Origin of the sequence: Mesorhizobium sp. C120A, assembly GCF_030323105.1 — a bacterium.
Taxonomy (GTDB): Bacteria; Pseudomonadota; Alphaproteobacteria; order Rhizobiales; family Rhizobiaceae; genus Mesorhizobium.
Window position 1 is genome coordinate 1129590 of sequence record NZ_CP100476.1, and the last position, 111516, is coordinate 1241105.

Here is a 111516-nt window from a genome sequence, read left to right on the forward strand (position 1 = left end):
AGGGCACCTTCGTGCCGGGCTGGAAGACCGTCGCCGATCCGAAACTGCTCGGCAAGGGGGTGTGGGCCTATGCCGAAAGGCTGGGCGCGCGTTTCGAAAAGGCGCGCATAGAGCGCGTCGCCGCCAATCCTGATGGCGCGACGCTGACGCTGACGGACGGCACGACCAGGCAGGCAAGACATCTTGTCGTGGCCGCCGGGGCATGGTCGCATCTGCTGACGAAGGCGCTTGGCGACACCATCCCGCTCGAAACCGAGCGCGGCTACAACACGACACTGCCGAAGACCGCTTTCGACGTGCAGCGGATGCTGATCTTTTCCGGCCATGGCTTCGTCATCACGCCACTCGAGACGGGCTTGCGCGTCGGCGGCGCCGTCGAGTTGGGCGGTCTCGACCGGCCGCCGAATTTTGCGCGCTCGAAGGCCATGCTGGAAAAAGCCAGACAGTTCCTTCCGGGGCTGGACGCGTCAGGCGGCCGCGAGTGGATGGGCTATCGCCCGTCGCTGCCGGATTCGCTGCCGGTGATCGGCACGGCGCGAACCGCGCCCAACGTTGTCTACGCCTTCGGCCATGGCCATCTCGGCCTGACCCAGGCGGCGGCCACCGGCCGCTTGATCCGCAATCTTGTTCTCGGGCAAACTTCGCCGATCGATCTTGCTCCCTTCAGCCCGCAACGGTTTTGAGTTCGAGGAAATCATGGCCAAAAAATCCTTCTTTTGCATCGACGGCCATACCTGCGGCAATCCGGTGCGGCTGGTCGCCGGCGGCGGCCCTTTGCTTCAGGGGTCGACGATGATGGAGCGGCGGGCGCATTTCCTGGCGGAGTATGACTGGATCCGCACCGGGCTGATGTTCGAGCCGCGCGGCCACGATGTCATGTCGGGCTCGATCCTCTATCCGCCGACGCGCGAGGATTGCGACATAGCCATCCTGTTCATCGAGACGTCGGGCTGCCTGCCGATGTGCGGCCACGGCACGATCGGCACGGTGACGATGGCCATCGAACATGGGCTGATCAAGCCGAAGACACCCGGCGTGCTCCGGCTCGACACACCGGCCGGGCTGGTTATCGCCGAATACAAACAAGTCGGCGACTATGTCGAGGAGGTGCGCATCACGAATGTGCCGTCCTTCCTTTATGCCGAGGGACTGACGGTCGACTGCCCGCAGCTTGGCGAGATCACTGTCGATGTCGCCTATGGCGGCAATTTCTACGCAATCGTCGAGCCGCAGGCGAATTTTCGCGACATCGCTGATTATTCCGCCAGCGATTTCATCGCCTGGAGCCCCGTGGTGCGGCAGCGGCTCAACGAGAAGTACTCGTTCGTGCATCCGGAAAACCCCGGCATCAACCGGCTGTCCCACATGCTGTGGACGGGCAAGCCGACGGTAGCGGGCGCGGATGCGCGCAACGCCGTCTTCTATGGCGACAAGGCCATCGACCGTTCACCTTGCGGCACCGGCACCTCGGCGCGCATGGCGCAGCTTCATGCCAAGGGAAAGCTCAAGGCAGGCGACAGCTTCGTCCATGAATCGATCATCGGTTCGCTGTTCGAGGGCAAGGTCGAAAAGGACGTCACCGTCGCCGGCAAGCCGGCCATCATTCCCTCGATCGGCGGCTGGGCGCGGATGACCGGCCTGAACACCATCTTCATCGACGACCGCGATCCGTTCGCGCACGGTTTTGTGGTTAAGTGATACGGTAGGCTGCCGATCATCCACCGAGACCCAAGACTTGGACCCAGAGCGGGACCTCTTGGCGAAACCAGTCAGCGAAAGGTTAGCGCGTTGGGCGAGGCATCCACCGCCATAGTCGGGAAGTAACCCATGTTGCAGCTGGTCAGTACGGAATGTGGCTAAAAAACGAAGCCCGCCAACAACGCAAAGATTCGTCTCATCACCTAATTTTGACCGGGATTTCTTCGAAATGAGGTCGCTGGTCCAGCTGAATCGTCAAAGACATTGCGTTATGCCAATGATAGGGTCCGCGATAGTCCAGGGGTCGGGAGCAAAAAAACGGGCAATCGGAAGGCGTGCCGGCAAAACACGCTCGACGTTTGAAAAATCACGTTGCAATCCGGGCTCGAAACTTTACGACTAGGGGAAATACGAAAAGGAATGCGTCTGCATGGGCGACATTCCAGGGGAGCCATGTACACATGCAGTACTTTGTCCAGCAGCTTATCAATGGGCTGACGCTGGGATCGATCTATGGGCTGATCGCAATCGGCTACACGATGGTCTACGGCATCATCGGCATGATCAACTTCGCCCACGGCGACATTTTCATGGTCGGGGCATTCGCCGCCCTCGTCGTCTTCCTCATCCTCGGCTCCTTGTTCTATTCGGTGCCGGTCGTCCTGGCGCTGCTGATCATGATGATCGTGGCGATGCTGCTCACCAGCCTCTACAACTGGACGATCGAGAAGGTGGCGTACCGGCCGCTGCGCGGTTCGTTCCGGCTGGCGCCGCTGATCACCGCCATAGGCATGTCGATCGCGCTGTCGAACTTCATCCAGGTGACGCAGGGCCCGCGCAACAAGCCGATCCCGCCGATGGTCAGCCAGGTCTACAACATCAACGGCATCAGCGTGTCGCTGAAGCAGATCATCATCGTCGTCGTCACCGCCCTGCTGCTGGCGCTGTTCTGGTACCTGGTCAACAGGACTTCCCTCGGCCGGGCGCAAAGGGCGTGCGAGCAGGACCGCAAGATGGCGGCGCTGCTCGGTGTCGATGTCGACCGTACGATCTCGATCACCTTTATCATGGGTGCAGCGCTTGCGGCCGTCGCGGGCACGTTGTTCCTGATGTATTACGGCGTCATCGCCTTTTCCGACGGCTTTGTGCCGGGGGTCAAGGCCTTCACCGCGGCCGTTCTCGGCGGCATCGGGTCTCTGCCGGGCGCGGTGCTTGGCGGGCTTTTGATCGGCTTCATCGAGAGCATGTGGTCGGCGTATTTCTCGATCGACTACAAGGACGTCGCGGCGTTCTCGATCCTGGCGATCGTGCTGATCTTCCTGCCTTCCGGCATTTTGGGCCGGCCAGAAGTCGAAAAGGTCTGAGACAATGGCGGTTTCCGTATCCTCGGAGCGCGACACCGTCGCCTCCCCCGTGCAGCGTGCATTGCGCGAAGCGTTCTATGCCGGCGCCATCTCGCTGGGGTTGTTCATTCTCTTCATCGGCCTGAAGACCGACCAGAACATAAGCAACCAGCTGATCCTGGTGCAGCGCTGGTTGCTGCTCATCACCGTGGTCGTGCTGACCATGCTTGGCCGCTTCTTCTACATTGCATATGGCCAGCCGTTCATGGCCAATCAGAAGATCACCAATGTCGCCACCGGCCTGTTGCCGGCGAGCGTCGCGTCGCGCTTCTTCCTGCTTCCGGCCTTCATCGTCGCCGTCGTGCTGGCGGTTGTCCTGGTTGCGTTCGGCAGCGCCCTGCCGGTGTTGGTGGGACCCGATCTGGCCGGCTACCTTCAGTTCCTGCGCGCATTGGCCGTCATTTACGCGCTCGCTTGCGTGATCTTCTATTTCCGCTCCTTCATCCACGCCAATTTCACCAAGCTCGGGATTGCGGCGCTGGTGCTATACCCGATCCTCGTCGTCGTGGTGCTGTCGATCTACGCGTGGTCGATAACCGGCGGCCTGCAGGGCTCGTTGAAGTGGGTCGACAATTTCGGCATCCAGATCCTGATCTATGTGATGCTGGCCTGGGGGCTGAACATCGTCGTCGGCCTCGCCGGCCTGCTCGATCTCGGCTACGTCGCCTTTTACGCGGTCGGCGCCTATGCCTATGCGTTGCTCGGTTCGCAATACGGCCTGTCGTTCTGGATCCTGCTGCCCGCCGCCGGCGCCATGGCCGCCTTCTGGGGCGTTATGCTCGGCTTTCCGGTGCTCAGGCTTCGTGGCGATTACCTGGCGATCGTGACGCTGGCCTTCGGCGAGATCATCCGCCTGGTGCTGATCAACTGGCGTGAAGTCACCAACGGCTCGGCCGGCATCTCCGGCATCCCGAAGGTCACCTTCTTCGGCCTGATGACGTTTAATTCGACCGACCCGAACTATATCGGCAAGGTGCTGCACATCGCCCAGTCAAGCGCCTACTACAAGATCTTCCTCTACTATCTCATTCTCGGGCTGGCGCTGCTGACCGCCTTCGTCACCATCAGGCTCAGGCGCATGCCTGTCGGCCGCGCCTGGGAGGCGCTGCGCGAGGACGAGATTGCCTGCCGCTCGCTTGGCATCAACACCACCACCACCAAGCTCACCGCCTTTGCCACCGGCGCCATGTTCGGCGGTTTTGCCGGCGCCTTCTTCGCCGCACGGCAAGGCTTCGTCAGCCCTGAATCCTTCGTCTTCCTCGAATCGGCGATCATCCTGGCCATCGTGGTGCTCGGCGGCATGGGCTCGCTGGTCGGCATCGCGGTCGCCGCGCTGGTGATGATCGGCGGCACCGAGGCGCTGCGCGAACTCGATTTCCTGAAAAGTGTCTTCGGAAAAGATTTCACCCCGGAGCTTTACCGCATGCTTTTGTTCGGCATGGCGATGGTCATCGTCATGCTGTGGAAGCCGCGCGGCTTTGTCGGCAGCCGTGAACCGACGGCATTCCTCAGTGAACGAAAAGCGGTCTCCGCCTCCTTCACCAAGGAAGGGCACGGCTGATGAGCGCGACCTCCATTCAGAAGACCAATCCGGGTATGAAAGACGCCATCCTCCAGGTCGAGCATCTTTCGATGAAGTTCGGCGGCCTGATCGCCATCGGCGACCTGTCGTTCCAGGCCAAGCGCGGCGAGATCACCGCTCTGATCGGACCCAATGGCGCCGGCAAGACCACCGTCTTCAATTGCATCACCGGCTTCTACAAGCCGTCGGAAGGCATGATTACGCTCAACCGGGCCGACGGCTCGAGCTTCCTGCTCGAACGGCTGCCCAATCATGAGATCCCGGCGCGCGCCAAGGTGGCGCGCACCTTCCAGAACATCCGCCTGTTCTCGGGCATGACGCTGCTGGAGAATCTGCTGGTTGCCCAGCACAACAAGCTGATGAAGGCATCCGGCTACACGATCCTGGGCCTGTTCGGGATCGGCGGCTACCGCAGAGCCTCGGCTGAATCGGTGGAGCTTGCCAAGCACTGGCTGGAGAAGGCCGACCTTGTCGATCGCGCCGACGATCCGGCCGGCGACCTGCCCTATGGCGCGCAGCGGCGCCTCGAGATTGCGCGCGCCATGTGCACTGGGCCCGAACTTCTGTGCCTCGACGAGCCTGCGGCCGGTCTCAATCCGAAGGAGTCGGCTGCGCTGAATTCGCTGCTGATGGACATCAAGAGCAGTACCTCGATCCTGCTGATCGAACATGACATGTCGGTGGTCATGCAGATTTCCGACCATGTCGTGGTGCTTGAATATGGCCGCAAGATTTCCGACGGCAGCCCGCAATCGGTGCGTACCGACCCGCGCGTCATCGCCGCCTATCTCGGCGTCGACGACGAGGAGGTCGAGACGGTGCTGACCGAGGTCGGCGATGAAGACGTCATCGAGCAGCTGGACATCGGGCCGGATTCGGCTCACGGACCAGGCACATCGTCTTCCTATCTCGCCGGCCCGGTAAGCGACACGATCGGCCACAGCCAGGGCGAGCGGGTCACAGTGTCGAAGGGAGCTTCAAAGGCCACCCAATACGATACAAGAGCCAACTCCGCGCCAAGAGCACCGTCCGAGCGTCTAACGGCCAAGTCCAAACCGGCGGCCACCAAATCCCCGACAGGCAAGCCGCGCGGAGGGCGTAAGTGATGGCCGAGACAACGCTGCTCGACATCAAGGGCGTCGAGACCTACTACGGCAACATCAAGGCGCTGAACGGCGTCGATGTCCACGTCAACCAGGGCGAGATCGTCGCGCTGATCGGCGCCAACGGCGCCGGCAAGTCGACGCTGATGATGACCATCTTCGGTGCGCCGCGCGCTCGTGCCGGCTCAATCACTTTCGCCGGCACCGACATCACCCAGATGCCGACGCACGAGATCGCCCGCATGCGCATTGCGCAGTCGCCGGAAGGCAGGCGCATTTTCCCGCGCATGACGGTGATGGAAAACCTGCAGATGGGCGCTGGTCTCGACAATCTCAAGCACTATGACGAAGATGCTGAGAAGGTGTTCGCGCTGTTCCCGCGCCTCAAGGAGCGCATTGCCCAGCGCGGCGGCACGCTGTCGGGCGGTGAGCAGCAGATGCTGTCGATCGGACGTGCGCTGATGGCGCGGCCTAAGCTGCTGTTGCTCGACGAGCCGTCGCTGGGTCTGGCGCCGCTGATCGTCAAGCAGATCTTCGATGCCATCCGCGAGCTGAACCGCACGCAAGGGCTGACCGTGTTCCTGGTCGAGCAGAACGCCTTCGGTGCGCTCAAGCTCGCCACGCGCGGCTATGTCATGGTCAACGGCAACGTGACCATGAGCGGCACAGGCAAGGAATTGCTCGCCAATCCGGAAGTGCGGGCGGCCTATCTCGAAGGCGGCCATCACTGATTTTGGAGCGGAATGTATGCATACGGTATTCCGCTCCAACTTGTTTGTTTGTCGCATGACCTTTGTCCGAAAAGTCTGCAACTTTTCGGGATCATGCTAGGGAGTCTTCATCATGCAAGGCATTCTTCACGAGGAACCTTCCATCTGGCAGTTCTTCTTCGTCACCTGTCTGCTCGGCGGCTGGGCGGCATGGATGACCGGCAAGGCCAGCGCCCAGACATGGCGCAGCCTGCCGGCGCTGTTCGCCTATCTGCTGGGCCTCGGCATCGGCATCAGGTTCATCCATCATGCCTTGTTCGGCGGCACGATGTTTTCGCTACAATACTATGTCGTGGACACAATCGTGCTCATGATATTGGGGTTTGTCGGCTATCAATACACGCGTACGAACCAGATGGTGACGCAGTATAATTGGCTTTACGAACGGGCTTCGATCTTAAGCTGGAAACCGAAAGGTTGACGTTCATCATTAACGCCGTTCCGGGGATGAATCGGCGTGACAAGGGCCTGAAAATCGGCAAAGTACGCTTTCTGCGATAAGGGTGGGCATCGCATGAAAGTTTCATCCACGCCCACCTCGTAAATGGGAGCGTTTAAATGAAGAAATCACTTTTGTCCGCCGTTGCCCTGACCGCGCTTGTCGCGTTCGGTGGCAATGCATGGGCTGACGTTATCGTCGGCGTCGCAGGTCCGATCACCGGTCCGAATGCGGCCTTCGGTGCGCAGCTGCAGAAGGGTGCGGAAGCGGCCGTTGCCGACATCAACGCAGCAGGCGGCATGAACGGCGAGCAGATCAAGCTCGAAGTCGGCGACGACGTCTCGGATCCGAAGCAGGGCATTTCGGTCGGCAACAAGTTCGTCGGCGACGGCGTGAAATTCGTGATCGGCCACTTCAACTCGGGCGTCTCGATCCCGGTTTCGCAGGAAGTCTACGTCGACAACAACATCGTCGAAGTGACGCCTGCGGCGACCAACCCGAAATTCACCGAGCGCGGCCTGTGGAACGTGTTCCGCACCTGCGGACGCGATGACCAGCAGGGCGGCATCGCCGGCGGCTATATCGCGACCAACTTCAAGGACGCCAAGGTTGCCGTCATCAACGACAAGACCCCCTATGGTCAGGGCCTTGCCGACGAGACCAAGAAGGCGATGAACGCAGCCGGCCTGACCGAAGTCATGTACGAAGGCGTCAATGTCGGCGACAAGGACTTCTCGGCGCTGATTGCCAAGATGAAGGACGCCGGTGTTACCCTGATCTATTGGGGCGGCCTGCATACCGAAGCCGGCCTGATCATCCGCCAGTCGGCGGACCAGGGCCTTAAGGCTACCCTGATGTCGGGCGACGGCATCGTCACCGACGAGCTGGCTGCGATCGCCGGCGATGCGGTTATCGGCACGCTCAACACCTTCGGTCCCGATCCGCGCCTGATCCCGGAGAACAAGGCACTGGTCGAGAAGTTCCGCGCTCAGGGCTTCGAGCCGGAAGCCTACACTCTCTACTCCTACGCCGCCATGCAGGTGATCGCCGAGGCTGCTGCCGTGGCCAAGTCGAACGACCCCGTGGAAGTGGCCAAGGCGCTGCACGAGAAGGGTCCGTTCAAGACCGTTCTGGGCGATCTCGCCTATGACGCGAAGGGCGATCCGAAGCTCCCGGGCTACATCATGTACGAATGGAAGAAGGGTCCGGACGGCAAGATCTCCTGGTTCCCGAAGTCGTAATTCGGGACACAGCTCTATGGAATGCCCGGCGCTCGCGCCGGGCATTTTTCTTTGGTGACAGGGCGCAGCGAGGGTGGCTGGATAAGCCGCTAGCCGGGTCGAATTTGTGCGGGCACGACAATTAGCGTCACCTCGCGACGCCAATCGCACGCATCTTTTCGATCGGTGGTGCTAGAATCGCATTTAAATCGGTTTAACCTCTCCCCGATTTTGGTTGCACTGCAGCATTTTCGCGTTAATCATGCCTCTGCCCCACCCTCCTGTCCGGAGCCTGCTTCCTTGGCCATCACGAAGATCCTCGTCGCCAACCGGTCCGAAATTGCCATCCGCGTCTTTCGCGCGGCCAACGAGCTCGGCCTCAAAACCGTGGCGATCTGGGCCGAGGAGGACAAATATTCGCTGCATCGGTTCAAGGCCGATGAAAGCTACCAGGTCGGGCGCGGGCCGCATCTGGCCAGGGACATGGGGCCGATCGAAAGCTATCTGTCGATCGAGGAAGTGATCCGCGTCGCCAGGCTGTCCGGCGCCGACGCCATCCATCCAGGCTATGGCCTTCTGTCGGAAAGCCCTGAATTCGCAGATGCCTGCGCCGAGGCCGGCATCACCTTCATCGGACCGAAGCCCGACACGATGCGCCGGCTCGGCAACAAGGTCGCCGCGCGCAATCTGGCCATCGAGGTTGGCGTGCCGGTGGTGCCGGCAACCGGACCGCTGCCGGACGACATGGAAGCAGTCAAGCAGCTCGCCAAGACAGTCGGCTATCCGGTGATGCTCAAGGCATCGTGGGGCGGCGGCGGGCGCGGCATGCGCGCCATCCGCGCGGAAGCCGACCTCTCCCGCGAGGTGATGGAAGGCAAGCGCGAGGCCAAGGCCGCCTTCGGCAAGGACGAGGTCTATCTCGAAAAGCTGATCGAGCGCGCTCGCCATGTCGAGGTCCAGGTGCTCGGCGACACGCATGGCAACGCTGTACATCTGTTCGAGCGCGACTGCTCGATCCAGCGCCGCAACCAGAAGGTCGTCGAACGGGCGCCGGCGCCCTACCTCAGCGAGGCATTGCGCCAGGAGCTTTGCGGCTATGCGCTCAAGATCGCGCGGGAGACCAGCTATATCGGCGCCGGCACGGTGGAATTCCTGCAGGACGCCGACACCGGCAAGTTCTACTTCATCGAGGTCAATCCGCGCATCCAGGTCGAGCACACCGTGACCGAGCAGGTGACCGGCATCGACATCGTCAAGGCGCAGATCCACATACTGGACGGCTTTGCCATCGGCACGAAAGAGTCGGGCGTGCCGGCGCAGGCCGACATCAGGCTGAACGGTCACGCGCTGCAGTGCCGCATCACGACCGAGGATCCGGAGCATAGTTTCATTCCGGACTACGGCCGCATCACCGCTTATCGCGAAGCCGCCGGTTTCGGCATCCGCCTCGACGGCGGCACCGCCTATTCGGGCGCGGTCATCACCCGCTTCTACGATCCGCTGCTGGAGAAGGTGACTGCCTGGGCGCCGACACCGGCCGAGGCGATCGCCCGCATGAACCGGGCCTTGCGCGAGTTCCGCATCCGCGGCGTGGCGACCAACCTCACCTTCCTCGAGGCAATCATCAACCACCCGCGCTTCGCCGACAATTCCTATACGACCAGGTTCATCGACACGACGCCGGAGCTGTTCGCGCAGGTGAAGCGGCAGGACCGCGCCACCAAGCTGCTCAACTATCTGGCCGACGTCAGCGTCAACGGCCATCCCGAAACCCGCGGCCGTCCGATGCCCAAGGCCGATGCGGCAGCGCCTGTCGTGCCCTATCTCAACGGCAATGTGCCTGATGGCAGCAAGCAGAAGCTCGACGCGTTGGGGCCGGAGAAATTCGCTGCCTGGATGCGTGAGCAAAAAGAGGTGCTTGTCACCGACACGACGATGCGCGACGGCCACCAGTCGCTGCTCGCCACCCGTATGCGCACGCATGACATTGCCGGCATCGCCGGCACCTATGCGCGGGCGCTGCCGCGGCTGCTGTCGCTGGAATGCTGGGGCGGCGCCACTTTCGACGTCGCCATGCGCTTCCTGACCGAGGATCCGTGGGAGCGGCTGAGCAAAGTGCGCGAAGCCGCCCCCAACCTTTTGCTGCAGATGCTTCTGCGCGGCGCCAACGGCGTCGGCTACACCAACTATCCCGACAATGTGGTGCAACATTTCGTCAGCCATGCGGCGGCCGGCGGCGTCGACCTGTTCCGCGTATTCGACTGCCTGAACTGGGTCGAGAATATGCGCGTCGCCATGGACGCGGTGGGCGCGGAGGGCAAGCTGGTCGAAGCGGCGATCTGCTACACCGGCGACATCCTCGATCCGGCGCGCGCCAAATACGACCTTAAATACTATGTCGGGTTGGCGAAAGAATTGCAGGCAGCCGGCGCCCATATCATCGCCGTCAAGGACATGGCCGGGCTTTTGAAGCCTGCCGCCGCCCGCGTGCTGTTCAAGGCGCTACGCGAAGCCACCGACCTGCCGATCCATTTCCACACCCACGACACGTCAGGCCTGTCGGCGGCGACGGTGCTGGCGGGCGTGGAAAGTGGCGTCGACGCCATCGACGCGGCGATGGATTCCTTCTCCGGCAACACCTCGCAGCCTTGTCTGGGCTCGATCGTCGAGGCGCTGAAGGGAACCGAGCGCGATCCCGGCCTCGATCCGCAATGGATCCGCAACATCTCCTTCTACTGGGAAGCGGTGCGCAACCAGTATGCGGCCTTCGAAAGCGATCTCAAGGGGCCAGCCTCGGAAGTCTATCTGCACGAAATGCCGGGCGGCCAGTTCACCAACCTCAAGGAGCAGGCGCGTTCGCTCGGGCTGGAAACGCGTTGGCACGAGGTGGCACAAGCCTATCACGACGTCAATTTGATGTTCGGTGACATCGTCAAGGTGACGCCGTCGTCCAAGGTGGTCGGCGACATGGCGCTGATGATGGTGAGCCAGGATCTAACCGTTGCCGACGTCGAAAACCCGGCCAAGGACATCGCCTTCCCGGACTCGGTCGTCTCGATGCTGCGCGGCGATCTCGGCCAGTCGCCCGGCGGCTGGCCTGCGAAGCTGCAGAAGAAGGCTCTGAAGGAAAGCAAGCCGATCACCGAGCGGCCGGGCTCGCTGCTCAAACCGGCCGACCTCAAGGCCAGCCGCAAGGAGATCGAGCAGAAGCTGGAGCGCAAGCTCTCGGAGTACGAATTCGCCTCCTGGCTGATGTATCCGAAAGTGTTTACCGACTTCGCCGCCGCGCAGGAAACCTACGGGCCGGTCAGTGTGCTGCCGACGCCGACCTATTTCTACGGCATGAAGTCCGAAGACGAGATCTTCCTGGACATCGAAAAAGGCAAGACGCTTGTGGTGCGCTGCCTTGCGATCGGCGACGTCGATGAGAAGGGCATGGTCACCGTGTTCTTCGAGCTCAACGGCCAGCCGCGCCGCGTCAGGGTGCCGGACAGGGCGCATGGCGCCTCGGCGGCCAAGGCTCGGCGCAAGGCCGAGCCCGGCAACGAGGCACATGTCGGCGCGCCGATGCCGGGCGTGGTCTCCGCCCTTTCGGTTGCCGCCGGCCAAGCGGTCAAGGCCGGCGACGTGCTGTTGTCGATCGAAGCCATGAAGATGGAGACGGCCCTGCATGCCGAGCGCGACGGCACAGTGGCCGAAGTGCTGGTCAAGGCCGGCGATCAGATCGATGCGAAGGATCTGTTGATCGCGTTTGGCTGACGCGCGGATCCATCACACTGGGGACGGCTGGCAGCAGCCGTTGATGGAGCATCGATAATGGCTTGACCCGCCGCGCCTGCTCGGGCATCGAACCCGCTCCCAATTTACCGCGCCAGAATCGCGGTGCTTAAAAAGTAGCGGAGAAAAAACATGGCCGACGACATCACAGATACCAGCCAGACTGTTGCCGCCGGCCAGTTGCGCGCCTTCATCGAGCGCATCGAGCGGCTCGAGGAAGAAAAGAAGACCATCGCCGACGACATCAAGGAAGTGTTCGCCGAGGCCAAGGGCACCGGCTTCGACACCAAGGCGATGCGGTCGATCATCCGGCTGCGCAAGAAGGACCAGGCCGAGCGCCAGGAAGAGGAAACCATCCTCGATCTCTACAAGGCCGCGCTCGGCATGGTGTAAGGCTGTCTGGAAATTCTACTCCGGCTGATATCGCCGGAGCGAATTTCGAAACAGTCTCGGGCCAAGGAATGATGCTGGAACGGGCATCGAACCATGAGCGAATTCGACTTCGGCGCCCGCCGCGCCTCTGAATTCCGCCAACGCAGCTTCTGGGCGCTGTTCGCCGAACGGCATCCGGAGGAACGCGCTTCCATGGCGCGGCGCGGACCCTGGTTCTGGCAGCGCGGGCTGCCTGACTTCGCTCTGGTCCTGTCCATGTATGTCGCGCCGGCACAAAGCCAAGTTGGCGTCTTTTTCGGCCGTAACGAGAAGTTCGGCGCGACCGGGGTCTGGTCGCGGCTGAAGCCGTTCCAACCGGCAATCGAAGACTGGCTGAAGCTCAGGCCGGAGCAGAGCTGCGAGGGCCTCGGCATCAATTCGATGTGGCGGGTGAACTGCTATGCCGAGGACAACTGGCCGGCCATGGCCGACTGGCTGGTGACGGAATGCTCGCGCTTCGAGCGCGCCGTCACCGACGTGCTGGGAGAGGGATAGCTATCAGGTGTTGGTGCAAAGCATCGGATCCTTCTTCGACTCGCGCTGGCAAGGCGCGGTGCCGGTCGAGCGGTTGTTCTGGCGCGATCTAGTGCTTGTCGGCACGGCGATCAACATCGCCTCGTCGGTGGCCGCGCTCATTCTGCTCGGCTTGAAGCTGCCGCTCGCCGTCGTCCTGGCGGTGCATTTCGCGCCCGTGCCCTACAACATCTTTCTGACCTTTGCCGTCTGGCGAACCACGGAAAAATCCAGTGGCGCCAAGGCTTCGTTGATGACGCTCGGGGCTACGCTTTGGCTGATCCTGGTGGTGGTTGTCTGAGAAGATTGACACGAAAAAGGGCGGCCGAAGCCGCCCTTTGAAGATGGTGGTCAAGCTGCGGCTTAAGGCGCCGGCTCGAATTTCAGCGCCACGCCGTTGATGCAATAGCGCAGGCCGGTCGGCGGCGGGCCGTCCTCGAAGACATGGCCGAGATGGCTGCCGCAGCGGGCGCAGTGGCATTCGGTGCGGACCATGCCGTAGCTGCGGTCGACGGTGTTTTCGACCGAACCGGGCACCGGATCATTGAAGCTCGGCCAGCCGGTGCCGCTCTCGAACTTGAGCTTGGATTCGAACAGCGGCTGGTCGCAGCCGACGCAGGAAAAGGTGCCGGCGCGCTTTTCGTAGAGCAGGGCGCAGCTTCCGGGCCGTTCGGTGCCATGGCCGCGCATGACCGCATATTGCTCGGGCGTCAGGCGGGCGCGCCATTCGGCGTCGGTGCGGGTGACAGGGTAGGTGTGGGTGTCCATTTGATCTCCTCAGCCTTGGCGGCTTGTTGTTGGTTGCAAGCTATATTCGCTTAGAGATAGGCGTTTGTTACGTGTTTTGCTCGCATTTTCAGCCGAGCTCCTACCCAATCGCCTGAAGATGGCGGGCGATCGACGCATGAAATGCCGTTCCTGCGCCGCCGATGATGTTCTGCTGCCACCACGCGCCGTAGATGTCGTCGAATTCGAAAGGCTCAAGTGCCGCCGCGATGCGTCGCACGGCCGGCGCATTGAGCGGAATGTAGTTCGGATAGCTGTACATGAAGCTGACATGGCGACGCGTCGGCGTCACCTGCAATATGTCGCCGGACAGCAGGGCGTTACCGTCATCGCGTTTCCAATGCAGCACCTGGCCGCCGGCAAAATGGCCACCGCAACGCACGAGTGTCAGCGACGGGTTTATGGCCAGCGTCTCGCCCGCCCAGCTGACGATGGCGTTGTGCGGCCGCATGATCCACTGGCGGTCGTCGGCATGGAGATAGATCGGCACGCCGCCAAACGCCTCGCTCCACTCGACCATCACCGAATAATAGTGGCAGTGCGAAATGGCGATCGCGGCCAGGCCGCCGCGACGGTTGATTTCGGCTACCGCCTCGTCGCTCACCATCGAGATGCAATCCCACAGCACATTGCCGTGCGGCGTCTGCGCCAGCAGCGCCCGCTGGCCGATAGCAAAGCGCGGCTCGATGCCGAAAGCGAGAACGCCGGCATCGTCCTTCATCACAAGCCTATGCCCGGCAGAGAGTTCTTCCCCAGTGGTCCAGGCCTGGCCTTCCCAGCGCACATATTGCCGCTCGTCCTCGCAGATCGGGCAATTTTCTGGAGGGGTCTGCGTTGCCGCGAACTGGACGCCGCATTGCGGGCAAAGAAAGCAGGTCATCGGTTTTCCTCTCATATCAACGCTTGCGTGAGAGCTGCTTCGTCGCGGCTTCCAACCCGGCCAGCGTCAGTGGGAACATGCGGCCGCCGAAGAGATCGCGGATCATCGCGATCGAATGGGTGAAGCCCCAGTTTTTCTGATTTTCGGGGTTCAGCCAGACCGCATTCGGCCATTGCTGGATGAGGCGGTCAAGCCAGACACTGCCGGCTTCCGGGTTCCAATGCTCGACCGAACCGCCGGGATGCGCGATCTCGTAAGGGCTCATCGAGGCATCGCCGACGACGATCACCTTGTAGTCGGGGCCGTATTTGTGAAGCAGATCGAAGGTCGGGATGGTCTCGGCATGCCTGCGCCGGTTGTCCTTCCAGACGCCCTCGTAAAGGCAGTTGTGGAAGTAAAAATATTCGAGCTGGCGGAATTCGGCGCGGGCGGCCGAAAACAGCTCCTCGACGCTTTTGATGTGGTCGTCCATCGAGCCGCCGACATCGAAGAACATCAAGAGCTTCACGGCGTTGCGCCGTTCGGGGCGCGTCTGCACATCGAGATAGCCGTGCTCGGCGGTGGCATGGATGGTGCCGGGCAGGTCGAACTCTTCCTCCGCACCCTCGCGCACCCAGCGACGCAGGCGCTTCAGCGCCACCTTGATGTTGCGGGTGCCGAGCTCGACGGCGTCGTCGAAGTTTTTGAACTCGCGCTTGTCCCAGACTTTCACCGCACGGCGATTGCGGCTTTCATGCTGGCCGATGCGCACGCCTTCGGGATTGTAGCCATAGGCGCCGAAAGGCGAAGTGCCGCCGGTGCCGATCCATTTCGAGCCGCCCTGGTGGCGGCCTTTCTGCTCCTCCAGCCGCTGCTTCAGTGTCTCCATCAGCTTGTCGAAACCGCCGAGCGCCTCGATCAGTTTCTTCTCTTCCTCGGTCAGGTGCTTTTCGGCGAGCCGGCGCAGCCATTCCTCAGGGATGTTGGCGACACCGACGGCATCGGGGCCGGTGAGCGCCTCGATCCCCTTGAAGACATGCGCAAACACCTGGTCGAAGCGGTCGATATGGCGCTCGTCCTTCACAAGCGCGGCGCGGGCGAGGTAGTAAAAACCCTCGACGTCATAGTCGACCAGCCCGGCTTCCAGACCTTCCAGCAGCGACAGATACTCCCGCAGCGAAACGGGAATCCGCGCGACCTTCAGTTCGAGGAAGAAGGGGAGGAACATGGTTGGCCGTTATCTATGCCGAACGGTCACGGCGGAGTCGCCACGGGCACTGTCGATTTCGCCGGATTGCAGAAGATTTGCCACAGTACGTGGGTTGGGCATGGGCAAGTGCTTTGCGATGCGGGCTTCCGCCCATTCGCGCATAGCCGACGCGGCATCGGCTATCGCTTCAGCCGGGTTTGCGCCGGCCCCGTGGCAGCCGGCGAGATCGGGCATCCGCACTCCCCAAACGCCGTCACTGCCATCCAGGATTCCGACATAGCGGATCATTCGGCTCCTTCCGCGTTATTTCGATCGCGCTCGCATCATAGCAGATCATACTCGATAAACCCTGTCCGCCGCGCGACATGGTCGTAGAGCTTGCGCGCTGTGGCGTTGGTTTCGTGGGTCATCCAATAGACGTTCTTGACGCCGATCTTGCCGGCTTCCTGCTTGACCGCTTCAATGAGGGCCGCACCGATGCCCTTGCCGCGCACATCAGGGTCGGCGAACAGGTCCTGCAGGTAGCAGTTGTTTTTCTCCGACCAGCCGGAGCGGTGATAGAGATAATGGGTCAGGCCGACCGCCTTGCCGTCGAGCGTGGCGATAAACCCCTTCGGTTCGAATTCACCTTCCGTGAACAGTCGTTCCCAGGTGATGTCGTAGACCTCGTCCGGCAGCTTGGTCTCGTAGAAGGTGAGGTAGGCAGTCCACAGCCGCCGCCAGTCGGCATGGTCGGCCAGCGCCAGCGGGCGGACGGTGATCTCGGTCATTTCGGTTCCTCCAAAGCCTTATCGGATTCCGGCGGAATCAGATCGGAAACACCATCGCCTAATCCACCGGCGAATTGTACTCGCGAAATGCGGTCGCCAGCATCTGCAGCGCGTCACGCGCGCGCGGCGCCAGATTGTGCGAATGCAGCACCACTTCGGAAGGGTCAAGCGATGGAAGACCAAGTTTGCGGCCAACCTCGATCAGGCCGGGCGGAGCGACGCAGTGAGCCAGCGCCGAAACGGCAAAGCCCGCCGATATCGCAATGTTGACGGCCGCGCCGCCGCCGCCGACGAAGGCCTCCTCCCAGGCGATGCCTGCTTTGTCCAGCGCCTCGACCGCCCGCACACGATCCGGACAGTTGCACACGGTGCTTAAGAGCGCGAGGCGCAACGGCGTTCCGCGCTGCCACTCGAAGGAAGGTGCTGCGAACCAGCCATAGTGGTTGCGCGACAAGGTCCGGCCAGGACGGCTGTCGCCTTCGCGGTGCACGATGACTGCATCGAGCTCGCCGTGATCGAAAGCTTCCTTGAGCACCGTGCTGGTATCGATCCTCAAACTGAGCGTCAGCGATGGATCGTGCGCATGGAGCTGGGCAATCAGAATGGACAGCGCCGGACCGGCGGCATGATCGACAAAGCCGAGCGCAAGCCGGCACGGTGCTGACGCAAACTCCGCCATGGCGCGCTCGTGCGCGGCAAGGAAGTCGCGCGCGGCGGGGAGGAAGACGGCGCCTCGTGCCGACAGGCTGACGCGGCGCGGCGTTCTTTCAATCAATCGCGCGCCGAGCTTTTCCTCAAGACGGCGCAGCTTGACGCTGATTGTCGCCTGGGTGCTGCCCAGCGCCGTGGCCGCCTGGGTGAAGCTCTGCAGATCGGCCACCATCACAAAGGTTCGTACGGCGTCCACATCAAGACTGGTCATCGCAGCACTCCATTGGGCCAATCATTCCGTTTTATCATTTCTGATATAGCCGAGCATAGCCTTTTTTCATGGTCGAGTCTCCTCTATCTCAAACCGGTCGCGGTTTGAAGAGCGCCTCATGCTCGGATGAAAAGAGATCGATATGCCAATTCAACGAAACACCATAGCGCTCACCGGCGTGTGCCTGGCGTCGCTGCTGTTCGGGCTCGAAATCTCCAGCGTGCCGGTGATCCTGCCGAAACTGGAAAGCGTGCTCGCCGCCGATTTCAAAGACCTGCAATGGATCATGAACGCCTACACCATTGCCTGCACCACGGTGCTGATGGCGACAGGGACATTGGCCGACCGTTTCGGCCGCAAGAGCGTGATGGTGATCACCACCGTCGCCTTCGGCCTCGCCTCGCTGCTGTGCGGCCTGGCGCCGAGTGCGGCGCTGCTGATCGCCGCCCGCTTCCTGCAAGGTCTCGCTGGCGGCGCGATGCTGACCTGCAGCGTCGCCGTGCTGTCGCATCAGTTCCAGGATGGCCGTGAACGCGGCAAGGCTTTTGTTGCCTGGAGCGTCGTCTCAGGCATCGGGCTTGGTTTCGGTCCCGCCATTGGCGGCCTGATCGTGGCGCTGTCGAACTGGCAGTGGGTGTTCCTCATCCACGTGCCGCTGGCGCTCCTGGCGCTCGCCTTTATCGGCGCCGGTGTCACGCAATCGCGCGATCACAACGCCCAGAAGCTTGACTGGGCCGGCATGCTGACGCTGTCGGCTTCTGTGTTCGGCTTCTCCTATCTGATCACGCAGGGTGCGGATCTCGGGACCAGCGCCCGCATCGGCGTGATATCAGCCTCCGTGGCTGCGTTCATCGCTTTCCTTGTCGCCGAGAGGGTCAATCCCTATCCGATGTTCGATTTCTCCGTGTTCCGCATCCGCCAGTTTTCCGGCGCGATCATGGGCGCCATCGGCATGAATTTCAGCTACTGGCCGTTCATCATCTATCTGCCGATCTATTATTCCGGCGTTCTCGGCTACGACAGCACGACGACCGGCCTGCTATTGCTCGTCTACACGCTGCCCTTCATGGTGATGCCGCCGATCGCCGAGCGCATTCGCACGCGCTACCAGGCACGAATTGCCATCCCGCTCGGTCTGCTGACGCTAGGGATCGGTTTCATCGCCATGTGGATCGGCTCCAGGCTCGAGGGCGCCACTTGGCTGACCATGCTGCCCGGCACGCTGATTGCCGGCATCGGCATCGGTCTCACCAATTCGCCGACCACCAATACCACGACCGGCGCGGTATTGCCGGATCGTGCCGGCATGGCGTCCGGCATCGACATCAGCGCACGCCTGATCACGCTCGCTATCAACATCGCGGTGCTCGGCCTGCTGCTGACGCAAGGTATCGTTTCCCACCTGCGGGCCACACTCGGCGCGGCTTTGGAGCCGGATGAGTTGCGGGCACTGGCGGAAAGGGTCGCCACCGGCAATCTGGAGGGCCTTGCGCAGGGGACGCCGAAGCTCGCAGCCCTCGACCCATCCGGCGCCATCGTGCATGCCGCGCTGGTCAATGGTTTCGGCTGGGTCATGCTCTATTGCGGGATCGGCGTTCTCGCCCTGTCGGTCATCGGTTTCGTGATCTTCGGGCCGAAGCGCGTCGCGCCGCAGGAGACAGGGCTTGCGGCGGCCGAGTGATCGGCCGAAGCTCGCTCATAGCGCTCAGCCCGCCCGCCGATCCTTATCCCTTCCGCCTGGCCATGAAAGCAAGGCGCTCAAACAGATGCACGTCCTGCTCGTTCTTCAGCAGCGCGCCGTGCAGTTTCGGCAGCGCGTTCCTGGGGTCGGCGCGCAGATCCTCGGGTGCGATGTCGTCGGCGACCAGCAGGCGGATCCAGTCGAGCGCCTCGGAGGTCGACGGCTTCTTCTTCAACCCCTGCACGTCGCGGATTTCGTAGAACTGGGTCAGGGCAGCACGCACCAAATTCTGCTTTATGCCGGGATAGTGCACGTCGACGATTTTGTGCAGCGTGTCGACATCGGGAAAGCGGATATAGTGGAAGAAGCACCGGCGCAGGAAGGCGTCGGGCAGTTCCTTCTCGTTGTTGGAAGTGATGATGACGATGGGGCGCACAGCGGCGCGGATCGTTTCGCCGGTTTCGTAGACGAAGAACTCCATTCGATCGAGTTCCTGCAGCAGGTCGTTGGGGAATTCGATATCGGCCTTGTCGATCTCGTCGATCAACAGCACGACCTTCTTGCCGGCCGCGAAGGCGTCCCAGAGCTTGCCGCGCTTGATGTAGTTTTTGATGTCGTTGAATCTGGCATCCCCAAGCTGGCTGTCGCGCAGCCGCGAGACGGCGTCGTACTCATAAAGTCCCTGCTGCGCACGGGTGGTCGACTTGACGTGCCATTCGATCAGGTCGAGGCCGAGCGCCGATGCCACCTGGCGGGCAAGCTCGGTCTTGCCGGTGCCCGGCTCGCCCTTGACCAGCAATGGCCGCTCCAGCGCGATCGCGGCGTTCACCGCCACCATCAGATCCTTGTCGGCGACATAGGCCGCCGTGCCTTCGAAACGCATACTTGCTCCTCGGTTGGTGAGCGCGACCGTAAGGACGCTGCTTGACCTGTGCAAGGGCGAGCCGGCTGCACCAAAGCGTGTGAGATCGAAATGGAAACATCGGCTCATGTCACTAGCGCTTGACCGACCAGCCGCCTATATTGGGCTTGGCGGTCTGCGCTTCCCGGCAGGAGAACATTTTCCCCGGGGCCTTAACGATCCTTAGGGAGCTGTCCCTGGGAAGACCCGTGGGTTTTCTCATACGGCGCCCACCTACTTTGTAGGTTCCCGGGATCGCTCTCTCCACCGGTTGTGTGGATCGTCACTTACCTGTATCCGCCCAGTTTGGCGGATGATGTGGTAGAAAACGTCGCTCATGAAACGTCACCCAGATCCGACCTTTTCTATCGTCCGCGCATGACATCTCCCAAAGACCTGAAAAAGCAGTTGCGCCTCGAGGCACTCGGCCGTCGCGATGCGCTCGATCCGCTGTGGCGGGTGGAGATCGCGCTTGAAATGGCCGAGACGGCGCGCGACCACCTCGCCATCGAGCCGGGTCAGATCGTTTCAGCTTTCTGGCCGATGCGATCGGAAGTCGACGTCAGGCCGCTGATGTTCGCCTTGCGCGAGAAGGGGGCCAGGCTTTGCCTGCCGGCCATCCTCGACAAGACCACCATCGTCTTTCGCGAACTGGTGCGCGGCGCGCCGATGGTCGAGATGGGTTTTGGCACGGTCGGTCCGCATGCGGAGGCCGAGGTTCTCGATCCCGCGGTGATGCTGGTGCCGCTCGCGGCCTTCGACAGTCGCGGTCATCGCATCGGGTATGGCGCCGGCTATTACGACCGCGCCATCGCCAGGCTGATCGACAAGGGCCAGCCGCCACGACTGATCGGCATCGCCTTCGATTGCCAGGAGGTGGGTCTGGTGCCGGATGAGGCGCACGACGTCATCATCCCGGAAATACTCACCGAGAGCGGTTTGCGCCGCTTCGACATCGCTTAAAAGACCGCGATCCCGCTTAACGCGTTTCCAAGACGTGCCGGATAGTATTCCGGCAACACAGTCCGAGCCGATGGCGGCCATCATGTTTGTCTTCGCACGCTTCCTGCTGATGCCGTTCGTCCTCATCGCGGTAACGCTGTTCGCGATGGCATTGCACATTTCCGGAACGGCCCTGCACCACCAGTTCGCCTGGCATCAGACGGTTGCCACAGTGACGGATGTCAGTTCCTACAGCGAAGCCCAGGGTAATGGCCTCACCGCGAAAGGCATCAACGTCGCTGTCACCTATGTCGCGAACGATGCACCGATGACGTGGTCCGGCAAGGGAAAGGACATCGGCCTCTACACGGCGTCCAAAGGCGACGCGGTGAAGTTGTATTACAACCCTGCCAATCCATCGATCCTCGATACCGCGGCGATGAAGGGCTGGCGCGGCGGGCTGTTGCTCCTGGCCGCTACTGGTGGGTTCACTGTTTTTTACGTGTGGTTCTTCTGGCTGCGCGGACGCACCGCACCGCCGGCGTCACCGATGATGCCTTCGGCAGTTCGCGTTGCGGGCGCGAGCGCCAAGCCGCCTCAACAGCAGCGTGGTACTTTCGGCCGGCGTTAGCGCCAATCGCCCGGGTAGCGCTTGCCTAGCGTCCGTGCCTCTGGATAGAAGTGGGCATGAGACTTCTCTTCCTCGGCGACATGGTGGGCAAATCGGGACGTACGGCGGTGTGGGAACAACTGCCCGGCCTGATCTCGGATTTCAAACTCGACTTCGTCATCGTCAATGGCGAGAACGCCGCCGGCGGCTTCGGCATCACCGAAGACATTTTTCGCGACACCATCGCCGCCGGTGCGGATGTCGTCACCACCGGCAACCATGTCTGGGACCAGCGCGACGCACTGGTCTTCGCGCCGCGCGAGGAGCGCTTCTTGCGCCCGTCCAACTTCCCCAAGGGCACGCCGGGGCGCGGTTCCGGCGTCTATATCGCCAAAAACGGCGCGCGCGTGCTGGTCGCCAACATCATGGGCCGGGTGTTCATGCATCCCGAGCTCGACGATCCGTTCCAGGCCGGCGAGCGCGAGCTGGCCGCCTGTCCGCTGGGCGAGCAGGCCGATGCCGTGGTCATCGACTTCCATGCCGAAGCGACCTCGGAGAAAATGTGCTTCGCGCATTTCGTCGACGGCCGCGCCAGCCTCGTCATCGGCACCCATACGCACCAGCCGACGGCCGACCACCAGATCCTCAACGGCGGCACCGGCTACATGTCCGATGCCGGCATGTGCGGCGACTATGATTCCTCGCTCGGCATGGACAAGGAAGAGCCGCTCAACCGCTTCCTGTCGAAAGTGCCGAAAGGCCGCTTCGAGGCGGCGACCGGACCGGCGACATTGTGCGGCGTCGGCGTCACTATTTCCGACCGCACCGGCCTGACCGAGAAGATCGCGCCTTTTCGTCGCGGGCCGCGGCTCGAAGAAACCGCGCCATCCTTCTGGTCTTGACATTGATATAGTCGAGTAAAGTACCTAACTGGCGACGAAACTGCTCTAGATCGTTAAAGAGGGGACGACCTCCATGCAGCTGATCGAGTTCTTTGCGCCGCATTTTCAATTTGTTTCCGATCCAACCGCGTGGGTCGCGTTGCTGACGCTGATCGTCCTCGAGGTCGTGCTCGGCATCGACAATCTGATCTTCATCTCGATCCTGACCAACAAATTGCCTGAGGCGCAGCGCGCCCGCGCCCGCCGTCTCGGCATCTCGGCGGCGCTGATCATGCGGCTGGTGCTGCTCGCAACCATCTCCATCATCGTGCAGCTGACGACGCCGGTGTTCACAGCGTTCGGCCATGGCTTTTCCTGGCGCGACCTGATCCTGATTGCCGGCGGCCTGTTCCTGGTCTGGAAGGCGACCAAGGAAATCCACCACACCGTCGATCCCGACGACCACAAGGATACGATGATGGGCGAGACGCTGCAGATCTCGCTTGCCGGCGCCATCTTCCAGATCCTGCTGCTCGATCTCGTCTTTTCGATCGATTCGATCATCACCGCCGTCGGCATGACCGACGAGATTGCCATCATGTACATCGCCGTGATCGTGGCGGTGAGCGTGATGATGCTGGCGGCCGGGCCGCTGGCCAATTTCATCGCCAAGAACCCGAGCATCGTCATGCTGGCGCTGGGCTTCCTGCTGATGATCGGCATGACGCTGATCGCCGACGGCATGGGCTATCATGTGCCGAAGGGCTACATCTACGCCGCGATGGGCTTTTCCGCCCTGGTCGAGGGCCTCAACATGCTGGCGCGGCGAAGGAAGAAATCCAGCGGTGGGCATTGAGGCTGGGCGATCGGGGCGATCCTAGCGCCCCGGCACGCCCTTCGGATAACGGTCGCCGATCAGGCCAAGCGACAGGCCCTGTTCCAGCCATGCCTTTGCGCCGGCAAGAACGAGTGCGAAGCCGTCGGTCGAGCCGACCGCCTGCTTGACCTGCTCGTCGGCGGTGCCGGCGAAGCCGAAATTGCTGACCTCAAGAAAGGTCGCACCGTCAGGCGTTTCGGCGCCGGGCATCTCCGTGAATGTCCAGACCACAGTGGTCGGCGGATCGCTCCATTGCATGACGATCTTCTTGTTCTCGACGATCTCGCTGACATTGACCATCGCCGAGGCCCCGTACATGCGCCACTCCCAGCGAACCTCTTTGCGGCTATCCAGCCGGCCGCTACTGTGGGTAAACCAGAATTTCGTGGTGATGGCCGGGTCGACGATCGCCTCGAAGACCTCGGCGACCGGCCGCCTGATCAGCATGCCGGCTTCGGCGGTCGGCGTTTTGTGGGTCTCCATCCCAATGCTCCTTTCAGGTTTTTGCGCTCACCAAGCGTCGGGTTCGCGCACCATGTGGACAATGCTGGCCGGGTTGGCGATCCAGAAGCCGCGAAAGCCTTCGCCCAGGGGCTCGACCGCGTCGCAACGGACGACGCCGGCCTTGGCGAGATGATCCGCAATGGCTGCAGAATCGTCGGTGAAAAGCTCAAGCCAGACTTCGGCCTGGCTCAGCATCGGCGCCTCGTCGATCCACAGACGGTTTGGGCCAAGCTCGAAGCCGATGGCTGGCGTCTTGGCGGTAAATGGCTTCAAGCCGACGACATCACGATAGAAGGCGATCGTCGCCTCGTACTGGTGCGGCGGCACCTTCATGGCGATGTTGATGCCGCCGGTCATCTTCGCGGTCATTGCGGGCTCCGTTGCGCTGTTCATCTGTTTGTCTCGTTGGCCGGCTCGCCCCTCATCTCGCCGCGGTAGTAGCCGTCGCGCAGGTTGATGCCGTATTCGACATAGGCCTTCATGCAAGCCAGCATCTGCGACCAGCCCTCGCAATTGAGGTAGGATTTCTGCAGGCCGACCACGCCTTCCGGCCAGCCGGATTCAGCAATGGTCACAAGGGTGCCGCCATCGTCCAGCGGCTCGAAGTTCATCTCGATGCGTGTCTTGTAGGCGGGCCTGTCGTCGGCATCTGTGGCATCCCAGCGCAACACGATGCGGCTGTCCTTGACCACTTCATCGACCTCGACCGGCACTTTTCCCCACCAGACGACACCGATGCCGGCTTCTAGCGGGGCGCTGGCGCCGCCGATGGTGGTGAAATAGCCGCTGAGCTTCTCCGGATTGACGACTGCGTCGAAGACTTCTGCGACCGGTTTGCCGATGCGCCCGGAAACTCTGAATCCAAGAGACATATCCACAGCTCCTTCCTTGATTGGCTCGACGATATGTTATAGAAACATAACATGTCAAGCCAAACCGCAGACGATCACATTTTCAAGGCGTTGGCGCATCCGCGCCGTCGCGAATTGCTGGATCGGCTGAAGGATGCGCCGCAGACGACCGGCATGTTGTGCGAGGCGTTTCCCGACATCGATCGCTGCACCGTCATGCTGCATCTCAAGGTGCTGGAAGAAGCCGAACTGGTGGTGGCAAAGCGCGAAGGGCGCGAGCGCTGGAACCATCTCAACGCGCTGCCGATCAAGCACATCCACGACCGCTGGATCAGCCAGTATGCCGGCCATGCGCTCAGCATTATCGACCGGCTGAAATCCGATCTGGAGGGCTGAACCGGCGCGGCTGGACGAATTGAGCCGATTTATCTATAAGCCGGCCATTCCGACAGAGAACGCCGTGCATCCATCGCGTTGCACCTTGGACGGCTCTGAAATTTGAATTCGAGTACCCGGGAAGACGAGGTGAGACCACCTCGCTTCGGGATGCTCTAGCCGAAGACGACAGGGGTGCCATGGCTGGCCATTCACAGTTCAAGAACATCATGCACCGCAAGGGCCGGCAGGACGCGGTGCGGTCAAAAATGTTTTCCAAGCTGGCGCGCGAAATCACCGTCGCCGCCAAGAGCGGGACGCCCGACCCATCGATGAACCCGCGTTTGCGCCTGGCTATCCAGAACGCCAAGGCGGTGTCGATGCCGAAGGACAACATCCAGCGCGCCATCAACAAGGCGTCGATGGGCGATGCCGAGAATTACGAAGCGGTGCGCTATGAAGGCTATGGGCCAGGCGGCGTGGCGCTGATCGTCGAGGCGCTGACCGACAACCGCAACCGCTCGGCCTCGAATGTGCGCGCCGCCTTCACCAAAGCCGGCGGTGCGCTTGGTGAAACCGGCTCGGTGTCGTTCATGTGGAACCGCGCCGGCGAGATTTACTATCCGGCCTCCGCCGGCAGCGCCGACAAGGTGATGGACGCGGCGATCGAGGCCGGCGCCGATGATGTCGAGTCCGACGAGGAAGGCCACACCATCTACTGTGCGTTCGAGAGTATGGGCGAAGTGTCTAAGGCGCTGGAAGCCTCGCTTGGCGAGGCCGAATCGGTGAAGGCGATCTGGCAGCCGCAGAACAATGTCCCGGTCGACGAAGAGCGGGCGCAATCGCTGATGAAACTGGTGGCAACGCTCGAGGACGATGACGACGTGCAGAGCGTCTACGCCAATTTCGAGGTCGACGACGAGACCATGGCCAAGCTCAGCGCGGCGTAGGTCCGTGCAATACAGTCGGATGCGAATATTGCTGTATGACGGCGGCCTGCCTATAGATTAGTCAGTGATCAGGGGGGGCCGATGACCGACTATAAAGAGGCAAGTTTTGCCGATGCGGTGGCCTGGCCTCGCCGGCCCGGCATATGGCGACGGTTTCTCGCTGCACTCATCGACTACCTTGTAATCCTGATCGCCCTCTATTTGCTCGTAGGGGCTCTATTTCTGCTGACCAACGGTGGCGTAAAAGGCAGCTTTTGGCTGAACTGGAAACTATGCCAGGAGGGTACGGTTCACGGTGCCCCGACACTTGCCCGTTATGACTGGCAGGTGTGTAGAACATCAGTACTCGGTTTGCCGGTCGCCATATGGAGCGTGGGTACGGCGCCGGGCTCAAAGCCTGGAGAAACCTCCTCCATCTCGATCGATCTGGATTCGCAAGGGAATTTCAGGCCTGCAGCATTGGACCTGGGTTTCCTCGAGCTGATCGCTCTGGCGTCTTATCTCCTCATTATGGAGTTGAAGTCCGGCCAATCAATCGGCAAGCGGCTCACGGAGCTCACTGTACATGATGAGGACGACAGACATAGGGCCGGCCTGCCGGCGAGAAAGGCTGTTCGGCGGCAACTTATCAAGTTTCTCGGCGCATTACCGATCGTCCTGACGGGAAGCTGGTATGCTTTTCAGGCTTGGGGCACCGCTCCCGGTGGCGTGCAGGATTACTCCAGCCTGGAAATAGTGGTTGCATCCGCTGCCCTCGTTTTGGTGCTGATCTGGCCGGTCTGGATTGCGATATCCATAGCTCTGGGCGACGACCCGATACACGATCGATTCGCAAATACCACGGTGCGCATACAGGAGGCCCAGACATGAGTGTGCCGGAGAGGCCCCGCGTGGTCATCACCTATTGCACGCAGTGCCAGTGGCTGTTGCGGGCCGGCTGGATGGCGCAGGAACTGCTCTCCACCTTCGGCACGGATCTTGGTGAAGTGACGCTGGTGCCGGGCACAGGCGGCATCTTCACCGTTTCCTGCAACGATGTGCTGGTCTGGGACCGCAAGCGCGACGGCGGCTTTCCCGATGCCGCCAAGCTCAAGCAGCTGGTGCGCGACGTCATCGATCCGGGCCGCGATCTCGGTCATTCCGACCGCAAGGGTCACACGCAAAAGGACCCCGCTTGAGGCGAGGTCCTTGCGTTTGCGAAGTGCCATTTTTCAGAGCAATGCGAACATGAAGCAGGCCATCGACACGATGGCGGTGATGGTGCGGACGTGGTTCCACATCACCCATTGATTCAGATGGTTCGCCCACACGGCTGCGCCATTGGCGCTGGCCGGGTCGACGGCGGCGAGCGCATCGTTGAGCGGCACATTGAAGACCATGGTCACGATCGGGTTGCCGATCAAATAGATCACGGCACCGGCAAGCAGCCAGTATGAACCGGACTGGCTCCACCCCCCCATGATAACGGCGGCGATAAGCACCAGACAGAGCAGGCCGGTGCCGAACAGCGCCGTCATGAAGGTGGGCGTGATCACGGTGATGTTGATCGAATTCATCGCCGCGATGCCTTGGGGGACCGGCAGCCGGGCAAGCGCCGCCATGATAAAGTTGGAAAAGGCGAAGAACACGCCGCCGACGACGCCCGAGCCGATTGCAGCGATGATGGTGAGGGTGGGAAGAAGCTTGATCATCTCAGTTGCTCCAGATGCCGGTTGCAGCGGTTTCATTTGCGTAGGCGGAAAAGTCTTTCGGCGCGCGGCCGAGCACACGCTGGACGCCGTCGGTCAGCGTCTCGTTGCGGCCGTCAAGCACTTCGGTGAACAGCTCGTTGAGCAGCCAGGCGATTTCGGGCGGCAGTTCGTATGCCGCCGTCGCGGCGGTGAATTCGTCATGCGAGATCTTGATATAGCGGATGTCGCGGCCGGTCGCCTTGGCGATCTCGGCAACCGCGTCGGCGAAGCTTAGCAGCCGCGGCCCGGTCAACTCATAGAGCTGGCCGACATGACCCGGTTCGGTCAGCGCAACGAAGGCAGCATCGGCGATGTCGTCGACATCGACGAAGGGCTCGCCAACAGGGCCGACAGGCAAAGCCACTTCGCCTTGCCGCAAGGACTCGACGAGAAAACCTTCGCTGAAATTCTGCGAAAACCAAGCGCAACGCAGGATCGTCCAGTCAGCGCCCGAGGCTTTGACCATCTCTTCGGCGCGCTGGGCTTCGGTCTCGCCGCGGCCGGAGAGCAGCACCATGCGGGTGACGCCATTTGCCGCCGCAAGCCTGGCGAAGGCGCCGACGGTCTCGGCGGCGCCCGGCACGGCGATGTCGGGATAGTAACTGATGTAGACGGCGCCCACGCCCTGCATGGCAGGCTCCCAGGTCACCGGAACCTCCCAGTCGAAGCGGGGGCTGCCGGAACGCGAGCCGATGCGCACGGGAATGCCCTGAGAGGTCAGCCGCTCGGCGAGGCGACGGCCGGTCTTGCCAGTGCCACCGAGGATCAGGACTGGTTTGGTGTTAGTCATTGTGGCTTTCCTTTGTTTACAAATGTGAGTAATCCTCACATTTGCAAAACGTGATAAACCCTCGTATTTTGCGCGTCAAGTCGTTTGTTGGCAGATTTTGTCGAGGCCGGGGGCCGTCATGGAAGACACAGCAACGCCCGCATCTGAGGAGCAGGTCGCATCGCCGCGACGGGCGCCCACCCAGCAGCGCAGCCGCGAGCGGGTCGAGCGCATGCTGGCCGCAGCCTCGGCGCTGATTGCCGAGCAAGGCAGCGACGCCATGCGCATGGGCGAGGTGGCGGAACGGGCCGCGGTGTCGATCGGCTCGCTCTACCAGTTCTTTCCCGACAAGCGGGCGATCGTCTGGGCGCTGGCCGAGCGCTACACCGCCGAAAGCCAGGCCTGCATCTCCTCGGCGCTCAAGGATGTCGTCGACGCCGAGGGCCTGCGGCAGGCGTTTTCGGAGCTGGTGGATATCTACTATCAGCTGTTCCTGGCCGAGCCGGTGATGCGCGACATCTGGTCGGGCACGCAGGCCGACAAGGCGCTGCGCCAGCTCGAACTCGCCGACAGCCGGGCAAATGCCGAATTCCTGACCATGGTGCTGAAGCGGCTGCATCCCGGCGCCGATCCGGTGGCGCTGGAGACCACAGCGTTTCTGGTCTGGCAGATGGGCGAGGCTGCCGTGCGGCTGGCGATCTCGGTCGACCGGCAGGAGGGCGACAGGCTGGTCGCCGCCTACAAGCGCATGGCGCTGCGGGAATTGGTGGACGGGTAGGCTCGCACCACTCTGGGAAGGGTCGCTTCGAAGCAGCAGGGTGGAGGCGTCGGACCGCACCCGACCCTTGGGCCGACCTCCCCACAAGCGGGAGGTATCGGGCGCGTTAGCTTGAAGCGACTGACTTTGGCGGCAACAAAAAACCCGCCACAAGGGCGGGTTCTTGATTCAGCGATACAGGTAAACTTTAGAGGCCGAAGCCTTCGAAGCGCTTCTTGAACTTCGACAGGCGGCCGCCGCGGTCGAGCAGGGTCTGCTGGCCGCCGGTCCAGGCCGGGTGCGTGGTCGGGTCGATATCGAGGTTCATCGTATCGCCTTCCTTGCCCCAGGTCGAACGGGTCGAGTATTCGGTGCCATCGGTCATGACGACCTTGATGGTGTGGTAGTCGGGATGGATATCGGCCTTCATTGTCGTGCTTCCTGGCTTGTGGCGCTACAGACGGGCCCGCGGCCTGCGTCGATGCGCCCCTTTTTAAAACTCGAAGCCGCAGCTATTGAAAAGCCACGGCTTCTAAAACGGTCGGCGAGCCTATACATCAGCCGGAATTGAATCACAAGGCCGCGGCAGGCGCATATTGAAAGCGCCCACCTGGAAGCGGCCAGAGGAAACGGTCATGGCGGACATCAGCGGCGAGCAAGACGGGCGCAGGCGCTCGCTCGGGCCGCTCAGGCGCCTATATCCCTACATATTCCGCTACCGCAAACTGGTCATAGGCGCCCTCATTTCGCTCGCCATCGCCGCGGCGACGACGCTGGCGCTGCCGCTGGCCGTGCGGCGCATGATCGACCACGGTTTCAGCGCTTCCGGCACCGTCTTCATCGCCGAATATTTCGCCGCTTTGGTGGCGATGGCAGCCATTCTGGCGGCGGCATCGGCCGGACGCTACTACTTCGTCATCACGCTCGGCGAGCGGGTCGTTGCCGACATCCGCAGCGACGTGTTTTCGCATGTCACGACGCTTTCGCCGTCCTTCTTCGACACCGCCCAGTCGGGCGAGATCGTCTCGCGGCTTGCCGCCGACACCACGCAGGTGAAATCCGCCGTCGGCGCCACCGCCTCCGTGGCGTTGCGCAACGTCATCCTCGGCCTTGGCGCGGTGGCGATGATGGTCGTCACCAGCCCGAAACTGTCGGGCCTGGTGATCGCGGCCATTCCGCTCATCGTGCTGCCGCTGGTCGCGTTCGGCCGTTCGGTGAGGCGCCGGTCACGGCAGGCGCAGGACACGCTGGCGCAAGCGACCGCCTATGCCAGCGAGCAGATCGGCGCGGTGCGCACGCTGCAGGCGTTCACCAACGAGACGCTGGTCACCGGGCGGTTCTCGGCCGCGGTGGAAGCCGCCTTCCAAGCGGCGCGCTCGTCGATCTTCTCCCGCTCGCTGCTCACCTTCTTTGCCATCTTCATGATCTTTTCCTCGGTCGTGGCGGTGTTGTGGTTCGGCTCGCGTGACGTGCTTGCCGGCACGATGTCGCCCGGTACGCTCGGCCAGTTCCTGCTTTACTCCGTGTTTGCCGCAGGCGCGCTGGGCGCACTGTCGGAAGTCTGGGGCGAGCTTGCCCAGGCGGCGGGTGCGGCCGAAAGGCTGACCGAGATACTCGACGAGACGCCGGCGATTCAACCGCCGGCCAATCCGCTGCCGCTGCCCGCCAAGGCGACAGGCGCGATCAGCTTCGACGACGTCTCCTTCTCCTACCCGGCAAGGCCGGACCGTGCCGCCGTCCACGGCTTGAGTTTTCAGGTCAAGCCCGGCGAGACGGTGGCGATCGTCGGCCCGTCGGGCGCCGGAAAGAGCACCGTCTTTTCGCTGATCCTGCGCTTCTACGATCCAGAAACCGGCCGCATCGCCATTGACGGCGTCGACGTGCGCGAAGCCGATCCGGCTGAAGTGCGGGAGCGCATTGCGATCGTGCCGCAGGATGTCACCATCTTTGCGGCAAGCGCGCGCGACAATATCGGCTTTGGCCGGCCGGGCGCGACGAATGCCGAGATCGAGGCCGCCGCCAGGGACGCGCTGGCCGACGAGTTCATCCTCAGGCTCGACAAGGGCTACGACAGCCAGGTCGGCGAGCGCGGCGTCACCTTGTCCGGCGGCCAGCGCCAGCGCGTGGCGATCGCCCGCGCCATCCTGCGCGACGCGCCGATCCTGCTGCTCGACGAGGCCACGTCGGCGCTCGACGCCGAAAGCGAAACGCTGGTGCAGACGGCGCTGGAACGGCTGATGCAGGGCCGCACCACCATCGTCATCGCCCACCGGCTGGCGACCGTGCTGAAGGCCGACCGCATCCTGGTCATGGATGGCGGCCGCATCGTCGAGGAAGGCACGCACCAGAGCCTGGTCGCCAAGGGCGGAATCTATGCAAGGCTGGCCAAGCTGCAGTTCGAAACCGGAGCAAGCGCCTTCAGGGGTGCCGCGGAGTAGCAACCCGCAATCAGGCGGGACCATACCGCTTGCGGAGATGCTCGGTGAAATGCGCGGCATTCAGTTTCTCGCCGGTGGCGCGCTCAAGCAGTTCGGGCGTCGACCAGCGCGATCCCTGCGACCAGATCTTGTCGCGGCGCCAGTCATTGATGGCGGCGAAATTGCCCCTGGCGAGATCGCTGTCGGCTGAAGGATGGTCGCGCGTCAGCGCAGCCCATTGCTGCGCCGCCATCATGGCGCCCAGCGTATAGGACGGGAAATAGCCGAAGGCGGCGCCCGGCCAATGCACGTCCTGCATCGGTCCGTCGGCTGGGTTGTCGATGGTCGAAAGGCCAAGATACTCCCGCATCTTGGCGTCCCACGCTTCGGGCAGGTCGGCCGCCTGCAGCCGCCCCGAGACCAGCTCCTGCTCCAACTCGTAGCGCAGGATGACATGCAGCGGGTAGGTTACCTCGTCCGCGTCGACGCGGATCAGGCCGCGCTCGACCCGGTGCACATGCGGCAGGATGTCGTCGAGCGACCAGGCTTCGCCGAGATGCTTTTCGACCACGGGCAGCGCCCAGCGCCAGAATTCGGGGTTGCGGCCGACCTGTTTCTCGACGAACAGGCTCTGGCTTTCATGCACCGCCATGCCGCGCGCCTTGCCGAGCGGCCAGTGCGCCCAGGCCTTCGGCAGGTTCTGCTCGTAGAGCGCATGGCCGGTCTCGTGCAGCACGCCCATCAAGGCCGACAGGAAGTCGGACGTTTTGTAGCGGGTGGTGATGCGCACGTCGCTCGGCACGCCGCCGCAGAAGGGATGGTGCGATACGGACAGAGAACCGTGGGTGAGGTCGAAGCCGACCGAAGCCATCATGGCGAGACCAAGCTCGCGCTGCCGGTCGATCGCATAGCTGCCGGAGAGCGGCTTCACGGGATGCCTGGCCAGGCGCGCTTCCTGCGCGGCCAGGGCTTCCGGCACGAAGCCCTTCAGGAATGTCTTCAGCTCGGTGAAGACCGGCGTGATGTCGGCGGCGCGGTTGCCAGGATCGTATTGCTCCATCAGTGCGTCGTAGGGATCGAGGCCGAGCGCGTCGGCGCGCAAAGCGGCTTCCTCGCGCACCAGCGCGATGACACCTTCGAGCGCCGGCAGGAAGCCTGCCCAGTCATTCTTGGCGCGCAGGTCGCGCCAGAGCTGCTCGGAGCGCATACGCGCCACCGTCTGGCGCTCGACGAATTCGACCGGCAGGCAGGTCAGGTTGGTGTATTGGCGACGCAGTTCGCGGACCGCCGCCTGCTGCTCCTCGTTCAGCGCCTCCTGTTCGGCGGCGGCGAGCCAGTCGGCGATCTCCGGCGCGGTAGCCCTGATATGCAGCATCCCGGCCAGGGACGACATGGCTTCGGCGCGCTTCTCGCCGCCGCCGACGGCCATGTGGGTCGCCTCGTCGGCGCCGAGGATAGCGAGCGCATGTTCCAGCGCTTCGAGCTTGTGGCCGAGATCATCGAGCTTCTGAAAAGACATGGCAGGTTCCGCGTTTTGGACCGCGGGAAAAGATACCAACGCGCCAGGATTGGCAACCCTCAAAGGTGGCTTTCGCCGATGCAGCTTGCGCCGATGAGCTTGTGCGTGGAATGCTGGCTGGCGGTGGAACACCGCCATGCAGGGGAGACTAAGATGATCGGCAATATCCTGGTCGGGCTGGTGGCCCTGATCCACCTCTACATCGTCTATCTGGAGATGGTGGCGTGGGACACACCGCGCGGGCACAGGGCGTTCAACCTCAAGCCGGACTTCGCCAGCGCATCGAAGGTGCTCGCCGCCAATCAGGGGCTCTACAACGGCTTCCTTGCCGCCGGGCTGATCTGGGGCCTCTATCTCGGCGCAGCCGGATTCCAGATCAAGGTGTTCTTCCTGCTTTGCATCGCCGTCGCCGGCCTCTATGGCGCGGCGACTGCCAGCCGGAAGATCCTCTATATTCAGACCGTGCCGGCGGTGCTGGCCCTCGCTGCGCTGTGGCTGGGCTGGTGACAAAAAAGACGCCCTCGGAGCCAGATCCGGGGGCGTCAGACAGTCCCTTCCTCATTCCTGGAGATATCAGAGCGGATCTCAGCCGTTCGGATAATTTCCGCCGTCGGAGCCATCACCGATCATGAAGCCGCTGCCGGTGTCGGACATCAGCCTCTGATCGACATTGTCGAGGCGGCGCAGCAGATCGTGATATTGCGCGGCCGGGATCCGGCCATGGTCCGAAGCGGCGACCCGTTCGGCGGCCTGGCCGATATGCGCAGCACGCAGATGCAGCCACTGCGCTTCCGAGGTCGAGATGCCCTTCGTCTCGCGCGCATCCGTGATGCCCTGTTCGACGCCCCGCACCTGCTCGATCAGGCCGGTCACGCGCGGACCGGTCATGTCGGTCGGGTCGCTGGCGTCGAGGGCGCCCTTGTGATGTCCGGCGGCATAGGCGCCGGCGAGTGGAACAGTGATCAGAAGTGTCGTGAGGGTTGCGGTCCTGAGAGTCTTCAAAGAGCGCATGATGTGCGTCTCCTCCTGCTATGGAAGGGGCAAGCGCTTTCGCTCCGCCTTCCGGAAGCGGGCCGTCCGGTTCCGTCGCGTCGCGATGGGAGGCATCGCCGGCGGTTCTCGGCCCTGCGCGTCAAAGTAGGAGCCCGGAAACGCGAAGTGTAATTAAAGAAAGATAATGTTTTCAGGCCTTGCCGACCTGGCGTTGCGCCCTAGAGTTGAGCCGGCAAACAATTTCGCGTGACTGAAAATCACCGTTCGGTGAGCTTCAGTTCAATGCGTCGGTTCTTGTTGCGGGCGTCTTCGGTGTCGGCGGGGTCGAGCGGCTGGAATTCGCCGAAGCCGGCCGCAACCAGCCGGTTGGCGGGCACGCCGTTCTCGATCAGGAACTTGACCACCGAGGTCGAACGCGCCGTCGACAATTCCCAATTGTCGCGATAGCGGCCGGCGCCGGACAGCGGCTTGTTGTCGGTGTGGCCGTCGACGCGCAGCACCCAGTTGATCTCGGGCGGGATTTCCTTTTGCAACTCGATGATGGCATCGGCGAGCTTCTTCATCTCGACCTTGCCGGCATCGTTGATCACTTCCGACCCGGTCGGGAACAGAACTTCCGACTGGAAGACGAAGCGGTCGCCGACGATGCGGATGTTCTCGCGGTCGGCGAGGATTTCGCGCAGGCGGCCGAAGAAGTCGGAGCGATAGCGGTTCAGCTCCTGCACGCGCTGCGCCAGCGCGACGTTGAGCCGACGGCCGAGATCGGCGATCTTGGTGTTGGAATCGCGGTCGCGCGTTTCGGACACATTGAGGGCGTCCTCGAGCGCGCCGATCTGCTTGCGCAGTGCTGCGATCTGCTGGTTCAGGATCTCGACCTGGCTCAGCGCCTGCTGGCTGATCTGGCGCTGGCTGTCGAGTTCGCCGCCGAGTTCCGCGGCGCGCTGGGTGGCGGCGTCGCCGGCGCCGGCACCTTGCGCCAGCAGCTGCTCGAGCCGGCTCTTCTCAGCTTCGGCGGCCGACAGCGACGCCTGCAGATTGGCCAGCGAATCGTCCTTGTCCTGCGCGCTCGAGCGCTCCAGCGCCAGCAACTGCGTCAGTTCGTTGATCTGCGAGTTGAGGCGCGTGAGCGCCGTATCCTTGCCGGAGAGTTCGCGTCCGAGCAGGAACTGCGCCAGCACGAAAACGGTGAGCAGGAACATGATGGCGAGCAGCAGCGTCGACAGCGCGTCGACGAAGCCCGGCCAATAGTCGATCCGGCGATCGGTGCGCCGGCCCCTGGCGAGAGCCATGCTAGTGGACCCCGGGTTTCTTCAGCGCGTCGGCGATCTTTTCCAGCGTGTTGCGCATCGCCTTCTGCTCGTCCGACTGGGCCTCGACCCAGTCGCGCATGATCTGCTGCTCGGAGCGCATGTTCTTGACCAGGCCGGAAATGCCGTCGGCGAGATTGGCCATGGCGGTGGCGACGCGCGGATTGGAGCCGCCGCCGCTTTCCTGCATGCTGCGCAGCCGTTCCGACAGGACCCGGATCTCGTCGGAGGATTCAGTCTTGGCCGGGTCGGCGACGGCGATGTCGGAGGAGAGATCGGTGACCGAGGACAGCCAGTTTTCAAGCTCGGTATAGAAGCGGGTCTGCGCGCGGCCGGCCTGCAGGTCGAGGAAGCCTAGCACCAGCGACCCGGAAAGGCCGAACAGCGAGGACGAAAAGGCCGTACCCATGCCGGCCAGCGGCGCCGACAGCCCCTGCTTCAGCGAATCGAGCACGGCGGCGGCGTCGCCGGTGCCGGGATCGAGCGATTCGATGGTTTCGCGGATCGAGCCGATGGTGTTGAGCAGGCCCCAGAAGGTGCCGAGCAGACCGAGGAACACCAGCAACCCGACGAGATAGCGCGAGGTGTCGCGGCTTTCGTCGAGGCGGGTGGCGATCGAATCCAGCATGGTGCGCATCGAAGACGTCGAGAAGGCGACCGTCGAGGAGCGGCCGATCATCGCCTTCATCGGCGCCAGCAGCACCGGCTCGGTGGTTTCGGAACCGGCGCGGAAGGAATTGACCCAGCGCACTTCGCGAAACAGTCGTCCGACCTGGGCGAAGGCAAGCAGGATGCCGACCACAAGGACGCCGACGATCAGGCCGTTGAGGCCGGGATTGCTCCCGAAAGCGGTCGAGATCTGGCGGGTGAGGATGGCGGCGATGAAGGCGACGATGACCAGGAAGATGACCATGGTCAGGAGGAAGACCTGCGGGCTCGACAGTTTGTGCGGATCGTACATCAGGACATCAGAACGCCTGCCCACGCCGAAGGATCTGAGAAAAGCCATCCGTGCCCCGTTTCCGATGCTCTATTTGCCTTGACGCAATTCCGAACGGGAAGCCGCTCATACTTCCCTGGAACCGCTCCAGTGCCGCCGATCACGTAATTCGCGACTCTAAACGGAATTGTGACCAAATTGAATGGCGCTTGGCAATATTGCCCGACTGTCGGGCCGCACCACGCCGTTCAGAGGCGGTTGACGACCAGGCAGTCGACCATGGCGGCAAGATGCAGCCCGGCGCCGGTGACGACAAAGCCGTGCCAGAGGGCATTGTGAAAGCGCAGGCGTTTCCAGGCGAAGAAGATGACGCCGCAGGAGTACACGATGCCGCCGGCGACAATCAGCGCGATCGAGGTCGTCGGCAACGTCGCCACCAGCGGCTTGACCAGGACGACGCCGCTCCAGCCGATGGCGAGATAGAAGACAATGGCCAGACGATCGAAGCGGCCGGGCAGGAACACTTTCATGGCAATGCCGGTCAAAGCAGCGGTCCAGACAAGGACAATCATCGGCAGCGCCAGCGGCGAGCCGTCGAGCTGGGCCAGAAAGGGCGTGTAGGTCGCGGCGATCAGGAGATAGATCGCCGCATGATCGAAGCGCCGCAAGATCCACTTCGCCGGCGACGTCACCGGCCACAGATTGTAGGTCAGCGAAATCGACAGCACAGTCAGCAGCGACACCACGAAGATGGCGGCGGCGATGTATTCGCCGGGACCGGCATGGAAGGCGGCCAGCGCCAGCAACGCCGAGCCGGCGGCTATCGCCAGCACGATGCCGACCGCATGGACGATGCCATCGGCGATCATCTCCGCACGCGAGTAGTGCCAACGCCCGACATAAGGGATTTCAACTGGCTGGTCTGGCTGCGCTTCTCGCGAGGATAGTGAAGGTATGCTCGTCATAAAAAATCCTGCGTCACCCTTATCTGGGCGGCCGCCGGGCAGTATTTCAAGCTTTGATTGCGGTTTTGCGACTGCGGCGCTTCAGCACGCCGCGCCGGCATGCCAAGTGATCAGCGCGCCGAAAGCGGCTTCTTCACCGCCTTGAGCAGCGCGCGCTGTATGACCTCGTTGCCGGCGACGAGCGAACCCGCTTCGAGCATATCCTGGCCGCCATCCATGTCGGAGACGAAGCCACCGGCCTCGCGGATCAGCAGCAGGCCGGCGGCAATGTCCCAGGCCGAAAGGCCGGTTTCCCAAAAGCCGTCCATGCGGCCGGCGGCGACATAAGCGAGATCGAGCGCGGCGGAACCCAGGCGGCGCACGCCCGAGACCTCGGCCATCACATTGCGCAACTCGACGAGGAAATTGCCGTGCTGGCCGCGGCCGAGATGCGGCACGCCGCAGCCGATGACGCAGTCGGTGAGCTTGCTGCGGCCGGCAACGCGCAGCCGGCGATCGTTCATGAAGGCGCCGCCGCCGCGCTCGGCGGTGTAGAGCTCATCCATTGCCGGATTGTAGATGACGGCGGCGACCAACTGGCCCTGTCGCTCCAGCGCGATCGAGATGGAAAAGATCGGAATGCCGTGCAGGAAATTGGTGGTGCCGTCGAGCGGGTCGACGATCCAACGGTGCTGGTCGTCGTCCCCTGCGATCATGCCGCGCTCTTCCATCAGGAAGGCATAGCCCGGCCGTGCCTTCGACAGTTCGGCAAACAGAATGTCCTCGGCCTTGCGGTCGGCTTGGCTGACATAGTCGCCCGGTCCCTTCATCGACACCTGCAGGTTCTGCACCTCGCCGAAGTCGCGCGACAGCGAGCGGCCGGCCTTCATGGCGGCCTGGACCATGACATTGAGAAGTGCGGAGCGTGCCATCGTATCTGTTCCTGCCTACGCGTCAGTCTGCGCGGCGCATGTAGGTGAGTTCGTTGGTGTCGACGACGATGCGTTCGCCGGCGCCGATGAATGGCGGCACCAGCACGCGGATGCCGTTTTCCAGCACCGCCGGCTTGTACGAGGACGCGGCCGTCTGGCCCTTCACCACCGGGTCGGCCTCGGTGATGGTCAGCGTCACCTGGTCGGGCAGCGAAATGCCGATCGGCCTGTCCTCATAGAGCTGAACCGTCACCATCATGCCGTCCTGCAGGAAGGCGGCGCGGTCGCCGACGAAATCCTTCGCCAGCTCGAGCTGCTCGTAGCTCTGCGTGTCCATGAACACCAGTGCGTCGTCCTGGGCGTAGAGGAAGGAAAAATCCTTCAGGTCGAGCCGGATCTGCTCGACGGTCTCGGCCGAGCGGAAGCGCTCGTTGAGCTTGGTGCCGTTGATCAGGTTCTTCAGTTCGACCTGGTTGTAGGCGCCGCCTTTGCCGGGCTTGACGGTGTTGGTCCTGACCGCCACCCAAAGGCCGCCATCGTGCTCGATGACATAGCCGGGACGGATTTCGTTGCCATTGATCTTGGCCATGATGAGATTGATCCGGGATGCTACCAACGGCTTGGCCGTTGGTATGGGGATGGTCGCTGGACAAGCGATTTCGGGCCCCCAAGACCACAAATCGGCAGGAGAGGCAAGGGATGCCAGATCGCCCGACAAGGGCTGGTAGCCTCAAACCTGGGCTGCAATGACTTTGCCGACGGCCTCGACTATGGCATCCGCAGCCTCAGTCAGCCGGTTGAGATGAGGCGAACGAAGTGCGGCGACCTGCAAGGAAAGGTCGACATCTTCCGTGTTGACCAGCATGAGGCCGTCGGGAAGTCCGCGCCTTGCACGACGCAACGGCACTAGCCCAAGGCCGTGCCCCCGACGGACCCATTCCATCTGCAAGGCCAGATCCTGTATCTCCGCCGCGATCTCGAAATAACGCCTTCCGCCGACCAGAACGGACATGAGTTTCTGGCGCGCGTCGCAAGGGGCCGGACTAAGCACCCACGGCATGGGTGTCCGGCCACCGTCTTCCGGATCGGCGACGGTGGACGCAGCTATGACGCCAAGACGTTCAGTGCCAAGCGCTTCCGGACCTGGCTTGTCCGACGATCGCAGAACAATCGTCACATCGAGCTCGCCGCGTTCGAATTGATCGATCAGTTCGGCGCTCCAGCCGGTCTTGAGCCGTAGCGACACTTTCGGGAACGCCGCCGCGGCGTTGGCGATGGCCCCGGCGATGTCGCGGTCCGAGAGGCCATGGGCGAGACCCAGGCGGAACAGTCCTTCCGGCTCGGTCTTTCCGGCGAAGGATTTCAGCGCTTCTACGGAAGCGATGATATCGCGGCCGCGCGCCAGCACTTCCAGCCCCGTCGGCGTCAGTCGCGGCGGCTTTTGCCGGCGGTCGAGCAGCGTCGTGCCAAGCATGTCCTCCAGCCGCTGGATTTGCCGGGTCACAGCCGGCTGCGTCAGCGGCAGGCGCCGGGCGACCTTCTGGATCGAGCCCTCCTCGGCAAACAGGGCGAGCGTGCGCAATTCCTCAAGCATAGCTAGAACCATGTCTCGTAGCATAATCATTGTAAACATTATGAATTTGAAATCCATCGCCTGGCAAGCAATTTTCCTTTCAAACGAAAGGACGACGACAATGAAGGCAATCGAACTGCAGAAGCCGGGCGGCATCGACAACCTCAAGATGGTCGAACGACCAATGCCGGAGCCCGGCCGTCAGGAGATGATCGTCAGGGTAAAGGCGACGGCGCTCAACTACCGCGATGTCGAGATCGCGCGCGGCAGCTATCACACGACATTCCCCTTGCCGCTGGTGCCGCTTTCCGACGGCGTCGGCGAGGTCGTGGCGCTTGGCTCCGAGGTCAGCCGCTTCAAGGTCGGCGACCGGGTCTGCGGCACGTTCTGGCAGCGATGGGTCGGCGGCAGCTTCGCCATGGCCGAACCCTCATACCAGCGCGGCGGCCCCATCGACGGTTTGCTGAGCGAATTCGCCCGGCTGGACGAACAGGCGGCTGTCATCGCGCCGGCGCATCTCAGCGACGTAGAGGCGGCGACGTTACCCTGCGCCGCCGTCACCGCTTGGCATGCCTTGTTTACGGAAGGCAACCTCAAGCCGGGCGAGACCGTGCTCAGCCTCGGCACGGGCGGCGTATCGCTGTTTGCCATGCAGTTCGCGAAGGCGGCCGGCGCGCGGGTCGTCGTTACGTCGAGCAGCGATGAGAAGCTTGCCCGGGCGAAGGGGCTTGGCGCGCATGATGGCGTCAACTACCGCGACAATCCGGATTGGTCGTCGGCCGTGCTGGCGCTGACCGATGGCCGCGGCGCCGATCACATCATCGAAGTCGGTGGTCCCCAAAGTTTCGCGCAGTCGCTCAAGGCGTCGGCGCGCGGCGCCCAGATCAACGTCATCGGCTATCTCGGCGGCAGCGAAGGGGTGATCAATCCGCTCGACATCTTCCGACGCCAGGTGAAAGCACGCGGCATACCGGTCGGCTCGCGCGAGTCCTTCGAAGCGATGAACCGGGCGCTCGCCGTCAATCGGCTGCGGCCGGTGATCGACCGGGTCTTCCCATGGGCAGAGGCAGCGCAGGCCTTTCGCCATCTCGAACACGGCTCTCCCTTCGGCAAGGTCGTGCTGGATCATACAGAGTGACGTTGCGTGTCAGGGCAGGCGGTTGGCCTTCTGCAAGGCTTGCTTTGTCTGATCGTCGGTCAGCCCTTGCAGGAAATCGTCCATCTCCGGATCGATAAGGCCGGCGCGGCGGGCGACCACATACCAGGCCCCGGCCAGGATCAGGTCGGGGTCGGTTCCGATGCCGCCCATATAGAGCTTTGCCAACCGGTTCTGGGCAGCGACATTGCCGCCTTCAGCTGCCTGCTTCATCCAGTTGAAGCCGGATTTCAGGTCGCGAACACCGCCCCGGCCCTCGATCATCCAGGCGGCAAGATCGATCTGCGCGGTGTCGTAGTTCTGCCTGGCAGCCTGTGCCAGCAAGCTGCGGGCCTTTGCATCGTCGCGGGTCTTGCCGCCGACGCCATTGGCATAGACCTGCGCCATCGCATACTGGGCGTCGGCAAGCCCTGTCGCCGCGGCACGCTCATAATAAGGCACAGCCCTGGCGATGCCGGCATCGCCCGGATCCTGCTGCACGAGCAATTGCGCGAAGTTGAACTGCGCCAGCCGGTTGCCGGCCTCGGCGGCGGCCTGCATCAGCGCATAAGCTCCCTTCTCGTCCTTCTTGACGTAGCGGCCGTCGAGCAGCATCAGCGCATACTGGAACTGCGATTCAGGAATCCCCTGCTCGGCGGCCTGCGCATACCATTTGGCGGCTTCCGCAGGGTTGAGCGGCACGCCCAACCCGCGCGACAGGATCTCGGCCACCAGCGTTTGCGCCGCCGGGTCGCCATTCTGAGCCCGTACCAACGCCAGATTGTAGGCCGTCTTGTAAAGGCCGCGCTGGAAAGCGCCATAGGCGGGGTCCGCCGGCTTGGCGCCGAAACGTTCGGGGTTGATGGCGTCGGCCGACGGCAGCGGCGCGGTTGTCGCCGGCTGCGGCAGCGGGGTGTCGATCGGCTTGTCGATATGGGCGCCGGAATCCGTGGCACCGGCTTTTGGGGCACCCGCATCGGGAGCGATCGCATCCGGCACGCTGAGGGCGGGCGCGCTGGTGTCCGGCCTCGGCTGCGGCAGCGGAACGGTCTCCGCCGCGATCGCTGCCCCGCTCATCAAGGCTGCAACGAGAATCGCGAGAGGAAGTCCAGGTCGGCGCACGTCAGCCCTCGAAGCGCGGCGCGGTTTGGTCGAGCAGCGCATTGGCGGCAGCAATCGCCGCCTTCGGATCGGCGCCTTCGGCGAAGACAGCGCTTGAGACGGCCACGAACTCGGCGCCAGTGGCGGCCACCGCTTCTACCGAAGCGATGGCGGAACCGGCCATGACGACGCAAGGGATCTCAATCACGTCCGCCCACCATTGCCCAAGCGACAGGTTGCGCGGATGCGGTTCCGGCTTGTTGTCGTAGCCGAAGCGGCCGAAGAAGATGTAGTCGGGCCTGGTTTCGCCGAGTTCCAGCGCGTCGTCGCGCGTCTTGGCGCCACCGGCGCCGACCATCATCTTGCCCTGGAAGTGTTCGATGGTCTCGGCGAGCGCGTCCTTGGAAACCTCGACATGAATGCCGTCGGCCTGGACACGGCCGGCAATGCGGGTATCGCCGGCGATGATGACGGCGATGCCGGCCGCTTGCGCCGCCGGTACGATCTGTTCTGCAAAGGCCTGGAAGGCAGCCTCGTCCATGCCGTTCTCAGGCAGGATCAGCGAAGCGATATCACCGCCGTCGAAGGCAGCCGCAATGCGCTGCGCCGGAGCGTCCTTGGGTGCGATCAGCACGATGCGGCAGCGGTTGGGGGGTGTTGCGTCGTTCATGGCTTTCGATCCCGGGTTTCGCCTATGCCCGGCGAAGATGGTTGCATTGCGGCATAGAACAAAGCGCCCGCCTTGAACAGGCGGGCGGGGAACGATGCGCTGGCTTTGGTTTACGATCGCCGGCGAGCCGACGCTCTGCGGCTCATTTGACGGCTTGCGGGCTTTCGGCCGGCGATTTGGCCCTCCACAAAGTCCAGCCGAGATTCATGCCGGCGGCGGCGATCAGGATCGCGGCTGCGCCGACGAGCTGGGCCGGATGCAGCCGGTGGCCGAAGGCCATCACATCGACCAGGATCGCAACGACAGGATAGATGAAGGACAGCGACCCCTGCAGATGCGTCGGCAGTTTCTGGATGGCGGCGTACATCAATATGTACACCAGGCCGGTGTGAACGACGCCAAGCATGGCCAGCATGGCCCAGCTCCAGGCATCGGCGGGCAAATGCGAGAGGTTGGCAAAGGGCGCCAGCATGACGACGCCGACGCAGACCTGGATCAGCGCGATCAGATGCGGCGGGGTGCCCTTGAGCTTCTTGGCGACGATTGCCGCGACAGCCCAGAAGAAGGCCGCTCCGAGCGCCATGACGATGCCGATGACATAATCTGTGCCGGTTATGCCGGAACCGACACCCGCATCGGGCCCTGTCTGCACGATTAGCAGCATGCCGGCGAACGCGATGCCGAGCCAGGTCAGCTTGGCCAGGGTCAGCCGCTCGCCGAAGAACAGCGCGCCGAAGCCGACCAGCATGAAGGGCTGCGTGTTGTAGACCGCCGTGGCAATCGAGATCGAGGCGCGGGAGAAGGCGCTGAACAGCAACAGCCAGTTGATGACGATAGCCGCGCCGCCAAGAGCGGCGATGGCAACAATGCGCAGCGTCAGCCTGCCGCGCAGCAGCCCGAGTGCCGCGCAGGTGATCAGCAGCGCCACTGCGCCGAAGGCGCAGCGCCAGAACACCACGTCCATAACGGGCTGGCCCGACATGACGACAAACCAGCCGATCGTGCCGACAATCGTCATCGCCGCCGTCATCTCGATCGTGCCGCGTACCGTGTTGTCCATGACAATACCTCTATCTGTTGAGGCCATAATCTCATGCCATCTTGAGGGTTTATATACCCTATGAAAGGTGATAGGGGGGCAGGACCTTATTTAACAAGGCGCGCGCTGCCCTTTTGCGAGGAGATGAAAATGCTGGACGAGTTGGACAGAAAGCTTCTCGACATCCTGATCCTGGATTCGCGGACTTCGTTGAAGGATCTGGCGCAGCAGGTCGGGCTGTCATCGCCGAGCGTCTCGGAACGACTGCGGCGGCTCGAGGAACGCGGCGTCATCCGCGCCTTCACCATCGAGATCGACCCGGAGGCGCTGGGGTTTCCGTTGCAGGCGATCGTGCGGGTGCGGCCACTGCCGGGCAAGCTGCACATCGTGCAGAAGCTGATCGAGGAGATCCCGGAATTCGGCGAATGCGACAAGGTCACCGGCGACGACTGTTTCGTGGCCCGGCTCTACGTGCGCTCCATCGGCGAGCTCGACAAGCTTCTCGACCGCATCGCCGACAAGGCGGAAACCAGCACCGCCATCATCAAGGCGCAGCCGATCCGGCGCCGTCCTCCACCGCTGAACTAAAGCTCCAATTTGTAACCGATGTGGCTGGCCTTGAAGCCGAGCCGGTCATAGAAGCGATGCGCGTCCTGGCGGCTCTTGTTGGTGGTCAGCTGGATAATCTTGCAGCCACGTTCACGGCACTGTTCGATCGCCCATTCCAGCAGACGCTGTCCCAGCCGTTCGCCGCGGCGGTCTGCGACGACGCGCACAGCCTCGATCTGGCCGCGCAAGGCGCCCTGCAGCGACAGCCCGGCGAGATAGCTGATCTGCAACGTGCCGATGACGCGGCCGCTATCCGTCATCACGGCAAGAAACTGGTTGGGGTCGGCGTCGATGGCGGCAAAGGCGTCGCGATAGGCCTTGGCGAGTGGCTCGGTCGCATCCTCGCGGCTGCGGCCAAGCGGATCGTCGGCGAGCATGGCTACGATGGCAGGCAGGTCGGCCGCTTCGGCGCGGCGGATGTGGGGTTCGCTCATTGTCAAAAACCTGGGGTCAAAAACCTGGGGTCAAAACCTGGGGCCAAAACCTGGGGTCAAAACCTGATGTGCATCGGACGGCGCCCTTATGCATCGGCGGCGATCTTGCCGTAAATCCGGAACCGTCGCTTTACGCACAGTTGATCGACACGGCCGGCATTTTCCCGGTCGCGGCGCAAGGGTTTCTGGGCTATTGCAGGGCAACCGTCTTCCCTCCAGCATTTCCAGTTCATGTCAGGTCTGCTCGCCGATCCGTGGTTTTATGCCGCCGCCATTCCGGCGGTGATACTTGTCGGGCTGTCGAAAGGCGGCTTCGGCGGCGCTGTCGGCTTCGTTGGCGTGCCTTTGATGGCGCTGGCCATGCCGCCGGTGCAGGCGGCGGCCATCCTGCTGCCGATCCTGTGCCTGATGGACATCGTTTCGGTGTGGACGTGGTGGGGCGTCTACGACAGAAAGATGCTGGTCGACATGATGCCGGGCGCGGTGATCGGCATTGGGCTCGGCTGGCTGACGGCAGCGCTCGTAACCGAAGAGATGGTGCGGCTGATCGTCGGCGCTGTCGCGCTGATCTTCGTGCTGCGCTGGCTCTATCTCCAGTTCCGCCACGGTTCCGACCATGCGGCGGCGCCCAACCGCATCGCCGCCGCCTTCTGGGGCACCGTCGCCGGCTTCACCAGCTTCGTCGCCCATGTCGGCGGGCCCCCCTTCCAGGTCTATGCGCTGCCGATCCGGCTCGATCCGAAGGTGCTGTCGGGGACATCGGCGATCTTCTTTGCCGCCACCAACGCGCTGAAGCTGATCCCCTACTTCGCGCTTGGCCAGTTCGACACCGCCAACCTGACGGCGTCGGCCGTGCTGATGCCGCTGGCGCCGCTGGCCACCATCGCCGGCGCCTGGCTGGTGCGGCGCATGCGGCCGGAGATTTTTTATCCCTTCACCTACGCGACCGTGGCCGTGGTCGCGGTCAAGCTGCTTTGGGACGGGATCGCCGGCCTGCTCTAAATCCCGCTCAGGCGGCTGCCGGTTTGGTTCGCGGGGCGCTCGCAAAGGTCAGCGATGCACCACCCATGACCACGACCGCCATTGCGCCGAGAGTGGCGATGTCGTGCGCGGTCGGCTTCAGCACCATGTCGGCGACGACGACGATCATGATGACGAAATCGAACTTGACGATCCGTATCATGCGGCGCCCAAACGCTATGGCAGCCGGGGTCATGCCGTCCGCGGCAAGCATTGTGGCAAGCTTTTCGAACGAAGGCTTCAGCACGAGGATACCGGTCAGAAACGCGGCGGCGTAGCCGCAAAGGCCGATGACGACCCAAAGGTCGGAGAAGCCGGTCCATAGCGAAGTCAGCACCAGGCCAGAAGCCAGGGTCGCGACGGACGCCGGCACGAACAGACGCAAGCCGAGTTTGTCCGTCGTTCTCAGCATGACCATCAGCGTCTCGTCGTCGCCGGCGCGATCGGCGAGTATCGAAATCAGCAGCATGGCGAAACCGCCGCCGAGCCAGAGGATCGCTGCCATGACGTGCAGGAATTTGAAGAGAGAATACCAGTCCATTGCCGCTCCTTGTGCATCGTTCCGGGGGTAAACGCTGCTTTCGCGCGTCTGCTTCCGAAGGAGGGCGGATTATCTCCGTACATGTATCCAGAAGATGCCGCGTGGGTGCCGGCTTGTTGCGGTGGCGCCGTCGCCGGATTTTACCGCAGCCCGCACAATACCCGGCATTTGCCGGATGGACGCCGTGTCGGCATTGGCTGGTTTCGCGGCATGATCCTGAAACCTGCGGGGACTAAGCCGCTCGCGACCGACGCTCCATTTTGGCCGCGCGCGGTCGGACCAAGTCTGCAACAACCATCGAGGGTATCCCATGCAAGGCGTAGCACGAAATTTCTTCACCCTGGCCGTCATCTATTCCCTGTGCGGCATGGCGCTCGGCCTGCATATGGCGATCTCCAATGACCATGGGCAGATGCCGACCCACGCGCACACCATGGTGGCGGGCTGGCTGATGTCGGCGGTGTTTGCCTTCTTCTACCACCTGTTTCCAGCGGTCGGGCAAAAGACGATTGCCGTCGTGCATTTCTGGCTGACGGCAATCTGCGGCATCGCACTGATGATCGGGCTTTACTTTGAACTTGCCGGCCATCCGGAGATCGAGCCGGTGCTGGCTTCCTCCTCGATGGGGTTTTATGCGGCAATGCTGCTGTTCGCCTTCATTTCCTTGCCGGCTGTGTGGAAGAAGGCATGAACAAGCTGACGATCAGGCTTCGGGGGCCGTTGTGCTGAGACGGCACAGAAGGGCAGCGGTCGATCAAGAAATATCCGCGCCGTTAAGGGTTCATTAAGCTTTACAGGTGTTTACTATGTCCATCCAGTGATCTGGATTCTTACCGAGTGGTTGGAGCCACTTCGTTTGACGCCTCCCTGTTGAACTCCTGAGAGCCGCCTTATCCGCGGCTCTTTTTTTGTCTGCTTTTGGTCCGCTTGGCGCCCCTGCGCAGGCGTTAACCGTTTGTTAAACATGTGCTTGCCTTCGCCGGCGGCGAAGCGCATTTTCAAGCTTCAGTCATCTAGGGTGCCGGCGTGACGGCGATGAAGCCGAATCAGCCGACGGGGCAGTGCAGGGGCGTATCGATGAACGAGCCTTCGAAGGGCAGCGCGAAAACCATCAAGCTGGCGGAACGCCGGGTTTTCTCCCAATCCTTCAAACCGCTCTACCAGGAAGGCATGGGCCTGGTTGAGCAAGCAGCGGAATATCTCGACGGCAAGGGCCGGGCCGAGGCCAAGAAGCTGTCCAGACTGGCGGCGACGCTCTATGCGGCCGAATCGATGCGGCTGACCACAAGGCTGATGCAGGTCGCCTCCTGGCTGCTTTTGCAGCGGGCGGCAAATTCCGGCGAGATGACCCGCGACCAGGTCGCCTCGGAAAAATCCAAGGTGCGTCTCGACACCGCCTCGGCGCATGACGAAGCGGTCGGCTGGGGCGAACTGCCGAAGGATTTCCTCGACCTCGTCACCCGCTCGCTGCGCCTGCAGGCGCTGGTGCGCCGCATGGACGAAGAGATCTATGGCGGCGCGTTTGCCGAGACGCCGGTAACAGGCCGCCGCGCCAATCCGGTTTCCGACCAGATCACGCTGCTGAATACGGCTTTCGCTCGAGGTTAAACGCTTCCCGTTTCCGGTTTGTTCACATTTCCCTGACATCGCTGTGCGCCGGAGGTAGACTTCGCGCATGAGGGAAGCGATTCGCATTATCGGTATCGATCCGGGGCTGAGGCGCACCGGATGGGGCATCGTCGAGAGCCTCGGCAACTCGCTGCGCTTTATCAGTTCCGGCACTGTACGCTCCGACGACAAGGCGGCGCTGGCGACACGGCTCTGCCAATTGCATGACGGGCTGGCCGAGATCCTGCATGCGGCCATGCCGCAGGAAGCGGCCGTCGAGCAAACCTTCGTCAACAAGGATGCGGTGGCGACACTGAAGCTCGGCCAGGCGCGCGGCATAGCCATGCTGGTGCCGGCGCTCGCCGGCCTTGTCGTCGCCGAATATGCCCCCAATGCCGTCAAAAAGGCGGTGATCGGCGTTGGCCATGGCGACAAGAAGCAAATCCACATGATGGTCAAGGTGCTGTTGCCGAAAGCCGTTTTCGACACCGAACATGCCGCCGACGCGCTAGCTATCGCCATCTGCCACGCGCATCACCGGCAAAGCGTCGCCTACAGGATGGCGCTGGCATGAGGGATCACGCATGATCGGCAAATTGAAAGGCACGCTGGACGAGATCGACGAGGACTTCTGCCTCGTCGATGTGCACGGCGTCGGCTATGTCGCCTATTGCTCGGCGCGCACGCTGGCCGCGCTGCCTTCGCCCGGCGAGGCGGTGGTGCTGTTCATCGAGACCTATGTGCGCGAGGACATGATCCGGCTCTACGGTTTCCAGTCGGTGCTTGAGCGCGAGTGGTTCCGGCTGTTGATGAGCAATGTGCAAGGCGTCGGCGCCAAGGTGGCGCTGGCCATCCTGTCGACGCTGGCGCCGGCAGACCTCGCCAATGCGATCGCACTGCGCGACATCGCCATGGTCAGCCGCGCGCCCGGCGTCGGCAAGAAGGTGGCCGAGCGCATCGTCACCGAGTTGAAGAACAAGGCGCCGGCCTATGCCGGAACCGCCTCCGGCACCATCGGCCTTAAGCAGGAGCTCGGGGAAGGCGTGGCGCCGGCGCCGATCACCGACGCCGTCTCGGCGCTGGTCAATCTCGGCTATTCGCGCGACACCGCAGCCAATGCTGTCGCGGCGGCGCTGAAGACGGCCGGCGAGGACGCCGATGCCTCGAAGCTCATTCGTTTCGGGCTGAAGGAACTGGCGCGGTGAGTGATTGCTTGTCCGGTCCTTTGCCCTGTGCGAGGAAGGCCGCATGAGCCTTTCACCCCGCCTCATTGCCCCGGAAAAGCGCGGCGAGGATGCTGAGCAGACCTTGCGGCCGCAGACGCTCGCCGATTTCGTCGGCCAGGCCGCGGTGCGGGCCAACCTCAAAGTCTTCATCGAGGCCGCCAAGGGCCGCAGCGAGGCGCTTGACCATGTGCTGTTCGTCGGGCCGCCGGGGCTTGGCAAGACAACGCTGGCGCAGATCATGGCGCGCGAGCTCGGCGTCAATTTCCGCTCGACCTCCGGTCCGGTGATCGCCAAGGCCGGCGATCTCGCCGCACTTCTCACCAATCTCGAAGACCGCGATGTGCTGTTCATCGACGAGATCCACCGGCTCAATCCGGCAGTCGAGGAGATCCTTTACCCGGCGATGGAGGATTTCCAGCTCGACCTGATCATCGGCGAAGGTCCGGCGGCACGCTCGGTCAAGATCGATCTTGCCCGCTTCACGCTCGTTGCCGCCACCACCAGGCTCGGCCTTTTGACCAACCCGCTGCGTGATCGCTTCGGCATTCCGGTGCGGCTCAATTTCTATTCTGTCGAGGAACTGGAGCAGATCGTGCGGCGCGGCGCCCGCATCCTGCAAATGCCGCTTGGCGACGATGGCGCGCTGGAGATCGCACGTCGCGCCCGCGGCACGCCGCGCATCGCCGGCCGGCTGCTGCGCCGGGTGCGCGACTTCGCCTCCGTTGCCGGCGACGGTCACGTCGACAAGCAGGTTGCCGACGAAGCCCTGACGCGGCTGGAGGTCGACGCGCTCGGCCTCGACGCGCTCGACCGCCGCTATCTCTCGATGATCGCGCGCAATTTCGGTGGTGGGCCGGTCGGCATCGAAACCATCGCCGCCGGCCTATCCGAGCCGCGCGACGCCATCGAGGACATTATCGAGCCCTATCTGATCCAGCAGGGTTTCATCCAACGCACGCCACGCGGCCGCGTGCTGACCGCCAATGCCTGGCGCCATCTCGGCCTCGACGCACCGAAGGATCTGGCGCAGCAGCAGATCAACCTGTTCCAGGAAGAGTAACGGAGATTTGTCCTCCGGAACGGGCTGTCTGCGCAGAATTTCCTCAAGCCTGCCAGCGTGAAGGCGCATTCCTGGATGCTATCGGGCGTCGTAGTGTCGGCGCGAACTGCTCCGATCAAGCGTCGGAGCCAGAAAAGTGATCACCAGACGCGGGTTCCTGAAATTCGTCGGGGGTTCGTTCCTCTCGCTGGCGTCGCTCAGTGCCTATGCGGTCGGCATCGAGCCGATGCTGTTGACCCATGTGAAGCGCTACCGGCTGACGCCGCCGCATTGGCCGGCGGGCTTGAAGCTGCGCGTTGTAGCACTTGCCGATATTCACGCCTGCCGCCCCTGGATGACGCCTGAGCGGATCGCTTCGCTCGTCGAGGGTGCGAACGTGCTGCAGCCCGATCTGATCGTACTGCTCGGCGACTATATCTCAGGCATGTCCCTGGTGACGAACCGGGTGGAGGCCCATGAATGGGCGCCGGCCTTGTCAGGACTGAAGGCGCCGCTTGGTGTCCTGTCGATCCTCGGCAATCACGACTGGTGGCACGATCCTTTCGCGCAGCAGGCCGGAGCGGGGCCGACTGTGGCGCGCAAGGCATTGGAGGAAGCCGGCATCTCGGTTCTGGAGAACGACGCTGTGCGTCTGGAAAAGAATGGATACGGCTTCTGGATCGCCGGACTCGCCGACCAGCTGGCCCTGTTACCGAACAAGGCCGCAGGCCGCGACAAATTTGAAGGCCTCGACGATCTCGACGGCACGCTGGCCAAGATCACCGACCAGGCACCGATCATCCTGCTTGCGCATGAGCCTGACATTTTCCCGAAAGTGCCGTGGCGGGTTTCGCTGACGCTGTCGGGCCACACACATGGCGGGCAGGTCAGGCTGTTCGGATATTCACCGGTGGTGCCGTCCCGCTTCGGCAACCGCTTTGCCTATGGCCATGTCGTCGAGAATGACCGCAATTTGATCGTGTCAGGCGGGCTCGGCTTCAGCATCGCGCCGGTGCGCTTTGGCATGCGGCCGGAGATCCTACAGATCGACCTCGGTTAGAGCATGCCGGTATTCAGGTGATGCCGGCCTGCAAATGAGGTGTTCCTGCGCTTCCGGTAGTCACGGACCAAAGTCCGCTCCGTTCCGGTTCTCGGACCCCTCATTTCCGACTCGGCCTGATCTGGATCTCGACATGCCCTAGGGCTAATGGAGCGAGCGGATTGCATCCATCACGGCGGGTTCGGCCTTTTCGCCGTTGAAGGCATCGACGATGCCGAAGGCGCCGCCAAAACTCCACACCGACCATGAGAAGCCATGCGCCTCGGCGCGCGCGATCATGTCCTTGACATAGGCGGCGCGGTATTTGGGCGGCATCACATAGGGGTTGCCATACTCCTGTCGGATCATGCCGAACTCGCCCAGCGTGATGTTTTCCGGCTTGATGGCGTTGGCCTTCGCCCAGGCCTCGACCTTTTCGAACGGCGCATCCATGACGCCGAGCAGCTTTTCGTCCGTGTCCATGCTGGCGGCTTGTTCATCGAGATAGGCGAGCAGGCCGTTCCGTCTGGTCCATGGCGCCTCGGCTTTTATCTTGGCGCGGATCGCATCCAGCGTCGCATCGAGCTCGGCGCGCGGCACCGCGGTCAGCGGATAGGGCAGCCCGGTAACATAAAGAATGAAATCGCCGGCCCAGGTCGCGCCCTGATGCGTCAGCAGGAACGGGTCGTAGGAGTGGAAGGTCCAGATGAGGTTGTCGTCGGGGATCGACTTTGGGTCGATCTTGACCAGCGAAGCCGCATTGGAATAACAGGCGCCGGTAAGGATCAGCGTCAGCCTGGTGGCCGAGGCGCGCGCGGCCGCGAACAGCTTTTGCTGACGCTCCGGCCACAGGCTGGTGCCATCGCTGTCGCAGTCGACGATAGGCTCGTTCATCGGCTCGAAAGCGACCTGCGCCGGGTCCTCAGTGGCAAGCGTGCGCGCCATTTTGCGGACGACCTCGACATAGGCGTCGAAGGTTGCGGGATCGTCCATCACCTGGCCCATGCCGATCTCGCGGCCGCCGCCGGCCGGGATCAGGTGCATGTCGACGATCACTTTCAGACCGGCCCGGTTGATCATGCGCGCCGAGTCCCGCACGCTGGCATAAAGGTCGTCACGCAGCGCCAGTGTCTGATACGACATAAACGGCGAGGGATCGACCGGCATGCGCAGAAAGTCGAAACCGGCGGCCTTCAGCGCCTTGAGGTCATCCTCGTTGAGGAACTTGCGCCATTCCGGATAGGGCAGGATGGCTTGTCGGTCGTTCCATTTGTCTTCCCCGACCCAGGTCGTCCACTGGTCGAGGTTGAGGCCGCGCTTCATCGAAAAGCTAGCGGCCTGACCGGGAAGCGCAGACGCCGCCAGCACCAGCAGCGCTGCCATCACGGTCTTGATCATCGCCGTCAACAGTGCCATCCGGTTTGCTGCGCTGGTGATTTTGGCAAGACAGGTGCCCCGCCGGGGGCAAAAAGGAAAGCGCGATGGACGATCATGGTGAATCGGCGGCGCTTGCCGGCGGGCTTTCCGGAGCCTTGACGGAATTCGGCCATCGGCTGATGGCGCGAGTCTATTATGCCGACACCGATTTTTCCGGCGTCGTCTACCACGCGCGCTATCTCGAATTCTTCGAGCGCGGCCGCTCGGACTATCTCAGGCTGGCGGGCGTCCACCACACAGAACTTCACGAAGGCAAGCACGGCGAACGGATCGTCTGGGTGGTGCGGCGGATGGAGATAGATTTCCGCTCGCCTGCCCGCATGGACGACATCCTGACCATCGACACATCAACGCAGGATATTTCCGGCGCCCGCATCGTCATGGCGCAGCAATTGAAACGCGGGACAGAGGTTCTGGTCGAAGCAAAGGTCGAGGCGGCGATCATCGGCGAGAACGGCCGGCCGAAGCGCTTTCCGAAAGAATGGATCGCGGCCTTTCTACCAGGAGCAAGCTGATATCCAGGCCTGCCGGCCGGCAACGAGCGGCCAATCGGCAGCGCATTCGATTGTGGATGGATGGCCCGCGTCGTGCCTTGGCGCGGCAATGCGCCGCGCCATATTTCCTAACCCATCCTTAACCATAACGGTTCATGAAGAGATCGGTGAAGATTGGAAGAATCCGCGCGCCTTCCTTTCACCAATATTTGCCCTGAAAAGGCCGCCAACGGTGCATTTTGGGGTTAATCCGGAAGCCAAGCGCGAACGGACCACAAGGGATGCCCATGGGCCAGCCGCCAGCGATGCCCGGAAAATCTTAAGGACTGAAGCATGGAAACTACCGCACTCGCCGATCCGGCAGCGCAATTGTCGATTTGGGCGCTGTTCACACAGGCCAGCTGGGTGGTCAAGCTGGTCATGATCGGTCTGCTCTGCGCCTCGGTCTGGACCTGGGCGATCATCGTCGACAAGCTGGTCAGCTATGCCCGCATGCGTCTGTCGCTCAATCGCTTCGAACAGGTGTTCTGGTCGGGGCAGTCGCTGGAAGAGCTCTATCGCACGCTTGCCGACCGCAAGACGACGGGCATGGGTGCGATCTTCGTTGCGGCCATGCGCGAATGGAAGAAGAGCTTCGAGAAGGGGGCCAAATCGCCGCTCGGCCTGCAGACCCGCATCGACAAGGCGATGGACCTGGCGTTGACGCGCGAGATGGAGAAGCTGGAGGGCCGTCTCGGCTTTCTCGCCACCACTGGTTCGGCCGCACCCTTCATCGGCCTGTTCGGCACCGTCATCGGCATCATGACCTCGTTCCAGGCGATTGCCGGTTCGAAGAACACCAGTCTCGCGGTTGTTGCACCCGGCATTGCCGAAGCGCTGCTGGCGACGGCCATCGGTCTTCTCGCCGCCATACCGGCGGTTATCGCCTACAACAAGCTGTCATCCGACGCGAACAAGATCGCGGTGCGGATGGAAGGGTTCTCGGATGAGTTCTCCGCCATACTCTCGCGCCAAATCGATGAAAAAGTAGCGCCTAAGGGCTGAGGTAAGAAGATGGGTATGTCGGTTGGCATGGCAGGACGCGGCGGGCGCGGACACAGGCGGCGCGGCCGCCACCATGCATTGATGTCGGAAATCAACGTCACGCCGATGGTCGACGTGATGCTGGTGCTCTTGATTATCTTCATGGTCGCCGCACCTATGTTGACGGTCGGAGTGCCGGTCGACCTGCCGGAGACGAAGGCCAAGGCTATGAACGCCGACACCCAGCCGATCACCGTTTCGATCGACGCGGCCGGCAAGATTTTCCTGCAGGAGACCGAAATCCCAAGGGAAGAGCTGGTCGCCAAACTGCAGGCGATTTCCAAGACCGGCTACGAAGAGCGCATCTTCATCCGCGGCGACAAGGCGACCAACTATGGCGCCGCGATGGAGGTCATGGCCCTCATCCAGGCCGCCGGCTACAAGAATATCGGCCTGATTTCACTGCAGCAACAGGATCAGTAGACGCACGATGAAGACCGGCCTCACCACATCGGTGATACTGCATACGGTGGCACTGGCCTTCGGCCTGTTCACCCTGTCGGCGCCGGCCGCGCTGCCGTCCACGGATGTGGAGTCGATAGCGGTCGACATCGTTCCCATGGAAGCCATTGCGCAGACGCTGCAGGGCGACAAGAAGGCGGTGATGCACGAAAAGCCGGCGCCGATGCCGACCAAGCGTCCCGACATCGTGCCAGATGCACAGAAAATCGGCGAGAACAGCGTTGATACCGACAAGCCGGTGACGGACGAGCCCAAGCCGAAGCCGGTGGAGAAAACAGCGACGGCTGCTCCGGCGCCGACCCCGACCGAAAAGCCGAAGACCGAGGACACGCCGAAGCCGAAGGAAGCGCCGAAGCCGACACCTGCGACGGAGGTGGCGCCGGAGCCGCAGCCGAAGGAAGAGGTCAAGCCCGAGCCGGTGAAGCAGGTTGAACCGAAGCCGACCCCGGTGAAGGAGCCTGCACCAACACCGCAGCCGGACACGACCGCCGCCATAGAGCCGAAGCCACGCGTGAAGCCCGACGCGGTCGCCGAAGCCATATCGGATCAGCAGCCTCTGGAAGAAGCGCAGCTTCCGACTTCCGCTCCTGCTCCCGAAGCACGGCCGAAGCCGCAGCCGGCGCAGGCCGAAAGCGCGAAGGCACCGGACCGCAAGGACGCTGACAAGCCGGTCAAGGAAGCCTCGTCGAAGCCGAAGTCGGATGACAAGCAGTTCAATGAGGCTGACATCAAGGCTTTGCTCGACAAGCAGAAGCCATCCGGCGGCGGCGCCAAGCGCTCGACCCAGCAGGCATCGCTAGGCGGCGACAAGGATCAAGGCCAGAAGCTGTCGAAGTCCGAGCAAGGGGCATTGGAAGAACAGCTCGGTGGCTGCTGGACCCTCCCGGTTGGGCTTGAGGGTTCTGAGGATTTCACCGTGGTGATCCGTTTCAGCCTGGATGCCTCCGGCAAGCTGGAGGGCCGTCCGACCGTCGAGAAGTCCAGCGGCAACCCCCAATTCGACAGCAGCGCGGTTCGCGCTGTGCAGAAATGCGATGTCGCCGGCCTGCAGGTGCCCGCCGGAAAGCATGACATTTGGTCCGACGTTCGCGTCAACTTCGATCCCAGAGCGATGCTTGGCCTGTAGCCTGAGCACCCAGAAATCAGCAAGAGAAGCGAGAAGACATGAAATCCATCCTCAAGCCGCTCCTGATGGTCGCCGCGATGGCGATGGGCATGAACGCCGTCGTCACCTTGCCTGCTCGAGCAACCCTCGAGCTCAACGTCAACAAAGGCAATGTCGAACCGATGCCGATCGCCATCCCAGATTTCCAGGGAGGGCTCGGCGCGCAGATTTCCGAGATCGTCACCGCCGACCTGAAGCGCTCCGGTCTCTTCGCACCGATAGACAAGAACGCCTTCATCGAGAAGATCGCCAATCCGGATGCGCAGCCCCGTTTCGACGACTGGAAGGTGATCAATGCGCAGGCGCTGGTCACCGGCAGCGTGAGCAAGGAGGCGGACGGCCGAATCCGCGCCCAGTACCGACTATGGGATATTTTTGGCAACCAGCAGATAGCCGGGGAGCAGTTTTTCGCCAACGACGCAAATCAACGCCGTGTCGCCCACATCATCGCCGATGCGATCTATGAGAAGCTCACCGGCGAGAAGGGCTATTTCGACACACGCGTCGTCTTCATCGACGAATCCGGCGCCAAGAATGCGCGCAAGAAGCGGCTCGCCATCATGGACCAGGACGGCGCCAATGTGCGCTATCTCTCCGATGGCCGCTCGATCGTGCTGACGCCGCGTTTCTCGCCGAATCGGCAGGAAATCACTTACATGTCGTATGAAAGCGGCCAGCCGCGGGTCTATCTGCTGCAGATCGAGACCGGACAGCGCGAACTGGTCGGCAACTTTCCCGGCATGACCTTTGCGCCGCGCTTCTCGCCCGACGGCCAGAAGGTGATCATGAGCCTGCTGCGCGACGACGGCAATTCCAACATCTTTGCCATGGATCTGCGCAGCCGCTCGACCACCAGGCTCACCAATTCGACGGCGATCGATACCTCGCCGTCTTATTCGCCCGACGGCAGCAAGGTGGTGTTCACTTCCGACCGTGGCGGCCGCGCGCAGATCTATGTGATGGGCGCCGACGGCTCGGGCCAGACCCGCATCTCGTTCGGCGACGGCGTCTATTCGACGCCGGTGTGGTCGCCGCGCGGCGACCTCGTCGCCTTCACCAAGCAGACCGGCGGCGAATTCCAGATCGGCGTCATGAAGACCGACGGTTCGGGCGAGCGCATCCTCTCCTCGGGCTTCCAGCAGGAGGGACCGACCTGGGCGCCCAACGGCCGCGTGCTGATGTTCTTCCGCGACTCCGCCGGCGGCCCAAAACTGGTTTCCGTCGATCTCACCGGCCGCAACGAACAGTCGATCCCGACCGCGAATTTTGCTTCCGACCCGGCGTGGTCGCCGCTGCTGGAGTAACTAAGTTTCGGCCTGGCCCGCTCGCTTCGTTGCAACTCGGCAACACTACCTTAAAAGCCCCGTTTTTGGGGCTTTTTTCACGCCAAAGTCGCGTTTTGGCCGCATTTCCGCCTACGGTCCGCGACCATTGTGGCATCAGGTCATTTTGGCTGGGGACGGCGGCTGAAACCAAATTTTAACCGTGTTTCTTGAATGCCGGTTAACCCAAACGTGGTTACTGGGTGATCAACGAAGTCACTCGAATACGAAGGAGAGGCGGCATGGGCCGTATCGCAGCACTTACCAGAAACCCGGCGATGATCGCCCTGATCGCGATGCTCGCCATCACCGGTTGCGCCTCGAAGAAAACCCCTAACAACGCTGCCGATCTCGGTCTCAATGGCGCGGGTGCGGCAACGCCGGGCTCGGCGCAGGACTTCACCGTCAACATTGGCGACCGCATCTTCTTCGACACGGACTCGACCGCGATCCGCGCCGATGCGCAGACGACGCTGTCGCGCCAGGCGCAGTGGCTCAACCAGTACAAGCAGTACGCCATCGTCGTCGAAGGCCATGCCGACGAACGCGGCACGCGTGAATACAATCTGGCTCTCGGCGCCCGCCGCGCCGCCGCCACCCGCGACTTCCTGGTCGCCAGGGGCGTTTCGGCGAGCCGCCTGAAGACCATTTCTTACGGCAAGGAACGTCCGGTCGCGGTCTGCGACGACATCTCCTGCTGGTCGCAGAATCGCCGCGCCGTCACCACGCTCTCCGGCGCCGGCTCCTGATGAGTAAGACGGCGGCCTTAGTCGCATAATTGCAACACTTCCATGCGAAAGGCGGCCTTGTGGCCGCCTTTTTCAGTTTCGGTCCCGGAAACAAACCCGGAAACAAAATTTGGCCGAAGTCTCGCCTCCTGCTAAGAGCCGAGGGCGTCGTGCCGGTCCCACTGTGATCGGAAGGCGCGAACAGGCCCACGATATTCACGGCGAGAGGCACATGCATTTCAGATCGGTCTTGAGCGGCACGCTTGCGCTGCTGCTCGTATCAGGCTTCGCGGCTTCTGCGAGCGGCACCGGACAACCCGCGGATAGCGGCTTTTCCTTCCATCTGCCGACGCTCGGCATTTTCGGCAAGAAGGAGAAGCCGGAGCAGCAACAGATCGCGCAGCAGCAGGACGGCACCGCCGCCGCGGGGCTGGAAGATCAGCTCCGGCAGATGAACGGCAAGCTCGAGGAACTCAACTTCCAGATCCTGCAGATGCAGGAGCAGATGCGCAAGCAGCAGGAAGACAACGAGTTCCGCTTCCAGCAGTTGGAAGGCGGCTCCAGCGGGCAGCCGCCGGCTCAGAAGAAATCGGAGGCCGCGCCGCAGGACGGTGGCGCGGGCACCGGCGTCGCCGAGGCCCCGGCAGACCAGGCGCCGGCCGATGCCGGCGCGCAGCCGGATGGCGGCCCGAGCGTCGGCGAGGTCATCGTTGAATCGCAGACCGGCGATCCCGGCAAGGTGATCAACGGCACGCCGCCCAAGACCTTCGGCACCATTACCGTCGACAAGAACGGCAATGTAATCGACGCCGGCGGTAACACGCAGGCAGCGGCGCCGGCGGAAGGTGCGGCTCCCGCCGCCGAGGCGCCGGCTACCGGGGCTAAGACCGGCAAGTCCGACGGCACGGTGGTGGCGGCGCTGCCTGCCACCAACAACCCGGAAGAGATCTACCGCAACTCCTACCAGTTCATCCTGTCGGGCGACTACAGCACCGCCGAGCAGGGTTTTCGCGACCACATCGCCCGCTTCCCGAAGGACGCCAAGGCGGCGGACGCGCATTACTGGCTTGGCGAATCGCTGCTTGGCCAGCAGAAGTATCATGACGCTGCCGAGGTTTTCCTCTCCGCCAGCAAGGACTATCCGAAGGCCAAGAAGGCGCCTGACATGCTCCTGAAGCTTGGCGTGTCGCTGGTCGGCCTCAAGCAGAAGGATGTCGCCTGCGCCACCTTCGGCGAGATCGGCAAGCGCTATCCCGATATTTCGGCCGCGCTCAAGGAACGCGTCAAGCAGGAGAGGGCGCTGGCGGCGTGCTAGTCTTTGCCGTGTTGTCCCAGAACCGGGACCACTTTTGCGCGACATGCACTGATGCTCGATACCGAGCCTGACCTTTCGAATTTTTCGCAGATCGACTTTACCAACGGCGCGCTTGCGGCCGTGTCCGGCGGCAGCGACTCGACCGCCCTCCTTCTTCTCCTCAAGGCTCACCTCGACCGCAGCGCCCCGACCGCCCTGCTGCTGGCGGTGACGATCGACCACGGCCTGCGTCCGGAAGCAGCAGTCGAAGCGCGCAGCGTGGCAAAGCTTTGTGCCGAGCGCGGCATCGCGCACCGGACGCTCAACTGGTCCGGCGCCAAGCCGTCGGCCGGCCTGCCCGCGGCGGCGCGCGAGGCGCGCTACCGGTTGCTGGCCGAGGCAGCGCAGGCGCAAGGCATTGGTGTGATCGTGACCGGCCACACCGCCGACGACCAGGCCGAGACCGTCCTGATGCGAGCCGCGCGGAATGATGGGCGAGATCTCGGTGAAACGGCAGGCCGAGGTCTCGCCGGCATGGCGCCGGCCACCCTCTATGACTGGCGGATCTGGATCGCGCGGCCGCTGCTCGGCGTACGGCGCGCGGCGTTGCGCGCCTTCCTGCAGCGCGAACATGTCGGCTGGGCGGAGGATCCGACCAACATCGACACGAACTTCGAACGCCCGCGCATCCGGGCCGTGCTCGGCGAAGACCGGAGCGGGCAGCGTTTTGCCGAAGCGATCGGCCTTGCCAGGCGGGCCGCCGGCCAGCGCGAACAACTCGGCCGCCGTGCCGCCGCCCTGATCGGTGAATTTGCCAGCCGGCCGGCGAGGGGTCTCATCCGTCTCGATCCCGGTCTTGCCGAAGCTGACGACACGCGAGCCGCGGTCTATGCGCTGCGTGTCCTGCTGGCGGCGACGGGCGGCACCGCCTTGTTGCCGGACCAGGCGCGCGGCGAAGCGCTGTTCGAGCAAATGCGGGCCGGTCGGCTTTGCGCCACATTGTCGCGGGCGGTCGTCGATATCAGGCGAAACGGCATCTTCCTGCGCCGTGAATCGCGCGACCTGCCGCGTTCCGCGCCGATAGCTGGCACTCTGCTTTGGGACGGTCGCCGGCGGATCACGCCAGACATCGAAGCCGGGGCGATCACATTGGGCGACAGTTCGGGTGCATGGTTGATCGCGCCGCTTGGCGCCGCTGCCGCCGCCAAAACGCAGATTGCCGGGGATGGCGCGCCGCCAAGCCTTGTGCGCGCCGCCCTGGCTGCGGAACCGGCGCTATGGCGCGGCGGCGAATGCCTTGGTTTTGCAGGGGATGTAGCGGCGGCGGCGGCAATCGCCGTCAGTCCCGCCGTTGCGCCCTTTGCCCGTTTTCTGCCGTGCTTCGATCTGGTGTTGGCGCAGGCCGTGGCCGAGTTGATCGGCGCACCGCCTGTCTCGGCTTGCCCTTTGGCCGCCACAGTGCCGGTTGATCATGGCGCGAAAGCTTAACCCAGACGTGCTGTTATGCTTGGCAAGGGGGGCGCTCTCCCTATGTTAGGCGCAAGTTTCCTCTCATGACGCGTGTCCCAGCGGGCACCAACGGGACAATTGATGAATCCGAATTATCGCAATCTCGCGCTCTGGGCGATCATAGCGGTCCTGCTCATTGCTCTCTTCAATCTGTTCCAGACGCCGCAGACTCGCGGGGCCTCGACCGACGTTCCCTATTCGCAGTTCCTGCAAGAGGTCGCGGCCGGCCGGGTCAAGACGGTGGTCATCGCCGGCGCCCGCATCACGGGCACCTACGCCGACAACGCCAATGGCTTCCAGACCTATTCGCCTGGCGATCCGCAGCTGGTCTCGCGGCTGCAGGACAAGAACGTCACCATCAATGCGCGGCCTGAGTCGGACGGTTCCAACTCGCTGTTCAGCTATCTGATCTCCTACCTGCCGATGATCCTGATCCTTGGCGTGTGGATATTCTTCATGCGCCAGATGCAGTCCGGCTCCGGCCGCGCCATGGGTTTCGGCAAGTCGAAGGCCAAGCTTCTCACTGAGGCGCATGGCCGCGTCACCTTCCAGGATGTCGCCGGCGTCGACGAGGCCAAGGAAGATCTGGAAGAGATCGTCGAGTTCCTGCGCGATCCGCAGAAGTTCCAGCGCCTCGGCGGCAAGATCCCGCGCGGCGTGCTTCTGGTCGGACCTCCCGGCACCGGCAAGACGCTGCTCGCCCGCTCCGTCGCCGGCGAGGCCAATGTGCCGTTCTTTACCATTTCGGGTTCCGACTTCGTCGAGATGTTCGTCGGCGTCGGCGCAAGCCGTGTCCGCGACATGTTCGACCAGGCCAAGAAGAATGCTCCCTGCATCATCTTCATCGACGAAATCGACGCTGTCGGCCGCCATCGCGGCGCCGGCCTCGGCGGTGGCAATGATGAGCGCGAACAGACGCTGAACCAGCTGCTGGTCGAGATGGACGGCTTCGAGTCCAACGAGAGCATCATCCTGATCGCCGCCACCAACCGGCCCGACGTGCTCGACCCGGCGCTGCTGCGTCCGGGCCGTTTCGACCGCCAGGTGGTGGTGCCGAACCCCGACATCGTCGGCCGCGAGAAGATCCTCAAGGTGCATGTGCGCAACGTGCCGCTGGCGCCGAATGTCGACCTCAAGGTGATCGCACGCGGCACGCCGGGCTTCTCGGGCGCCGACCTGATGAACCTGGTCAATGAATCCGCTCTGATGGCGGCGCGCCGCAACAAGCGACTTGTCACCATGGCCGAGTTCGAGGACGCCAAAGACAAGATCATGATGGGCGCCGAGCGCCGCTCGTCGGCCATGACCCAGGCCGAAAAGGAACTCACGGCCTATCACGAGGCCGGCCACGCCATCCTGGCGCTCAACGTGCCGTCGGCCGATCCGCTGCACAAGGCGACCATCATCCCGCGCGGTCGCGCGCTCGGCATGGTCATGCAGCTGCCGGAAGGCGATCGCTATTCGATGAGCTACAAATACATGATCTCGCGGCTTGCCATCATGATGGGCGGCCGCGTCGCAGAGGAGTTCAAGTTCGGCAAGGAGAACATCACCTCCGGCGCCTCTTCGGACATCGAGCAGGCGACAAAGCTGGCGCGCGCCATGGTCACGCGCTGGGGCTTCTCCGACAAGCTCGGCCATGTCGCCTATGGCGACAACCAGGAAGAGGTTTTCCTCGGCCATTCGGTGGCGCGCACGCAGAACGTCTCGGAAGAGACCGCGCAGATCATCGACGCCGAAGTGCGCCGGCTGATCGACGAGGCCTATGTCACGGCCAAGTCCATTCTGACCAAGAAGAAGAAGGAATGGATCGCTCTGGCGCAGGGCCTGCTCGAATACGAGACGCTTTCGGGCGAAGAGATCAAGCAGCTGATCGCCGGGCAGAAGCCCGCGCGAGATTTGGGGGATGATACCCCCACAAGCCGCGGCTCGGCTGTGCCGAAGTCCGGCCGCCGCAAAAAGGGTCCCGAGCCCGAAGGCGGCATGGAGCCTCAGCCGTCGAGCTGAGCTGACATCACTTGATGCAAGAAAACGCCGCGGCTCAATCCGCGGCGTTTTGCTATTCAGGGTCTCTCAAAGAGCATGCGGGACGGATGCATTTGCTTTGCCGGGGCGCACACCGTCAGTCCGGCCAGCATGTTGCTTGCCCCATCTGGCCAGCGGGATCAGGGCATTGTCCAGCTCGATGCCGAATTCGGTAATCGAGTATTCGACCCTCGGCGGCACCTCGGGAAAGATTTCGCGATGGACGATGCCGTCGGCCTCCATTTCGCGCAGCTGTTGGATCAGCATCTTTTCGCTGATGTCAGGCACCAGCCGCTTCAGCTCACCGAATCGTGCCGGCGCCTTGTGAATCTGCCAGAGCAGTAGCGCCTTCCATTTGCCGCTGATGACCTCCAGCGCCGGCCCCAATCCGCAACTATCTGGCTGTTTCTTTCCCATGTTTCATCCAATTCTGAGCAATCGGTGGGTAGCTTACATTTTTGTCGGTACTTGAGAAAAACCAAGCCGGTCCATAGCTTCAAACCAGCTCGCCGGCATCGGCGAACACCACAACATCATATCGGTACCTCGCTTCGACCTGCAAAGGCCGTCGGCGGCCGGATTTTGTCAAAAACGGATGGATCATGACACGATACGCAAACAAGAAGGCCGTTGTCATAGGCGGGACGCACGGCATGGGGCTCGCCGTTGCCGAAGCCCTGATCGAAAGCGGCGCCGAGGTCTTGGTCACTGGCCGCGACCAGCGCAACATCGAGGCCGCGCGAGCCAAGCTGCTTTCGCGAGCTCATGTCGTGCGGTCCAATATCTCAGACATGGCCGATATCGTCACGCTCGGTGCCGAAGTGGGGCAGAAGCTTGGCCAGATCGACTTCCTTCACGTCAATGCCGGGGTGGCCAATCTCGAACCCGTGGAGCGGGTCACCGAGGACAGTTACGATCGCACCTTCGACATCAACACCAAAGGCGCTTTCTTCACCGCGCAGCGCCTGCTGCCCCTCATCAGGGATGGTGGCGCCATAGTCTTCACCTCGTCGATCGCCGACGAATCCGGCACTGGCGGCATGAGCGTCTATTCCGGATCGAAGGCGGCACTGCGCGCCTTCGCCAAGGTCCTGGCCGCCGAGCTTCTGCCGCGCCGGATCCGCGTGAATGTGGTCAGCCCTGGTTTCATCGATACGCCGACGATGGGTGTGGCCGACGCCTCGGCCGAGGAGCGGGCCGCCTTCATGGCGATCGGCGACGCGGTCACGCCGATGAAGCGCCACGGCACGATGGAGGAGGTGGCGCGCGCAGTGCTGTTCCTGGCGTTCGACGCGACCTTCACCACGGGCGCGCGGCTGACCGTGGACGGTGGCCTTGGCCAGGACCTGAGCCCGATACCGGCGTAACCGCGCAACCAAACCAAGGAGAAGCGGAATGAGCGACATATCAGTAATCGGTCTCGGCGCCATGGGCACGGCGCTTGCCGAAGCCTTTCTGAACCAGGGACATGGGGTGACGGTGTGGAACCGTTCTCCGGCAAGGGCTGAGGCTTTGGCAGCCAAGGGCGCCATTGTGGCCAAGAGTGTCGAGGAAGCCGTCAGATCGAGTCCACTGATCGTGGCGTGCCTGCTTGTCTATGACACCGTTGGTGAGGTGCTCGGCCCAAGCCGAGCCGCGCTGTCGGGCCGCACATTGGTCAATCTCACCAACGGCACGCCCGAGCAGGCGCGGGCGATGTCGGGCTGGGCGGTGAGCCAGGGCGCCAGCTATATCGACGGCGGCATCATGGCGGTGCCGCCGATGATCGGCGGGCCGCACGCCTTGATTCTCTACAGCGGTTCGCGCCAGGCGTTCGATGCCTGTTCGGGGCAGCTCGGAGCGCTCGGCACCAGCAAATTCCTCGGTGAGGATCCAGGCCTCGCGCCGCTCTATGATATCTCGCTTCTGACCGGCATGTACGGCATGTTCGCGGGCGTTCTGCAGGCGTTGGCATTGACGGGCGCAGCAGGAATCCCGGCCGGCGAGTTCATGCCGTTGCTGGCCTCCTGGCTTCAGTCGATGCAAGGCCTGCTGCCGAAGTGGGCGGAACAGATCGACAGTGGCGATCACACCAGCAATGTCGTTTCCAACCTGGGCATGCAGGCTGATGCCTATGTCAATCTCATCGATGCCAGCAGGTCGGCTGACGTCAGCACCGAACTCGTCTTGCCGATGCAAAGCCTGATGAAGCGCGGGGTGGCTGCCGGCCAGGCCAATGCCGATCTTACAAGCCTGGTCGCACTGCTCTCGAAACAAGGCGCTTGACGGGGAAGACCCAAGAGAAGGCCCGCCAACCTTGCGGTTGGGGGCCTTCGATCTTCAAACGCTGCTGGTCGATCAGCTCTTCAGCTTGGCGTTGCAGAGGCTGTAATAGCCGCCGCCCTTCTGGATCCAGCGAAGGCCGTTCAACGTACCCGCGTCCTTGTTGCCGTGGTAGCCCTGCAGGCATGTCTTCATCCGCGCCTTCGAGGGCTTCTCGGTCTTGAATTCGGCGGCGAGGGTGGTCGGGAATGTCACGCCCGTCGGCGCTACAGCGAGGGCGACCGCCGCGCTGGTTTCCTTCTGCGGCTGCGGCTCGGTTTTGACCGCATCCGCATTGGCACTCTCCGCAGCTGACGTCGCACACTTCTCTGTGCGGAAAGCGGTCCAATCCATGCCGTTCAGAGTGCCGCCTTCCTTGGCTGTGCGATAAGCCTCGCCGCATTCCTTCATTGTCAGTGCGCTTGCAGGGGTGACGCTCCACGCAATCCATGCCGTCACAGCCAATGCCGCCAATTTCAATCTGGACATAAGACCCTCCTGGTTGACAAAAGTTCGATGTCCTTTTGTATACCATTTGTTCTGCATATGTTCAATTGGAATCTTTGCGAACCACCGATATGTCTGGGGTGGGCAGTGTGGGCGAATAGATGATGCCGACAGCTTCCGCGATATGTAGACGTCGATCAACGCCGGGTGTGTTCGAGCGCAATAAAAAGGCCCGCGCATGCTGCGATGCGCGGGCCTCTGTCTGGAGAATATGGCTACGCGATCAGCTCTTCAGCTTGGCATTGCAGAGGCTGTAGAAGCCGCCGCCCTTCTGGATCCAGCGCAGGCCATTCAGCGTGTTGGCGTCCTTATTGGCGTAGTAGAGCTCGAGGCAGGTGTGCATGCGGCCCTTGGCCGGCGTCTCGCCGGCGTATTTCTTCGAGATCGCGGCCGGGAACTTCACGCCCTTGGGAGCGGTGACCGAGGGCTTCTCGGGCTCGCTGGTATAGGTCGCCTCGCTCGGAGCGGGCACGGTGTCGTCGTCATCTGCGCCTGCGCCGCATTCGGCCTTGCGGAAGTCGTTCCACTTCTTGCCGCCCAGAGTATTGGCAGACTTGGCAGCCTGGTACTTGGCGCTGCAATCGGCCATGCTCAGGCCCTTGCCGCTGCTGTCGGCAGCTGCCTTGGTGGTTGCCTTGGCGGGTGCTGCCGCGGCCGAGGCCCCGGCGGCGCATTCGGTCTTGCGGAAGTCGTTCCACTTCACGCCGTTCAGCGTGCCGGCGGCCTTTGCCGCCTGGTATTTGGTGCTGCATTCCTTGGCCGTCAGGCCCTTGGCACCATCGTCGGTTGTGGCTGCGGCCTTGGTCGTGGCCTTGGCCGGTTCTGCCGCGGCGGATGCGCCGGCGGCGCATTCGGTCTTGCGGAAGTCGTTCCACTTTGCGCCATTGAGCGTACCGGCGGCCTTGGCAGCCTGGTACTTAGCGCTGCATTCCTTGGCCGTCAGACCCTTGGCGCCATCATCAGCAGCGGCGGCCTTGGTCGTGTCCGTCTTGGCCGCAGCGGCCTTCTTGGCCGCCGGCTTTGCGGTCTCGGTGGTGGCCGCCGCGTCGGTGCCGCACTCGGCCTTCCGATACTGATTCCAGGTCTGCCCGTTCAGCGTGCCGGCGTCCTTGGCGGCATTATACTTGGTACTACACTGGGCCATGGTCAGCGCGCTGGCGGGCGCCGCCATGAACAAGGTTGCGACGGCAAGACCCGTCAAAGTTGCAAGTCGGTGGATGAGCATGCGTTTCTCCCGTTGCTGCGCCCATAGGTTGTACCTGTGTCAATCAATAGCTCTCAACGCTAGGCTGCGCCAGATGCTAAACGGCGTTCTCCCGATAAGGTGATGGACCCTTGCGATCTGCCCCTCCAACAGTCCGGCTTACCGGCCCAATCTGCGCAGTGTGGCCCAGTGTGAATGCTATATTGCGGCAACACCGTGTCATGATACGCTGCCAACGCTCCGAACAGCCTGCTACAATGATTTTCTAAGAATTGGTAATATACAATCACACAATGTGATAGTCGGGCTCGGACCAATTGTGGCATTACGAGCCGGCTGAAACCGACGGGGATTCTGGCAAGCATGGCAGGACGTTATTTTGGCACCGACGGCATTCGCGGGCGCGCCAACAAGTTTCCGATGACGGCTGAGATCGCGATGCGGGTCGGCATGGCCGCCGGCCTGTCGTTCCAGCGCGGCAGCCATCGCCACCGCGTCGTGCTCGGCAAGGACACCAGGCTGTCCGGCTACATGATCGAAAACGCCATGGTGTCCGGCCTGTGCGCGGCCGGCATGGATGTGTTCCTGCTCGGCCCGATCCCGACACCGGCGGTCGCCATGCTGGTGCGCTCGCTGCGCGCCGATATCGGCGTCATGATCTCGGCCTCGCACAACCCTTATTACGACAACGGCATCAAGCTGTTCGGTCCCGATGGCTACAAGCTCTCCGACGAGATCGAGGAGCGCATCGAGAGCATGCTCGACAGGGATATCGAACTGGCGCTCGCCGATTCCGACGGGCTCGGCCGCGCCAAGCGCGTCGACGGCGTGCATGACCGCTACATCGAATTCGCCAAGCGCACGCTGCCGCGCTCGATGTCGCTGTCGGGTCTCAGGATCGTCGTCGATTGCGCCAATGGCGCAGCCTACAAGGTGGCGCCCGCCGCACTTTGGGAACTGGGCGCCGAGGTCATTGCCATCAATGTCGATCCGAACGGTTTCAACATCAACAAGGAATGCGGCTCGACCCATCCGGCCGGCCTGCAGAAGAAGGTGCATGAAGTGCGCGCCGATATCGGCATCGCACTCGACGGCGATGCCGACCGTGTCGTCATCGTCGACGAGAACGGCGCCATCGTCGACGGTGACCAGATCATGGCGCTGATCGCCGAGTCCTGGCACCAGAGCGGGCGATTGGCCGGCGGCGGCGTCGTCTCGACGGTGATGTCCAATCTCGGCCTCGAACGCTTCCTTGGCGACATGAAGCTGCAGCTGCATCGCACCAAGGTCGGCGACCGCTATGTCGTGGAACATATGCGCGCGCACGGGTTGAATGTCGGCGGCGAGCAGTCGGGCCACATTGTGCTGTCCGATTTCTCGACCACTGGCGACGGGCTGGTCTCGGCTCTGCAGGTGCTGGCCTGCATCAAGCGGCAGAACCGGCCGGTCAGCGAATTGTCGAAGAAATTCGAGCCGGTGCCGCAACTGTTGAAGAATGTCCGCATCGCCGGCGGCAAGCCGCTTGAAGAAGCCTTAGTCAAGGCGGCGATCGAAGATGCGCGCAACCGTCTAGGCAAGGCCGGCCGCCTGGTTATCCGGCCCTCGGGCACCGAGCCGCTGATCCGCGTCATGGCCGAGGGCGACGACCCACAGCTGGTCGAGGCCGTGGTCAACGACATCGTCGACATCATCTCGGAAACGCGCAGCGCCGCCTGATTGCGCTGCCTCCGACGGGCAGGGGCGAACTGCCGGCTCAAGACAAAAAGCCCGCCTGCAGGCGGGCTTTTTGTTTCGGCCAGGGTGGTCCCAGCGTCATGCCGGCGGAGGCCGTTTGGTAAAATGTCGAGAATTCGTGGTTAATCGACAGGGTTAAACGCCTTTTAACTTTTGCAATTCATTATCCACAACTGAGGTCAAACACATTCGAGCGGATTCAAAGTTCCGACGGGTTCTCAGGGGTGACAAACATGTTCAATACAGCAAAAATGGCTTTCCTTGCCGCGCTGTTCGCAGGCGTGGCCGGGCCAGTATTCGCCGCCGATCTGGCGGAGCCGCCAGTGGTCGAAGAGGCGCCGGCGCCGATCGCCTATGAACAGCCGGCCGATTTCGGCGGCTGGTACATCCGCGGCGATATCGACTATCACTGGTCGAAGTTCCGCGGTGGTGACTACACCACCTACAGCCCGGCACCGCCCCAACTCCCCGGTTCGTTCGCCTCCGGCAAGTTGAAGAGTTCCTTTTCGGCCGGCGCCGGTGTCGGTTACCAGGTCAACCGGTACTTCCGCACCGATCTGACCTTCGACTGGATGGGCAAGTCCAATTTCCGCGGCTCGACCAATGGTTTCTGCGGCGGCGGCATAGCTTGTACCTCCGTCGACACATCGTCCTATTCGGCGATGCTGCTCCTGGCCAATGCCTATGTCGATATCGGCACCTGGCACGGCGTGACGCCCTATGTCGGCGCCGGCATCGGTGGTGCCTGGGTCAAGTGGGATACGCTGCACAATACCGATCTCGATGGCTCCTTCGAGCACAGCGGCGGCAAGGGCTGGCGCTTTGCCTATGCCCTCATGGCCGGCGCCTCCTACTGCCTGACCGACCGGGTCAAGCTCGATCTCGGCTATCGCTACAGCCACATCAATGGTGGCAAGATGTTCAACTACGCCTCCGACAGCGATGTCGGCCCGGGCTTCGATCGAGGCATCAACGTGCACGAAGTGCGCGGCGGCCTGCGCTACCAGTTCGGCCGGTCGGACTGCGCCCCGCCGCCGGAGCCCTACGTTCCCGAACCGGAGCCGGTCTACACCAAGTAGTCGCTTCGAAATCCAGGAATTTGCGAACCGCCCGGCCATGCCGGGCGGTTTTTGTTTGCCGATTGCGGTGCACTTCCAGGCCGCGGCGTGCGGAGGAGAAAGCCTATCGAAATCAAATCGGTAACGTCGCGTTATCCTTAACCCGCACTTAACCACTATGGTTAACAATGCCCACTGAAACGGCGCTTGCGATCAAAATGAAGAGCGCCAATTTCAGGAGCCGGGGACCCATGAATTTCAAATTGCTGACAGCGCCGGCACTTGCCGCACTCGCGCTAGCGCTGCTGACGCCGGCGCAAGCCGCGGACTACGACCCGCCGATCTATGTCGATCAGGCGCCGGACTATCAACCGGTCGAGGTCGGCTCGGGCTGGTATCTGCGGGGGGATGTCGGCTACGCGTTCAGCCATCCCTTCGAGCATGAGGAAGCGACAACCGGCCCGCTTAACAGCTTTACCGACGAGAGCAGCCTTTTCACAGGCAGTTTCGGTATGGGGTATCATGTCAACGACTATCTTCGGGTCGAACTGAACGGCGGGATTCTTCCGACCGACAAATTCGGGGAACACGCCAAGTTGGCAGCCACTTGCGACGGCCATACGCTTGTGGACGACGGTTTTGGCACCATCAATTCCGTCGCGGCTACGCAGGCATGCGATCTTTCCGACAATGCTTCCAACAAAGGCTACAGCATCATGGCCAATGGCTATGTGGATCTCGGCACCTATGTTGGAATCACTCCATATCTTGGCGGAGGGGTCGGTGTCGCATACAATAAATATTACAGGAGCATTGGGGCGAAGGATTGCGTGGAAGTGGCCCCCAATTCGTCCGGCACGGGCGGGTTCTCTTGTGATGATCCGGCCGGTTACGAGGGTGCAACGGATAAGGAGGGCAAATTCAACCTTGCCTATTCGATCGGGGGCGGTCTTTCCTATCAGGTGGCCAAGAACGTGTCGGTTGACCTTGGCTACGAATATTTCTCGGTGCCGGGCGCCAAATACGTCGCTTATGACAGCGGCGCCTTCAACATCCACAAGGGCATCAATTATCAGACGGTCAAGCTCGGGCTGCGCTACGACCTCTGGTAGGCTGGCTGCAGATACGAAACCCGACGGCGGATCTCTTCGATCCGCCGTTTGCGTTTGGGCTCACGACATCCTGATCCCGGACTGCTTCTATCTTGTCAGCGACAAAAACTTTCCTCTTGACGCCTGAGGGCTGAACGCATATCGCCGTCCGTGGGCCACCCCTCCCCAACGAGGGGCCACTATCTGGAAGGATAGACCACGATGACGACGCATACGAAGCCCGGACTCCGTCCGGCAAATCCCAATTTCTCCTCAGGTCCCTGCGCAAAACGCCCCGGCTGGTCGGTCGAGGCGCTGAAGAATGCCGCGCTCGGCCGTTCCCACCGCGCCAAGATCGGCAAGACCAAGCTCGAGCAGGCGATCGAGCTGACGCGCGAAATTCTCCAGGTTCCGGCGGATTACCGTATCGGCATCGTGCCGGCGTCGGACACGGGTGCTGTCGAGATGGCGCTGTGGTCGCTGCTCGGTGAACGCGGTGTCGACATGGTGGCATGGGAAAGCTTTGGCTCGGGCTGGGTGACCGATGTCGTCAAGCAGCTGAAGCTCGCCGGTATCAGAAGGATCGAGGCAGGCTATGGCGAACTGCCGGATCTCACCAAGATCGATTTCGACCGCGATGTGGTCTTCACCTGGAACGGCACGACCTCAGGCGTGCGCGTGCCGAATGGCGATTTCATCCCGGCGGATCGCAAGGGCCTGACCATCTGCGATGCCACCTCAGCGGCATTCGCGCAAAAGCTCGATTTCCAGAAGCTCGATGTCGTCACCTTCTCCTGGCAGAAAGTGCTGGGCGGCGAGGGCGCACACGGCATGCTGATCCTGTCGCCTCGCGCCGTCGAGCGACTGGAAACCTACAAGCCGGCGTGGCCGCTGCCGAAAATCTTCCGCCTGACCTCGGGCGGCAAGCTGATCGAAGGCATCTTCAAGGGCGAGACCATCAACACGCCGTCGATGCTGTGCGTCGAGGACTATCTCGATGCGCTTCATTGGGCGAAGTCGATCGGCGGTCTCGATGCGTTGATTGCCAGAGCCGATGCCAATGCCGCCGTGCTCGATGGCTTTGTCGACAAGTCGTCCTGGCTCGGCCATCTCGCGGTCGATGCGGCGACACGGTCCAACACGTCCGTATGTCTGTCCTTCACCGACGCCGATGTCGCGGCGCTCGACGCCGACGGGCAGGCGGCCTTCGCCAAGGCGATCGTCTCTGTGCTCGACAAGGAAGGCGTCGCCTACGACATCGGCTCCTATCGTGACGCACCTTCCGGTCTGCGCATCTGGTGCGGCGCCACCGTCGAGACCTCCGATCTCGAGGCGCTGCTGCCCTGGCTCGACTGGGCCTTCGCCACGCAGAAGGCTTCGCTGAAGGCAGCAGCCTGAGATTTCGTGGTGGCCTGCGGGCCGCCCTTTCCCGACAATCCAATTCAAGGAGGCCGCCATGGCGCCCCGCGTTCTCGTCTCTGACAAACTCTCCACCACCGCCGTCCAGATATTCAAGGACCGCGGCATCGAGGTCGACTATTTGCCCGATCTCGGCAAGGACAAGGAAAAGCTGCTCGAAGTCATCGGCCAGTATGATGGCCTTGCCATCCGCTCGGCGACCAAGGTCACGGAAAAACTGATCAACGCAGCGACAAGACTCAAGGTCGTCGGCCGCGCCGGCATCGGTGTCGACAATGTCGACATCCCCGCGGCGAGCCGCAAGGGCATCATCGTGATGAACACGCCCTTCGGCAATTCGATCACCACGGCCGAACATGCGGTGGCGATGATCTTTGCACTCGCCCGGCAGATCCCGGAGGCCAATGCCTCGACCCATGCCGGCAAATGGGAAAAGAACCGCTTCATGGGCGTCGAGATCACCGGCAAGACGCTGGGCGTCATCGGCTGCGGCAATATCGGCTCGATCGTCGCCACGCGCGGCGTCGGCCTGAAGATGCATGTCGTTGCCTTCGACCCGTTCCTGTCGGACAAGCGCGCCGAGGAACTCGGCGTCGACAAGGTCGAGCTGGACGAGCTTTTCGCCCGCGCCGATTTCATCACGCTGCACACGCCGCTGACCGACAAGACGCGCAACATCATCGACGCGGCGGCGATCGCCAAAATGAAGAACGGCGTGCGCATCATCAATTGCGCGCGTGGCGGGCTCATCGTCGAAGCCGACCTGGTCGCGGCGCTGAAGAGCGGCAAGGTGGCGGGCGCCGGCGTCGATGTGTTCGAGGTCGAACCGGCGGAGAACAACGCGCTGTTCGGCATGGAGAATGTGGTGGCAACGCCGCATCTCGGCGCCTCGACAGCGGAAGCGCAGGAAAATGTCGCGCTCCAGGTGGCCGAGCAGATGGCCGACTATCTGATCAAGGGCGCGGTTTCGAATGCCATCAACATGCCCTCGATCACGGCCGAGGAAGCACCGCGGCTGAAGCCGTTCGTCAAGCTCGCCGAAGTGCTCGGCGCCTTTGTCGGCCAAGTCACCGAGGACCCGATCAACGAGGTCGAGATCCTGTTCGACGGCTCGACCGCGACGATGAACACGCGTGCCCTGATCAGTGCCGCGCTTGCCGGACTGATCCGGCCGCAGGTCGCCGACGTCAATATGGTGTCGGCGCCGATCATGGTGAAGGAGCGCGGCATCATCGTCGCCGAGGTCAAGCGCGACAAGTCGGGCGTGTTCGACGGCTACATCAAGCTGACGGTGAAGACCGAGCACATGACGCGCTCGATCGCCGGCACCTGCTTCTCCGACGGCAAGCCGCGCTTCATCCAGATCAAGGGCATCAATCTCGACGCCGAGGTCGGCCAGCACATGCTCTACACAACCAATGCCGATGCGCCCGGCATTATCGGCCTGCTCGGCACGGTGTGCGGCGAGAACGGCGTCAACATCGCCAACTTCCAGCTCGGCCGCAACCGGCCGGGCGGCGACGCGATTGCGCTGCTCTATCTCGACGCGCCGTTCCCGGAAAAAGTGCTGGAACAGGTCAAGGCGCACAAGTCGATAGACTCGGCCAAGCGGCTGCAGTTCGACGTCAACGCGATGTAGTTGACGTCGTGGCGGACGCGGCGGTCCTCCCCCCATCATTGGGGCGGCCGCCGCACAGGCCGGTTCAGGTCAATTCATCTGAGACGTCGGAGACGCCCACGCGATGCCGATAGACCAATTCCCAGCCCTTCCAGCCTGTAAACAGCAGGACCAGAACCACGATGAGCGATAAGATAAAGCCGGTCGGGATCACAGCCGCCGCTCCACCGACATAACGCGAGTACCAGTTATAAAGCTCGATCAGCACGACGAGCACGTTGCCGCCGGCATGGAGCCATGCCGTCGTGAGATTGCGGATCTGAACATCGCCGAGAACGTCCGTCAGGCCGGTAAGAGCGGCCAAGGCGCCCATGATCAGGCCGGCGCCGAGAAGCCAAAGCGATCCGGTGACCCACCCGGGATCGGCTGTTTGCCAGAAAATCAGATCGCAAACGAAGGTGCCGACAAAGAAGGCGATCGGAAACGGAATCAGCATTGGATGAATGGGGTGACCGGCAATGCTTGCCGTGCTGCGAGGGTTATGGCTCATCTTGTTGCCTCCCACGCAAGCAAACTCCGCCAGAGGTAAAATGTTCCAGGTCGGCGCGCGGCAGCAGTTATCGCGACGGCGGCGCAGCGCGGCAGCAGCCAAATGTTATCCGCGGCGGTTCGGTGCCGCCATCTTGCGCCCGCTGTATTCGGCGAGCGAAATGCCGCCCAGCACCAGGACGAGCGCCAGCGCCTGGTAGAGCTGGAATGTCTCGCCGACGATCAGCACTGACAGCAGCGTGCCGAAGATCGGCACCAGATTGATGAACAGCCCGGCACGGTTGGCGCCGATCAGTTCGTTGCCCCTGATGTAAGTGATCTGCGAAATGACCGAAGCGCCGATCGCGGTATAGACGATGACCACCCAGCCGCTGATATCGGGGACGATAACCTTGCCGGCGGCGACCTCCCACAGGAAGAACGGCAGCGAGGTGATGAGGGCAGCGATCGCCAGGGACAACATCAGGCTCTGCCAGCGCATCACCGGCTTCAGCCGCAGCCCGACCGAATAACCGCTGTAGAGGACGACCGCGACCAGCATGATGGCGTCGCCGAAATTGAGTTCCAATGTGAGCAGCCGGCGCGGATCGCCGTGGCAGGCAGTCAAGATGACACCGAAGATGGTCAGCACCACGCCCGCAATCTGCGCCCAGCTCACGCGCAGGCGGAAGAAGAAGAAATTGGCAATGATGATCAAGACCGGCATCGCCGCCTGTTCGATCGAGACATTGATCGCGGTCGTGTAGTTGAGCGCGGTGTAAAAAATGGTGTTGAACAGAGTGAAGCCGCTGGCGCCAAGTGCAGCCAGCACGAACCAGTGTTTGCGCACCACCTGCCAGTCCTCCCTGATCGTGCGCCAGCCGATCGGCAGCAGGATCGCGACGGCCAGCACCCAGCGCAGGAAGACCAGCGTCATCGGCGAGACGTGATCGACCGCCAGCTTGCCGGCGACGGAATTGCCGCCCCACAGCAGGGTGGTCAGCAGCAGGAAAAGGTAGGCGCGTCGATGCATGCGGGATTCCGGCCGCTTGGGGAGTTGTGTTTGCCGGCCTATTGCCCCCGCCGACGCAAGTAAATGATGTCAAAGCCGAAAATTGTTGTGCCTCAGGGCATTTTCGACGGCAAAGAAAGGTCGCGCTTGCGAGGTCTTGACGCTATAGAGGCCTGTCGTTTCGAACCATATCCAGGCCGCCAGGGCGGCATCTCAAGGGAAAAGAAACATGGCCAATGTGGTGGTCGTCGGCTCGCAATGGGGCGACGAAGGCAAGGGCAAGATCGTCGACTGGTTGTCGGAGCGCGCCGACGTGGTCGTGCGCTTCCAGGGCGGCCACAATGCCGGCCATACGCTGGTCGTCGATGGCAAGGTCTACAAACTGTCGCTGCTGCCGTCGGGCGTGGTGCGGCAAGGCAAGCTGTCGATCATCGGCAATGGCGTCGTCTTCGACCCGCACGCCTTTGTCGCCGAAGTGGCAAAACTCAAGGCGCAAGGCGTCGAGGTCACGCCGGACCGCCTGAAAATAGCCGAAAACACCGCGCTTATCCTGTCGCTGCACCGGGAGCTGGACGGATTCCGCGAGGACGCCGCCTCCAATTCCGGGACGAAAATTGGCACGACGCGTCGTGGCATCGGCCCAGCCTATGAAGACAAGGTGGGCCGGCGCGCGGTTCGGGTGATGGATCTGGCGGATTTGGAAACGCTGCCCCTCAAGGTCGACAGGCTGCTGACGCATCACAATGCGCTGCGTCGCGGGCTTGGCCATGGCGAAGTCACGCATGAGGCGATCATGACCGAGCTGACCTCGGTCGCCGATGAGATCCTGCCCTATATGGACCGCGTCTGGAAAATCCTCGACGACAAGCGCCGCGCCGGCGAACGCATCCTGTTCGAGGGCGCGCAAGGCACGCTGCTCGACATCGACCACGGCACATATCCGTTCGTCACCTCGTCCAACACCGTTGCCGGCCAGGCAGCCGCCGGCTCGGGGGTGGGCCCCGGCGCCATCGGCTATGTCCTGGGCATCACCAAGGCCTATACGACGCGTGTCGGCGAAGGCCCGTTCCCGACCGAGCAGAAGAACGAGATCGGCGAATTTCTCGGTACGCGTGGCCACGAATTCGGCGTCGTCACCGGGCGCAAACGCCGTTGCGGCTGGTTCGACGCCGTGCTGGTGCGCCAGGCCGTCGCCGTCAACGGCATCAAGGGCATCGCGTTGACCAAGCTCGACGTGCTCGACGGGCTGGATGAGATCAAGGTCTGCACCGGCTACCGTCTCGACGGCGAAACGATCGACTATCTGCCGGCCAGCCAGGGCGCGCAGGCGCGTGTCGAGCCGGTCTACGAGACGCTCGAAGGCTGGAAAGGCACCACCGCCGGCGCGCGCAGCTGGAACGACCTTCCGGCGCAGGCCGTCAAATACGTCCGTTACATCGAGGAGCTAATCGGCGCACCCGTCGCGCTCCTTTCCACCAGCCCGGAACGGGACGACACGATACTTGTGACCGATCCGTTTCAAGACTAGTTTTCTGAAGCCTTTCCGGGCATCGCGGCCGATTTGCGGGGGCCGGCGCGGAAACAAATACAGGTCGACTGAAGCATGGCAGATTTCGTTGCTATTCTGAAAAAGGCGCTCGACAAGCACGGCGACGAAACGCCCGAAAAGCGTACGCGGATCTATGAAAGCGTTCGTACCATGCTGGCGAAGAAGCTTGCGGAGTATTCGCCGCCGCTGGCCGCCGAAGCCATAAGCACGCAGAAGCGATCCCTGGAAGATGCCATCTCGAGCGTCGAGCGCGACTATGCCAGGGCGGTGCCGGCATCCGATCCGCTGGCGGAGCTGGAGCACATCTTCTCCTCCATAGACCGCAACAAGAACCAGTCCAGTCATGTAAAGCCTTCCGCCACGCCTGTGCCGGCCTGGCAGCCGGCGAAACCCGTGCAGCCGGCGCCGACCGCCAGGACAGAGCCGAGCTGGCAGAGGCCCGCGCCGACACCGCCGTCGCCTGCGGCGCGTGCAGAAACCATCGACAAGCAAGCCGTGGAGCTGGACGCCGACGACGACAGCGCCGATGTGTTCGCCAATGACGAGCAGCCGGTCGCGGACACGTTCCAGCGCCTGCGCCCAGCCGAGCGCAGGCGCAGCTATGGCGGGTTGATCGCGGCTGTCGTCGCGCTTCTGGTGGTCGCCGGCGGCGGCTATGGCATCTGGCTGAACAAGGATGCCTTTGGCTCGATGCTGGGCCTCGGCGGCGACACCAAGACGGTCTCGACCGAACCGCTGGTAAAGCCGGCGCCGGCCAAGCCCGCGGCCGATGCACCGGCACCGGCCGCTGCGGGCGAGGGAACGAAGTTCACCCAGCGCCTGTCGCCCGAAGGCGGTGAAACCGACCCCGGTCCCGCGGCCGGTCAAAGCGGCATCGGCGAGGGCGAGTCCGTCGCCGCGCTGACCACACCGCCACCCCCGGCTCCAGCGCCACCTGCGGCTCCAGCGCCTGCGACCCCGCCGGCCGGCGACGCCGCAGCCACGGGCGCGCCCGCCACGCCGGCGCCCGACGCTTCCGCCACGCCACCGGCAACGCCGCCCGCCGATGGCGTCGCTCCGCCGGCCAACGGGGCAGCACCGGCTGATGCCGCCGCCACGCCGCCCGCGGCCGGCACGCCGCCCGCTGCGCCGGCGGCCGCCGCTCCCGCGCCGACCGTTGCGGTCGGCCAGAAGGCGATCTTCTACGAGGAACGCACCTCGACCGCGCAAGGTTCGGCCGAACCCGGCAGCATCGTCTGGTCGCTGGTGCAGGAATCGCCCGGCGGCGACCTGCCGCCCGAGCCGGCGATCCGCGCCGAGGCGACCATTCCCGGCAAGGACATCCAGCTGCGCATGACCATCCGCCGCAATACCGACCAGACGCTGCCGGCCAGCCACATCATCGAGATGATCTTCCTGACGCCCGAGGGCTTTGACGGCGGTGGCGTCGACAACATCCTGCGCGTCGCCATGAAGAGTTCGGAACAGGATGCCGGCAGCCCGCTGATCGGCATTCCGGCCAAGATCGCCGACGGCTTCTTCCTGGTGGCGCTCAACGACACCAAGGCCGACGAGGACGCCAATATGACCTTGCTTCGAGGCCAGGACTGGATCGACGTGCCGGTGGTCTACAAGACCGGACGCCGGGCGCTGCTGACCATGGAAAAGGGCATTCCGGGCGAGAAGGTGTTCGACGAGGCGCTGAAGGCCTGGCAGGCCAAGACGGCAGGTTGACGGGCGGCAGTAGCGGCTGCCTTCGCTCAGAAGCCCTGGAACAGCATGTCGAGCGCGGCGACGATGTCGTCGTGATGTCTAGAAAGGTTTCCCTCTGGCATCCGCAATTCGGACGCGCTGAAGGCCGACACAAACTGTGTGACCATCACAAGATCTTTGCCGTTTATAGCGAAGGTCGGGTTCAGGCGGCGGCCAGGAAGCGGGGCAATCTCGGGCGGCATCAAAGGAACGACCACCGTCGTGCTCAGCCCTTCAAGCATATCTGACTGCACGTCGAGAAGATAACCGTCGCTCTCGGTACTCCGATAGAAATCGTAACGCGCCATCAGAACGGCCGGTGTTTAGCCAATGGCAGTCCGTTCTTTCGGACATATTCGTTGGAGCTTTCGATGGCTTCCCTGTTTTCTTCTTGCCATCGACGCGTTTTCTCCGCCGCAATCGCTTTCGCGATCCCTGCTTCGGCAGCGCGGGAGATGTTGATGCCCAACGCTTTGGCGTCCTTGATCAACTGAGAGTCAATGGACGTGTTGACAGAGGCCCGCTGAGTTTTTGGCGTCGATTGAAGCACGGAGATGCCTCCTTTCATGCGCACAATATACGCGCATAAAAGACCGCAGGCAATGCTACCCCTCCATCTCCTCACGCAGCATTTCCAGTTCCAGCCACTCTTCCTCGAGTGCGGCCAGCGTGGCGCGTTCCTTGTCGAGGGCGGCGATGGTCTTTTGGAACGAGGCCGGGTCGCGCTCGTAATAGGCGGGATCGGCGATGTTGTTTTCCAAACGCGAGATCGAGGCCATTACCGCCTCGATCTTCTTGGGCAGCGATTCCAGGGCGAATTTCTGCTTGAACGACAGTTTCTTCGACGGCCCTTTTGGCGCTGCCGGCTCGCTCTTGCCCAGCGCCGGCGCATCGCTGGCTTCGGCCTTGGCGCGCGCCTTGCGGTCGTCGAGCCGGGTGCCGCCGCGCTGCGCCAGCATGTCGGAATAGCCACCGGCATATTCGATCCAGCGGCCGCCTCCGTCCGGGGCGATGATGCTGGTGACGGTGCGGTCGAGGAAGTCGCGGTCGTGGCTGACCAGGATGACCGTGCCGGCAAAGCCGGCGACAAGTTCCTGCAACAGTTCCAGCGTCTCCATGTCGAGATCGTTGGTCGGCTCGTCGAGCACCAGAAGGTTGGCCGGCCGCGCCAGAACACGCGCCAGGAGCAGCCGCGCCCGTTCGCCGCCGGACAGCTCGCGCACCGGGGTGCGCGCCTGTTCCGGCTTGAACAGGAAATCCTTCATGTAGGACACGACATGGCGCTGCTCGCCATTGATGACGAGGTTTTCGCCGCGCCCGTCCGTGAGATACTGCGCCAGGGTCTCGGCCGGATCGACCGCCTCGCGCTTCTGGTCGAGCGTGGCGATTTCCAGATTGGTGCCGAGCCGCACCGAGCCGGCGTCGGGCTTCATCTCGCCGGTGAGCATCTTCAACAGCGTCGTCTTTCCGGCGCCGTTCGGCCCGACAAGGCCGATGCGATCGCCGCGCTGGATGCGGGTCGAGAAGCCTTTGACCACGGTGAGGTCGCCAAAGCTCTTTTCGATGTTCTTGGCCTCGATCACCAGCTTGCCGGATTCGGCGGCGTCGCTGGCCACCATGGTGGCCGAGCCCTCGGCGCCGCGATGGCCGCGAAAACGCTGGCGCATGGTCTGCAGTTCGCCCAGGCGGCGCATGTTGCGTTTGCGGCGAGCCGTCACGCCATAGCGCAGCCAATGCTCCTCGCGCACGATCTGGCGGCCCAGCTTGTGCTGTTCGCGCTCTTCCTCTTCCAGCACAAGGTCGCGCCATTCCTCGAAATGGCCAAAGCCCTTGTCGAGGCGGCGGGTCTGGCCACGGTCGAGCCAGACAGTGGCGCGCGAGACGCGTTCGAGGAAGCGTCGGTCGTGCGAGATGACGATCAGCGCCGAAGACGTCCGGACGAGCTCCTCTTCCAGCCATTCGATGACCGACAAATCGAGATGGTTGGTCGGCTCGTCAAGCAGCAGAATATCGGGTTCGGGCGCCATGACGCGGGCAAGTGCTGCGCGGCGCGCCTCGCCACCGGAGAGATCGTTGGGGTTCTCCGTGCCGGCGAGGCCGAGATGCTCCATCAGATATGTGGCGCGGTAGGGATCGTCGGCAGGCCCAAGCCCAGCCTCGACATAGGCACGCACATTGGCAAAGCCGTCCATGTCGGGCATTTGCGGGAGATAGCGCACCGTTGCCGAAGGCTGGCGGAAGACCTCGCCGTCTTGCGGCTCGATCAGACCGGCGGCAATCTTCAGGAGCGTCGACTTGCCGGAGCCGTTGCGGCCGACGAGCGCGATCTTGTCACCGGCGGACGCCGTCAGTTCGGCGCCGTCGAGCAGCGGCGTGCCGCCAAAGGTCAGTCTTATGCCGTCGAGGTTGAGAAGGGGCGGGGCCATGTCAGCTTTCAGGCAAGGGGTAGGGGTGGGCGAGCAGCAGCGCGCGGCCATGGCCGAGTTCGATTTCGAGGCGGCCCCCGGTCTTGTTGGACTTGACCTCGTTCGAGATGGTCAGCGACGAGCCGAACACGACCTCGACATGGTCGAGCGGCCACTTCGCGCCGGACACGGTGAGGCCCGAAAGATCGGAAAAGCCGAGCACCGAAAACAGCGTTCCGTCGGCATAGTCGAAGCCGGCCTTGCCAGGCAGCAGAGGGGCGCCTTCCTGCGCTCCGCTGGTCAACAGCACTTTTGTGCCGGCCTCTGCCAGCCGCAGGCTGAGCGCCAGATGGAGGAAGGCGTGGTCGGCGCGCTTGCCGCCGAAAGCGCCGGCCAGCACCAGGCTGGTGGCGCCGCGTTCCAATGCCGCCGCGATCGCCAGTTCGCCATCGGTCTTGTCCTTTTCGGGAGGAAACACCTCCCGCGGCACGGCGGCGAGATCGGCAGGCAGGTCCGCCGGCACGGAATCGAAATCGCCGACCCACAGCTCCGGCATCAGGCCGAGCAGGCGGGCATGATCGATGCCGGCGTCGGCGGCGATGACGCGCGTGTCCGCGACCTGGCGGTCGAGCCGCGGCGTGCGGACGAGATCGCCGCCAAGCAGGATGGTGAATGTGCTCATATCCGCTGGCCCTTACCAGCCCCGCCGACGAAACGGAAGGCCGAGCGGCACCGTCACTCTTTGTTGGAGCATGATCTTTTTCCGGAAACGGATTCCACTTTCCGGGATCATGCTCGGGCAAACTTCCACTTGCGTGGCACCTTGGCCGGGCCTATGTGTCGAAACGCTCTAACGGGGTGCCGGACGCGATCTTCGCGGACCGGCTGAGAGGCAGTCTCGCCAACCCGCTGAACCTGATCCGGTTTGTACCGGCGGAGGGATTAGACGCTTCGGACAGCCCGACGCCTCAATTCCTTTCAACACGAATGAAGGAGGCGCCGATGCGCATGTTTTTGCCCCGTCTTGTCCCAGCGCTGGGGCTTGCTGTTTCGCTACTGGCAAGCTCTGCGTCCGCGCAGGAAAAACTCACGATCTATACCTATGAGAGTTTCACTGCCGACTGGGGTCCGGGCCCCCAGGTGAAGAAGGAATTCGAGGCCGAGTGCGGCTGCAGCGTCGACTTCGTCTCGGCGGCCGACGGCGTCGCACTTCTCAACCGCGTCAAGCTTGAAGGTGCCTCGACCAAGGCCGATATCGTGCTTGGTCTCGACACCAACCTCACCGCGGAAGCCAAGGCTTCCGGCCTGTTTGTCCCACATGGCGCGGTGGCTGAAAACAACGTGCCGGGCGGCTGGAGCGACGACACTTTCGTGCCCTACGATTATGGCTATTTCGCCGTCGTCTACGACACCGAGAAGCTGAAGAACCCACCGAAGAGCCTGAAGGAATTGGTCGAGGGCGATGCCGCCGACAAGATCGTCATCCAGGATCCGAGGACGTCGACGCCGGGCCTTGGCCTGCTGCTGTGGGTTAAGTCGGTCTATGGCGACAAGGCGCCGGAAGCCTGGGCGAAACTCAAGGGCAAAGTGCTGACGGTGACGCCGGGCTGGAGCGAGGCCTACGGCCTGTTCACCAAGGGCGAGGCGCCGATGGTGCTTTCCTATACGACGTCGCCGGCCTACCACATGGTGGCGGAGAACACCGGGCGCTACCAGGCGGCCTCGTTCGAGGAAGGCGAGTATCTGCAGATCGAGGTCGCCGGCATCACCACCACGGGCGCGAAGAATCCGCTGGCGGCGAAGTTCCTGGCCTTCATGACCGGGCCGAAATTCCAGGATGTCATTCCGGAGACCAACTGGATGTTCCCGGCCGGGAAAACCGACAAGCCGCTCAATCCGGCTTTTGATAGGCTGGTCAAGCCGGCGAAGACCTTGCTGTTCAGCCCGGAAGAGGTCGCGGCAAATCGCAAGGCCTGGGTGGATGAATGGCTGGCGGTGATGAGCAAGTAGATTTGGCTGTATGATCGAAAGATGAGTGCCCTACGGCGCCCCCCTCTGTCCTGCCGGACATCTCCCCCACGAGGGGGGAGATTGGCTATCGTCGGCGATTTCGCCAGTCGCCAAGGTTGCAGGAATAAGCGGGGCGCGGAAATAGCTGATCTCCCCCTTGTGGGGGAGATGTCCGGCAGGACAGAGGGGGGCGCGAAGGAACGCGACGCCCGGTAAAGAGTGCAACGCTCTGACCCCCGCATCACGGCCGGCATTGTCGCGCTTGCGGCAATCGCGCTGCTGATCGGTGGCGCCTTCGCCGGCCTTATCCGCGAAGGCGCGCACGACCTTTCCGGCGCCGCGTCCGCCTTTGACCTCTATCTCCTGCGCGTTGTCCGCTTCACGCTCTGGCAGGCTGCGCTCTCGACTCTGCTTTCCGCCGTACCGGCGCTCTTCGTCGCCCGGGCGCTGTCGCGGCATCCGCGCTTCTTCGGACGCGGCTTCATCCTGCAGCTATTCACTGTGCCCCTTGCCTTGCCGGCAATTGTCGGAGCGCTGGGAATACTGGCGCTCTATGGCCGCGCCGGTTATTTCGCCGCGATCGGTGGCCAGAGCTGGCCCGACATCTATGGGCTGTCGGGCATCCTCGTCGCCCACGTCTTCTTCAACCTGCCGCTGGCCACCCGGCTGTTCCTCGAAGCGCTGGGAACGGTGCCGGCCGATCAATGGCGGCTGGCGAGTCAGCTCGGCATGGGGGCGAGGCCAGCCTTCCGGCTGATCGAGTGGCCGGTGCTGCGCGCCGCGCTGCCGGGCGTCGCCGGGCTTGTCTTCATGCTTTGCATCACCTCCTTCACCATCGTCCTGATCCTCGGCGGCGGGCCGGCGGCGACGACGCTGGAAGTCGCCATCTATCAGGCGCTGCGTTTCGACTTCGATCCGGCGCGAGCGGTGACGCTGACGGTGCTACAGATCGCGCTGACTTTCGCCGTCATGCTGGCGCTGACGCGGCTCGGCGCCAATGTGACCGGCGACGCCAATTTGCCTGTCGCGCCGCGCCGCTATCACTTGGCCGGCAAAGCAGAAACAGCGTTCAACGCCGTCCTGATCGTGCTCGCCTTGCTGTTCGTCGCCGGACCAATGGCGGCCACCGTCGCGTCCGGCCTCGGCGCCGATCTCGGCCGGCTGGCGGGCGAGAGTGCCGTGCGTCAGGCGACCCTGACCAGCGCCGGTCTCGCCCTCTCGGCGGCGCTACTTTCGGTGGCGCTGTCGCTGTCGCTGATCATGGCTCGGCGGGCACTGTCGCTGCGCCGCCGGTCCAGTGCCCGTTCATTGCTCGAACATGCCACCGACACCGGCGCCGGCTTCGTCCTCGTCGTGCCGCCCATTGTCATCGGCGCCGGCTGGTTTCTCCTGCTGCGCACGGTCAGCGATGTCTTTGCCATCGCGCCGGTCATGGTCGTCATCGTCAATGCGGTGATGGCGATGCCCTTTGCCATCCGCGCGATGCGCCCGGCCTATGATGCGGCGAGCGAGCGCCACGAAAAGCTGTGCGCGCAGCTCGGCATTGCGGGCTGGAACCGGCTGCTTCTGGTCGACTGGCCATCGCTCCGGCGGCCGCTGGCCACCGGCTTTGCCTTCGCCATGGCACTGTCGCTCGGCGATCTCGGCGTCATCGCGCTGTTCGGCAGCGATTCGGTACAGACCTTGCCCTATCTCCTGCTGGCGCGCATGGGCAGCTATCGCACGGCCGATGCTGCCGGGCTGGCTTTGCTGCTCGGGGCGGTCTGCCTTGCATTGGTGGTCGCGGCAGACTGGCTGGGACGGGGAGAGAGATCGTGACGTCCGCTGTGGAGAAAGGCACGACTGTCCGGCTGGACAAGGTCTCGTTCAGCTATGGCGAAACGTCATTCCTGTTCGATGTCGAATTCCATACATCTAAGATCACCGCCATCATGGGGGCAAGTGGTTCGGGCAAATCGACCTTGCTCAATCTGGTGGCTGGTTTCGAGACGCCGGAGTCCGGTCGTGTGCTGATCGGCGGCGCCGATGTCGGCGCCGAGCCGCCTTCGGCGCGGCCGGTGTCGATGGTATTCCAGGAAAACAATCTGTTTGCTCATCTCTCGGTGGAGAAGAATGTCGGGCTCGGCCGCTCGCCATCGCTCAACCTGACCGACGCCGATCGCGCCGCAATCGCCGAGGCGCTTGACCGCGTCGGCCTGGCCGGCAAGGAGATGCGCCTGCCGCGCGAACTCTCCGGCGGCGAAAGGCAGCGCGTAGCGCTCGCCCGCGTTCTGGTGCGCGACCGGCCAGTGCTGCTGCTCGACGAGCCGTTCGCTTCGCTCGGGCCAGCACTGCGCGACGACATGCTCGACCTGGTGGCCGGCGTTCATGCCGAGCGGGCGATGACGGTGCTGTTCGTCACGCATCAGCCGGAAGACGCTCGCCGTATCGGCGAGCAGATGGTTTTTCTGGACAATGGCAGGGTTGCCGCGACGGGACCTGCCGCCGATTTTTTCGACGGCACTGGCCCTGAAGCGTTTCGGCGCTATATCGGCGCAAGTTCGGGCGGATCACGCGATATTGCCCGGAAGCGGACATAATTTACGACCAAACCGGCTACAGGTGATGTGGCGCTTGCTTGCCATGGTCCAGCTGATGTGGCTAGGTCCGCTTAGTACTGGTCCGGCACGAGCCGTGATTTGCCCCCTACAGCGCCGCATCCGGCCGGATGCGTAAACGCTGTAGGTTTTTTGATGTGTGCAGGATTGCCAACGAAAACCGATTTTTCGCTGGCGCGGACCCCGGTCCAAATCATGCGCCGAGAGCTGAAGGAACGCCGTGCTGCCGACCGGCACTGACACTTTGAAACGCAGACCGCTGGTGCGCTTCCTCGCGCTGGCCGGCCTTGCCGTGGCGCTGGCCAGCTGCCAGATGTTCACGCCTCCCGAAGTGCAGGAATCCGGCTTCCAGCCTTCCGACAAGCCGATCACGGTCGACAATGTCGCCGCCAACAGCAAGCTTGCCGAACTGGCGAAGGCACAGCATCCGCGCATCCTTGCCACCTATGGCGGCGAATATTCCGATCCCAAGCTCGAGCGCATGGTGGCCAAGGTTGTCGGCAGCCTGACCGTGGTGTCGGCCAATCCGACCCAGACCTATCGCATCACCATCCTCAATTCGCCCAACGTCAACGCTTTCGCGCTGCCGGGTGGCTATCTCTACGTCACCCGCGGCCTGCTGGCGCTGGCCAATGATTCGGCCGAACTCGCCGCCGTCATCGCGCATGAGATGGGCCACGTCACCGCCAATCACGGTCTGCAGCGACAGCAGCTCGAGGCCGAGGAAGGCCTGGCGACCAAGGTGGTCTCCGATGTGCTGGGCGACAGTCCGACCGCCAAGCAGGCATTGATCCGCGGCAAGCTGAGGCTGGCGCAGTTCTCGCGCAACCAGGAGCTGGAGGCAGACGCGATCGGCATCAAATCGATCGGCGAGGCGGGTTACGATCCCTATGCCGCCGGGCGTTTCCTGCAGTCGATGTCGGCCTATACCGATTTCCGCTCGATCAGCGGCGCCACCGACGCCAGCCTCGACTTCCTGGCTACGCACCCCAACACGCCGCAGCGAATTGATCTGGCGCAGCGCCACGCCCGCCAGTTCGGCGCGCCGGGCATCGGCACCCGCGACCGCGATTCCTTCCTGGCCGGGATAGACGGCCTGCTCTATGGCGACACGCCGGAAGAGGGCTATGTGCGCGGCCAGACCTTCCTGCATCCGGGCCTCGGCGTTTCGTTCACGGTGCCCGACGGCTTCATCATCGACAATTCGGCGGCGGCGGTGACGGCGACCGGTCCCGGCGACATGGCGATCCGCTTCGACGGTGTGTCGATCGACAAGGATCGTGCGCTGACCGACTACATCAGAAGCGGCTGGGTGGCCGGTCTCGACGAGACCAGTGTGCGCCAGGAGACGATCGACGGCAACGAGGCGGCGACAGCGCACGCCGGCGCCGATGGCTGGCAGTTCGACATTGCGGTGATCCGCGCCGGCGGCCAAGTCTACCGGCTTTTGACAGCGGCCCCCTCGGCCAGCACGACACTCGATCCGGTGGCACGCTCGGTCAGCGGTTCGTTCCGCGTGCTCAGCCCCGCCGAGAAAGCGGCACTGAAGCCGCTGCATATCCGCGTCGTCACGGTACAGGCCGGGCAGACGATGGGCACACTTTCGGCGCAGATGGTCGGCGTCGACCGCAAGCTCGATCTGTTCCGCGTGCTCAACGCGATGTCGCCGGGCGCCTCGGTTTCGGCCGGCGACAAGGTCAAGATCGTCACGGACAGATAGCGCCGGTCTTCGTCAGAAACCCCAGCCTTCGTAGTGCTTGTTTCTGAGATAACTTTTCTGAGATAACTCGGGGTACCCCGTTCCTGGCAATCTCAGGCCGCCATGAACTCCGGATTCTGCTTCACCAGCGCGAGCTTGAGCTTTTCCATGGCGCGGGCCTCGATCTGCCGGACACGCTCCTTGGAAATGCCGAGCGTCTCGCCAAGCGCCTCAAGCGTCGCACCTTCGTCGCTCAGCCGGCGCTCCTCGATGATCCTGAGTTCGCGGGCATTGAGCGCGCGGAGCGCCGTCTTCAGCCACATCAGGCGCCGTTCGACGTCGATGGTGTCGCCGGCGACCTCGTCAGGCAATGGATCGTCCGAAATCAGGAAGTCCATCCGCTCGGTGGTGCCAGCTTCGTCGGCGAGCGGTGCGTTGAGCGAAGAGTCAGGTGCTGAAAGCCTGGAATCCATCTTCGCGACATCGGCCTCGGAGACGCCTAGGGCTACCGAGACTTCGCGGTAGAGCGTGGCGTTGGAGATCGGCTCGGCGCCATTGGCAAGACGGGCGCGCAGGCGCCGCAGGTTGAAGAACAGCGCCTTTTGCGCCGAAGAGGTGCCGCCGCGAACGATCGACCAGTTGCGCAGGATATAGTCCTGCATCGAAGCGCGGATCCACCATGTCGCATAGGTCGAGAAGCGCACCTCGCGCTCCGGCTCGAAACGCGCGGCTGCTTCCAGCAGCCCGACATGGCCCTCTTGGACCAGATCTCCGAGCGGCAGGCCGTAATGTCGGAACTTCGAAGCCATGGAGATGACCAGCCGCATATGGGCGACGGTGATCTGATGCAGCGCCTGCTGATCCTGGTCCTCCTTCCAGCGCAAGGCGAGAACATGTTCCTCATCGCGCTCGAGGTAGGGGGCTTTCATTGCCGTGCGGACCATGGTCCGTCCTGCCGTGTCTTCGATCATGCCGCGCTCCTGCTCCCGGACATTTTCGGACGGCCTGGCGGCCGTTATCTCTGTTTGACGCAATTCCGAAGGAAACCGCTTTCCCACTTTCCTGGAATTGCTTCGGGCCTAGCGCAGCTAAGGGTTCTTGAAATGGAAACGCGGCGCCCTACAACAAGCCATGAACGTGCCATACCGGGGATTGGTTCCGCCGCCGAGGGCGGTTGTTTTGTGCGGTCCGACAGGGCGCATCGACACCGCAGATCGGGACTATTGGCACCGATCGGAGCTGCTTTGAGAATCTGATTTCTGGATCGCCGTTTTTTTGAAATCTGGTTCCTTATTTTGCTGCGCTGTATCTGTCAGTTTCCGGCTCTCACAAGCGCCGGACACCGGCCAAGGACGGGATCACATAGAAATGAAATGGCTCAATTCGCTCATCGTCGCCGGAACGCTTCAGGTTCTGGCTGTTACATCAGGCTATGCCGGCGCCAATCTTGACCAGATCAAGCAGGCCGGCACCCTCAAGGTCGGCACCGAAGGCACCTATGCGCCCTTCACCTATCATGATGCTTCCGGCGCGCTGGTCGGCTTCGACGTCGAGATCGCCAAGGCGATCGGCGACAAGCTCGGCGTCAAGGTCGAGTTCCTCGAAGGCAAATGGGACGGGCTGATCGCCGGCCTCGACGCCAACCGCTACGACGCCGTGATCAACGAGGTCGGCATCACCGACGCGCGCAAGGCCAAGTACGATTTCTCCGATCCTTACATCGCCTCCAAGGCCGTGCTGATCGTGCGCGGCGACAACACCGACATCAAGACCTTCGCCGACCTCAAGGGCAAGAAGTCGGCACAGTCGTTGACATCGAATTTCGGCAAGCTCGCCGAGACCAACGGCGCCGAACTCGTCGGCACCGACGGCTTCGACCAGTCGATCCAGCTGCTGCTCACCGGCCGCGCCGACGCCACCATCAATGACAGCCTGTCTTTCCTCGACTTCAAGAAGCACAAGCCGGACGCCAATGTGAAGATCGCCGCGCAGGAAGAGAACGCCGACTATTCCGGCGTCATCGTGCGCAAGGGTGATCCGGAGCTGGTCGCGGCGATCAACAAGGCGCTGGCCGACATCAAGGCCGACGGCACCTACAAGAAGATCGCCGACACTTATTTCGGCCAGGATGTCTCGCAGTAAAGACCATCTCCCGGCGGTTTGCCGGCAATGACAAATAGCGGCGGGCCGTCTTTGACGGCTCGCCGTTTTTCGCATGATATGAGAAGCACACAATCGCACTGCCGTCACCGCGGCGGTCTGTGAAGGAGGAGCCGTTCGTGCCGCACTGGCTACACCTGATGCTGGACTCGTTGCCGACACTGCTGTGGGCGGCGTTGATCTTCACCGTACCGCTGACATTGCTGTCGTTCGCACTCGGCCTGTTCGTCGGCCTGGTTGTCGCCCTGGTGCGGCTGTTCGGTCCCAAGCCTCTGGTTGCCGTGGTCCGCTTCTATGTCTGGATCTTTCGCGGCACGCCGCTTCTGGTGCAGCTGTTCCTGATCTTTTACGGCCTGCCTTCGGTCGGCATATTGCTGGATGCTTTTCCGGCGGCGCTGATTGGATTCACCCTCAACATAGGCGCCTACAGTTCGGAAATTATCCGCGCCGTGATCGGCTCGGTGCCGAAGGGCCAGTGGGAGGCGGCCTATTCGATCGGCATGACCTGGAGCCAGGCGATGCGGCGCACCATCCTGCCGCAAGCCGGCCGCGTCGCCGTGCCGCCGCTGTCCAACACCTTCATCTCGCTGGTCAAGGATACGTCGCTCGCCGCCGCCATCACTGTGCCGGAGATGTTCCAGGCGGCGCAGCGCATCGTCGCCACCACCTATGAGCCGCTGATCCTCTATGTCGAGGCGGCGATCCTTTATCTGGCGATGAGCTCGGTGCTTTCGGCCTTGCAGACGCGGCTGGAGGAGCGGCTCAACCGTTATGGCGGCTTCCTGGAGGCGCGCTCATGATCGGCCTCACCGACATCGAAAAGCGCTTCGGCGACAATCTGGTGCTGAAGGGCGTGACGGTCACCATTGCCGAAGGCAACGTCACCGCGCTCGTCGGCCCCTCCGGCGGCGGCAAGAGCACACTGCTGCGCTGCATCAACCTGTTGGAGATCCCGACCTCGGGCATGGTGCGCATCGGCGACGAGACGCTGGAATTCCGTCCCGGCGTCAAGATCCCCAGCCGCGACATCCAGCGCCTGCGGCTGCAGACCGGCATGGTGTTCCAGAATTTCCAGCTGTTCCCGCATCGCACCGCGATCGAGAACGTCATGGAAGGCCTGGTGACGGTGCTGAAATGGCCGACGGCAAAGGCGCGCGAGCGGGCACTGGCGCTGCTCGAGAAGGTCGGCATGGCGCACAAGGCGGACGATTGGCCGGCAACGCTGTCGGGCGGCCAGCAGCAGCGTGTGGCGATCGCCCGCGCCTTGGCGCCGTCGCCGAAAGTGCTGCTTTGCGACGAGCCGACCTCGGCGCTCGATCCGGAACTGGCGCAGGAAGTGGTCGACGTGCTCGGAAAACTCGCCAGCGAAGGCACCACCATGGTGATGGCCACGCACGACCTTCGCCTTGCCTCCAAGATCGCGCAGGAGGTGGTGTTCCTCGATGCTGGCGTCGTCGTCGAGAAGGGGCCGTCCACCGTGGTGTTCAGCAATCCGGAGCGTGAACGGACGAAGCGTTTTATTGCGACGCTGAAGCAGGAGGCGGAGAAGGAAGCCGGCGGCTGAGCCTTCTACCTCCCCCTTGTGGGGAGGTCGGACGGAAGGTCCGGGTGCGGTCTGGGGTCGTCCCCATCCTCGCTGCTTCGCAGCGACCCTGCCTGGGCGAGCCACGGGTCCCGCCCGTCCTTGGAACCCCATAAGGGGGTAAAAACAAAAACCCGGCACAAGGCCGGGTTTTTCATGATTTCGACGGTGAAAGCGATCAGGCAGCTTCTTCCTGCTCGGCTTCCTCATTGTCGGCCTTGGCGCCGCGCTTCGGGCCCTTGTTGAGGTTGACCTCGATCAGGCGCACGGCTTCGGTTTCCGACATGCGGTTGACTGCCGCGATCTCGCGCGCCATGCGGTCGAGTGCCGCCTCATAGAGCTGACGCTCGGAATAGGACTGTTCCGGCTGGTTGTCGGCACGGTAGAGGTCGCGCACGACTTCCGAGATCGAGATCAGGTCGCCCGAATTGATCTTGGCATCATATTCCTGCGCACGGCGCGACCACATGGTGCGCTTGACGCGGGCGCGGCCCTGCACGACCTTCAGCGCGCGCTCGACATAATCCTCTTCCGACAGCTTGCGCATGCCGATGGAGGTCGCCTTGGCGACCGGAACCTTCAGGCGCATCTTGTCCTTCTGGAAGTCGATGACGAACAGTTCCAGCTTGTGGCCCGCAACTTCCTGCTCGTCGATCGAGACGATCTGGCCGACGCCGTGTGCCGGATAGACAATGTACTCGCCGGTCTTGAAACCGTGGCGTGCCGAGGTGGACTTCTTCTGCGGGGTGATCGTTGCCATTACGCCCTGAACTCCTTGTTGTGGCACCGGCGGCCTGCCGGTCCGAACGCATGCGACCGGGGACACCGATCGTTAGCCGCACAACAGATGAACCCATCGGAAAAAGCCGGGACCGGCAAACCGCATACATAGCGACTGCCTGGCCCAGATCGCTCTGGTCCGATTGGGGATTTCACCTTTCAGTGATTTGGGGCGCTTGCGCCATAAATCGACGTTGTGTCACCGGCATGTTTCAACTGGTGTAGCACAAAAAGTCGGAAGAATCAAGGTTTTGCTGCAAACGCGAAGGTCGAGCGCCATCGCCGCCTGTCAAGGCAGTTAATGTATGATGCGCGTTACGCAGCGTTATGACGATCCAATAGGCCGCACTTTTTTGCTTTGCGCATCACCCTTTCCGAAATCGATTCCGATTCCAGCGTCATGTGCTCAGTCGCCTTCGCCGGGCTCGGCGGAGAAATATTTCTCGAACTTGCCGGCCTCGCCGTCGAAGCTCTTGGCATCTGCCGGAGGCTCCTTCTTGGCGGTGATGTTGGGCCATTTCTCGGCGTATTCGGTGTTGACCTGCAGCCATTTGTCGAGGCCCGGCTCGGTGTCGGGCTTGATTGCATCGGCCGGGCATTCCGGTTCGCAGACGCCGCAGTCGATGCACTCGTCGGGATGTATGACAAGCATGTTCTCGCCCTCGTAGAAGCAGTCGACCGGGCAGACCTCGATGCAGTCCATGTACTTGCATTTGATGCAGTTGTCGGTCACGACATAGGTCATTGGTCGGCTCCGGGACGTCCCGTTCTTGCTAGAGCGACGTGCGTCCAATTGGACGCACAAAGTACGCTCTGACACTTTGAATCTGCGCATCGTGCCTTCCGAAAAATCGATTTCCGATTTTCGGGCCGATGCGGCGGCTTTTTTGGTGAGGTAACGCCTTTGCCTGCCGCTTGCAAGGGCAGCCATTGCAGGCGGGGCCCGCGTGTCCGGAATGAAATTCCAGATCGTCGCCATGGCGCAGACGGCCAAGGCTTCAGTCTTCGCCGAACAGCCGGTCGGTTTGCCTGCGCTCTTTCTTGGTCGGCCGGCCGCTGCCGGCGTCGCGCAGCGCCGGAATGGCATCGGCAACAGCCTCGCCTTTCGGCGCCGGCGGCGGGGACATGTCCTCGTAGAGCGTGCGCGCTTCCTCGGCCGGACCGCGCCGCACGCCGGTGCCAAGCACCTTCCAAATGAAAATACGGCGCTCGTGCGTAATGGTCAAAACGTCGCCAGGCTTGACCAGATCGGAGGCCTGCGCTGCTTTGTCGCTGTTGATGCGGACGCGTCCGGCGACAACCAGCTTGGCCGCCAGCGAGCGCGATTTTATCGCGCGCGAAAAGAACAGCCACTTGTCGATGCGCTGACGACCTTCAGCAACCATCGCAGCGAACCTGGGGCTTATTTCTTCAGCTGGTCGCGCAAGGCGGCGAGCTTGGCGAAGGGCGAGTCCGGATCGAAGCGCGCAGGGCGTTCCTCGCGTGGCTTGGCCTGGAAAGCCGGCTTGGCGCCTTGCGGTCCGCCTTTGCCTTCCGGCCTGCCGCCTTTCCAGTCAGGCCGGCCCTCGCGCGGACGCTCGCCTTGCGGCTTGCCGTCGCGGCGCTGTTCGCCCTCGGCCTGCGGCTTGGGCTTGAACTTCGAACGGTCGAAGCGTGGCTTGGCGGCACCGTCGCGCTGGTCGCGCCGGCCCTGATAGGCCGGCCGTTCGCCCGGTGCCGGCTGTCCGCCGGCAGCGTCGGCCGGCGCATCGGCGCGGCTAGCCTGGCCGTTACGCGGGCGATTGTCTCTGCGGTTGTCTTGCCGATGGCGCGGGCGCTGCTCGAAACGGCCCTGCCGCCACAACAAGATGGGCTTTGGGGCTTCGGCCTCGGGGGCAGGCTCAGCGCTTCCACCCTCCCCCTCGTGGGGAGGGTCGGCGCGCAGCGCCGGGGTGGGGGCAGCGTCGGCGTCGGCGGTTGCGCCTGAAGTGTCTGCTGTGTCTGCACCTGCTTCGTTAACGCTGTCACCCCCACCCGCGTCGCTTCGCGCCGCGACCTCCCCCATCGAGGGGGAGGTAAGGGCGTCGGCGTTTTCGGCGACGGTGGCGTCGGCGCTTTCGGGGACGGTGTCGTCAGCTTCTGCAACAGCCGGAGCTTCTTCCGTGATTTCTATGGGGGCTTCGACTTGGGGAGCTTCGACCTGTTCTTCCGCGACGGGCTCTGCCGTTGCTTCCGCGATTGCTGGAGCTTCGGCGGTGGCTTCAACGGCCGCAGTTGGCTCCGAACCCTCGGGAGGTGCGCCCGGCTGAGCGTCCGCAGCAACAGCCTCCGCTGCGGCTTCGGCGACGGGCTGCTCAGCCGCAGGCTCAGCGGCGGCAACCGCATCCGGCTCCGATCCGACGGCCGGCGCTTCAGCGACGGCTTCACTTGCAGCGGCTTCCGCCGCCTTGGCCTGTTCAGCTTTTGCAGCCGCGTCCGCAGCCAGCTTGGCGGCAGCCGCTTCCCGCGCCGCGTTGTCCTGTGCTTCCAGCCGCGCCTTGACCTCTGCCGGCGGCTTCGGCTCGGCGCGATAGCCGAGACCTTTCAGGATCTCTTCCATGTCGTCGGCGGTGGCGCCGAGGATGGACATCATCGGCGGCGTCACCATGAAGGACTGGCCGTCATAGGCGCCGTCCGGGCGCTGTCCCAGACCGGGCTTCCAGTTGGTCGCAGGCCGGATCAGGTCGGCCAGCCGTTCCAGAATGTCGATGCGCACGGCGCGGCGGCCGAGATTGCGGTAGCCGGCAAGCTTGTAGAAGCTCTTGTCGAAAGCAGGATCGATGACCACCGAGGTGCGGCCGGAAGCCAGTGCGTGCACCACGTCGCCAAAGCCCGGCTTGTCCTTGCCGTCGTTCTTCAGCGCCCACAACAGCGTAATCAGTCCGGCGGGCGCCGGCTTGATCAGCGCCGGCACGAAGACGTGGTAGGCGCCGAAGCGCACACCGAGCCGACGCAAGGCGGCGCGACCCTCCTGGTCGAGCGACTTCATTTCCTCGGCGATGTCGCGGCGGTTGATGAGGCCGAAATGCTCGACGAGCTGGAAGGCGATGCCACGGCCGATGCCGGCGATCTGCTCGGCATTCTTCAAGTCGACCAGCGGCTTCAGCAGCGACTCGATCTGGAAATTGACGAAACGCTCGGCGCGCGCGGCGACCTTGTCGCGGGCGGGGCCGGTCAACTGCTCGTCGGCCAAAAGCACCAGGCGCGGCTTCAGCGCGTCCTCGCCGGCAACCAGCGTGCCGATCGGCGCGCCGATCCAGCGCAGCGTGCCGTCGGAGCCGAGCGCAAGGTCGCCATTGGCGCAGGCGCCGAAGCGTTCGGCACGCGCCTCGAACTCGGCGGCCAGCGCTTTTTGCGCTGCCGTACGCACGGCCTTGGCGTCTTCGCCGCCGGCGCTCTGGTCGGCGGTGAAGCGGAACCCTTGCAACTCGCCGACATGATGGCCTTCGACAAGGACGGTTCCGGTAGGACTGATTTCGGCTTCAGGCATTGTATTTTCTCTAAGGCGCCGCATGAGGACGGAAGTCCTGCGGTCTACAAACCGTTTCGTCAACCGCTCATGCAGCGCATCCGACAATCTGTCTTCGATTTCGCGCGTCTTTTCCCGCCAGTGTGCCTGATCGGCCAGCCAGCCCGGCCGGTTGGACACGAATGTCCAGGTGCGGATCTGCGCAATGCGGTGCGACAGCGTGTCGATGTCCCCCTCGGTCGTATCGGCGCGGCGCACCTGCTCGGCCATGTAGTTCTCGTCGACATGGCCGTGTTTGGCGAGGTCGGTGTAGATAGAAGCGATCAGGTCGGAGTGCTGGGCCGGCGCGATCTTGCGGTAGTCCGGCAACGCGCAGGCTTCCCACAGCAGCGCCACGCGCTTGGCATTGGTAGCCAGCGCGCGGATGTCCTCGTCGCGGGAGAGATGTTCGAGCGCCTGCGCATCGACCGCCGGCAGCGCCCGCGTCAGGCCTTCGACCGGCGCGTTGGTTTCGATCGAGCGCTTCAGCGCGTCGAGGCTGGCGAAGTCGAAATGCGCGGTGCGCCATTGCAGCACCTTCACCGGATCGAACTCGTGCCCCTCGATGCGCTTGACCAGTTCCTCGTCCAGCGGATCGACCTGGCCGGTGACGCCGAAGGTGCCGTCGCGCAGATGCCGGCCGGCGCGGCCGGCGATCTGGCCGAGCTCGGCCGCCGTCAGGTTGCGGTACTGGTAGCCGTCGAATTTGCGGTTCTGGGCGAAGGCGACATGATCGAGATCAAGGTTGAGGCCCATGCCGATGGCGTCGGTGGCGACGAGATAGTCGACGTCGCCTGCCTGGAACATTGCCACCTGGGCGTTGCGGGTGCGGGGCGACAGCGCGCCGAGCACGACCGCCGCTCCTCCTTGCTGGCGGCGGATCAGCTCAGCGATGGCATAGACCTCGTCGGCGGAGAAGGCGACGATGGCCGTACGCCGCGGCAGGCGGGTCAATTTCTTCGAACCGGCATAGGCCAGGTGCGACAGGCGAGGGCGCGTCACCACCGAGACGCCTCTCAGCAGCTTTTGCAGGATGCCATGCATGGTGGCCGCGCCGAGCAGCAGCGTTTCCTGGCGGCCGCGTAGGTGCAGGATACGGTCGGTGAAGATGTGGCCGCGCTCGAGGTCGCCGGCGAGCTGCACCTCGTCGATGGCGACGAAGGCAACGTCGGTCTCGCGCGGCATGGCTTCGACGGTGCAGACCGAATATTTCGCGCCGGGCGGCTGGATTTTTTCCTCGCCGGTGATGAGCGCCACCTTGTGGGCGCCGACCTTTTCGCAGACGCGGGCATAGACCTCGCGCGCCAGAAGGCGGAGCGGCAGGCCGATAATGCCGCTCTCATGCGCCACCATGCGCTCGATGGCGAGATGGGTCTTGCCGGTGTTGGTCGGACCCAGCACGGCAGTCACGTCGCGGCCCGACAGGATCAGCGGCTCGGTGTGTTTCGGCTGGATGTTCATCGGCCTGGAGATGAGGCTTTCTGCATCGTGTTGTCGGGAGCGCGCCTCGCGTGGCGCGTATGACAGGCGACACATAGGGATTTCAGGCGCGAAGCGAAAGCGGAATGTTCCGGCCGGCAATCCCACGGTTCGTCTTTGAGGTCTCAATTAACAGTTGGAACGAGTCTGGAACGAATCGGCGACGAATCAGTGACTCCGGTAGATTCAGCTTTTGTTCACGGCTACATGTGGATTTTGCGAGCCTGAGTCTCACCATATGCTGAATCGCGGAAACTGGCCCGATTCCTGCAAGGCGACCATTGGCGTTAACCTTTGCCGGCGGGGCATCGTCGTGATCCGATACGCCTCGGCCAACATTATGAAATTGCTGAATTTTCTTAATCGGCCTTAACCATTTTCCGGTGGTATTCGGCCTTGGTCGTTAACGTTCCGCTCAAAGCCGGAACGAATGGGTGACGAATCGGCGATGGCGGGATTTTCCTGGTTTGTTCACCCCGACATGTTGTGTTGTCCACAGCTTGTCCACCGAGAATTCACAGCTTGCGAACCGGGTTTTGCACAGGGCGCCTAGAAATCGTTAATGTTTGCGTGCCGGAACGGGTCAATCGCCGCGACAGCACTCGGTGCCCGCCGGTTCAGGCCGCGTCGTGGCCTGTTGCATAACGTTGCAACACCGGTCCCACATTCCGGATGATTTCCTCATGCGACAGGGCGACGACGGGCTCAAGCCGCAACAGGTATCGGCAGGTCGCCAGGCCCAGCAACTGGCTGGCAACCAGCCCGGCGCGCCGTCCGGCGTCCGCTGGGTCGCCTATCGATGCAACCATCGGCCTCACCTGGTTGGCGAAGACGTCGCGGACCTTCTCGGCCGCGTGCTCGTTCGACGCAGCCGAGCGTAGCAGGATTATCATGCCTGGCCCGTTGGCCTGACCTTCCCAGTTTACCAGAAAGCGCCTGATCAGCGTTTCACCGATGGCGGTAGGGTCTATCCGCTGATCCGGCAGTTGGAGGTCCACGACGGCGGCCCTGGCGAACAGCTCGTCCTTGCTGTGGAAATAACGGATCACCATGGCCGGATCGATCGAGGCCTGCGCCGCAACGTCGCGGATTGAGGTGCCGTCATAGCCGTGCTCGGAGAAAAGCCGGCGTGCGGCTTCAAGGATTTGGGCTCGTGTTCGGTCCGACTTGGTCTGCTTGTTCGGCTGCTTCTCGTTCATCCAGATTCATATGCCAACAGCCGTTGACAAATGCAATCCAACTTACTAGAAGTCAACACGCGTTGATAAATGGAGATGGGGAATGCTGCCTGAGACAACGGAAGTCCTTATCATTGGCGCCGGCCCGACTGGTATGGCGCTATCAATCGCGCTGCATCAAGCTGGCGTCGATCACGTGCTGATCGACAAACTGACGCAGGGTCTGCAAACGTCGCGCGCTGGGGTCATCCATGCGCAAACGCTGGAATCACTGGAGCCGCTCGGCGTCACGCAGCGGCTGAGTGAGCTTTCCGTGAATCTCGACGATTTCGCCATCCGCGATCGGAGCCGGGTGCTGCTCAAGCTCGATTTCGGCAAGCTGCCGTCAAAGCATCCCTACCTGATGATGCTGCCGCAGAACGTGACCGAGCAGGTGTTCGCTGAACGGATCGCGGTCCTGGGTGGCGTCATTCATCGCGAGGTCGAGGCTGTGGCCGTTGCTCAAGACAGTGACGGCGCGCGCGTGACAGTGGTCGAGCAGGGCCACGAAAAACTCATCTCGGCGCGATACGTCGTCGGAGCCGACGGCATGCAGAGCCTGGTGCGCAAGTCGACCGGCATCGAGTTCGATGGCGAGGCCTATGATGGTTCGTTTGTGCTGGCCGACGTTCGCCTGGACTGGCTTGTAGGACCGGCCGAAGTGTCGCTGTTTTTCGCACCGGCGGGCCTGGTGGTGGTGGCGCCGCTGCCGGATGGCTCGTACCGCGTCGTCGCGACGATGAAGGATGCGCCGGAAAAGCCCGGCACCGCCGACATCCAGGCATTGCTCGATAGCCGCGGGCCAACCACGACAAGAGCCCGCGTGCTCGATCTGACGTGGAGTTCGCGCTTTCGCGTGCATCATCGTCTGGTCAGGGCCTATCGCAACGACCGGCTGTTCCTGATGGGCGATGCCGCGCATGTACACAGTCCCGCGGGTGGGCAGGGCATGAATACCGGCATCATCGACGCGGTCGTGCTTGGCCAGTTGCTTGGCGATGTGGTGAACGGCATTCGCTCGGCGACGGAACTCGACCTATACGAAAAGCTGCGCCGCCCAGCGGCTCAGGAAGTGCTCGATCTTGCGGGGAAGATGACGGAGATGGCGCTTGCCCATAATCCGGTGAAGCGGTTCGTCCGCAACCTGTCGCTTTCCTTGGTGAATCTTCTGCCGTTCGTGAAGCGTCGCATTGCGCTGAAGCTGTCGGGTCTCAGTCGGGCCTCAAACGCCCGGCTGCCGGCGCCCGCAAAGGCGCCTGGCTTAATTGCCGCCAGCAAGCCTGAGGCCAAATCAGGGCTGAAGCTCGCCGCCTGACAGTTGCGACGGTCAGGCGAATCGGCGCGTTGCCGAGTGCGGCATGACGTCAGACGAAGTACTGGCCGCCATTGGCTGTAATGGTCGAACCGGTGATGAAGCCGGCGTCTTCGGAAGCGAGGAAGACGACGCAACGCGCGATCTCTTCCGGTTCGCCGAGGCGGCCGACCGGGATCTGCGGAATGATGCGTTCATTCAGCACCTTCTCGTCGATCGCCTTGACCATCTCGGTGGCGATGTAGCCGGGGCAGATGACATTGACTGTGATGCCCGCGCGCGCGCCCTCCTGCGCCAGCGCCTTCGAGAAGCCGATGTCGCCGGCCTTTGCGGCGGAATAGTTGACCTGGCCGGCCTGGCCTTTCTGGCCGTTGATGGAGGAAATGGTGATGACGCGGCCGAATTTGCGGTCGCGCATGCCGCCCCACAGCGGATGCGTCATGTTGAAGACCCCAGACAGATTGGTGTCGATGACTTCCTTCCACTGCTCGCGCGTCAGCTTGTGGAACATGGCGTCGCGGGTAATGCCGGCATTGTTGACCAGCACCGAGACCGGGCCGAGATCGGCCTCGACCTGTTTGATTCCGGCGGCACAGGCGTCGTAGTCGGCGACCGACCATTTGTAGGCCTTGATGCCGGTTTGTGCGCTGAACTTCCCCGCTGCCTCGTCATTGCCGGCATAGTTGGCTGCAACGGTGTAACCGGCATTCTTCAGGCCGATCGATATGGCGGCGCCGATGCCGCGCGATCCACCGGTGACGAGCGCTACTTTGGTCATTGAAAGTTCTTCCTCCCTTTGGTCGGAAGAAGGGAATAGGGAGTAGGGAATAGCGAGTAGGGATCGATATCCCGCCGCGCTGCTCCTTCTTCCCCATTCACTACTCCCTATTCACTACTCACTTCTCTTTCACAGCGCTTCCACGCACAGAGCGACGCCCATGCCGCCGCCGATGCAGAGCGTGGCGAGGCCCTTCTTGGCGCCGCGGCGGCGCATCTCGAAAACCAGCGTGTTGAAGACGCGGGCGCCCGACGCGCCGATCGGATGGCCGATGGCGATGGCGCCGCCATTGACGTTGACGATCGACGTATCCCAGCCCATGCCCTTGTTGACGGCGCAGGCCTGCGCGGCGAAGGCTTCATTGGCCTCGACAAGGTCGAGGTCCTTGACCGACCAGCCGGCCTTCTCGAGCGCCCGCTTCGAGGCGGGAATAGGTCCGGTGCCCATGATCGCCGGATCGACGCCGGCCGTCGCCCAGGATGCGATGCGCACCAGCGGGGTGATGCCGCGCCTTGTGGCTTCAGCCTCGCTCATCAGCAGCGCGCCGGCGGCGCCGTCATTGATGCCCGACGCGTTGGCGGCGGTCACGGTGCCGTCCTTGTCGAAAGCCGGCTTCAGCTTGGACATGGCGTCGATGGTGGCGCCGTGGCGGATGTACTCGTCCTGGTCGACGACAGTGTCGCCTTTCCTGCCCTTGATCGTGAAGGCGACGATCTCGTCCTTGAACTTGCCGGCCTTCTGCGCGGCCTCGGCCTTGTTTTGCGAGGCCAGCGCAAACTGGTCCTGGTCGTCGCGGGTGATCTGGAACTGGCGGGCGACGTTCTCGGCGGTGTTGCCCATGTGGTAGCCGTTGAAGGCGTCCCACAACCCGTCCTTGATCATGGTGTCGATCATCTTGTAGTCGCCCATCTTGACGCCGGCGCGCAGGTGCTCGGCGTGCGGCGACAGCGACATCGATTCCTGGCCGCCGGCGATGATCACAGTGGCGTCGCCGGCGGCGATCTGCTGCATGCCGAGCGCGATGGCGCGCAGGCCAGAGCCGCAAACCTGGTTGAGCCCCCAGGCGGTGGTCTCCTTGGGCAGGCCGGCATTGATCGACGCCTGGCGGGCGGGGTTCTGGCCCTGCGCGGCGGTCAGCACCTGGCCGAGAATGACCTCGTCGACTTCACCCGGCTCGACGCCGGCGCGCGCCAAAAGCTCCCTGATGACGACGGCGCCAAGTTCATGCGCCGGGGTGGCGGCGAAGGCGCCGTTGAAGGAGCCGACAGCCGTGCGTGCGGCGCTGGCAACGACGATTGAATTGGAAGCGGACATTTTTCTCTCCAGACTTCGAGGTGTCGTGTTCTTGGGGGCTTGTTGGGACTTTTCTTGCCCGTTCCACACCCCAAGTCAAACCGGAAATGGGCATGCCGGCCAAGCGCCGCAAGCAGGGCGTGAGCGGCCGGCGGGATCGCCCAACGTTTGCTGCGCAGCATAATTGGCCGGCCATGCAGCAATAAATGATGCCGCACTGCACAAAGCGCTTGGAATTATAGAGCTTTTGCGCATATCCTTAAAAATGGCGCAATCGTTACCGGCGGCTTACTCAGGCGCGCCGGTGTCCCGGGAGGATGCTGATGGCCGCGAAAGACGACCCTATCATTATCAAGAAATATGCCAATCGCCGGCTCTACAATACCGGCACCAGCACCTATGTGACGCTCGAGGATTTGGCCGAGATGGTCAAGAAGGGCGAGGAGTTCACCGTCCAGGACGCCAAGACCGGTGACGACATTACCCATCCGGTGCTGACGCAGATCATCTTCGAACTGGAGAACAAGGATGGGCAGAACATGCTGCCGATCCCGTTCCTGCGCCAGCTGATCGCTTTCTATGGCGACCAGATGCAGCAGATCGTGCCGAGCTTCCTCGAACAGTCGATGATGGCCTTCTCCAAGGAGCAGGAGCGGTTCCGCGAGCAGATGAAGGGCGCGATCGGCAAGTCGCCGCTGGATGTGATGAAGATCGCCACGCCGATCAAGGCGCTGGAAGAGCAGACACGCCGCAACATGGAAATGTTCCAGAACGCGATGCGCCTGTTCACGCCCTTCCCGACCGCCGCCACAAATGCTGCGGCCGCGGCTGCACCCGAGCCGGCCCGCAAGGACGTCCCGGAAAAGAGCGGCGACGACCTTCAGGAACTGAAGCAACAGATCGCCGCCATGCAGCGCAAGCTCGATACGATGTCGTAAGCGACCGCCGCATGGTCGACCGCCCTCAGTTGGTCGAGGCGGCCGTCACGGGTCGATTTTCAGCTGCCACGGTTCCCAGATATCGTCGGGCTGGCCGTCGAGCGAGCGGTAGAAGGCTTTGGCCGGCGAGTTGGATTTCAGCACCGTCCATTTGATGGCGGAGGCGCCAATGCTCAAAGCGTGTTGGCGAAGCTGTTCAACAAGCGCATGGCCGACCCCCATGCCGCGCGTCGCTTCAGTGACGTAGAGTTCCTTCAGCCAGACAACCGGCTTCAGGTCGTAGGTCCAGGGGATGAGGTAGTGGACGGCGATGCCGACGATCACGCCCTCTCGCTCCGCCACCAACACGCCGAACCGGGGCGATGGTCCCAGCCCGTGCTCGAGGAGGTTCGCTTCGGTGATGCGAAGCTTGTCGTCATAACCCTCGAAGACAGCTAGCGCCCGCATGAGGGCGAGCACCGCACCGACATCCTGGCGCACGAATGGACGAATTCTAACCATCGCCTTCTGCATGCTTGCTCCAGCCCGACCATATCGCGTGGACGCTGCCGCGCAGCCTGCCCTTGGCCTCACGCGTACAAGACACCGGGCTCCTTGCCTGAAGCGAAAGGAAGGTCCTCGTCCTGCCAACCGGTTATGCCGCCGATCATGATCTTCACGGGACGACCGAGGCTGGCCAGCTTGAAGGCCGCCTGATCCGCGCCATTGCAATGCGGTCCCGCGCAATAGACGACGAACAGCGTCTTTTCGGGCCATTGCACCATCCGCTCGGCCGATATTTCGCGGTGGGGCAGATGCAGCGCGCCGGGCACATGGCGGCGTCCATAGGCTTCCGGCGAACCGACCACATGCAGGAGAACAAAGTCCGGCTCTCCGGCACGCACTGCGGCGGCGACGTCGGAACAGTCGGTCTCGACGGAAAGCCGGCGCAGAAAATGGTCGCGGGCGATTTCCGGCGATGCCGCCGCAATGTCTGTCACGTGGCTCATCCTCGTATCTCCATTGCTGATGCGACGGAGAGATAAGACAGGAAGCAGGGCGATTGCAGCTGGCAGCTTTGCCATATATCGTCAAGATCATGCCATCCTCTGCCAATCCGCGCCCTGCCAACCCTCTTGTCGTTGCCGTTGCCTATGACGGGCTGTGCACGTTCGAGTTTGGCGTGGCGGTTGAGATCTTCGCCTTGCCCCGGCCGGAAATGGGTGAGGATTGGTACCGTTTTGCGGTTGCCGGTATTGATACCGGTGAAATGCGCGCGCTGGGCGGCGTGCGTATTGTTGCCGACGGCGGGATCGATCTGATCGGCCAGGCCGGCACGGTGATCGTACCGGGATGGCGCGGGTCGGAGGCTCCGGTGCCGCCGGCGCTGATCGAGGCGCTGCGGAAGGCGAGCGAGCGCGGCGCTCGCATTCTTTCGATCTGTTCGGGCGTGTTCGTGCTTGCGGCGGCCGGCCTGCTTGCGGGCAAAAGAGCGACGACGCACTGGCGCTACAGCGAGAAGCTGACGGAGATGTACCCCGACATCACCGTGATTCCGGACGTTTTGTACATCGATGAGGGCAATGTGCTGACATCGGCAGGCAGTGCCGCAGGCATCGACCTCTGCCTGCATCTGGTCCGGCGCGACTTCGGCACCAAGGCGGCAAACATGGTGGCGCGTCGCCTAGTGGTGCCGCCGCATCGCGACGGCGGCCAGGCGCAGTATGTCGAGAGCTCCGTTCCCGAGCCGCACGAACGCAGCCGGCTTGGCCCGTTGATCGACAGGATGCGCGCCGATATTTCCGCCGACTATCCCGTCGCCATCTTGGCCGAGCTTGCCGGGATGAGCGAGCGGACGTTTCTGCGCCGCTTTGCGGCCGCAACCGGCGTCACGCCGGCGCGCTGGCTGCTGTCGGAACGGCTTTCGCGGGCGCGCACGCTGCTGGAAGACACCGCCATGCCGATCGAACGCATTGCCGAGACCGCCGGCTTTGGCGCGGCAGGCACGCTGCGGCATCATTTTCGTCAGCAGTTCGCCACGACGCCCGTCGCGTACCGCGAGCGGTTCGGGAACACGGCCAGGTCGGCTTAAGTCACGCGTCCCTCATAGCGGCCACGCGGCCTGATGATGCTGCCGCTAATGATCTGTTCGACCATATGCGCGGCCCAGCCGACACTGCGTCCAAGCGCAAACAGCTGGAACGGTGCATCGCGCGGCAAGCCAAGGCCGCGCGTTAGTGCGGCCAGGGCGAAGTCGATGTTGGGCTGGGCACCGACCGCCGCCATAGCGGCTTTTTGCAGCTGTTGCAGCGTCTCGTCGACAGGGATGACTGCCAGAAGTGCGGTGGCACGGGGATCGCCGTCGGGATAGAGCGGATGGCCGAACGCCGGCAAGGGCCGGTCATGGCCGAGCCAGCGCCGGATCGCCGCATCCGCGCCGTGGGCTGCTGCATCTTCAGCCAGTTGCATCACCGCTTCGCCGGCGCCACCGTGGCGCGGGCCGGACAGCGTTGCCAGGCCGGCCAGCAGGCATGCGGCAGGCGAGGCGCCTGTGGACGCTGCGACGCGGGCGGCGAAGGTCGATGCGTTGAGTTCATGATCGGCGAGCAGGACGAGGGCGCAGCGGATCGCTTCCGCGCCGGCATCATCCACCGACCAGCCCTGCGCCAGGCGCTTATGGACGGGCGCTGTGCCGGCTTCAGCGCCCAGCGACTGCGCCAGCGCTCCGACTGTGCGCGCGGCCTCGGTGCACAGCGAGGCGGCGCTGCGCCCGAGCGAAGGCCGCCCGTGGCCTGCAAGCATGGCAAGCTGCGCAAAGGCCGAGGCGCGGCCGACTGGATGAGGCGCTTCAGGTGACGGAGCTTTGAACGTCACCGGTTCGGCCGAGGCCCACAGCAGAGCGGCGGTTTCCTCCAGCGTCGCCGATTTGGAGAGCGCAACGGCGTCTTGCCCTCGGTAGATCAGTCGACCGTGCAGCACAGTCGAAATCGCGGTGACAATCGAGGGTTCGCCCCAGGCGATCGCGCTCGCGGCGATGGCCGAGGGACTGCGGCCCCGCGCCCGGCGGGTCGCCAATGCCGCGATGTCGTCGGCGCGGTACTGGCTGCGGCGCGGGTCGCTCTCATCCGGCCGCATGCCGATGCGGCCACGGCTGACATAGGCGTAGAGCGTCTGCGGCCGGACCTTGAGCCTTTCCAGCGCCTCTTCCCGCGACAGCCATTCGGACATTTTTAGCTCACATATTGATTATATTGATCAAGATTGATCGAGGCGCAGCCCAACCCTTATCTCCCATGCAGAAAAGCTGCAAGGAGATGAGATATGGCGAACGGGCTCGATGATGTGGTGGCGGCGGAGACCGTGCTCTCCGATGTCGATGGCCTTGGCGGCCGCCTGACGATCCGCGGTCATTCGCTGCCGGAATTGGCGGGACGCTGGCGCTATGCGCAAGTCGTTCGCCTGTTGCTCGACGGCTTCTTCGACGGCCTTCCCGGCGATGCCGAACTGGCAGCGAGGCTGGGCGAGGCTCGCGTCGAGCTGTTCGAGCGGCTTGCGCCCTCGCTGCCGCTGCTCGCACCGCTTGAGATCTATGGCGCCATGCGCGCCGGCATGGCGCTGCTGCCGGATGGCGAGACGCTGACGGACGCCTTGTGGCTGATCGCGGCGCCCGCCGTGCTGACGCCGGCTCTGCTGCGGCTGGCGCGTGGCGAGCAGCCGATCGCACCTGACGCGAAGGCCGATCATGCCGCCGACATGCTGAGGATGCTCGAGGGATCCGTCCCGTCGCCGGCGCTGGCAAGGGCACTCGACACCTATCTGGTCACCGTCTGCGATCACGGCCTCAACGCCTCGACCTTCGCCACCCGCGTCGTCGCTTCGACGCTGGCAGGGCTGACATCGTCGGTGCTGGCCGGGCTCGGCGCGCTCAAGGGGCCGCTGCACGGCGGCGCGCCCGGCCCGGTGATCGAGATGCTCGATGCAATCCAGGCGCATGGCGACGCGGCCGGTTGGCTGCGCGAGAAGGTCGCGCATGGCGAGCGCATCATGGGTTTCGGCCATCGCATCTACCGCGTGCGCGATCCGCGCGCCGATGTGCTGAAGGGGGTGGTGCGGCAGCTCGGCAGCGAGGGCGAGACCGGCCGCCGGCTGGCCTTCGCCGAACAGGTCGAGCAGACGGCGCTCGAAGTGCTGCGGATCGCCAAGCCGCAGCGCTCGCTGCAGACCAATGTCGAGTTCTACACAGCGCTTGTGCTTGAGGCGGCGGGCTTTCCGCCACAGGCGTTCAGCAATGTCTTTGCCGCCGGACGTGTCGCCGGCTGGATCGCGCATGCGCGCGAACAGCAGACGACAGGGCGGCTGATCCGTCCACAGTCGCGCTATGTCGGGCCGGTGCCGAAGCTTGTCGCTTGAGGTTTTTGCGAAGAGGACCCCACCCTAGCTTGCCGGGGCGAGCCACGGGTCTCGCCCGTCCTTCGGACCCCCACAAGGGGGAGGGAAGCTGCCGCGCGCCGCCGAAACGTCGGTGGTTTGCTGAGATCAGCGTCTACCAAGTCTCCCCCCCCCTTGTGGGGAGGGATCAAGGGTGGGGGTATTCGTAGGGCGAAGACCTGGGCGTGGAGGACCATTCCCCATGACTAAAATTTCATGTGATCACGCGACCGTGTTCGTGTTCTTGCCTTGGTCATCCCTTATATGCTGCACTGCAATATAAATCCGCTGCCGTCGAACCCGCCCGATTTCCGGGCGGAATGAGAAAGCAGTGACCAAACCGAACAGGAACGCCATGACCAAAAACGGCAAGGCGGAGGAAACGAAAAAGATCAACATCGCGCTGCAGGGCGGGGGCTCGCACGGAGCCTTCTCCTGGGGCGTGCTCGACCGGCTGCTGGAGGATGGCAGGCTCGACATTTCAGCCGTGTCCGGCACCAGCGCCGGCGCGATGAATGCGGTGGCGCTGGCCGATGGTTTTGTGCGCGGCGGCGTCGAGGGTGCACGGCAAAAGCTCGACGATTTCTGGCGCGCGGTGGCGGCCAAGGGCCGCTTCAGCCCGGTGCAGCGCATGCCGTGGGACGTCGCCTGGGGCAACTGGTCGATCGAGAACACCCCCGGCTATTTCTTCTTCGACACCATGTCGCGAGTGTTTTCGCCCTATGTCGCCAATCCGCTGGGCTTGAACCCGCTGCGCGACGTGGTCGAGCAGGAGATCGATTTCAAAAATGTTCACGCCTGCAAGTCGATGGAGCTGTTCATTTCGGCGACCAATGTCGAGACCGGCCAGCTGCGCGTCTTTTCCGATGGCGAGATCGACCTCGACACGGTGATGGCCTCGGCCTGCCTGCCACAATTGTTCCGCGCCGTCGAGATCAAGGGCGTGCCCTATTGGGATGGCGGCTATGGCGGCAATCCGGCGCTGTTCCCGTTCTTCAAGACGGCGGCGACCGAGGATGTGCTTTTGGTGCAGATCAATCCGGTGGTGCGCGAAGGCACGCCGAGAAGCGCCAACGAAATCCAGAACCGCATCGACGAGATCACCTTCAATGCCGGGCTGCTGAACGAATTCCGCTCGATCGCCTTCGTCAAGGAGCTGATCGCCGCCGGCCGGCTGCCGCCTGGCGAATACCGCGACATCCGCATGCACCGCATCGATGCCGACGAGGCGTTCAAGGATCTGTCGGCGTCGTCCAAGGTCAATGCGGAATGGGCCTTACTGAGCTATCTCAGAGACCTTGGCCGTATAGCGGCCAGCGACTGGCTGGAGGAGAATTACGACGCCGTCGGCAAGCGGCCGACGCTCGATCTTTCCGGCGAACTCGATGACGGCTTCAAACCGGTGCGCGGGCCGGCACCGGGACGGCGGGTGAAGGAATTTCTCGCCGCCCGCAAGAAGCCGGACGCCGAACGCCGGCGGGCCTGAGTCCGCCCGGATCGATCAAGACGATCAGCGAAGTGTTCGGCAAATCGGAGTAGCGCCGATGACTTTCCGTCCCGGAACAACCGTTGCGTGTGACGGTATACAAAATCATACTGACGCCTGCTGCCATTCACTGAGTGGCTACGCAGGTCGCGCCCACATTTGAGCGTCAAAAACTAGTGCAGGCACAGGAGAATGTCAGTGCTCAAAACGCCTTGAAAACAAAGCGCCTCCAACACCCGTATGGTTCCGAGACTGTGGTTCCGCCGCCTGACGGGGCGCTGACAAAACCGTTTCCCGTTGGCCACACTACATCGCCTGGCACAATGTTCCTGCAACTTTTCGACTGTATTGCGATGCAACTTTGATGTAGAAGCGCGGCTTCGCCGTTCACGGCAAATTGAACACGGCCTGGCGCGCACCCATATCGGCGACGCGCCCGAGTTGGAAGACACGGTAGCTGTTAGACGACGGACTCCTGTTGGATAACGACTTGGCCGAACCCCGCAGTGGAAAAACAATGATGCCGAAGATCAGGTTTCACAAGCTTGCCGCTATTGTCGTGCTCATCGGCTTCGCCGCCTGGATGGGAACAGGCGCGTTCTCGTCCGTCGGCAGCGCCGCTGTCGAAGGTGCTGGCAAGGCAGGCGATCAGGCCAAGCCGGGCGATCAGGCCAAGGCACCGGATGCAACCAAGACCGCCGAGGCCGAACCGAAGGCGCCGCTGCGCACCGTCGCGGTGGTGACGCCGCCGCGCAAGACCTATGCCCGCGCCATCCGCATTTCCGGGCTGACCGAGGCCGACAAGCGCGCCGTGCTGGCGACGCGTGTCGCCGGCGTCATCGAAAAGCTGCCGGTCAAGCAGGGCGATCACGTCAAGACCGGCGATCTGGTGCTGATGCTTGCGGCGGAAGAAAAGATCTCGATGGTCGACAATGCCAAGCAGCTCGTCGTGCAGCGCCAGGCTGAACTCGACGCATCGCTGCGGCTCATGAAGACTGGCAATCTGCCCAAGCTACAGCTCGACACGGCGCGTTCGAACCTGACCGCTGCGCAGTCGCAGCTGGAAACGGCGCAGGCCGAGCTCGACCGCAATCTGGTCAAGGCGCCCTTCGACGGCGTCATCGACCGGGTGCCGGTGGAGCTCGGCAGTTCGGTCATGCAGGGCGGCGAGGTGGCAACCATCCTCAAGCTCGATCCGGTGATTGCGCGCGGCGAAGTCAGCGAACGCGACCTCGGCTATCTCAAGCTCGGCGACAAGGCCACTGTCCGGCTGGTCAGCGGCCAGACCGTCGAAGGCACGGTGCGCTACATCAGCCGCGACGCCTCGTCGGCCACCCGAACCTTCCGCGTCGAGATCGCCGTGCCCAATGCCGATGGCTCCGTGCCGGCGGGCATGACGGCCGAGATTTCGCTCAGCGCGCAGCCGACCGATGCCGTCATGTTGCCGCGCTCCGTGGTGACGCTGGGCGACAAGGGCGATCTCGGCATCCGTGCCGTCAACAAGGACAACAAGGTGGTGTTCTTCCCGATCGACCTCGTTGACGACTCGCCGAAGGGCCTCGTGCTTGGCGGCATTCCCGCCGATGCCCGCGTCATCGTCGCCGGCCAGGAGCTCGTCAAGGAAGGCGATGTCGTCAAGCCGGTCGAGGCCGACCAGGCGACCATCCAGAAGCTGTTGGGCGAAGCGACAACGCAGTAGCGCCGGAGCGGCCCCGGCCGGGGACAGCCGGGGCGGGGACAACCGGCGGCAATGCGGCTCCTGAAATCTTGAGAACAGGCCATGGATATCGTCAAACTCGCGATCAACAATGCCCGGCTGACCGTTGCGGTGCTGGTGTTCCTGCTGCTGGCGGGCTGGGTCGCCTATCAGTCGACGCCGAAGGAAGCGGAACCCGACGTTCCGATTCCGATGATGTATGTCAGCCTGATCTATCAGGGCATTTCGCCTGAGGATTCCGAGCGCCTTCTGCTGCGGCCGATGGAAAGCAAGCTGAAGAGCCTCAAGGGTCTCAAGGAAATGCGCTCGGCCGCCTTCCAGGGCGGCGGCTATGTGCTGGTCGAGTTCCAGCCGCAGACCAATCTGGCGACAGCACTTCAGGACACGCGCTCCAAGGTGCAGGACGGCAAGGCCGACCTGCCGCAGGCGGCTGAAGAGCCCGTCGTCACCGAGGTCAACATCTCCGAATTCCCGGTGCTGGTGGTGACGCTGTCGGGCGAATTGCCCGAGCGCGTGCTGACGGCTGCCGCGCGCGAACTGCGCGACCGCATCGAGGAAGTGCCTGGCGTTCTCGAAGGCTCGCTGCAGGGCGCGCGCGACGATCTCGTCGAGGTCGTCATCGACCCGATGAAGCTGTCCTCCTACGGCCTGCAGCTCGACCAGCTTATCGGCGCGGTCGGCGCTTCCAACAGCCTGGTCGCCGCCGGCAACATCGAGGGTTCGGAAGGCAAATACGCGGTCAAGGTGCCGTCGCTGATCGAAACACCAGAGGATGTCGCGTCCTTGCCGGTGGTTGCCGGACCCAATGCCGTGGTGCAAGCCAAGGACATCGCGACGGTGCGCTCGACCTTCGCCGATGCCGAGACCATCACCCGCCTCAACGGCAAGCCGGCCATCGCCATCGAAGTCAAGAAGCGCATCGGCGCCAATCTGATCGACACGCTGGCCAAGGTGCGGGAAGTGTCCGACGCCTATGTCAAGACCATGCCGGAAGGCATGAACATCACCTACACGCAGGACAAGTCGGTCTTCGTCAACCAGCTTTTGGGCGATCTGCAGAACCACGTGATGATCGCCGTCATCCTGGTGTTCATCGTCATCCTCTATGCGCTGTCGGGCCGCGCCTCGCTGCTGATCGGGCTTGCCATTCCGTCATCGTTCCTGATCGGCATCCTGCTCTTGGCGATGATGGGCTACACGATCAACATGATCGTGCTGTTCAGCCTTATCCTGGCAGTCGGCATGCTGGTCGACGACGCCATCATCGTCACCGAGTTCGCCGAGCGGCGCATGGGCGAAGGCATGCCGAAGGCGGAAGCCTTCACGCTGGCGGCCAAGCGCATGGCGGGCCCCGTCATCGCGGCCACAATGACTCGCATCGCGGCGTTTTCACCGCTGCTGTTCTGGCCCGGCATCATCGGCGACTTCATGAAATACATGCCGATCACGCTGATCGTCACG

General features: G+C 63.2%; 111 protein-coding genes, 1 other RNA gene, 1 pseudogene and 1 riboswitch (2 of these 114 running past the window's edge). Of the genes and pseudogenes, 66 read left to right on the forward strand and 47 right to left on the reverse strand.

Annotated features, from left to right (window positions below; all coding sequences use genetic code 11):
- The 12 genes and pseudogenes from NL532_RS05525 to NL532_RS05580 all read left to right on the forward strand — a co-directional run.
- Nucleotides 1–683, forward strand: the 3' portion of a protein-coding gene (locus NL532_RS05525; RefSeq protein WP_031197165.1) for an NAD(P)/FAD-dependent oxidoreductase. 655 nt of this gene lie to the left of the window's left edge; 683 of the gene's 1338 nt are visible here — the last part of the coding sequence; its start codon lies beyond the left edge, outside the window; it ends in the stop codon at nt 681–683.
- Between the two features lie 13 nt (nt 684–696).
- A complete protein-coding gene (locus tag NL532_RS05530) occupies nt 697–1698 on the forward strand; it encodes a 4-hydroxyproline epimerase (protein WP_023829296.1) in 1002 nt (333 codons plus the stop codon).
- Between the two features lie 461 nt (nt 1699–2159).
- A complete protein-coding gene (locus NL532_RS05535) occupies nt 2160–3062 on the forward strand; it encodes a branched-chain amino acid ABC transporter permease (protein ID WP_023668715.1) in 903 nt (300 codons plus the stop codon).
- A gap of 4 nt (nt 3063–3066) precedes the next feature.
- Nucleotides 3067–4662 carry a high-affinity branched-chain amino acid ABC transporter permease LivM gene (gene livM / locus NL532_RS05540; RefSeq protein ID WP_023829295.1) on the forward strand — a complete coding sequence of 532 codons (1596 nt, stop codon included), beginning with the start codon at nt 3067–3069 and terminating at the stop codon, nt 4660–4662.
- A pseudogene (locus NL532_RS05545) lies at nt 4662–5768 on the forward strand (ABC transporter ATP-binding protein); the annotation flags it as partial. The gene livM and the pseudogene NL532_RS05545, both read left to right, overlap by 1 nt.
- A gap of 20 nt (nt 5769–5788) precedes the next feature.
- Nucleotides 5789–6517, forward strand: coding sequence for an ABC transporter ATP-binding protein (locus NL532_RS05550; RefSeq protein WP_023668718.1), 729 nt, complete (start codon nt 5789–5791; stop codon nt 6515–6517).
- Between the two features lie 112 nt (nt 6518–6629).
- Nucleotides 6630–6977 carry a DUF6867 family protein gene (locus NL532_RS05555; RefSeq protein WP_023668719.1) on the forward strand — a complete coding sequence of 116 codons (348 nt, stop codon included), beginning with the start codon at nt 6630–6632 and terminating at the stop codon, nt 6975–6977.
- Between the two features lie 137 nt (nt 6978–7114).
- The gene (locus tag NL532_RS05560) at nt 7115–8236 is read left to right on the forward strand and encodes a branched-chain amino acid ABC transporter substrate-binding protein (protein WP_023829294.1); all 1122 of its coding nucleotides are present in this window, start codon (nt 7115–7117) and stop codon (nt 8234–8236) included.
- A gap of 279 nt (nt 8237–8515) precedes the next feature.
- Nucleotides 8516–11974: a pyruvate carboxylase gene (gene pyc / locus NL532_RS05565; RefSeq protein ID WP_023829293.1), complete on the forward strand. Its 3459-nt coding sequence runs from the start codon at nt 8516–8518 to the stop codon at nt 11972–11974.
- A 150-nt stretch (nt 11975–12124) separates the two neighbouring features.
- Nucleotides 12125–12385, forward strand: a complete 261-nt coding sequence (locus NL532_RS05570) for a DUF2312 domain-containing protein (RefSeq protein ID WP_023668722.1) — start codon at nt 12125–12127, stop codon at nt 12383–12385.
- A gap of 93 nt (nt 12386–12478) precedes the next feature.
- The gene (locus NL532_RS05575) at nt 12479–12919 is read left to right on the forward strand and encodes a hypothetical protein (protein WP_023668723.1); all 441 of its coding nucleotides are present in this window, start codon (nt 12479–12481) and stop codon (nt 12917–12919) included.
- Nucleotides 12920–12926: 7 nt separating this feature from the next.
- The gene (locus tag NL532_RS05580) at nt 12927–13238 is read left to right on the forward strand and encodes a hypothetical protein (protein ID WP_023829292.1); all 312 of its coding nucleotides are present in this window, start codon (nt 12927–12929) and stop codon (nt 13236–13238) included.
- 62 nt (nt 13239–13300) lie between these two features.
- On the opposite strand, the gene msrB is transcribed toward NL532_RS05580, so the two are convergent.
- The 6 genes from msrB to NL532_RS05610 form a co-directional block, all read right to left on the reverse strand.
- Nucleotides 13301–13705, reverse strand: coding sequence for a peptide-methionine (R)-S-oxide reductase MsrB (gene msrB / locus NL532_RS05585; protein ID WP_023668725.1), 405 nt, complete (start codon nt 13703–13705; stop codon nt 13301–13303).
- Nucleotides 13706–13805: 100 nt separating this feature from the next.
- Entirely contained in the window at nt 13806–14603 is a 798-nt protein-coding gene (locus NL532_RS05590; RefSeq protein WP_023829291.1) for an MBL fold metallo-hydrolase, read from the reverse strand.
- 16 nt (nt 14604–14619) lie between these two features.
- Nucleotides 14620–15810 carry a vWA domain-containing protein gene (locus tag NL532_RS05595; protein ID WP_023829290.1) on the reverse strand — a complete coding sequence of 397 codons (1191 nt, stop codon included), beginning with the start codon at nt 15808–15810 and terminating at the stop codon, nt 14620–14622.
- Nucleotides 15811–15819: 9 nt separating this feature from the next.
- Nucleotides 15820–16080, reverse strand: a complete 261-nt coding sequence (locus NL532_RS05600; RefSeq protein WP_050485875.1) for a type II toxin-antitoxin system HicB family antitoxin — start codon at nt 16078–16080, stop codon at nt 15820–15822.
- A 35-nt stretch (nt 16081–16115) separates the two neighbouring features.
- The gene (locus tag NL532_RS05605) at nt 16116–16562 is read right to left on the reverse strand and encodes a GNAT family N-acetyltransferase (protein WP_023726162.1); all 447 of its coding nucleotides are present in this window, start codon (nt 16560–16562) and stop codon (nt 16116–16118) included.
- 58 nt (nt 16563–16620) lie between these two features.
- Nucleotides 16621–17484 (reverse strand): LysR family transcriptional regulator, encoded by an 864-nt coding sequence (locus NL532_RS05610; RefSeq protein WP_023737887.1) that lies wholly within the window; start codon nt 17482–17484, stop codon nt 16621–16623.
- A gap of 142 nt (nt 17485–17626) precedes the next feature.
- Between NL532_RS05610 and NL532_RS05615 the strand changes: the two genes are divergently transcribed.
- The gene (locus tag NL532_RS05615) at nt 17627–19165 is read left to right on the forward strand and encodes an MFS transporter (RefSeq protein ID WP_023755546.1); all 1539 of its coding nucleotides are present in this window, start codon (nt 17627–17629) and stop codon (nt 19163–19165) included.
- A 43-nt stretch (nt 19166–19208) separates the two neighbouring features.
- Here the strand turns inward: NL532_RS05615 and NL532_RS05620 are convergent, their stop codons facing one another.
- A complete protein-coding gene (locus NL532_RS05620; protein WP_023716052.1) occupies nt 19209–20048 on the reverse strand; it encodes an AAA family ATPase in 840 nt (279 codons plus the stop codon).
- A gap of 148 nt (nt 20049–20196) precedes the next feature.
- Here NL532_RS05620 and ssrS point away from each other — a divergent pair.
- From ssrS to NL532_RS05645, 5 genes are all read left to right on the forward strand, one after another.
- Nucleotides 20197–20352: non-coding RNA, 6S RNA (gene ssrS, locus NL532_RS05625), on the forward strand.
- Nucleotides 20353–20444: 92 nt separating this feature from the next.
- Entirely contained in the window at nt 20445–21029 is a 585-nt protein-coding gene (locus NL532_RS05630) for a 5-formyltetrahydrofolate cyclo-ligase (protein ID WP_023668732.1), read from the forward strand.
- Nucleotides 21030–21111: 82 nt separating this feature from the next.
- A complete protein-coding gene (locus NL532_RS05635) occupies nt 21112–21639 on the forward strand; it encodes a DUF3592 domain-containing protein (RefSeq protein WP_196813862.1) in 528 nt (175 codons plus the stop codon).
- Between the two features lie 56 nt (nt 21640–21695).
- On the forward strand, nt 21696–22520 hold the full coding sequence (locus NL532_RS05640; RefSeq protein ID WP_023668734.1) for a TIGR00282 family metallophosphoesterase: 825 nt from the start codon (nt 21696–21698) through the stop codon (nt 22518–22520).
- A 73-nt stretch (nt 22521–22593) separates the two neighbouring features.
- The gene (locus NL532_RS05645) at nt 22594–23355 is read left to right on the forward strand and encodes a TerC family protein (RefSeq protein WP_023694576.1); all 762 of its coding nucleotides are present in this window, start codon (nt 22594–22596) and stop codon (nt 23353–23355) included.
- Nucleotides 23356–23376: 21 nt separating this feature from the next.
- On the opposite strand, the gene NL532_RS05650 is transcribed toward NL532_RS05645, so the two are convergent.
- The 3 genes from NL532_RS05650 to NL532_RS05660 are packed head-to-tail and all read right to left on the reverse strand — an operon-like array spanning nt 23377 to nt 24752.
- Complete coding sequence (locus NL532_RS05650; RefSeq protein ID WP_023755547.1) at nt 23377–23859, reverse strand: SRPBCC family protein; 483 nt, start codon at nt 23857–23859, stop codon at nt 23377–23379.
- A gap of 27 nt (nt 23860–23886) precedes the next feature.
- Complete coding sequence (locus NL532_RS05655) at nt 23887–24249, reverse strand: VOC family protein (protein ID WP_023726167.1); 363 nt, start codon at nt 24247–24249, stop codon at nt 23887–23889.
- A 20-nt stretch (nt 24250–24269) separates the two neighbouring features.
- The gene (locus NL532_RS05660; RefSeq protein ID WP_023684154.1) at nt 24270–24752 is read right to left on the reverse strand and encodes an SRPBCC domain-containing protein; all 483 of its coding nucleotides are present in this window, start codon (nt 24750–24752) and stop codon (nt 24270–24272) included.
- Between the two features lie 51 nt (nt 24753–24803).
- Between NL532_RS05660 and NL532_RS05665 the strand changes: the two genes are divergently transcribed.
- The 4 genes from NL532_RS05665 (at nt 24804) to NL532_RS05680 (ending at nt 27234) form a co-directional block, all read left to right on the forward strand.
- Nucleotides 24804–25127 (forward strand): ArsR/SmtB family transcription factor, encoded by a 324-nt coding sequence (locus NL532_RS05665; RefSeq protein ID WP_023829289.1) that lies wholly within the window; start codon nt 24804–24806, stop codon nt 25125–25127.
- A 179-nt stretch (nt 25128–25306) separates the two neighbouring features.
- Nucleotides 25307–26056, forward strand: coding sequence for a YebC/PmpR family DNA-binding transcriptional regulator (locus NL532_RS05670; RefSeq protein WP_023829288.1), 750 nt, complete (start codon nt 25307–25309; stop codon nt 26054–26056).
- Between the two features lie 81 nt (nt 26057–26137).
- Entirely contained in the window at nt 26138–26926 is a 789-nt protein-coding gene (locus tag NL532_RS05675; RefSeq protein WP_023829287.1) for an RDD family protein, read from the forward strand.
- A complete protein-coding gene (locus NL532_RS05680) occupies nt 26923–27234 on the forward strand; it encodes an Rdx family protein (protein WP_023668742.1) in 312 nt (103 codons plus the stop codon). Before NL532_RS05675 ends, NL532_RS05680 begins: the two co-directional genes overlap by 4 nt.
- A 33-nt stretch (nt 27235–27267) precedes the next feature.
- Here the strand turns inward: NL532_RS05680 and NL532_RS05685 are convergent, their stop codons facing one another.
- Together NL532_RS05685 and NL532_RS05690 are read right to left on the reverse strand one after the other, a co-directional pair.
- Entirely contained in the window at nt 27268–27747 is a 480-nt protein-coding gene (locus tag NL532_RS05685; protein WP_023829286.1) for an anthrone oxygenase family protein, read from the reverse strand.
- A 1-nt stretch (nt 27748) separates the two neighbouring features.
- Complete coding sequence (locus NL532_RS05690) at nt 27749–28576, reverse strand: NAD(P)H-binding protein (RefSeq protein ID WP_023829285.1); 828 nt, start codon at nt 28574–28576, stop codon at nt 27749–27751.
- Between the two features lie 118 nt (nt 28577–28694).
- Here NL532_RS05690 and NL532_RS05695 point away from each other — a divergent pair, with 118 nt between their 5' ends.
- Nucleotides 28695–29333 carry a TetR/AcrR family transcriptional regulator gene (locus NL532_RS05695; protein ID WP_023829284.1) on the forward strand — a complete coding sequence of 213 codons (639 nt, stop codon included), beginning with the start codon at nt 28695–28697 and terminating at the stop codon, nt 29331–29333.
- A gap of 187 nt (nt 29334–29520) precedes the next feature.
- On the opposite strand, the gene rpmE is transcribed toward NL532_RS05695, so the two are convergent.
- Nucleotides 29521–29742 (reverse strand): 50S ribosomal protein L31, encoded by a 222-nt coding sequence (rpmE, locus tag NL532_RS05700; protein ID WP_023668748.1) that lies wholly within the window; start codon nt 29740–29742, stop codon nt 29521–29523.
- Nucleotides 29743–29947: 205 nt separating this feature from the next.
- Here rpmE and NL532_RS05705 point away from each other — a divergent pair, with 205 nt between their 5' ends.
- On the forward strand, nt 29948–31750 hold the full coding sequence (locus NL532_RS05705; protein WP_023668749.1) for an ABC transporter transmembrane domain-containing protein: 1803 nt from the start codon (nt 29948–29950) through the stop codon (nt 31748–31750).
- A 10-nt stretch (nt 31751–31760) separates the two neighbouring features.
- Here NL532_RS05705 and NL532_RS05710 read toward each other — a convergent pair whose 3' ends face one another.
- On the reverse strand, nt 31761–33248 hold the full coding sequence (locus NL532_RS05710; RefSeq protein WP_023694585.1) for a carboxypeptidase M32: 1488 nt from the start codon (nt 33246–33248) through the stop codon (nt 31761–31763).
- A gap of 153 nt (nt 33249–33401) precedes the next feature.
- On the opposite strand from NL532_RS05710, the gene NL532_RS05715 reads away from it, so the two are divergent.
- A complete protein-coding gene (locus NL532_RS05715; RefSeq protein WP_023806573.1) occupies nt 33402–33755 on the forward strand; it encodes a DUF1304 domain-containing protein in 354 nt (117 codons plus the stop codon).
- A 78-nt stretch (nt 33756–33833) separates the two neighbouring features.
- Here the strand turns inward: NL532_RS05715 and NL532_RS05720 are convergent, their stop codons facing one another.
- The 7 genes from NL532_RS05720 to NL532_RS05750 form a co-directional block, all read right to left on the reverse strand.
- The gene (locus NL532_RS05720; RefSeq protein ID WP_023688945.1) at nt 33834–34259 is read right to left on the reverse strand and encodes a hypothetical protein; all 426 of its coding nucleotides are present in this window, start codon (nt 34257–34259) and stop codon (nt 33834–33836) included.
- Nucleotides 34260–34498: 239 nt separating this feature from the next.
- On the reverse strand, nt 34499–35530 hold the full coding sequence (locus NL532_RS05725; RefSeq protein WP_023684164.1) for a peptidoglycan -binding protein: 1032 nt from the start codon (nt 35528–35530) through the stop codon (nt 34499–34501).
- A 1-nt stretch (nt 35531) separates the two neighbouring features.
- On the reverse strand, nt 35532–36557 hold the full coding sequence (locus NL532_RS05730) for a MotA/TolQ/ExbB proton channel family protein (RefSeq protein WP_023668754.1): 1026 nt from the start codon (nt 36555–36557) through the stop codon (nt 35532–35534).
- A 179-nt stretch (nt 36558–36736) separates the two neighbouring features.
- Nucleotides 36737–37453: a PAQR family membrane homeostasis protein TrhA gene (gene trhA, locus NL532_RS05735; RefSeq protein ID WP_023829283.1), complete on the reverse strand. Its 717-nt coding sequence runs from the start codon at nt 37451–37453 to the stop codon at nt 36737–36739.
- Nucleotides 37454–37563: 110 nt separating this feature from the next.
- On the reverse strand, nt 37564–38364 hold the full coding sequence (locus NL532_RS05740) for an inositol monophosphatase family protein (RefSeq protein WP_023684166.1): 801 nt from the start codon (nt 38362–38364) through the stop codon (nt 37564–37566).
- 22 nt (nt 38365–38386) lie between these two features.
- On the reverse strand, nt 38387–38953 hold the full coding sequence (efp, locus tag NL532_RS05745) for an elongation factor P (protein ID WP_023668757.1): 567 nt from the start codon (nt 38951–38953) through the stop codon (nt 38387–38389).
- A 141-nt stretch (nt 38954–39094) separates the two neighbouring features.
- Nucleotides 39095–39958: a LysR family transcriptional regulator gene (locus NL532_RS05750; protein ID WP_023829282.1), complete on the reverse strand. Its 864-nt coding sequence runs from the start codon at nt 39956–39958 to the stop codon at nt 39095–39097.
- A 100-nt stretch (nt 39959–40058) separates the two neighbouring features.
- Here NL532_RS05750 and NL532_RS05755 point away from each other — a divergent pair, with 100 nt between their 5' ends.
- Nucleotides 40059–41075: a zinc-dependent alcohol dehydrogenase family protein gene (locus NL532_RS05755; protein ID WP_023829281.1), complete on the forward strand. Its 1017-nt coding sequence runs from the start codon at nt 40059–40061 to the stop codon at nt 41073–41075.
- 9 nt (nt 41076–41084) lie between these two features.
- Here the strand turns inward: NL532_RS05755 and NL532_RS05760 are convergent, their stop codons facing one another.
- The 3 genes from NL532_RS05760 to NL532_RS05770 form a co-directional block, all read right to left on the reverse strand.
- Nucleotides 41085–42149 carry a tetratricopeptide repeat protein gene (locus NL532_RS05760; RefSeq protein ID WP_023716069.1) on the reverse strand — a complete coding sequence of 355 codons (1065 nt, stop codon included), beginning with the start codon at nt 42147–42149 and terminating at the stop codon, nt 41085–41087.
- 46 nt (nt 42150–42195) lie between these two features.
- Complete coding sequence (locus NL532_RS05765) at nt 42196–42843, reverse strand: thiamine phosphate synthase (RefSeq protein WP_023716070.1); 648 nt, start codon at nt 42841–42843, stop codon at nt 42196–42198.
- Nucleotides 42844–42985: 142 nt separating this feature from the next.
- Nucleotides 42986–43903 (reverse strand): DMT family transporter, encoded by a 918-nt coding sequence (locus tag NL532_RS05770; protein ID WP_023728626.1) that lies wholly within the window; start codon nt 43901–43903, stop codon nt 42986–42988.
- Nucleotides 43904–44032: 129 nt separating this feature from the next.
- On the opposite strand from NL532_RS05770, the gene NL532_RS05775 reads away from it, so the two are divergent.
- The gene (locus tag NL532_RS05775) at nt 44033–44470 is read left to right on the forward strand and encodes an Lrp/AsnC family transcriptional regulator (RefSeq protein WP_023704892.1); all 438 of its coding nucleotides are present in this window, start codon (nt 44033–44035) and stop codon (nt 44468–44470) included.
- Here NL532_RS05775 and NL532_RS05780 read toward each other — a convergent pair.
- On the reverse strand, nt 44467–44925 hold the full coding sequence (locus NL532_RS05780; protein ID WP_023668764.1) for a GNAT family N-acetyltransferase: 459 nt from the start codon (nt 44923–44925) through the stop codon (nt 44467–44469). The two genes, NL532_RS05775 and NL532_RS05780, sit on opposite strands and share 4 nt — an antisense overlap.
- Nucleotides 44926–45156: 231 nt before the next feature.
- Here NL532_RS05780 and NL532_RS05785 point away from each other — a divergent pair, with 231 nt between their 5' ends.
- Complete coding sequence (locus NL532_RS05785; protein WP_023668765.1) at nt 45157–45927, forward strand: sulfite exporter TauE/SafE family protein; 771 nt, start codon at nt 45157–45159, stop codon at nt 45925–45927.
- A gap of 7 nt (nt 45928–45934) precedes the next feature.
- Here NL532_RS05785 and NL532_RS05790 read toward each other — a convergent pair whose 3' ends face one another.
- The gene (locus NL532_RS05790) at nt 45935–46486 is read right to left on the reverse strand and encodes a DUF2269 family protein (RefSeq protein ID WP_023700285.1); all 552 of its coding nucleotides are present in this window, start codon (nt 46484–46486) and stop codon (nt 45935–45937) included.
- A gap of 310 nt (nt 46487–46796) precedes the next feature.
- Between NL532_RS05790 and NL532_RS05795 the strand changes: the two genes are divergently transcribed.
- From NL532_RS05795 to NL532_RS05820, 6 genes are all read left to right on the forward strand, one after another.
- The gene (locus tag NL532_RS05795; protein ID WP_023668767.1) at nt 46797–47177 is read left to right on the forward strand and encodes a hypothetical protein; all 381 of its coding nucleotides are present in this window, start codon (nt 46797–46799) and stop codon (nt 47175–47177) included.
- Between the two features lie 386 nt (nt 47178–47563).
- Nucleotides 47564–48094, forward strand: a complete 531-nt coding sequence (gene rcdA, locus NL532_RS05800; RefSeq protein ID WP_023688956.1) for a protease adaptor protein RcdA — start codon at nt 47564–47566, stop codon at nt 48092–48094.
- 67 nt (nt 48095–48161) lie between these two features.
- Nucleotides 48162–48668, forward strand: a complete 507-nt coding sequence (gene ruvC / locus NL532_RS05805; RefSeq protein ID WP_023688957.1) for a crossover junction endodeoxyribonuclease RuvC — start codon at nt 48162–48164, stop codon at nt 48666–48668.
- 10 nt (nt 48669–48678) lie between these two features.
- Nucleotides 48679–49299, forward strand: a complete 621-nt coding sequence (gene ruvA, locus NL532_RS05810) for a Holliday junction branch migration protein RuvA (protein WP_023737864.1) — start codon at nt 48679–48681, stop codon at nt 49297–49299.
- Nucleotides 49300–49342: 43 nt separating this feature from the next.
- Nucleotides 49343–50380: a Holliday junction branch migration DNA helicase RuvB gene (gene ruvB / locus NL532_RS05815; RefSeq protein WP_023688958.1), complete on the forward strand. Its 1038-nt coding sequence runs from the start codon at nt 49343–49345 to the stop codon at nt 50378–50380.
- Between the two features lie 136 nt (nt 50381–50516).
- Nucleotides 50517–51419 (forward strand): metallophosphoesterase, encoded by a 903-nt coding sequence (locus NL532_RS05820; protein ID WP_023684177.1) that lies wholly within the window; start codon nt 50517–50519, stop codon nt 51417–51419.
- A 144-nt stretch (nt 51420–51563) separates the two neighbouring features.
- On the opposite strand, the gene NL532_RS05825 is transcribed toward NL532_RS05820, so the two are convergent.
- Entirely contained in the window at nt 51564–52814 is a 1251-nt protein-coding gene (locus tag NL532_RS05825; RefSeq protein ID WP_023829280.1) for a glycoside hydrolase family 5 protein, read from the reverse strand.
- A 65-nt stretch (nt 52815–52879) separates the two neighbouring features.
- Between NL532_RS05825 and ybgC the strand changes: the two genes are divergently transcribed.
- From ybgC to ftsH, 9 genes are all read left to right on the forward strand, one after another.
- Nucleotides 52880–53350: a tol-pal system-associated acyl-CoA thioesterase gene (gene ybgC / locus NL532_RS05830; RefSeq protein WP_023673845.1), complete on the forward strand. Its 471-nt coding sequence runs from the start codon at nt 52880–52882 to the stop codon at nt 53348–53350.
- Between the two features lie 312 nt (nt 53351–53662).
- The gene (gene tolQ, locus NL532_RS05835) at nt 53663–54373 is read left to right on the forward strand and encodes a protein TolQ (protein WP_023673844.1); all 711 of its coding nucleotides are present in this window, start codon (nt 53663–53665) and stop codon (nt 54371–54373) included.
- 9 nt (nt 54374–54382) lie between these two features.
- Nucleotides 54383–54835 carry a protein TolR gene (tolR, locus tag NL532_RS05840; RefSeq protein WP_023673843.1) on the forward strand — a complete coding sequence of 151 codons (453 nt, stop codon included), beginning with the start codon at nt 54383–54385 and terminating at the stop codon, nt 54833–54835.
- A gap of 7 nt (nt 54836–54842) precedes the next feature.
- Nucleotides 54843–56000, forward strand: a complete 1158-nt coding sequence (gene tolA / locus NL532_RS05845; RefSeq protein ID WP_023699374.1) for a cell envelope integrity protein TolA — start codon at nt 54843–54845, stop codon at nt 55998–56000.
- A gap of 38 nt (nt 56001–56038) precedes the next feature.
- Nucleotides 56039–57343 carry a Tol-Pal system beta propeller repeat protein TolB gene (gene tolB / locus NL532_RS05850; RefSeq protein WP_023673841.1) on the forward strand — a complete coding sequence of 435 codons (1305 nt, stop codon included), beginning with the start codon at nt 56039–56041 and terminating at the stop codon, nt 57341–57343.
- Nucleotides 57344–57603: 260 nt separating this feature from the next.
- Entirely contained in the window at nt 57604–58110 is a 507-nt protein-coding gene (pal, locus tag NL532_RS05855) for a peptidoglycan-associated lipoprotein Pal (protein ID WP_023684182.1), read from the forward strand.
- A 211-nt stretch (nt 58111–58321) separates the two neighbouring features.
- Entirely contained in the window at nt 58322–59404 is a 1083-nt protein-coding gene (gene ybgF / locus NL532_RS05860) for a tol-pal system protein YbgF (RefSeq protein WP_023829279.1), read from the forward strand.
- A 51-nt stretch (nt 59405–59455) separates the two neighbouring features.
- Complete coding sequence (tilS, locus tag NL532_RS05865) at nt 59456–60871, forward strand: tRNA lysidine(34) synthetase TilS (protein WP_023829278.1); 1416 nt, start codon at nt 59456–59458, stop codon at nt 60869–60871.
- Nucleotides 60872–60973: 102 nt separating this feature from the next.
- Nucleotides 60974–62899 carry an ATP-dependent zinc metalloprotease FtsH gene (ftsH, locus tag NL532_RS05870; protein WP_023673598.1) on the forward strand — a complete coding sequence of 642 codons (1926 nt, stop codon included), beginning with the start codon at nt 60974–60976 and terminating at the stop codon, nt 62897–62899.
- Between the two features lie 66 nt (nt 62900–62965).
- On the opposite strand, the gene NL532_RS05875 is transcribed toward ftsH, so the two are convergent.
- Nucleotides 62966–63304 carry a winged helix-turn-helix transcriptional regulator gene (locus NL532_RS05875; RefSeq protein ID WP_023673597.1) on the reverse strand — a complete coding sequence of 113 codons (339 nt, stop codon included), beginning with the start codon at nt 63302–63304 and terminating at the stop codon, nt 62966–62968.
- 215 nt (nt 63305–63519) lie between these two features.
- Here NL532_RS05875 and NL532_RS05880 point away from each other — a divergent pair, with 215 nt between their 5' ends.
- Entirely contained in the window at nt 63520–64284 is a 765-nt protein-coding gene (locus tag NL532_RS05880) for an SDR family oxidoreductase (protein ID WP_023829277.1), read from the forward strand.
- A gap of 28 nt (nt 64285–64312) precedes the next feature.
- Nucleotides 64313–65182, forward strand: coding sequence for an NAD(P)-dependent oxidoreductase (locus NL532_RS05885; protein WP_023829276.1), 870 nt, complete (start codon nt 64313–64315; stop codon nt 65180–65182).
- A gap of 72 nt (nt 65183–65254) precedes the next feature.
- Here the strand turns inward: NL532_RS05885 and NL532_RS05890 are convergent, their stop codons facing one another.
- Together NL532_RS05890 and NL532_RS05895 are read right to left on the reverse strand one after the other, a co-directional pair.
- Nucleotides 65255–65707 carry a hypothetical protein gene (locus NL532_RS05890; protein ID WP_023829275.1) on the reverse strand — a complete coding sequence of 151 codons (453 nt, stop codon included), beginning with the start codon at nt 65705–65707 and terminating at the stop codon, nt 65255–65257.
- 241 nt (nt 65708–65948) lie between these two features.
- Nucleotides 65949–66950, reverse strand: a complete 1002-nt coding sequence (locus NL532_RS05895; RefSeq protein ID WP_023829274.1) for a hypothetical protein — start codon at nt 66948–66950, stop codon at nt 65949–65951.
- Between the two features lie 342 nt (nt 66951–67292).
- On the opposite strand from NL532_RS05895, the gene glmM reads away from it, so the two are divergent.
- From glmM to serA, 5 genes are all read left to right on the forward strand, one after another.
- Complete coding sequence (glmM, locus tag NL532_RS05900; protein ID WP_023829273.1) at nt 67293–68645, forward strand: phosphoglucosamine mutase; 1353 nt, start codon at nt 67293–67295, stop codon at nt 68643–68645.
- Between the two features lie 251 nt (nt 68646–68896).
- The gene (locus tag NL532_RS05905) at nt 68897–69742 is read left to right on the forward strand and encodes an outer membrane protein (protein WP_023829272.1); all 846 of its coding nucleotides are present in this window, start codon (nt 68897–68899) and stop codon (nt 69740–69742) included.
- Nucleotides 69743–69972: 230 nt separating this feature from the next.
- Entirely contained in the window at nt 69973–70833 is an 861-nt protein-coding gene (locus NL532_RS05910; RefSeq protein ID WP_023694608.1) for an outer membrane protein, read from the forward strand.
- 201 nt (nt 70834–71034) lie between these two features.
- Nucleotides 71035–72210, forward strand: a complete 1176-nt coding sequence (locus NL532_RS05915) for a phosphoserine transaminase (protein ID WP_023733021.1) — start codon at nt 71035–71037, stop codon at nt 72208–72210.
- A gap of 58 nt (nt 72211–72268) precedes the next feature.
- Nucleotides 72269–73870, forward strand: coding sequence for a phosphoglycerate dehydrogenase (gene serA / locus NL532_RS05920; protein WP_023699182.1), 1602 nt, complete (start codon nt 72269–72271; stop codon nt 73868–73870).
- A gap of 64 nt (nt 73871–73934) precedes the next feature.
- Here serA and NL532_RS05925 read toward each other — a convergent pair whose 3' ends face one another.
- Entirely contained in the window at nt 73935–74399 is a 465-nt protein-coding gene (locus tag NL532_RS05925; protein WP_023829271.1) for a DUF2231 domain-containing protein, read from the reverse strand.
- Nucleotides 74400–74504: 105 nt separating this feature from the next.
- Nucleotides 74505–75410 (reverse strand): DMT family transporter, encoded by a 906-nt coding sequence (locus tag NL532_RS05930; RefSeq protein WP_023684196.1) that lies wholly within the window; start codon nt 75408–75410, stop codon nt 74505–74507.
- 208 nt (nt 75411–75618) lie between these two features.
- Here NL532_RS05930 and NL532_RS05935 point away from each other — a divergent pair, with 208 nt between their 5' ends.
- Together NL532_RS05935 and NL532_RS05940 are read left to right on the forward strand one after the other, a co-directional pair.
- The gene (locus tag NL532_RS05935; protein ID WP_023684197.1) at nt 75619–76917 is read left to right on the forward strand and encodes an adenylosuccinate synthase; all 1299 of its coding nucleotides are present in this window, start codon (nt 75619–75621) and stop codon (nt 76915–76917) included.
- Nucleotides 76918–76992: 75 nt separating this feature from the next.
- Nucleotides 76993–78651: a hypothetical protein gene (locus tag NL532_RS05940; protein ID WP_286487949.1), complete on the forward strand. Its 1659-nt coding sequence runs from the start codon at nt 76993–76995 to the stop codon at nt 78649–78651.
- A 26-nt stretch (nt 78652–78677) separates the two neighbouring features.
- On the opposite strand, the gene NL532_RS05945 is transcribed toward NL532_RS05940, so the two are convergent.
- Genes NL532_RS05945 through NL532_RS05960 form a run of 4 tightly spaced genes read right to left on the reverse strand, consistent with a single transcriptional unit; the run spans nt 78678 to nt 81756 of the window.
- Nucleotides 78678–78977 (reverse strand): CcdB family protein, encoded by a 300-nt coding sequence (locus NL532_RS05945; protein WP_023707245.1) that lies wholly within the window; start codon nt 78975–78977, stop codon nt 78678–78680.
- A complete protein-coding gene (locus tag NL532_RS05950) occupies nt 78977–79219 on the reverse strand; it encodes a type II toxin-antitoxin system CcdA family antitoxin (RefSeq protein ID WP_023709715.1) in 243 nt (80 codons plus the stop codon). The genes NL532_RS05945 and NL532_RS05950 overlap by 1 nt, the downstream gene beginning before the upstream one ends.
- Before the next feature lie 55 nt (nt 79220–79274).
- A complete protein-coding gene (locus NL532_RS05955; protein ID WP_023828293.1) occupies nt 79275–81095 on the reverse strand; it encodes an ABC-F family ATP-binding cassette domain-containing protein in 1821 nt (606 codons plus the stop codon).
- A 1-nt stretch (nt 81096) separates the two neighbouring features.
- Nucleotides 81097–81756, reverse strand: a complete 660-nt coding sequence (locus NL532_RS05960) for a thiamine diphosphokinase (RefSeq protein WP_023828292.1) — start codon at nt 81754–81756, stop codon at nt 81097–81099.
- A 162-nt stretch (nt 81757–81918) separates the two neighbouring features.
- Nucleotides 81919–82033: riboswitch (TPP riboswitch) on the forward strand.
- A 43-nt stretch (nt 82034–82076) separates the two neighbouring features.
- Between NL532_RS05960 and thiB the strand changes: the two genes are divergently transcribed.
- The 4 genes from thiB to NL532_RS05980 all read left to right on the forward strand — a co-directional run bounded on the left by thiB (nt 82077) and on the right by NL532_RS05980 (nt 87401).
- Nucleotides 82077–83084 carry a thiamine ABC transporter substrate binding subunit gene (thiB, locus tag NL532_RS05965; protein ID WP_023828291.1) on the forward strand — a complete coding sequence of 336 codons (1008 nt, stop codon included), beginning with the start codon at nt 82077–82079 and terminating at the stop codon, nt 83082–83084.
- A 219-nt stretch (nt 83085–83303) separates the two neighbouring features.
- Nucleotides 83304–84902, forward strand: coding sequence for a thiamine/thiamine pyrophosphate ABC transporter permease (gene thiP, locus NL532_RS05970; RefSeq protein ID WP_023737346.1), 1599 nt, complete (start codon nt 83304–83306; stop codon nt 84900–84902).
- Complete coding sequence (thiQ, locus tag NL532_RS05975) at nt 84899–85663, forward strand: thiamine ABC transporter ATP-binding protein (RefSeq protein WP_023835385.1); 765 nt, start codon at nt 84899–84901, stop codon at nt 85661–85663. Before thiP ends, thiQ begins: the two co-directional genes overlap by 4 nt.
- Nucleotides 85664–85994: 331 nt before the next feature.
- Nucleotides 85995–87401, forward strand: coding sequence for a M48 family metalloprotease (locus tag NL532_RS05980; protein WP_245260366.1), 1407 nt, complete (start codon nt 85995–85997; stop codon nt 87399–87401).
- A gap of 92 nt (nt 87402–87493) precedes the next feature.
- Here the strand turns inward: NL532_RS05980 and NL532_RS05985 are convergent, their stop codons facing one another.
- Nucleotides 87494–88351 (reverse strand): RNA polymerase factor sigma-32, encoded by an 858-nt coding sequence (locus NL532_RS05985; protein ID WP_023685806.1) that lies wholly within the window; start codon nt 88349–88351, stop codon nt 87494–87496.
- A 397-nt stretch (nt 88352–88748) separates the two neighbouring features.
- On the opposite strand from NL532_RS05985, the gene NL532_RS05990 reads away from it, so the two are divergent.
- From NL532_RS05990 to NL532_RS06000, 3 genes are all read left to right on the forward strand, one after another.
- Nucleotides 88749–89522, forward strand: a complete 774-nt coding sequence (locus tag NL532_RS05990) for an amino acid ABC transporter substrate-binding protein (RefSeq protein WP_023828290.1) — start codon at nt 88749–88751, stop codon at nt 89520–89522.
- Nucleotides 89523–89659: 137 nt separating this feature from the next.
- Nucleotides 89660–90340: an amino acid ABC transporter permease gene (locus NL532_RS05995; protein WP_023693608.1), complete on the forward strand. Its 681-nt coding sequence runs from the start codon at nt 89660–89662 to the stop codon at nt 90338–90340.
- A complete protein-coding gene (locus tag NL532_RS06000) occupies nt 90337–91104 on the forward strand; it encodes an amino acid ABC transporter ATP-binding protein (RefSeq protein ID WP_023820301.1) in 768 nt (255 codons plus the stop codon). The genes NL532_RS05995 and NL532_RS06000 overlap by 4 nt, the downstream gene beginning before the upstream one ends.
- 196 nt (nt 91105–91300) lie before the next feature.
- Here the strand turns inward: NL532_RS06000 and NL532_RS06005 are convergent, their stop codons facing one another.
- From NL532_RS06005 to NL532_RS06025, 5 genes are all read right to left on the reverse strand, one after another.
- On the reverse strand, nt 91301–91882 hold the full coding sequence (locus NL532_RS06005; RefSeq protein WP_023673664.1) for a CarD family transcriptional regulator: 582 nt from the start codon (nt 91880–91882) through the stop codon (nt 91301–91303).
- Between the two features lie 426 nt (nt 91883–92308).
- The gene (fdxA, locus tag NL532_RS06010) at nt 92309–92647 is read right to left on the reverse strand and encodes a ferredoxin FdxA (RefSeq protein WP_013529180.1); all 339 of its coding nucleotides are present in this window, start codon (nt 92645–92647) and stop codon (nt 92309–92311) included.
- A gap of 253 nt (nt 92648–92900) precedes the next feature.
- On the reverse strand, nt 92901–93287 hold the full coding sequence (locus tag NL532_RS06015) for an RNA-binding S4 domain-containing protein (protein WP_023673663.1): 387 nt from the start codon (nt 93285–93287) through the stop codon (nt 92901–92903).
- 17 nt (nt 93288–93304) lie between these two features.
- Entirely contained in the window at nt 93305–96889 is a 3585-nt protein-coding gene (locus NL532_RS06020) for a helicase-related protein (RefSeq protein WP_023828289.1), read from the reverse strand.
- A 635-nt stretch (nt 96890–97524) separates the two neighbouring features.
- On the reverse strand, nt 97525–98106 hold the full coding sequence (locus NL532_RS06025; RefSeq protein ID WP_023693613.1) for a TetR/AcrR family transcriptional regulator: 582 nt from the start codon (nt 98104–98106) through the stop codon (nt 97525–97527).
- Nucleotides 98107–98188: 82 nt separating this feature from the next.
- On the opposite strand from NL532_RS06025, the gene NL532_RS06030 reads away from it, so the two are divergent.
- Nucleotides 98189–99439: an FAD-dependent oxidoreductase gene (locus NL532_RS06030; RefSeq protein ID WP_023828288.1), complete on the forward strand. Its 1251-nt coding sequence runs from the start codon at nt 98189–98191 to the stop codon at nt 99437–99439.
- A 49-nt stretch (nt 99440–99488) separates the two neighbouring features.
- Here NL532_RS06030 and phbB read toward each other — a convergent pair whose 3' ends face one another.
- Both phbB and NL532_RS06040 read right to left on the reverse strand, forming a co-directional pair.
- Nucleotides 99489–100214: an acetoacetyl-CoA reductase gene (gene phbB, locus NL532_RS06035; protein WP_023707257.1), complete on the reverse strand. Its 726-nt coding sequence runs from the start codon at nt 100212–100214 to the stop codon at nt 99489–99491.
- A 129-nt stretch (nt 100215–100343) separates the two neighbouring features.
- A complete protein-coding gene (locus NL532_RS06040; RefSeq protein WP_023673832.1) occupies nt 100344–101528 on the reverse strand; it encodes an acetyl-CoA C-acetyltransferase in 1185 nt (394 codons plus the stop codon).
- Nucleotides 101529–101830: 302 nt separating this feature from the next.
- Between NL532_RS06040 and phaR the strand changes: the two genes are divergently transcribed.
- On the forward strand, nt 101831–102445 hold the full coding sequence (phaR, locus tag NL532_RS06045; RefSeq protein WP_023685813.1) for a polyhydroxyalkanoate synthesis repressor PhaR: 615 nt from the start codon (nt 101831–101833) through the stop codon (nt 102443–102445).
- Between the two features lie 45 nt (nt 102446–102490).
- On the opposite strand, the gene NL532_RS06050 is transcribed toward phaR, so the two are convergent.
- The gene (locus NL532_RS06050; protein WP_032899979.1) at nt 102491–102958 is read right to left on the reverse strand and encodes a GNAT family N-acetyltransferase; all 468 of its coding nucleotides are present in this window, start codon (nt 102956–102958) and stop codon (nt 102491–102493) included.
- Nucleotides 102959–103014: 56 nt separating this feature from the next.
- On the reverse strand, nt 103015–103434 hold the full coding sequence (locus NL532_RS06055) for a rhodanese-like domain-containing protein (RefSeq protein ID WP_023828286.1): 420 nt from the start codon (nt 103432–103434) through the stop codon (nt 103015–103017).
- 89 nt (nt 103435–103523) lie between these two features.
- Between NL532_RS06055 and ftrA the strand changes: the two genes are divergently transcribed.
- On the forward strand, nt 103524–104516 hold the full coding sequence (gene ftrA / locus NL532_RS06060; protein ID WP_023828285.1) for a transcriptional regulator FtrA: 993 nt from the start codon (nt 103524–103526) through the stop codon (nt 104514–104516).
- Here ftrA and NL532_RS06065 read toward each other — a convergent pair.
- Nucleotides 104513–105652, reverse strand: a complete 1140-nt coding sequence (locus tag NL532_RS06065) for a citrate synthase (protein ID WP_023828284.1) — start codon at nt 105650–105652, stop codon at nt 104513–104515. The genes ftrA and NL532_RS06065 overlap by 4 nt on opposite strands.
- Nucleotides 105653–105745: 93 nt before the next feature.
- On the opposite strand from NL532_RS06065, the gene NL532_RS06070 reads away from it, so the two are divergent.
- The 4 genes from NL532_RS06070 to NL532_RS06085 all read left to right on the forward strand — a co-directional run.
- Nucleotides 105746–106834 carry a citrate synthase/methylcitrate synthase gene (locus tag NL532_RS06070; RefSeq protein WP_023828283.1) on the forward strand — a complete coding sequence of 363 codons (1089 nt, stop codon included), beginning with the start codon at nt 105746–105748 and terminating at the stop codon, nt 106832–106834.
- Nucleotides 106835–107207: 373 nt separating this feature from the next.
- Nucleotides 107208–108338 carry a patatin-like phospholipase family protein gene (locus NL532_RS06075; RefSeq protein ID WP_023828282.1) on the forward strand — a complete coding sequence of 377 codons (1131 nt, stop codon included), beginning with the start codon at nt 107208–107210 and terminating at the stop codon, nt 108336–108338.
- A 520-nt stretch (nt 108339–108858) separates the two neighbouring features.
- A complete protein-coding gene (locus tag NL532_RS06080; RefSeq protein ID WP_023828281.1) occupies nt 108859–110037 on the forward strand; it encodes an efflux RND transporter periplasmic adaptor subunit in 1179 nt (392 codons plus the stop codon).
- 81 nt (nt 110038–110118) lie between these two features.
- Nucleotides 110119–111516 carry the beginning of an efflux RND transporter permease subunit gene (locus NL532_RS06085; protein WP_023828280.1) on the forward strand. Its footprint extends 1773 nt past the window's final position, so 1398 of the gene's 3171 nt are visible here — the first part of the coding sequence; its start codon is at nt 110119–110121; the stop codon falls past the right edge of the window.

Bases quoted from the DNA above. Each gene is read 5' to 3' on its own strand.
- NL532_RS06065 (WP_023828284.1), bottom strand. From the start codon at position 105,652: ATGTCCGAATGGCTGTCGCGGGAAGAGGCGCTGGAAAGGCTCAAGGTC.
- ruvC (WP_023688957.1), top strand. From the start codon at position 48,162: ATGAGGGAAGCGATTCGCATTATCGGTATCGATCCGGGGCTGAGGCGC.
- tolR (WP_023673843.1), top strand. From the start codon at position 54,383: ATGGGTATGTCGGTTGGCATGGCAGGACGCGGCGGGCGCGGACACAGG.
- NL532_RS05740 (WP_023684166.1), bottom strand. From the start codon at position 38,364: ATGGCACGCTCCGCACTTCTCAATGTCATGGTCCAGGCCGCCATGAAG.
- efp (WP_023668757.1), bottom strand. From the start codon at position 38,953: ATGGCCAAGATCAATGGCAACGAAATCCGTCCCGGCTATGTCATCGAG.
- NL532_RS05715 (WP_023806573.1), top strand. From the start codon at position 33,402: ATGATCGGCAATATCCTGGTCGGGCTGGTGGCCCTGATCCACCTCTAC.
- NL532_RS05530 (WP_023829296.1), top strand. From the start codon at position 697: ATGGCCAAAAAATCCTTCTTTTGCATCGACGGCCATACCTGCGGCAAT.
- livM (WP_023829295.1), top strand. From the start codon at position 3,067: ATGGCGGTTTCCGTATCCTCGGAGCGCGACACCGTCGCCTCCCCCGTG.
- NL532_RS06070 (WP_023828283.1), top strand. From the start codon at position 105,746: ATGGCGAACGGGCTCGATGATGTGGTGGCGGCGGAGACCGTGCTCTCC.
- NL532_RS05720 (WP_023688945.1), bottom strand. From the start codon at position 34,259: ATGCGCTCTTTGAAGACTCTCAGGACCGCAACCCTCACGACACTTCTG.
- phbB (WP_023707257.1), bottom strand. From the start codon at position 100,214: ATGACCAAAGTAGCGCTCGTCACCGGTGGATCGCGCGGCATCGGCGCC.
- NL532_RS05885 (WP_023829276.1), top strand. From the start codon at position 64,313: ATGAGCGACATATCAGTAATCGGTCTCGGCGCCATGGGCACGGCGCTT.
- ruvA (WP_023737864.1), top strand. From the start codon at position 48,679: ATGATCGGCAAATTGAAAGGCACGCTGGACGAGATCGACGAGGACTTC.
- NL532_RS05710 (WP_023694585.1), bottom strand. From the start codon at position 33,248: ATGTCTTTTCAGAAGCTCGATGATCTCGGCCACAAGCTCGAAGCGCTG.
- tolA (WP_023699374.1), top strand. From the start codon at position 54,843: ATGAAGACCGGCCTCACCACATCGGTGATACTGCATACGGTGGCACTG.
- pal (WP_023684182.1), top strand. From the start codon at position 57,604: ATGGGCCGTATCGCAGCACTTACCAGAAACCCGGCGATGATCGCCCTG.
- NL532_RS05905 (WP_023829272.1), top strand. From the start codon at position 68,897: ATGTTCAATACAGCAAAAATGGCTTTCCTTGCCGCGCTGTTCGCAGGC.
- NL532_RS05880 (WP_023829277.1), top strand. From the start codon at position 63,520: ATGACACGATACGCAAACAAGAAGGCCGTTGTCATAGGCGGGACGCAC.
- NL532_RS05555 (WP_023668719.1), top strand. From the start codon at position 6,630: ATGCAAGGCATTCTTCACGAGGAACCTTCCATCTGGCAGTTCTTCTTC.
- NL532_RS05925 (WP_023829271.1), bottom strand. From the start codon at position 74,399: ATGAGCCATAACCCTCGCAGCACGGCAAGCATTGCCGGTCACCCCATT.
- NL532_RS05535 (WP_023668715.1), top strand. From the start codon at position 2,160: ATGCAGTACTTTGTCCAGCAGCTTATCAATGGGCTGACGCTGGGATCG.
- NL532_RS05935 (WP_023684197.1), top strand. From the start codon at position 75,619: ATGGCCAATGTGGTGGTCGTCGGCTCGCAATGGGGCGACGAAGGCAAG.
- NL532_RS05640 (WP_023668734.1), top strand. From the start codon at position 21,696: ATGAGACTTCTCTTCCTCGGCGACATGGTGGGCAAATCGGGACGTACG.
- NL532_RS05655 (WP_023726167.1), bottom strand. From the start codon at position 24,249: ATGACCGCGAAGATGACCGGCGGCATCAACATCGCCATGAAGGTGCCG.
- NL532_RS05595 (WP_023829290.1), bottom strand. From the start codon at position 15,810: ATGTTCCTCCCCTTCTTCCTCGAACTGAAGGTCGCGCGGATTCCCGTT.
- ybgC (WP_023673845.1), top strand. From the start codon at position 52,880: ATGGACGATCATGGTGAATCGGCGGCGCTTGCCGGCGGGCTTTCCGGA.
- NL532_RS05940 (WP_286487949.1), top strand. From the start codon at position 76,993: ATGGCAGATTTCGTTGCTATTCTGAAAAAGGCGCTCGACAAGCACGGC.
- NL532_RS05670 (WP_023829288.1), top strand. From the start codon at position 25,307: ATGGCTGGCCATTCACAGTTCAAGAACATCATGCACCGCAAGGGCCGG.
- NL532_RS05750 (WP_023829282.1), bottom strand. From the start codon at position 39,958: ATGCTTGAGGAATTGCGCACGCTCGCCCTGTTTGCCGAGGAGGGCTCG.
- NL532_RS05610 (WP_023737887.1), bottom strand. From the start codon at position 17,484: ATGACCAGTCTTGATGTGGACGCCGTACGAACCTTTGTGATGGTGGCC.
- NL532_RS06050 (WP_032899979.1), bottom strand. From the start codon at position 102,958: ATGCAGAAGGCGATGGTTAGAATTCGTCCATTCGTGCGCCAGGATGTC.
- NL532_RS05560 (WP_023829294.1), top strand. From the start codon at position 7,115: ATGAAGAAATCACTTTTGTCCGCCGTTGCCCTGACCGCGCTTGTCGCG.
- NL532_RS05960 (WP_023828292.1), bottom strand. From the start codon at position 81,756: ATGAGCACATTCACCATCCTGCTTGGCGGCGATCTCGTCCGCACGCCG.
- NL532_RS05575 (WP_023668723.1), top strand. From the start codon at position 12,479: ATGAGCGAATTCGACTTCGGCGCCCGCCGCGCCTCTGAATTCCGCCAA.
- NL532_RS05590 (WP_023829291.1), bottom strand. From the start codon at position 14,603: ATGACCTGCTTTCTTTGCCCGCAATGCGGCGTCCAGTTCGCGGCAACG.
- NL532_RS05645 (WP_023694576.1), top strand. From the start codon at position 22,594: ATGCAGCTGATCGAGTTCTTTGCGCCGCATTTTCAATTTGTTTCCGAT.
- NL532_RS06015 (WP_023673663.1), bottom strand. From the start codon at position 93,287: ATGGTTGCTGAAGGTCGTCAGCGCATCGACAAGTGGCTGTTCTTTTCG.
- NL532_RS05725 (WP_023684164.1), bottom strand. From the start codon at position 35,530: ATGGCTCTCGCCAGGGGCCGGCGCACCGATCGCCGGATCGACTATTGG.
- NL532_RS05550 (WP_023668718.1), top strand. From the start codon at position 5,789: ATGGCCGAGACAACGCTGCTCGACATCAAGGGCGTCGAGACCTACTAC.
- NL532_RS05910 (WP_023694608.1), top strand. From the start codon at position 69,973: ATGAATTTCAAATTGCTGACAGCGCCGGCACTTGCCGCACTCGCGCTA.
- NL532_RS05780 (WP_023668764.1), bottom strand. From the start codon at position 44,925: ATGAGCGAACCCCACATCCGCCGCGCCGAAGCGGCCGACCTGCCTGCC.
- NL532_RS05760 (WP_023716069.1), bottom strand. From the start codon at position 42,149: ATGAGCGGGGCAGCGATCGCGGCGGAGACCGTTCCGCTGCCGCAGCCG.
- NL532_RS05605 (WP_023726162.1), bottom strand. From the start codon at position 16,562: ATGACCGAGATCACCGTCCGCCCGCTGGCGCTGGCCGACCATGCCGAC.
- NL532_RS05785 (WP_023668765.1), top strand. From the start codon at position 45,157: ATGTCAGGTCTGCTCGCCGATCCGTGGTTTTATGCCGCCGCCATTCCG.
- NL532_RS05795 (WP_023668767.1), top strand. From the start codon at position 46,797: ATGCAAGGCGTAGCACGAAATTTCTTCACCCTGGCCGTCATCTATTCC.
- tilS (WP_023829278.1), top strand. From the start codon at position 59,456: ATGCTCGATACCGAGCCTGACCTTTCGAATTTTTCGCAGATCGACTTT.
- NL532_RS05985 (WP_023685806.1), bottom strand. From the start codon at position 88,351: ATGATCGAAGACACGGCAGGACGGACCATGGTCCGCACGGCAATGAAA.
- msrB (WP_023668725.1), bottom strand. From the start codon at position 13,705: ATGGACACCCACACCTACCCTGTCACCCGCACCGACGCCGAATGGCGC.
- NL532_RS05825 (WP_023829280.1), bottom strand. From the start codon at position 52,814: ATGGCACTGTTGACGGCGATGATCAAGACCGTGATGGCAGCGCTGCTG.
- NL532_RS05650 (WP_023755547.1), bottom strand. From the start codon at position 23,859: ATGGAGACCCACAAAACGCCGACCGCCGAAGCCGGCATGCTGATCAGG.
- NL532_RS05620 (WP_023716052.1), bottom strand. From the start codon at position 20,048: ATGCGTTTCGAAGGCACGGCGGCCTATGTCGCCGACAAGGATCTGATG.
- NL532_RS05930 (WP_023684196.1), bottom strand. From the start codon at position 75,410: ATGCATCGACGCGCCTACCTTTTCCTGCTGCTGACCACCCTGCTGTGG.
- NL532_RS05680 (WP_023668742.1), top strand. From the start codon at position 26,923: ATGAGTGTGCCGGAGAGGCCCCGCGTGGTCATCACCTATTGCACGCAG.
- NL532_RS06055 (WP_023828286.1), bottom strand. From the start codon at position 103,434: ATGAGCCACGTGACAGACATTGCGGCGGCATCGCCGGAAATCGCCCGC.
- NL532_RS05665 (WP_023829289.1), top strand. From the start codon at position 24,804: ATGTCAAGCCAAACCGCAGACGATCACATTTTCAAGGCGTTGGCGCAT.
- NL532_RS05915 (WP_023733021.1), top strand. From the start codon at position 71,035: ATGACGACGCATACGAAGCCCGGACTCCGTCCGGCAAATCCCAATTTC.
- NL532_RS05660 (WP_023684154.1), bottom strand. From the start codon at position 24,752: ATGTCTCTTGGATTCAGAGTTTCCGGGCGCATCGGCAAACCGGTCGCA.
- NL532_RS06005 (WP_023673664.1), bottom strand. From the start codon at position 91,882: ATGGCAACGATCACCCCGCAGAAGAAGTCCACCTCGGCACGCCACGGT.
- ybgF (WP_023829279.1), top strand. From the start codon at position 58,322: ATGCATTTCAGATCGGTCTTGAGCGGCACGCTTGCGCTGCTGCTCGTA.
- NL532_RS06000 (WP_023820301.1), top strand. From the start codon at position 90,337: ATGATCGGCCTCACCGACATCGAAAAGCGCTTCGGCGACAATCTGGTG.
- ruvB (WP_023688958.1), top strand. From the start codon at position 49,343: ATGAGCCTTTCACCCCGCCTCATTGCCCCGGAAAAGCGCGGCGAGGAT.
- NL532_RS05730 (WP_023668754.1), bottom strand. From the start codon at position 36,557: ATGGCTTTTCTCAGATCCTTCGGCGTGGGCAGGCGTTCTGATGTCCTG.
- NL532_RS06020 (WP_023828289.1), bottom strand. From the start codon at position 96,889: ATGAACATCCAGCCGAAACACACCGAGCCGCTGATCCTGTCGGGCCGC.
- NL532_RS06030 (WP_023828288.1), top strand. From the start codon at position 98,189: ATGCTGCCTGAGACAACGGAAGTCCTTATCATTGGCGCCGGCCCGACT.
- NL532_RS05775 (WP_023704892.1), top strand. From the start codon at position 44,033: ATGCTGGACGAGTTGGACAGAAAGCTTCTCGACATCCTGATCCTGGAT.
- ftrA (WP_023828285.1), top strand. From the start codon at position 103,524: ATGCCATCCTCTGCCAATCCGCGCCCTGCCAACCCTCTTGTCGTTGCC.
- NL532_RS05990 (WP_023828290.1), top strand. From the start codon at position 88,749: ATGAAATGGCTCAATTCGCTCATCGTCGCCGGAACGCTTCAGGTTCTG.
- NL532_RS05675 (WP_023829287.1), top strand. From the start codon at position 26,138: ATGACCGACTATAAAGAGGCAAGTTTTGCCGATGCGGTGGCCTGGCCT.
- NL532_RS05945 (WP_023707245.1), bottom strand. From the start codon at position 78,977: ATGGCGCGTTACGATTTCTATCGGAGTACCGAGAGCGACGGTTATCTT.
- NL532_RS05790 (WP_023700285.1), bottom strand. From the start codon at position 46,486: ATGGACTGGTATTCTCTCTTCAAATTCCTGCACGTCATGGCAGCGATC.
- NL532_RS05695 (WP_023829284.1), top strand. From the start codon at position 28,695: ATGGAAGACACAGCAACGCCCGCATCTGAGGAGCAGGTCGCATCGCCG.
- glmM (WP_023829273.1), top strand. From the start codon at position 67,293: ATGGCAGGACGTTATTTTGGCACCGACGGCATTCGCGGGCGCGCCAAC.
- NL532_RS05685 (WP_023829286.1), bottom strand. From the start codon at position 27,747: ATGATCAAGCTTCTTCCCACCCTCACCATCATCGCTGCAATCGGCTCG.
- ftsH (WP_023673598.1), top strand. From the start codon at position 60,974: ATGAATCCGAATTATCGCAATCTCGCGCTCTGGGCGATCATAGCGGTC.
- NL532_RS05765 (WP_023716070.1), bottom strand. From the start codon at position 42,843: ATGAACGACGCAACACCCCCCAACCGCTGCCGCATCGTGCTGATCGCA.
- rpmE (WP_023668748.1), bottom strand. From the start codon at position 29,742: ATGAAGGCCGATATCCATCCCGACTACCACACCATCAAGGTCGTCATG.
- NL532_RS05615 (WP_023755546.1), top strand. From the start codon at position 17,627: ATGCCAATTCAACGAAACACCATAGCGCTCACCGGCGTGTGCCTGGCG.
- NL532_RS05890 (WP_023829275.1), bottom strand. From the start codon at position 65,707: ATGTCCAGATTGAAATTGGCGGCATTGGCTGTGACGGCATGGATTGCG.
- NL532_RS06080 (WP_023828281.1), top strand. From the start codon at position 108,859: ATGCCGAAGATCAGGTTTCACAAGCTTGCCGCTATTGTCGTGCTCATC.
- NL532_RS05570 (WP_023668722.1), top strand. From the start codon at position 12,125: ATGGCCGACGACATCACAGATACCAGCCAGACTGTTGCCGCCGGCCAG.
- NL532_RS05690 (WP_023829285.1), bottom strand. From the start codon at position 28,576: ATGACTAACACCAAACCAGTCCTGATCCTCGGTGGCACTGGCAAGACC.
- fdxA (WP_013529180.1), bottom strand. From the start codon at position 92,647: ATGACCTATGTCGTGACCGACAACTGCATCAAATGCAAGTACATGGAC.
- rcdA (WP_023688956.1), top strand. From the start codon at position 47,564: ATGAACGAGCCTTCGAAGGGCAGCGCGAAAACCATCAAGCTGGCGGAA.
- NL532_RS05755 (WP_023829281.1), top strand. From the start codon at position 40,059: ATGAAGGCAATCGAACTGCAGAAGCCGGGCGGCATCGACAACCTCAAG.
- NL532_RS05600 (WP_050485875.1), bottom strand. From the start codon at position 16,080: ATGATCCGCTATGTCGGAATCCTGGATGGCAGTGACGGCGTTTGGGGA.
- trhA (WP_023829283.1), bottom strand. From the start codon at position 37,453: ATGACGAGCATACCTTCACTATCCTCGCGAGAAGCGCAGCCAGACCAG.
- NL532_RS05980 (WP_245260366.1), top strand. From the start codon at position 85,995: ATGTTCACGCCTCCCGAAGTGCAGGAATCCGGCTTCCAGCCTTCCGAC.
- NL532_RS06075 (WP_023828282.1), top strand. From the start codon at position 107,208: ATGACCAAAAACGGCAAGGCGGAGGAAACGAAAAAGATCAACATCGCG.
- tolB (WP_023673841.1), top strand. From the start codon at position 56,039: ATGAAATCCATCCTCAAGCCGCTCCTGATGGTCGCCGCGATGGCGATG.
- NL532_RS05630 (WP_023668732.1), top strand. From the start codon at position 20,445: ATGACATCTCCCAAAGACCTGAAAAAGCAGTTGCGCCTCGAGGCACTC.
- NL532_RS05770 (WP_023728626.1), bottom strand. From the start codon at position 43,903: ATGGACAACACGGTACGCGGCACGATCGAGATGACGGCGGCGATGACG.
- thiB (WP_023828291.1), top strand. From the start codon at position 82,077: ATGCGCATGTTTTTGCCCCGTCTTGTCCCAGCGCTGGGGCTTGCTGTT.
- NL532_RS05705 (WP_023668749.1), top strand. From the start codon at position 29,948: ATGGCGGACATCAGCGGCGAGCAAGACGGGCGCAGGCGCTCGCTCGGG.
- NL532_RS05895 (WP_023829274.1), bottom strand. From the start codon at position 66,950: ATGCTCATCCACCGACTTGCAACTTTGACGGGTCTTGCCGTCGCAACC.
- serA (WP_023699182.1), top strand. From the start codon at position 72,269: ATGGCGCCCCGCGTTCTCGTCTCTGACAAACTCTCCACCACCGCCGTC.
- NL532_RS05635 (WP_196813862.1), top strand. From the start codon at position 21,112: ATGTTTGTCTTCGCACGCTTCCTGCTGATGCCGTTCGTCCTCATCGCG.
- phaR (WP_023685813.1), top strand. From the start codon at position 101,831: ATGGCCGCGAAAGACGACCCTATCATTATCAAGAAATATGCCAATCGC.
- NL532_RS06040 (WP_023673832.1), bottom strand. From the start codon at position 101,528: ATGTCCGCTTCCAATTCAATCGTCGTTGCCAGCGCCGCACGCACGGCT.
- tolQ (WP_023673844.1), top strand. From the start codon at position 53,663: ATGGAAACTACCGCACTCGCCGATCCGGCAGCGCAATTGTCGATTTGG.
- NL532_RS06025 (WP_023693613.1), bottom strand. From the start codon at position 98,106: ATGAACGAGAAGCAGCCGAACAAGCAGACCAAGTCGGACCGAACACGA.
- NL532_RS05955 (WP_023828293.1), bottom strand. From the start codon at position 81,095: ATGGCCCCGCCCCTTCTCAACCTCGACGGCATAAGACTGACCTTTGGC.